Here is a 108,800-nt window from a genome sequence, read left to right on the forward strand (position 1 = left end):
CGGTGTCGATGGCCTCCTCGGCGAGGATCCAGGTGCCGGGCCCGGCGGGCGCCACACCGATGACGGCGGGGACGCGCGCGCCCGCGGCCGACGCCCGCATCAGCATGTACGCCTCGTGCTCGACCTGCCGTTTGGGGCTCGCCATCGGCGTCTCGTCCTCGACCTCGCGGTACAGGAGGAACCGGGCCGCTTTGAACAGCAGGTCCGCGTCCCGGTGGTCGCGGCCGAGCGCCTTGACGAAGACGGCGCGGCCGTCGGCGGTGACGGCGGTGAACGGGACCGAGCCGCGGGCGTCCGCCTTGAGCGGTGCCACGTCCGGCTCGGCCAGCCCGCAGCGGGTGAGACCCGTGGCGACCTGTGCGGGTACCGGGACGTGGTTCGGGGTGCCGCGGACGAGGTGGACGGCGCCGCCGACCGCCCAGCCGAGTGCCGTCCCGGCGACGACGTCGAGCGGGAAGTGGGCGCCGACGTAGACGCGGCTCACCGGCACCGTGATCGCGACCGCCCACAGCACCCAGCGGACCGGGCGGCGGACGTGCGCGGCGGCGACGGCGGCCAGGGCGGCGGCCACGGCGGCGTGGCCGGACACGAACCCGAGGCCGCCCTCGTGCGCGCCCCGCAGCACGACCTCCGACAGCAGCGCCCCGGGACGGCCGCGGTCGGCGAGGTCCTTGATCAGCTTGGCGAGCAGCCACGCCAGGGTGCCGCCCAGGGCCAGGTCGACGGCGAGCCGGACCCGCCGCACCGCCAGCGCGGCCGCCGCGGTCACCGCGACCGCGCCGAGGGCACCGGTCTGCATCACGAGGTTGACCGGCCAGAACAACCAGCCGGGCAGGTCGTTGACGAGGCGGAAGACGTCCGCCTCCGCGTCCAGCAGGAAACCGTCCGCGGCGAAAATGGCCAGGGACAGGCAGGCACCGAGCCCGATGGCGAGACGGATCACATCGGCGGGATGCCGCGCCGTGGCGGGCGCCCTCGGAGGGAACAGGCCGAACCGGGCCGACGACAGACCGGGGACACCGAGCCGCCTGCGAAAGGCCCGCGAGGACGCCTTCCCCCCATGGCCCCGCTCTCCGTGATCTCGCTCTCGGTGGTCTCGGTCTCGGTGATCTCGGTCTCCGTGGTCTCGGGGCGGGGCGGTGAGCTTGGCCGTCGCGGCCGGGCCGAGGACGCGCCGCGCCGCCGCCAACGCCCGCGCACGCGTGGTGACCGATGCGGTCATGGCGAGCAGCCGGGCCGCGTCGTCGTCGAGCAGTTCCGCCGCCGGGTCCGTCTCCGCGCGTCCCCACCCGACGATCCAGGGACGTCCCCGCCCGTCGACCAGGACGTTCTCCGGCAGGAGGTCGCGGTGGGCGATGCGGTCGCGTCGCAGCGCCGCGCATTGCCGCCACAGGTCGTCCAGGACCTCCGGGTCCGGGTCGCCGGCCTCGGTCAGGGCACGTGCGTCGACGTGGTCCATGACCAGGGCCCAGCTCCCCGGGCCGATCTCGGTCACGAACCGGACGGCCGGGACCCGCGCACCGGCCCGCCGGGCGCGCATCAGCAGGTAGCCCTCATGCTCGGCCAGGTGCTTGGCGGTGGCGAACGGCGGCTCGCCCGGTCTGCGGCGCCACAGACGTCCCAGCCGGTGAAGCGTGTCGGCGTCGCGCTGGTCGCGGCCGATCACCTTGACGAAGAGCCGCCCGTCGGACGTGGTCGCGGCGAAGGGGACCGCGTGCCGCAGGTCGCCCGGTATCCGCTGCACGTCCGCCACCGTCAGCCCATGCGCGGTGAGCGCTTTGTGAACCGCCGTGAGCCGAGGCCGATGCCCCGGCGTCCCGAGGATGACGAGCGCCGCCGCACCCACGGCCCAGCCCAGCGCCGCTCCTCCCAGCACGTCCAGGGGGAAGTGCGCCCCCATGTAGACCCTGGCGGCCCCGGCGGCGGCGACGACGAGCCACAGGACGCGCCGGTACGGGCGCGGAAGATGAGCACCGGCCACCGTGACGAGGGCGGCGGCCACGGCCGTGTGACCGGCGACGAAACCCGTGCCCCACGGTGTCGCGTCGGCCCGGAGCACGACATCGTCCAGCAGCGCGGCGGGACGCGGCCGTCCGGACACGTCCTTGACGACCTTCGCCAGGATCCACGCGAGCGCCCCGCTGCCGCCCAACGTGACGGCAAGGCGGAACTTGCGGAAACAGACGGCGGCCACGGCGGCGGCCACGACCGCGCCGAGCCAGCCGGCCTGCATCACCAGCCACACCGGCAGCTCGATCGCGTCGGGTAGGTCGTTCACCAGCCGGAGCAGATCGACGTCCCAGCTGGGCACGCCCCGGCTCACCACGACCAGCACGGCCAGCGAAACCAGGGCGAGCACCAGCCGGACGGCGTCCATCGGGTGGCGGAACGCGGCCTCGCGCGGCCGCGCCGCCGTAACCGGGCGGACCCACCGCCACCACAGCCACAACAGCCCGCCCGCCGGCAGGTAGAGCAGGTAAGTGAAGAACCGGAACAGCAGCACGCCCGCCGTGGCCGCCGGCAAGTCCGCCCCGGTGAGGTCCAGCCCGCCGATCAGCGCCAGCTCCAGCACGCCCGCGCTGCCCGGCGTGAGGGGAATGGCGGTCACCTGCCGGGCGATCGTGTAGACGGCGAAGGCTTCCAGGACACCCACCCGGGAGACGCCCGCCGCCTGAAGCGACAGATACAGCACCGCGAACACCGACACGTGGTAGCCGGCCGCCGACAGGGTCAGCGCCGGCCACCGGCTGCGGATCAGCTCGCGGGCCTCCCCCTGGAACCGCGCCACACCGCCGGCGTGGTCGCCCACCTGACGGTGCAGCAAACGCAGGAACGGCCCGGCGAGGCGGTACCCGGCGGCCACCACGACGGACGCCGCGCGATCGTTCCAGAGCATGATGCCCGTCAGCGCGACGAGGACGGCGGCCACACCCAACCCCAGGCCCCCTGCCCCGCGCACCTTCTCGGGAACGTCGGACACCATGGCCAGCAGGCCCAGCGCGAGCAGCGGCAACGTCAGCCGTGAGACGAGGTTCCACACCCCGGTCACCAGGACCTGCAACGCGATCGGGGCCGCCCGGAACCCGAGCTGCCGGCACATCGCGACGTTCAGCGCGGCCCCGGCGGCGCCTCCACCCGGCAGGGCGTAGGACAGCGCGGTGGTCACCACGTTGATGACGGCCGCGTGCACGATCCTCAGCCGCGGGAGCGCCGCGCTGAGACCGGCCGCCGAGGCGAGGACCGACAGGACCGTGAACGCCGCCGGCAGGACGAGTTCCATCGGCTCCACCCGGGTCCGCAGAATCTCGGCGACCCGCTCCAGGTCGACCAGGCCCGGCAGGACCTTCCCGAAGATCGCAGCGACGATGAGCAGACCGATGACGCGGCCGAGCCACACCCGGAGACGCCCCCGCCCTTTGCCGCCGTCCCCGGCCGCCGGTGAGGCGACGTGGCCGTCCTTGACGATCTGCGTCACCGGCGTTCTCCTTTTGGAACTTCAACCCCTCCGTGGGATTTCAGCGTCCGCCCCGCACCCTCACCAGGGCAGTGGACGAAGGTCCCCAGCCGCCCGCTGAAGGACCGGGAGTGCCCGCCGCCGGTCAGCACCGGCCCAGAGATCGCGCCAGATGGCGTTGTTGGCCTCCCGGTGCGCCCCTGCCAAGGAACGAGGTCGCTCGCCCGTCGCGAGCGCCGTCTACCTGGCAGGCCCGCCCGAGAGTCCGATTCCGGTCATGTGTACTCAGTCAACGCGCGAACTGGTGTAGACCCGATCTCGATACCCCGTCCCGTCCGACAACAAGGCGTCCTTCCACGAGGAGTTCAAGGCATGGCATCAGGTGACCTCGAAGGACCGGTTCCGGCAGAAGCCGTCCGTGGGCAGCGAGTTCTCGACCTACTGGACAAGGCAATCGACATCCAGAGCCCGCTCGTGCGCAAGAACATCGCTCGGGCCCGCCAACGGGACCCGGAGGCGACACCAGCGCAGGTGATCCGCAATCTGGAGCGGATGTACGTGAGCGCATTGGCCGGGACGGGTGCCGCAGTCGGAGGAACTGCGGCCGCGCCCGGCGTCGGCACAGGAGTCGCACTGGCGCTGTCGGCGGGCGAGGTTTTCTCGTCTCTCGAACTGAGCACCCTTTTCGCGCTCTCGATCGCCGAAGTCCACGGAATCCCCATCGACGAGATCGAACGCCGCCGAACGATCGTGATGGGGATAATGCTCGGCGGGTCCGGCTCCAAGACCATCGGCAAGGTCGCCGAGCGTACGGGGCAACACTGGGGACGTCAGGTCGTCGCGAAGGTGCCGGTCGAAACGTTGCGCCAGATCAACAAGATCTTGGGGAAGAACTTCGTCACGAAGTACGGGACCAAGCAGGGAATCATCGTTCTCGGCCGAGTGACGCCGTTCGGTATCGGCGCCGTGATCGGTGGCGGCGCCAACGCCGCCCTCGCGACTCTGACCGTGAGGGCCGGTCGTCGCGCATTCGGCGCACCCCCGACGTCGTGGCCAGGGATGACGGACAGCACACCGCCAACGTCCGAGAACTCGGACGGCGGCCTCCCGGCGGACTGAGTGCCGGAACCCCCGCAATTCCCCTAGCCCTGCTCGCGAGTGATGGGGGCCCTGATCTCGCGAGCGATTGCACAGAATGGCACAGACAGGCAGGTCACATGAGATTCGGCAGAGGCCGCCGCAAACGTCGCGAGCAGCCCGCAGACGCCAGTGGATCGCTGAGTGCGAAGCTCCAGGAACTCCAGAAGAGGCACGATGAGCTGCTTGCGGAGCTGGCGGAAGCTCAGCGGAAGGTCGCTGACGCCGGCTCAACCCGCCGTCAGCTCGAAGACCAGCTGAAAACCCTGAAAGGGCGATCCGAGGCTGAAGGCATCGCAGAACGCTACGAGCAGGCGACGGTGAGCGAAAAGAACCTGATCAGCCTTGAGAGCGAGATGCGGAAGAATCTGGATGTGTTCATTATCCAGAAGAAGAAGATAGAGGAACAGATTGGACAGCTGAAAAGCCTGACCGAGGCGGACTGATACCCCGAAGGCCACCGGGCGCGCTGTGGTCACCCCTGGCCGCAGGCGGTTGGGCTCGGTGGTTGCGGCAAATCGTCCGTGCCCGGGGGGACGGGATGACTCGCCGCGACATAACGATTTGGGGGCCGCCGGGGCGGATGTTTCTGGACGGTCAGTGCACCTTGGCGGCGGACTCGACGGCCGTCCGCAGGGCCGCGCGGGTCAGCAGGAGGACGGGCCCGTCCGGGTCCTTGCTGTCCCGCACCGCCACCACCGCACCGGCCACGTCCGCCAGCTCGACGCAGTCGCCGCCGTTCTCGCCACTGCGGCTTGCCTTGCGCCAGGTGGCGTTGCTCAGGTCCATTTCTCCAATGCCTCTCTGATCATGTCCCGGGACATGTCTTCGGGGAGCGCCCCCGCTCGCAACTCTCGAAGCGATTCGGAGAGCCTGGCGAGGTCCGAGGGGTTGTCGGTCGTGATGCCTCGTACGGTCGTCTCCATGTAGGCGACCTCGCTCCGGCCCTCCATGGTAGCCACCACGAAGGCGCCGCCTGTGCCCGCCGGACGCCCATTGTTGCGGACGATTTGAATGGTGACGTTGGGCAGCTCGCTGAGGCGATCAGGTGCTCGATCTGCTCGCGCATCACCTCGTGAGAGCCCACCAGGGCCGGATCCGCCGCGAGATGGGCTAAGGACCCCGCGCGGTCGCCACCGTCTTCGACTCCCAGTCGGTCAAGGCCGCCGAGACCGTCGGCCGCGACTCCCGCGGCTACGACGCCGGCAAGAAACAAACGGCCGCAAGCGCCACATGGTCGTCGACATCCGCGGCCTGCCCCTGCTGGTCATGGTCACTCCCGCCGACCTCCACGACGCGGCCGCGGCCAAGGAAGTCCTCTTCCGACTCCGCCTCATGGACCCAGAGATCACCATCGTCTGGGCCGACTCCGCCTACGCGGGCAAGCTCGTCGACTGGGCCAAGCAGCATCTCAACCTGACGATCAAGCCCGTCAGCCGTCCCAAAGACGCGTCCGGCTTCGTCGTGCTGCTCTCGTCGTGCTGCCTCGTCGTTGGGTCGTCGAGAGGAGCCTGGCCTGGATGATGCACGCCCGCCAGCATGCCCGAGACTACGAACGCCTCGTCCAGCACTCCGAAACGCTGATCACCTGGGCAGCCATCACCCTCATGACCAGGTGCCTCGCGAGGAAGGGCGCCACCCCCAGCTGGCCGAGGAAACCGGTGCCGGCCGACACCTAACGGCGCTTCTTCGGTTACCGGCCTGTGGGGAAGCAGACCCTGGAGTGAAGGCGAAGGGGGCGGCCCGGTGGGAGGGGCGGTTCCAGCAACTCGTCCACCGGCACGTCGGTCCAGTCGATGGACGTGGTCTCGGTGTTCTCATGGAGACGGGCGTCCAGGTCGTACATGGCAATGGGACGGCCGGGGCGGTGGATGTGCAAGGTCAACTCCGCGCCCTCATCGTCCAGGTCTTCACCAGTCAGGCAGCCGGGTCGGGAGTCGTTGGGGCCAGGGCCGAGGAGAGTGGCCAGATGCGTGCGGACGTCGGCGACGGAGGCGAATAGGACGAGGGCGTCCTCCCATTCGTTGTTGTTGATCCAGTAGGCGCTGCGCAGTAGTGCGAAGGCGTGGCGGGGGTGACTCCTCTCGCTCTGAGGCTTCTTGGTGGGCGGAGCGTGAAGGTAGGAAAGGGCGGAACGGACACAATTGTCGTCGGGGGCGCGGCGTTGGGCTTCCCGGTAGGCGGCGATGGCGGCGTCCTGGTCGCCCGTCCAGGTGAGGGCATGGCCGAGGTAGAGCGGCATGAGGGCGTCGTGGGGGTCCGCGTCAAAGGCTGCCTTTGCGGTACGGATGGCTTCCTCGGCGAGTGGACGGCTGACGCCGTTACCGTCGTGCTTTTCCAACCCGTTGAGCAGGGTTCCGTCAACGTCGTCGAAATCGCAGCACACGTCGGACAGCGCCACGTGCCGTAGGGCGAAGGTCGAGGCGACCGCACGCAGGATCGCGAGGGTGGCGGCGGTCTCGGTGTCTTCGTGCGGTCCCTGCCCGGCCTGGTCGCAGTGGTGGCGAGCCTGGGCTATCAGGTCAGGGATCGCGGGTTCGCCGCTGAACTGCCGAAGCAGGAACTCGCATTCGGCGAGCGACTGTCCGGCCTGCAGCAGGTGGATGCGTGGATCTTGCGCAGGCATGGGCCGTGAGTCTGCCATCGAGCGGTAGCGACTTCCAGTGGACGCTACGACTTGGTGTCCTGGTCATCAAGCCGCTGGGAATGAAAACACGCACTAAGGGCCTGCGGTTTGGCGGCGTCCTCGGGTGGGAGGCGCGCCGATGGCGTGCGTGTCGGTGGCTCGGCCCGGGTCCGGCGCGCCGGTGCTGGTTCGCGGGGGGCGGGTTCTGTGCCGGTGTCGTGGGTGGCGGGGTGGTTGGCGCGAAGCGTGGGATGCGGGTTGATCCCAGGGGGTTGGGGTGCCGGGTGGCGGTGGGGGCCGGTCGGGTTTGTCGCCGGGAGGTAGGAGCCGGTAGGTGTAGCGGCCGTCGTGGTCTCGGGTGACGTGGATCTGGTCGGGGCTGGCGGCCTTGAAGCGATTGTGGAATCCGCAGGTCAAGGTGAGGTTGTCGATGTCGGTGGGGGTGTCACCGAGGGCCCAGCCGGCCACGTGGTCGACTTCGCACAACGTCCCGGGGACCTCGCAGCCTTGCACGGCGCACGTCGGGTTGAGTGCTTCGAGTACTCGGCGTTGGGCCGGGGTGGCGAAGCGGGTGGTGCGGCCGAGGTACAAGGGGATGTGGCCGCGTCCGAGGAGAAGCGGTGACACTCCGGCTGCCAGGGCGATGCGCCGGGCCTGTTCGGCGGGGATGGGGGTGCCGTCGGTGAGGCGTGCGGGGGCGGTGCCGCCGGTGAGGGTGTCCAGGTCGCAGATGACGGTGACCTTGGTGGCGCGGTGCCCGCCGGACAGGACGGTGGTGAGCGCGGCGGCGGTGCGTTCGGCCAGATCGCGGTGGTCGTCGGCCCCGGCCGGCTTGGCCAGCGGGCCCAGGGTGCCGTCCCAGATGGCGGCGTCCTCGGCGGTCAGCCAGCCCTTCACGTACCGCCCGCCGTCCAGGGAGCGGGTGGAGTCGATCCAGGACCGCCTGTACCCGCGCCGCGAGTCGGGGTCGGGGGTTTCGGTGCCGTCGCGTTCGGCGATCAGGTCAGTGATCCGGTTGGCGAACGCGGCGACCTTTCCTGCGGAGAACCCCTGCTCGGCCAGGTCGAGCAGGATCTCCTCGGCCCTGGCGCAGTCCTCATCGTCCAGGCGGGTCACGGCAGCGGCCACGGTGGCGGCGTACCCGTACGACAGGTCCCCGGCCGCGAGACGTTGAGCGACTTGGGGAAGGCGGTGGCGCTCGCGGGCGAGCGCGATGCGTTCCTTGGCGCGGGCCTCTCGCATGCCCAGCCGCGTCCGCAGCCAGCTTCGTACCGACGGGTACCCCCAGCGGCGCATCTCACCCGAGGCGTCCACCCGCCCGATCAGCCCGGCCAGGACGCTTTCGTGCAGGTCGGTCGCGCGGGCGAGGGTCTCGGCGTCCCGCATGCACACCGCCGGAGAGCCGGGTCCAGGACGCTGGGCGAGTTCGGACGCGATCGCAGCCGCCGCGTCCACCAGCTCACTGGTGGACATCGACGCCGGATCGAACCCACTCGAACACATAACCCAATGTTATCGAACATGCACAGTGGGTGCGCACGTTTCAGGTGAAGGTAAGCATGAAGTATCTCTCCGGATTTACTTGGTCTCGGTCCGTGGTTTTCCGCGTCGGCGTGCCGGTCTCGCCGCACTGCACGGTGGAGTGAACGATCCGTCGGGCCGGTCGTGGAGGCGTCACGCAGATAGCTGGTGAGCCGGACGATGTTGTCCACGGTCATCGCCCATCGTCCCGGAGAGGAAGAGCAGTCGCTGCGCGTTGCGGACCTCCATGGCGTGCATAGTCGTCGGTGGTGGCATAGACGCCGTTGGCCGGGTCATGTGTCACGGTCTCGATACGTGAGTCCTCGGTCATGAGGGCAGATGGCAGATGGCAGATGGCAGATCAGGGCAGATCTTGATCAGGGCTGTTTCTGGTGAATGGTGATGAGTTGTCGCGTCCGTACCCGTCATACCTGCGACGGGACATGACGAGACGGAGGGATGACGTGATGGGTGCGGACACGCGACCGGAGGAGCTGGGCGTGGGCGGTCTGGGCGTGGGCGGGCTGGGCGAGGTCGGGGAGCCGGCGTTCTCGGGGCTGGCGGAACGGCACCGGCGGGAGCTGCACGTGCACTGCTACCGGATGCTCGGGTCGTTCGAGGACGCCGAGGACACGGTGCAGGAGACGTTCCTGCGCGCCTGGCGGCGGCGGGACACCTTCGAGGGACGGTCGACGTTCCGGGCGTGGCTGTACCGGATCGCCACCAACGCCTGCCTGGACCTGCTCGCCAAGCGCCGCCCGGAGCCCGCGACCGGCGGCGAGGTGCGGTGGCTGCAGCCCTACCCGGACCGGCTGCTCGACGAGGTGCCCGCGGGCGACGCGGACGAGCCGGAGACCGTCGCCGCCGCGCGGGAGACGATCGAGCTGGCGTACCTGGTCGCGGTCCAGCATCTCGCGCCGCGTCCGCGGGCCGTGCTGATCCTGCGGGACGTCCTCGGCTGGCCGGCGAAGGACGTCGCCGAGCTCCTCGGGGACTCCGTCAACTCGGTGAACAGCGCCCTGCAGCGGGCCCGGGCCGGCATGCGCGAGCACCTGCCCGCCGAGCGGCAGGACTGGACCGGCGGCGAGGAGGACGCCCAGGCGCGCGAGGTGGTGCGCCGCTATACCGACGCCAGCCTGGCCACCGACGTCGACGGGCTCGCCGCACTGCTGCGCGACGACGTCCGGTGCTCGATGCCGCCCACGCCGGGCCTGTACGTCGGCCGCGACGCGGTGGTGAACGACTGGGTCGAGAGCGGCTTCGAGGGCATGACGGGCCTGCGCGCCGTCCCCACCTCCGTGAACCGGCAGCCCGCCGTCGCCTTCTACCAGTGGCGGGAGCGCGAGGGCGCGTACCTGCCGCTGACGATCGACGTCCTGCGCGTCACCGGTGGGGCGATCACCGAGATCGTCACGTTCCACGACGACCGGTTCCCGCGGCTCGGGCTGCCCGAGCGCCTCCCGGCGGACGGCACGGAGTAGTCCGGTGCGGACGCTCGCACTGCGCGGTGGTGAGCGTGCCGCGGTGGACGCTGCCGAATGGTCCGACGCGTTCGGCGTCGTCACCCGCGGGCGCGTGCAACTGGAGCTGCGCGACGGCGAACCCGGGCCGGTCCTCGGACGCGACGCCGGGTTCTGGCTCCGCGGCACCGGCGTCCGCGCCCTGCGCAACCCCGGCCGCCGCACGGCGAGGGTGCGCATCATCACGCCCAGGCACGCCACATGCCGGTCAGCACACCCCTGCGCCGGTCACCGAACGATGGAGGACGACATGAACAGCACGAATGACACCGCCGGGACCGTCGCAGGCGCGGCACCGGCCCGGATCGGCCACACCCGCCGGCTCCTCGCCGTCGCTGCGGCGGTGATGATCCCGACCCTGGCGTGGGGCCTCCGCACCCGGAGCGGTTGACGATCCCGCCAAGGCTCGGGAACTGAGACGTCAAGCCGGTTGTGGACGCGGTGCCAGGATTCGGCCTTCGCCCCGTCAGGGCTTGCGGGCCACCGCGGCCAGGCCTGTACCGGGGATGGGCTCGGTGGAGCCGATGTCGTTCTCCCGCAGCGGCCGCCAGGTGTACGGCGGGACGAGTCCCGGCTCGACCAGCTCCAGGCCGTCGAAGAACCCGCGGATCTGCTCGGGGCTCCGCAGCCGGTACGGGATCGCACCGGACTCGGCGTAGGCCCGCATGGATTCCACGAACGGCGGGTGGGTGTCGTCGGCTTCCACGATGGCGAGGTAGGAACCGGACGGCAGCGCGTCGACGAGGGTGGCGACGATGTCGCGGGCCCGCTCGTAGGGGTCGATGTGGCCGAGGATCCCCATCAGCATCAGCGCGATAGGCCGGTCGAAGTCCAGCTTCTGCCGCGCTGCCTGCAGGATCTCGTCCGGCTTGTTCAGGTCGGCGTCCACGTAGGTGGTCGCGCCCTCCGGCGTGCTGGTGAGCAGCGCGTGGGCGTGGGCGAGGACCAACGGGTCGTTGTCCATGTAGACGATGTGGGACTCGGGCGCGACGCGCTGCGCCACCTCGTGGGTGTTGTCGGCCGTCGGCAGCCCGGTGCCGACATCCAGGAACTGGCGGATCCCGGCCTCGGCCACGAGATAGTGGACCGCGCGTCCGGTGAACTGGCGGGTCATCCTCGCCGACTGCACGAACCCGGGAAAGATCTGCTCGACCGTCCTGCCCATCTCCCGGTCGACCTCGTAATTGTCCTTGCCGCCCAGCCAGTAGTTCCAGATGCGGGCCGAGTGCGGCACGGTCGTATCGATTGTGGCGGGTTGCTGCGCGTCGTCCATGTCTCCCAGTCCCGTTTCTCGCCAGGGCCGCAGGGCCTTAAAGATCTACAGTTTCGACCCTACGCCGTCCGGCCGGAATGCGAGAGGCGATCGGGGTTGGGCCGTGGGGGGCTAAGGCGAGATAAAGATCTTGAAATTGGTCGGTGGTGGGGGTGCGGTTCGGATCGTGCGGGGTAGGCGCACCTGGCGTCAGGCCGATACGAACTCACGGGAAGGTGAGCCTGGTGGCGTTCAACCCGCTCGAACACCGCGGTATCCCGCTGGAAGACCAACTCCGCAACTGGGGCCAGCTGGACGTCGCGCCCGTCGATCCCGACCATGCCGATCCCTACACCCGGTGCCGCATCATCGCGATGAACGGCATCGAGGTGGAGGCGATCATGTTCAGCCACCACTTCAACCGGGTCTGCCCGGATCCGGAGGTCAAGCAGCAGCTCGCGCAGGTCCGCTACATCGAGCAGCAGCAGCAGAAGGTCGTCAACTGGCTGCTGCCCGGGCAGGCGTCGGTGCTGGAGACCACGATCGCCTATGAGCAGGTCGCGGTCGACCTGACCGGCTGGGTGGCGCGGCAGGAACCCGACCCGTATCTCAAGAAGGCCTACCAGTTCGGGCTGCTGGAGGACTTCGACCACCTGTACCGGTACGCCAACCTGTACGAGATGATCGAGCACCGCAAGGCGGAGAAGATCATCGATCAGCTCACCGAGGCGATGCCGGGACGGCCCACGCGGCTGCATCACCGCCACCCGGTCGACAATGTCCGCGAGCCCTACGACCGTGAGGCCGCCGCGCCGATCTCGAAGCTGCACGCGCTGACGATCATGTCGGCCGAGCAGCAGACGATGAACTTCTACATGAACGTCGGCCCGATGTACATGGAGCCGATCGCCCGGCAGCTCTACCAGGAGATCGGGCTGGTGGAGGAGGAGCACGTCACCCACTACGAGTCGCTGGTCGACCCGGGGGAGACGTGGTGGGAGCGGCTGGTCAACCACGAGTACAACGAGTGCTACCTGTACTACTCGTTCATGCAGACCGAGACCGACCCGCGCGTCAAGGGGATCTGGGAGCTGCACCTGAACATGGAGCTGGAGCACCTCCGCGTCGCGTGCGACCTGATGCGCCGCCACGACGGCCGCGACCCCGAACAGGTCCTGGCGCCGTCGCTGCCCGAGCCGGTCACCTTCGAGCCGAACAAGGAGCTCGTCCGCGAGCTGCTGGCCACCCAGATCGACTGGACGACGCTGGGCACCGGCTACGTCCAGGAGGCCCACCGCCGGTTCGAGGAGTACCAGGACAAGATCAACGCCGAGCGGCCGCCCAGCGACCAGGTGATGGAGGACCACCAGCACAAGTTCGGCGAGGAGTACCGCCTGGAGACCGAAGGGCCCCATCCCGTTCCGAGCCTGCGCCGGGACCGGTACCAGTAACCGGACCCTCGGGTACGTCGGGTACGTCGGGTACGTCGGGAGATCAAGTAGTCGGGACATCAGACGTAGTGGGGAAGACGCTGTGAGCAGTACTACGACGCAATACTCGTCCACCAGTGATCTGATCGACCTGCTGAAGGCGCAGCACGGCCAGATCCGCGACCTGTTCGATCAGGTGATGAACTCCGAAGGGCAGGAGCGCAAGGAGGCGTTCCGGGCGCTGGTGCGGCTGCTGGCCGTGCACGAAACCGCCGAAGAGGAGATCGTCCATCCGGTGGCCCGGAGCCTGCCCGGCGGCGACGGCATCGTGGACGACCGTCTCGCCGAGGAACGCCAGGCCAAGGAACTGCTGTCCGAACTGGACGGCATGGACACGGACGACCCGGCGTTCCTCAAGACGCTCGACAAGCTGCGCATGGACGTGCTGACCCACGCCCGCGCCGAGGAACGCTACGAGTTCGACCGGCTCGGCGCCCAGTTCAGCCCGGCCCAGCTCAAGGGCTTCGCCGCCGCGGTTCGTGCCGCCGAGGCGATCGCCCCCACCCGCCCACACCCCGGCACCGAGAGCGCGACCAAGAACATGCTCGTCGGCCCGCCCGCCGCGATGATGGACCGCGTCCGCGACATAATCCGCGACGCCCGCGGCAAGGGCTGACCGCGCAGGCCCCGCAGGCCGCCGGGCCCCCGGAGGCGGGAGAGCCGGGCTTGCCGGCTCAGCGCAGTTGCTGGATGCGGATCAGGTTGCCCGCGGGGTCGCGGAAGGCGCAGTCGCGGACGCCGTACGGTTGCTCGGTCGGTTCCTGGACGACTTCGGCGTCGCCGGCCTGGACCTTCTCGAAGGTGTCGTCGAGGTCGTGGGTGGCCAGCAGGATCCAGCCGTAGGTGCCCTTGGCCATCATCTCCGTGATGGTGCGGCGTTCGTCGTCGGTGATGCCGGGATCGGCGGCCGGGGGCGCCAGGAGGATCGACGTGCCGGGCTGGCCGGCGGGGCCGACGGTGATCCAGCGCATCGTGCCCTTTCCGACGTCGCTGCGGACTTCGAAGCCCAGGGTGTCGCGGTAGAAGGCCAGGGACGCCTCCGGGTCGTCGTGCGGAAGAACGGTGGTGTGAATGCTGAGGTCCATGACGATCACGCTAGTTGCGGCTCGGCAATCGGCGCTTCTCGATTCCTGACCGGCCGGGTCACCTGTTTCGCGACGCACGGCGGCATTCCCGCCCTCGCGCGCGCGGCCCGGCGCCGGTACACGGAGGGTGGTATACCGACCAGTTCGGTGAAGCGCGTGCTGAAGGTGCCCAGCGACTGGCAGCCGACCTCGAAGCAGACGTCGGTGACGCTGAGGTCGCCGCGGCGCAGCAGCGCCATCGCCCGCTCGATGCGCCGCGTCATCAGGTAGGAGTACGGCGACTCGCCGTAGGCCTGGCGGAACCGGCGGCTGAGGTGCCCGGACGACATGTTCACGCCGCGGGCGAGGGCCTCCACGTCCAGCGGCCGCGCGTACTCGCGGTCGATCCGGTCGCGGACGCGGCGCAGCCGCGCGAGGTCGCTCTGGCGCTGCGCCGCGGTGAGGGCGCGGCCCCACGAGGGGTGGCACACGGGGATGACTCCGTTCTTCGATGTCCGCGGCCGGGCGAGCCGGCCGCAGGCGGGTCGGGGGCCACGGCCGCGGGCGGGTCAGGGGTGCGGCCGCGAGCGGGTCAAAGGGTCGCGGTCTCCGATGCGGTCTCCCACACGAACCCGTCCGGGTCGGTGAAGGACTCGGCGTCGGTGCCGATCATGAGGCGGTGCGATCCGGTGCCGTCCGGAGTGACGCCGGCGTCCTTGGCGAGGGCCTTGCGCCCGTAGAGCGCCAGCTTGACGGGGCTCGACGAGGCGGCGAACTCGACGTACTTGCGGCCGAAGCTCTTCGCCACGGTGAGGCCGCGGTCGACGTAGAACCGCTTGGTCGCGGCCACGTCCGCGACGCCCAGCAGGAGCACGACGTCGTCGATCTCCCGGGTCGCCGGGCCGGCGTCCTTCTTGTTCGAGGTCGCGACCTTCCAGATCGCCCCGTCCGGGGCCTGCACGACACCGCCGTAGCCCCAGAACGACTTCGCGGCGGGCTTCAGGGTGGTGGCGCCGGCGTCGAGGGCGGCGTCGATGAGGGCGTTGACGTTTCCGGGCTGGGACGCCGTGAGAGACATCGTGAAGCCGCGGAATCCGGTCGTCGGCGCGTCCGAGGCCCGCAGGAGCACCTGAGTGTCCAGACCGAAGGCGGTGGTGTAGAAGCTGCGGGCGGCGTCGAGGTCGGACGCCTCAAGGGTGATGGATTCGATGGAAGTCATGACGGTGACGCTAGGCGCGGCTCCATGGGCGGCGCTTCTCGATTCCTGACCGGTTTGTCCCGGTGGTGACGCGGCCGGGCCCGGGTGATCGGTGCGCGGACGGTTTCGGGGGGTGTCGGGGGGAAGAGAGCGGACGAGTGAAGTCGTGCCTTGGGGGAGGCGTTATGAGCATGCCGCACAGGGCGGTGCGTCGGCTGGAGAAGGCGGAGGCCCTGGACAGGGTCGCCAAGCCGGTCAGTTCCGTGGCTCAGAAGGTGGTCCGGCCACGGTTCGTCCGGAATCTGCTCAGCGGGACCAATATCGGGCATCCGCTGCATCCGCCGCTCACCGATGTGCCGATCGGTGCGTGGACCATGGCCGGGCTCCTGGACGCCGTGGGGGGATGCGACGCCGAACCGGCGGCCGACCTGCTGGTGACGGCCGGGGTGGTCGCGGCCGTGCCCACCGCCGTCACCGGGATGAACGACTGGTCCGACACGCTCGGGGCCGAGCGGCGGGTGGGGCTGGTCCACGCCACCGTGAACAGCGCGGCACTGACGCTGTACGCGGCGTCCCTCGCCGCGCGGGTCCGCGGTCACCGCGGCAAGGGGAAGGCCCTGGGGTTCGCGGGGCTCGGCGTGATGGCGATCAGCGCCTACCTCGGCGGTCACCTGACGTTCGTCAAGGGCGTCAACGTCAACCGCACCGCCTGGCAGCAGGGCCCGGAAGAGTGGACGCCGGTGCTGGCGGCGGCCGAACTGCCCGAGGGCGAGCACCGCACGGCGGACGCGGACGGCGTCCGGGTCCTGCTCCACCGGACGGACGGAAAGGTGCACGCCCTGGCCGCGACCTGCAGCCACATGGGCGGCCCGCTGGGCGAGGGGACGTTCGAGGAGGGCTGCGTCACCTGTCCGTGGCACGGCAGCACGTTCCGGTTCGCCGACGGCGGCATCGTCCGCGGCCCGGCCAGCACACCGCAGCCCTGCTACGAGGCACGGATCCAGAACGGACGCATCGAGGTTCGCGTCCCACCGGCGGGCACCCACGCCGACGCATCCGAGGACCGTGCCCACCGGCCGCGGCGCCGCCCGATCACACGAGCCCCCGCCACGTGACACCGCCTCCGACGCGGGCGTTCACGATCGGGACGGTATCGGGGACGGTCGGCGTTGCGAGCTCGGTGTCATCGCTGCCGTCCGGTCTCCGGGCCGGACCGTCCGGTTCGGGATGAGGGGAGGAACAGTGCGACGGTGGCGCCGAGTACGGCCATCGCGGCGCAGCTGAGAAGTGCGGTGCCGGCCGCGTCGCTGAACGTCGCTTCGGCCAGTTCGCGCAGGTGGTGCGCGTCCGGTCCGGTGATGTGCGCGGCGGGGTCGCCGCTGACTTGGCTGCCGGTCAGACCGGTCTCCGTGTGGCGGGCGTCGGTGACGAAACGGTTCTGCCAGACGCCGGAGACCACGGCTACTCCGGCGGTGATTCCCAGCAGGTAGCCGACATAGGAGATGTTGCGTCCTGTGATCGTGTGCGTGGCCGGAACGTCCTTGAGGGCGGTGGTGGCGGTGGGGTCCTCTTGGAGTCCGAATCCCGCGCCGGCGACGGCCAGTGGGGCGAGGAAGAACAGCCAGCCGGAACCCGGCGATGCGAACGTGACCCAGAAGGTGCCCGCCGCGATGAGCAGGAAGCCGGGGATCACCAGCAGCCGGACGTCGACCCTGCCGGTGAGCGATTCGGAGACGGGCGCCACGATGACCGCGCCGACGATGATCGACATCAGCAGGGCACCGGCTGCGAGAGCCGAGTAGCCGTGCTGGACCTGCAGGACGTGTGACAGGGCGAAGAACAAGCCGAGGCTGGCGAACTCGCCGATCCCGCGGGCGAGGTTGCCGAGGCGGAACCGCCGTGACTTCAGCAGGGTGCGAGGCACGAACGGGTCGTCGGCGCGTCGCTCGTTGAGGACGAAGAGGCCCAGGAGCGCGATCCCGGCGGTGGCGAAGCTGATGATGAGCGGGGAATCCCAGCCGAACCGGGTGCCCTCGATGACGGTGAAGGCCAGGGCGAACACGGCGAGGCCCCCGAGGAGGGCGCCGGGGACGTTGGGGGAGCGTGGGGGACCGCCTTCCCATGACGCCGGGATCAGCCTGCTGCCCGCGACGAGCACGGCCGCGCCGGTGAGCACGTTCAGGTAGAACATGAACTCCCAGGACAGGCCCCAGGTGATGAGCCCGCTGACGACGGGCGCGGTGAGCGCGGCGACGGCGAACGCCGCCCTGTGCGCCGTGGCCGCGCGTTCTCCGGCCCGCCCTGCGAAGGCCGTCTTCATCAGGGCGAAGGCCGCCGGTTCGGCCATCGCCGCGCCGAGCCCCTCGACCGCGCGTGCGGCCACCAGGACTTCGATCGACGGAGCGAGGGCGCACGTCAGAGACGCCGCCGTGAAGATCGCCATGCCGGGGAGGAGCAACCGGCGGTGTCCATGCCCGCCGGCGAGCCGGGCTGCGGGAAGCAGGAACACCGCGAACGTCAGGATGAAAGCGCCGTACGCCCACGTCGCCATGTCGAGCGCTCCGCCGAGGTCCCCCAAGATCGCGGTCAGGGGGATGACCATGCCGGCGGTGTCGAACACCACGATGAACGTGCTCAGCAGGAGGACGGCGAGGAGGCCGTTTCCGGGGCGCGGTGCCTGATCCGGCTCAGCGTCCTTGCCGTCCTGCGCTGTCATGCCGAGGATTCCACCGGTGTTGCCTCGAAGGGGATGGGTGTGGTTTCAGCATGCTGGGTGGTTCGCCGGGGTGCAAGGGGCGCGGAACGCGGCCGTGCGGGCGGGCGGTTCAGGTCGCCGCTCGGCGGGCGGCGTCGAAGGGGGCGCGGTCGAAGAGGAACCGGCTGTAGGTGATCTTGCCGTTCTTGACGGTGACGCATTCGGCGCCCGGCGCTCGTTTCACCGGGATCGTCTCGGTGTCGTACATGAGCAGGGCGGTCTCGTCGTCGCCGTAGGCCGCGATCATTTCCGCGTGGACGAGTATCTCCACGAACGGGCCCATGAACGCGCGGTACGCGGCGGCGCCCTCGATCCGCCCGGCCGGGGCGTCGCAGACGATGTCGTCGGCGATGTAGGTCATGGCTCGTTCGAAGTCCTTGCCGGTCCACGCGTCGTGGTACGCCAGCGCTGTCTTCAGGGCGGAGCTGTCCATCGGTGTTCCTCTCTGATGTTCCATGGCGTGGTACCGATGTGAGTTGAGACACCGGTGTCGGCCCGAACCTCGCCGTCACCCGCTTCCTCGACGGCGAGGTGCTCTCCCGGTCCGGGCTCCCCGCGACGCTCACCCTGCATGCTCAGGGCCGGCGGGACTCCGGCAGGCCGGCTGGTCGATGATCTGTGCGGCCTCCTTGCGCGTCGGTCAGGCGCCATGCCCGAGGACGTCTTGGGGCCCGGTCGTTTTCAGGGGTTCGTCTCAGGGCGCGTCGATGGTGTTCTGAGGCGTTTGGTGTTCGAGAGGCGTTTGGGGGCTGACAGGCGCCAGGCTTCGGTGACGAGTTCGGCCAGCTCCTCCGGGTCGACCTTGGCGAGGTCGATCTCGATCCAGGCGAAGCGGCCGCCCGCCCAGGAGGGGGCGAAGACTTCGGGGGCCTCGGCGACCAGGGCGGCCTGTTCTTCGCGGGTGGCCTTGAGCATGAGGGTCTCTTCCGCCTCGTTGAGGTAGCAGAAGCCCTTGTCGCGTACCCGGAAGCCGGTCAGCTTCGGATGCCGGTCGTTCTGCGTCACCTCCGGCAGCCCGAGCACGATGGTCAGGAACTCCTCAACGCTCATACCCGAGGTGTACCAGGCACGTCGGACGATTCGGCAGGGACGAATAGTAAACAAGTACACTGTTCGCATGGCGAAGCAGTTCGACGGCCCCCCGAGCAGCGGTTACCTGCTGTGGCACGTTTCGCTGCGGTGGCGGGTGGCCATGGACCGCGTGCTCGGGCCGCTGGGGTTGACGCATGCGCAGTACGCCGTGGTCGCGTCGCTCTACAGCATGGAGCAGAGCGGGATACGGCCGAGCCAGCGGCAGCTCGCCGACTACAGCGGGCTGGAGCCCATGTACGTCTCCCGGCTCGCCCGCCAGGTCGAAGGCAACGGGCTGGTGGAACGCAAGGACAACCCCGCCGATCCGCGCGCCGTCCAGGTGACGCTCACGGACAAGGGCGTCGAGACGGTCAGGTCCGCGCTCGCCGTCGTCCGCGAACTGGAGGACCGCTACCTTGAGCCCCTCGGTGGCGCCGACAGTCCGGAGAACCTTGAGCTGAGGCGCCGGCTGCAGGCGCTGCTGGAGCACGCCGACGCGTTGAAGGGCGCGGCGGTGCCCGACCTTCAGCCGGACTCCAGCGGGGATTGAGCCGGCTCCGCCACGCTCGACGATGTGACGAGCGGGAGGGCCGGGTGCCGATGAACGAAGAACAGACCGTCCTGGACGACCTGTGTCGGCGGGCGGCCGAACTCATCGGCGCGACGCGCGGGCCGCTGAAGAGCGTGCGCCTGCGGGCGGGCGAGATGAGCGTCGAGGTCGAATGGCCCGAGGCGCCGGCCACCGGACGCGAGCCGGTGGGGACGGGCGCCGGAGGCGAGCCGGCGGAGGCGGGCGTACGCGCCGGGGAACCCGCACCGGAACGCGAGGACGGCACCTTCGTGGTGCACGCCCCGCTGGTGGGGACGTTCTACCGCGCGCCGTCGCCCGACGCCGGGCCTTTCATCGAGGTCGGCGACAAGGTGGAGGCGGGGCAGCAGGTGGCGATCGTGGAGGCCATGAAGCTGATGAACGCGGTGGCGGCCGAGCAGGCGGGCCGCGTCGTCGAGGTCCTGGTGGAGGATGCCGAGCCGGTCGAGTACGGCCAGCCGCTGTTCGTGCTCGCACCATCCGACTGAGGCGGGCCCGGTGCTCCAATCCGGAAGAATCTCGCGTTCCGAGACTCCGGTGATTAGGGTTCGGGGTATGAGCAAAGGTCTTGAGCCGGGTGAGGGTCTGGAGCCGGGTGGAGGTCTGGAGCCGGGTGAAGGTCTGGAGCCGGGTCATGCCGAGCTGCGCGCGTCCCACGAGGACCGCGATCACGTCGTCGAGCGGCTCAGGGACGCGGCGGGCGACGGCCGCCTGACCGCGCAGGACCTCGACGAACGGCTTGAGGTGGCGTTGACGGCGCGCACGCACGGCGAGCTGCGGGCGCTGCTGCGCGATCTTCCGGCGCCCACCGCACCCGACGTGCCGGAGCTGCTCCGGCTGGAGGCCCGCCAGGGCAACATCGAGCGGGCCGGGAGCTGGGTCGTCCCGCGCCGCCTGGAGGTCGAGGCGCACAGTGGGAACGTGGTCATCGACTTCACCAGGGCCACGCTCGCCCATCCGGTTCTGGACATCGAGGTCACGGTGAGCCACGGCAATGTGCGGCTCATCGTGCCGCCGGAGGTCGAGGTCGACATCGGCAGCGTCACGGTCCGCAGTGGCAACGTGCGGCCGTACCGGGCGCGGGGTGCGACCGGTGCCCCGGCCCGGCTCCGTGTCGGTGTCACGGGCAGTGTCCGGCATGGGAACGTCATCGTGCGGGGGCCGCGCAGGAGCTTCCTGGAGTGGCTGCTGCGCCGGCCGGCGCGTTCCCGGCCCGCGCTGCTGCCCTGAGCCGACGGCCCGCGCCCGGTGCCGAACCGGTGTTCACGAACCGGTGGTCAACGGTGGGTGTTCAGCCGGTGATGTGGCGGGCGGCGGACGTGTTCTGTTCGCGTAGCCAGCCGAGGACGAGCGCGAGTTCGTCGTCGGACAGGCCGTCCGTGCGTGCCGCGAGCCTGGCGGCCCGGTCGAGGTGGGCGAGGAGCGCGGCCAGGTTCTCCGGGACGGGTTCGAGGATGACGCGGCGCCCGTCGTCGGGGTCCCGGGTGCGGCGGGCCAGGCCGGCGTCCTCCAGGCGGTCGGCGACGCCGGTGACCGCGCCGCCGGTCGTGACGCTCAGCAGCCGGGCGAGGGCGCCGGGGGTGCGCGGGCCGTCGAGCGCCAGTGCGGCGCCGCCCAGCGCGTCTTTCAGGGACAGTCCCAGCCGGTCGGCGAGGGCCTGGTAGAGCAGCACGCTCCACAGAGTGTGCCGGATGATCTCGGTGCGCATGTCCCTGCACATGTCCTCGTACCCGGGGCGAGCCATCACCTTGCTTCCCTCCCTTGTAGAGGAACACTAAATATGAGTAACTCTACTTTAGAGATTACTGTCTGAGGGTGGCGGTGGCTCGCTTCGGCAGGGTGCGGCTCCTACTCCTCCTTCTCGCGCTTGAGCTGCTGCTCGAGCTCCAGGAGGAGGCGGCGCTCCGTGTCGGGCAGATCGTTGAAGGGCGTGACCTTCTCCGGGGACGCCCGCAGCGGCCCCCCGCGTCGAGCGCGCCCCGCCGCCCGGGCGGTGGACTCGGCGGACGCGGCCCGCACCGCGGCTATCAGCTCGGCCGTCGGCCAGGCGTGCGTCCCGCAGTACATCAGGCCGACGAAGAGGTGACTCATGATTCGTCGCAGCACCGCGACCGTGCGGCTTGTCTTGTGCATACCGGCCCTCCGCCCTCGATCGTGCGTCCGAGCGTCGCCCGGGGCGCTCTCCGGCCGGTCGAGGGCCGCTGGACCGCGGGCGCCGGCGCCGCCGCCGCGCGGGCGTGCTCCGCCGGATGACGGTGAAATGACCGGCCAGCGCCGTTTCGGACAACATTTCGTTTCCGGCAGATTTCGTCCTGGCCGATTAGCATTAGTTGCCGAAAGTCTCGGGTTTACCGGAGTCTGTCATGGTCGGTCCAGATCCGGCCATACAAGCGCGGTGCATTGTTAACTACGATCGAGCGGTCGATGAATCACACTGGGGGTTCAGTTGTCAATGATCGCCAGGCTTACCGGCAAGACCGCGCCGCAGGTAGCGCGCTGGAATATATCTGGTGCCAGCTATTGGGTCGCAGATGGCTTCGCCTGGTCGCTGCGCGAGCAATCTTCGAGTGCACCCCAAGGCGCCGCTGTGCATGGTGTGGCGGTCATTGAGGCAGGCGGCCGCCAGGCCGGCGATTCCTGGGAACGCACTGAGTAGCCGCCTAGTCGCATGATGTGCGACGTGGACTGATAAGCCTATGGAGTGATCGTCTTGAAATCAAGGGTGCTCCGCTTCTTTTCTGAGTGAGATATCTATGGCCAGTCGTATAGGCGGTGACTTATTGCCTGATTCACTGATCGCGCTGACAATCCTTGCGTGTTGATCGTTCTGGGGTTAGAGGGTGTCCATGATGAACGGGATCAGGAGGTGAATGGCGCATGCATTTTCGGATTCTCGGCCCAATGTGGGTGGCCAGTGGCGGGGTGGAGATAACTCCGACCGCGCCCAAGGTGCGGCAAGTGCTCGCGTTCCTGCTGGTGCGGTCCGGAAAGCTCGTCCAGGTGGGTGAACTGATCGATGAGCTGTGGGGGGAGGAGCCGCCCAACAGTGCGATGACGACCCTGCAGACGTACATATACAAGCTGCGGAAGGACGTGCTGGAGCACTGTCCCTCGGCCGAGCTGCACACGAGGATCTCCGGGTACCTGCTCGACGTCCCCGCCGAGCTGGGCGACCTGCTCCGGTTCGAGCGCCTGGCTCAGGAGGGACGAGCGGCGCTTGAGGAGGGGGACGCGGCCAGCGCCTCGACCCTGCTGTCGGAGGCCCTGACCGTGTGGCGCGGTCCGGCGCTCGCCGACGTCTCCGTCGGGGACATCCTGTCGGCCCATGTGACACGCCTTGAAGAGGAGCGACTGCGCGTCCTGGAACAGCGGATCACCGCCGACCTCGAACTGGGGCGGCACCAGCAGCTGGTGAGCGAGCTGAAGATGCTGGTGTCCGAGCAGCCGCTGAACGAGCGCTTCCACGGTCATCTGATGGTCGCGCTCGACCGGTCGGGGCGCCGCTACGAGGCGCTTGAGGTGTATCAGGGGTTGCGCCGGATGCTCGTCGACGAACTCGGCATGGAGCCCTCGGCGACGGTGCAGCGGTTGCACCTGACCCTGCTCAACTCCGAGGAGGCGGAGGAGCCGGAGGACAGGGCGCCTTCCGGACCGTCCGCGGTGGTGGCGGTGTCGTCCGGTTCGCTGCCGTCACCGGCGCAGCTCCCCGCGGACATCCCGGACTTCATCGGCAGGGCGGACGTACTGGAGAGCGTCTGCACCGGCCTGCTCGCCGCGGGAAGGGAGGGCACGGCCGGCCGGACGGTGTGCGTGTCCGGCATGCCCGGCGCCGGGAAGACCACCCTGGCGTTGCGCACGGGTCACGCGATCCGCGCCGAGTTCCCCGACGGCCAGCTGTACGCCGACCTCCGCGGCACCGCCGAGCATCCCGCCGACCCGCGCCCGATCCTGGAGGGCTTCCTCCGCGCGGTCGGGGTGCCGGCCCGGGAGATGCCGGACGGTCTGGAGGAGCGCTCCAACCTCTTCCGCACCTGGACGATGGGCCGCCGGATCCTGGTGGTGCTCGACGACGCGTCCTCGGTTCCGCAGGTCGCGCCGCTGATGCCGGCGTCGCCGGGCAGCTCGGTCCTCGTCACCAGCCGGTGGGGCCTGTACAGCCTGCCCGGGGTACGGCACGTGCTGCTGGAGGAGATGCCCGAGGAGGAGGCGGTCGAGCTGATCGAGGCCGCGAGCGGACGGCGGTACGCGGGTTCCGAGCGGCGCTTCGCGGAGCGGGCCGCCGCACTGTGCGGCCGACTGCCGGTCGCGATGCGCAGCCTGGGCTCCCGGCTGGCGGCCACCCGCAACTGGCCGATCGGCAAGCTGGTCAAGCGGCTGGAGCCGGACGCCGGGCGGCTGGACCTGCTCGCCTTCGCCGACCTGGACGTCCGGTCCCGCTACGCGGCCAGCTACCTGCGCCTGGAACCGCAGGACCGCAGCATCTTCCGGCTGGTCAGCCTGCTGCCGCCCACGGAGTTCACCGCCGACGTCGCCGCCCGGCTGGTCGGCTCCGGAACCGATCTGGTGGAGGCCAAGCTCGTCCGGCTGGCGAGCTGCAACCTGCTGTCGGTGGCCGACGCCAGCGCCGGCGAGATCCGCTACCGGATGCACGAGCTGATCCGCCTCTACGCCCGCGAACGCCTCGACCAGGACTTCCTGGAGCCGATGCGCGCGCAGGCCCACACCGAGGGCATCCCCCTCGGCCGGTCGCTGCCCGGCCCGCGAGCGGGTGAGGTCCCCGCGCTCGAGGCCGGCGAGCCGCAGCGCGGGGACGGCCACGAGCCGCCCCGCGACGACGGCTACGAGCAGCAGCTGCGCCGGCGGCTCCAGCGCAACGGGGAGCCGCGGTCCCATCACGCCAACGGGCTGGCCGGCCAGGGCGCCGGGTAGCCGGCCGGGCGCCCGCCGATCGGGCGCCCGCCGATCGTGACTCGAGCTGTATCCGGCCCTGCCTCCAAGCCGGATCCAGCGGGGTTCAAGTCCTCACCGCGACAGTGGCCGTATCGGCTCCGGAAAGGTGAGGACAGTGTCCAGATTCACGGTGGATGACATCAGAAGGATCCTGCGGGACTGCGCGGGCGAGCCGGACTCCGTCAGCCTGGAGGACGACATCGGCGCCATCAGCTTCGAGCAGATGGGCTACGACTCGCTGGCCGTGCTGGAGATGGCGGCGCGGATCCAGCAGGAATTCCTGGTGGCAATTCCCGACGAGACCGTCTCCGAGCTCCCCACCCCCGACGCCGTCGTCGGCTATGTCGGTCCCCGCCTCGCCGCGTGAGCGCCGGGCCGGCGACGCTCTCGGCCGGGTGCACGTCCTGGTCTACGCGAGCGCGCCGGGCGGCGACGCGCGGGCGGTCGAGGAGGCTTACCACACGATCAGCCGTGATCTCGAAGGAACGCCCGGGCTGCTGGGCAACGTCCTGCTCCGGTCGCTGGCCGACCCGGGTTCCTTCGCGGTGATGAGCGAATGGCGCGACGCGGCGGCGTTCCGCGAGTGGGAGAGGACGGCCTCCCACCGCGACACGACGGCCCCGCTGCGCCCCCTGCAGAACGCCGCCGCCGGTGCGGCCGCGACGTTCGGCGTGTACGAGGTGGTCGCCGCCTACTGAGCCCATCCGCCTACTGAGCCCATCCGCCTACTGAGCCCATCCGCGACCTGGGCGGCCTTCCCGGGTGGCCGGGGACACCAGCCGTCCTCAAGCGGGCCGGGGCACGGTGTGGCCGATCCGATCAAGAACCCATCTGGAGGGCCGCTCATTGGACGGGATGCTGAAGCGACGGGACGCGCTGAAACTGGGCGCGGTCGGTGTCACGGGACTGGCCGTGCCGGGCGGCCTCGGAGCGGCCTCCCTGCGCCGGATCCGCGAGACGGCGGCGCCGGAGGCGTTCTCGGTGCCGCTGGCACTGCCGCACCGGGCGACGCCGGTGCGGCGGACGTGGACGACGGACTACTACGAGATGACCGTCCGGGAGGCCGAGGCCCAGATCCTGCCCGGCGTCCAGACGAAGATCATGGGGTATGACGGCCGGTTCCCCGGCCCGGTCGTCCACGCCCTGAAGGGCCGCCGGGTCGTGATCCGGCAGACGAACGCCCTGGACATGCCCACCAACGTGCACCTGCACGGCGGCCACAACCCGGTGAGCAGCGACGGCTATCCGTCCGACCTGATCGAACCCGGCGCGTCCCGCGACTACGAGTACCCGAACGAGCAGCCCGCGGCGACCCTCTGGTACCACGACCACACGCACCACATGTCCGCCGACATGATCTTCCGCGGCCTGTCGGGGACGTACATCATCACCGACCCGGCGGAGCTGCGGCTCGGGCTGCCCGCCGGCCGCCACGACGTCCCGATCACCCTGCGCGACATCCGGTTCGACGACGCGGGGCAGATCCTCTTCGAGATGGACGACTTCCAGTTCCGCAACACGGTCCTGGTCAACGGGCGTCCGCAGCCGTACTTCGAGGTTTCCGCGCGCAAGTACCGGCTGCGCCTCATCAACACCTCCAACCTGCGGTTCTTCTCCCTGGGGCTGAGCACGGGCACGGAGATGACCGTCGTGGCGTCCGACGGCGGGCTGCTGCCGGCGCCGCGTCCGGTCACGAACGTCATGCTGTCGCCGGGCGAGCGCGCCGACGTGGTCGTCGACTTCGGCGCCCACGACCCCGGGACCCGGATCGTGCTCGTCAACGAGTTCGGGACGGACGACGCGACGCGCAACATCATGCGGTTCGACGTCGGGCGGCGGGTCTGGGACCCCAGCCGGATCCCGGTGTCGCCGGTGGACGCCCCCGACCTCGGGGAGGCCCAGGTGACACGGGACGTGCACTTCGGCTTCGACCCGCAGAAGGGGGGCTGGCTCATCGACGGCAAGACGTTCGACATGGACCGCGTCGACATGAGGATCCGGCGCGGCGACACCGAGATCTGGCGCGTGCACAACACGGGCGCCGGCCCGTCCGTGCCGCACAACATGCACCTGCACGGCACGTCGTTCGAGGTGCTGGACCGCGACGGGCAGGCGGTGGCGGCCCACGAGACCGGGCCGAAGGACACCGTGTACGTCGGCCACGGCAGCACCGTCCGCATCAAGGTCCGGTACGACCGCCACCTGGGCCGCTACCTGTACCACTGCCACCTGATCGACCACTCGTCGATGGGGATGATGGCGCAGGCGGAGATCGTCTGACGGCGTCTGACGGCGTCTGACGGATATATCGGGATCGGATCGGGGCCGGGATCGGGGACCGGCGGCCGGGCACCGGCGACCGGCGGGCGCGGACCGGGGACACCAGCGGTCCACCAGAGCGGTTCTAGGCCGGGTCGGCAGCATTCGAGCCACCACGACCACGTCCATGGAGGGACACCAGCATGGCTGGACACACCGACAACGAGATCGTCATCAACGCGCCGATGGACCTGGTCTGGGACATGACCAACGACATCGAGTCCTGGCCCGGCCTGTTCAGCGAGTACGCCGCCGCCGAGATCGTGGAGCGGGACGGGGACACGATCCGGTTCCGCCTCTCGCTCCACCCCGACGAGAACGGCACCGTCTGGAGCTGGGTGTCGGAGCGGACGCCCGACCCGCAGACGCGGACCGTCCGGTCCCACCGCGTGGAGACGGGCGTGTTCGAGTACATGAACCTGTTCTGGGAGTACGAGCACGTCGACGGCGGCGTGCGGATGCGCTGGCAGCAGGACTTCACGATGAAGGCCTCCGCCCCGCTGGACGACGAGGGCATGACCGCGCGCCTCAACCGCAACACCGCCGTCCAGATGCGGCGGATCAAGCGGATCGTGGAGGAGGCGGCGGCGCGGGCCGGGGGCGGTGTGCGCCTCGACCACTCGGGCCGGCGCGTCCTGGTCACCGGCGGCACCCGGGGCATCGGCCGGGGCATCGTGCTGGCGTTCGCGCGGGCCGGCGCCACCGTGGTCACCTGTCACCGGACCGACGGGCCGCTGGTGGACAGCCTGGTCAAGGAGCTGAGCGAGACGGACGGCGACCACCGGGTCGTCAAGGCCGACGTCGGCGACGAGGCCGACATCGACCGGCTGATGACGGTGTGCCGCGAGCACCTCGGCACCATCGACGTGATCGTCAACAACGCCGGCAGCATCAGCCACATCCCGTTCGGCGAGCTGGACGTCGCCGAATGGCGCCGGGTGCTGGACGTCAACCTCACCGGAACGTTCCTGGTCGTGCAGAAGGCCCTGCCGATCCTGTCGCCGGGCGCCTCGATCATCAACATCGGTTCCAAGGTGGCCACGGTCGGGATCCCGCTGCGGGCCCACTACACCGCGTCCAAGGCGGGCCTGATCGGGCTGACCCGCTCGCTGTCGAAGGAGCTCGGCCCGAAGGGGTACCGGGTCAACCTCGTCGCGCCGGGGCCGATCGAGACGGAGGAGGAGGTGACGCCGGAGATCCGCGAGCGGTACGAGCGGCTCACCTCGGTGGGCCGGCTCGGGGTGGTCGGCGACGTCGCGGGACCGGTGCTGTTCCTGGCCAGCGACCTGGGCGCCTTCATCACCGGAGAGACGATCAACGTCGACGGAGGTATCTGAGATGCGGGACGAGGCGGGCATCTTCCGCGTCATGCTCCGGATGTGCATTCACCCGGGCATGGAGCGGGAGTTCGAGGACACCTGGCACCGGGTCGGGCACGCGATCACCGAGCATCCCGCGAACATCCGGCAGTGGCTGTCGCGGGAGGACGGGGACGACAACGCCTACTTCGTCGTCAGCGACTGGGTCGACGAGCCGGGGTTCCGCGAGTTCGAGCAGAGCGCGCAGCATCTGGAGCACCGCACCAAACTGCACCCGTTCCGGGCCTCGGCGTCGATGGTGACGATGCAGGTGGTCTTCGAGATGACCGGCCAGGCGACCGCCGCCGAGCCGGTACGGCCGTAACCGGGAGGTGGGGAGAGTGGACCGCAGGGAGATGCTGCGCAAGGGCGGCCGCTGGCTGCCCGCGGCCGGTGCGACCGCCGTGCTGGCCTCCGCGGTGGCCCCGAGCCGGGCGGACGCGCAGACCTGGAACGCGCATCCGCTGGCGGGGACGTGGCTGACGGAGGTCACCGTCGCCGGGTCGGGCCGGCCGCCGGAGAAGGGGATGTTCTCCTTCGGGCAGGACGGCCTCGTGTCCGGCACCGACGCGTCGATGGTCACCGGGTTCGGCACCTGGCGGGCCACCGGCACGCGGACGTTCGAGATCGAGTACCGGCACTACGTGATCGCCGACGGGCAGATCGGCGGGATGGTCGTGGTCGCGATGACCGGGACCGTCACGTCCACCACACGGCTGGAGGAGAGCGGGACGGCGCAGTTCCTCGACCCCGCCGGCAACGTGGTGCTGACCCATGAGGCCACCGCGACCGGGACCCGGTTCGGGTTCCCGCCGTGGAGGCTCGGCTCCTGACGGCACCTCATCGAGGACGAGGCCGGGCGCGAAACCGCGCCCGGCCTCGACGCCTGTCCGCTGCCGGGCGTGGCCTCGACGGCCGCGCGATCTCGCCTCGACGGCGCGTCCGGGCCGCCCAGCCGCTCTCGATCACGCGTCGAGGGCTCCGGCGCAGGGTGCCCGTAGGTGCGGACGCCGCCCGGGTCCGCGGTGGGTGAGCCGAATCGGAGGAAGCCGTGCTCGAGAACGCGCTGATCGTCGTGGGCCTCACGGGGAGCGGGCTCACCGCGGGCGTGCTGCTGGCCGTCGCCATCAGCGTGGTGCCGGCGATGGCGGCGGTGTCGCCGCCGCTGTACGTGCGCTTCCACCAGTTGCTCGGCCGCAACTGGGACCCGACGATGCCCGCGATCGTCCTCACGTCCGCGCTGACGTGCGTCACGCTCGCGGTCGTCGCGGGCGGTGACGGGTCCCGGGTGCTGTTCGGCTGCGCCGCGGCGCTGCTGGTCGCCGTCTCCGGGGTGTCTCACCTGCTGAACGTCCCGCTGAACCGGCAGGTCAAGGGGCTGGACCCGGACGAGCCGCTGCCCGCGGACTGGCGGGACCCCCGCGCGGAGTGGCGCCGGTGGCATCTGCTGCGCACCGGGCTGGCGATCGCCGCCCTGCTGCTGAACGCCCTGGCCGTGGTGGCCTGAACAGTGGTGGCCTGAACAGTGGTGGCCTGAACAGTCGTGGCCTGAACAGAGGAGCGAGCCGATGAGCACTGCGCCGATCAACCCTGCGCCGACGAACCCTGTGCCGACCAACCCTGCGCCGGCCAACCCCGCCGGAAAGCCGGGAAAGAACCATGAGGTCGCGTTCATCGGGCTGGGGGTGATGGGCGCCGGGATGGCGACCCGGCTGCTGGAGACCGGCCGTTCGGTGCGCGTCTACAACCGCACGCCGGAGAAGGCGGCGCCGGTGGTCGAGGCCGGGGCGCGGGCGGCGCGGACGGCGGCCGACGCGGCGCGGGGCGCGGACGTGGTGATCGTCAGCCTCGCCGACGAGGACGCGGTCGAGAAGGTGCTGTTCGGGGACGCGGTCCACGGGCTGGCCCCGGGAACCCCGGTCATCGACACCTCAACCGTCACCCCCGCGTTCGCCCGGGAGGCCGCCGGCCGGCTCGCCGGACTGGGGGCGCGCCGGGTCGAGGCGTGCGTGCTCGGCAACCCGCTGCAGGCCAGGTCCGGCGAGATGCGGGTGATGGCCGCCGGCGACCGGGCGGACGTGGACGCGGTGCAGGACGTCCTTTCCGATCTCGGCCGGGAGGTGCGCTACTTCGGCGGCGCGGGCGCGGCGGCGACGATGAAGCTGGTGCTCAACGTGCTGATCGGCGCCGAGATCGCGGCGCTGGCGGAGGCGGTGTCGCTCGGCGAGAGCGGCGGGCTGGACCGCGACGAGATCCTCGACTGCATCGGCGGCAGCGGGGTCAGCTCGATGGTGATGACGTTCCGCGCCGCCATCATGCGGGAGCGCCGCTACACCCCCGCGGCGTTCCGCAGCAGCCTCATGGCCAAGGACCTGCGGTACGCGATCGAGCTGGCGGACGGCGCCGGGGCGGAGCTCCCGCTGGCCGAACGCGTCCTGGAGATCGTCGCGCGTGCCGTCGAGCGCGGCGACGGCGACCGGGACCTGGCCGTCCTGGCCGAGCACGTCGGCCGCGGCTGACCCCGCCGGGACGTGCCCGCCCGTCCAGCGAGCCTCAAGCGGGCCCGTGTGCGATGAAGACCGACAGAACACCTCGGACATTGGAGGTTCCGATGCCGTACGCAGCGATCCGCTACCGGGTCAAGGTGGGCAGCGAGGACGCCCTGGCGGAGATTTTCGAGGGTTTCCAGCGGGTGGACACCCCGGACATGCGCGATGACAAGGGCGAGGACGTCGGCCGGCTGCTCGGCACCGCGGTCTTCGTCAAGGACGAGTTCATGGTGCGCATCATCCATTACGAGGGCGACTTCATCGCGATCGCCAAGCACATGGCGCGCCAGCAGGGCGTCCACAACCTGGAGGAGAAGCTGGCGCCCTACCTCACGGACCGGAAGGCGGCCTCGTCGCCCGAGGAGTTCCAGGAGAACTTCCGCAACGCCCTGATGCGCTGCGTCTCGGAGCTTTCCGTCGAGACCCATCCGGCCGGGCACTGAGCCGGGCCGGCATCGGCGAAGCAGGGGGCGGAAACGATGAGAACCTCAGCCGCCATCACCGAACCACCCGCCGTCTCCCCCGCGGACGCCGGTGTGGGCGCGGATACGGTACCGCCGGCGCGAGGTCCGCTGATCCCGGCGGGGCCGCGGTTCGCGGTGCTCGGCCCGCTGGAGATCTACGAAGGGCAGCGCGTCCGGACGCCGCGCGCGCACAAGCCGAGGGTGCTGCTGGCGATCCTGCTGGCCCGCCGGGACACCGTCGTCTCGACGGACGCGCTCATCGCCGAGCTGTGGGGCGACCGCCCGCCGCGGACGGCGCTCAAGGCGCTGCGCGTCTACATGACGCAGCTGCGCCAGGTCCTCGCGGGCCTGGGCGCCGCCCCCGGCGCGCGGCCGGCGATCGTGACGCGGTCGCCGGGGTACCGGCTGGAGATCGGCGGCGCCGACCTCGACCTGTCCCGGTTCCGCCGGCTGTGCGATCTCGGCTGGGCCGCGCGGGACGCCGGTGAGCTCGCGGACGCGCTGCGGCACTACCGGAGCGCCACCGCCCTGTGGCGGGGCCCGGCCCTGGCGGACGTCCGGTCGTCTCCGCTGCTGGAGGGGGTCGCGGCCCGCCTCGACGAGTCCCGCGTCACCGCGCTCGAGCGGCGTCTGGAGCTGGAGACCCGGCTCGGCGGCAACGCCGACGTCGTCTCCGACCTGCGCGCTCTCGCGGCGGACCATCCGCTTCGCGAGCGGATCCACTACCAGCTGATGGTCGCGCTGAGCGAGGCGGGACGGCGCGGGGACGCGCTGCAGGTGTTCCGCGAGCTCCGCCGCGACTTCGTCACCGAACTCGGCGTCGAGCCCGGTCCCGATCTGCAGTCGCTGCATCAGGCGATCCTCGCCGCGGACGGGCGCGACCTGCCCCAGTGGGGCGCGTGGGACCGATGACCTGGGACGCCGATTCCGCGCCAACCGAATTACACGGGTCGTTTCGACGGCGTCGTCCCGCCGGAGAAGGGAGAACCATGATTCGCGCCGTGCTCACGATGATGGTGCGCGAAGGCTGCGAGAGCACCTTCGAGGAGGTCTGGAGGAACGCGATGGCCGCCCCTGTCCAGGGCAGCCTCGGCCAGGCCATGATGTGCGACGCCGAGCAGCGCCGGCTGTACGTCATCACCGGCGACTGGGAGAGCCGCGACGCCCTGCGGGCGTTCGAGCGGAGCGCGGGCCGGCGCGCGATGTCCGCCGCGTTCGAGCCGCTCCGCGAGTCGGCGAGCAAGCAGGTACTGGAGATCATCGCCCGCGCCTGAGCACGGCCGGGCACCCGGCGAATCTGATCACTGCGGCGAGACGGGCACTGCGGCACCACAGGCATTGCGGCAGGACAGGCACTGCGGCAGGACAGGCATTGCGGCAGGAGAACCATTGCGACCGGAGAGGAAGGCGACGGCGATGACCGTACGGGTCCTGGTCAGAGCGACCCCGCGTGCGGAGGACAGGGAGCTGTTCGAGGAGGCGTACCGCACGGTGACCGCGACCGTGCGCGGCACGCCGGGCCACCTCGACGACGAGCTGCTCCGCGACGGCGACAGCTACATCCTGCTCGCGGAGTGGGAGAGCGAGGAGAAGTTCCGGGCGTGGGAGGACGCTCCCGAGCACCTGCAGATGGCTGCGCCAATGCTCCCGTACTGGGGGGACGGCGGCGTGGAGCGGCGCATCTACGAGGTCCGCGCGCGGCTCGACAACCTGTGACCGAGCGTCACCAGGGTCACCACCACCACAGGGTCACCTGACACCCGACACCGAACAGGGAGGGACCGGCATGGCCGCCGTGCGGAACGCGATCGTCGCCGGCGCGGGCATCGGCGGTCTGACGACCGCGATCGCGCTGCGCCGGGCGGGGATCGACACCGTCGTCCTGGAACGCCGCTCGACCCCGGACCGGCTGCTGACCGGCGGCGGGTTCATGCTCTGGCACAACGCGCTGCTCGCCCTGCGCGAACTGAAGCTCGACGAGCCGGTCGCCGAGGCCGGGGTCGAGATCGTCCACCACGAGTTCCGTTCCGACCGGGACCGGCGGCTCGCCCGCTGGGACGTCGCGTCCGAGGCCGGGCGGCACGGTGCGCCCGCCCTCGGGCTGCGGCGGTCGGCGCTGAACACGGTGCTGATGGAGGCGGCGGGCGACTGCGTCCGGCTGGGGACCCGCTGCGCCGGTTTCACCCAGGACGGCGACGGTGTCACGGTGCGCCTCGACGACGGCGCCGAACTGCGCGCCGACGTGCTGATCGGCGCGGACGGCGTCCGCTCCACCGTCCGCGACGACCTCCGCAAGGGCCACGACCTTCCGCTGCGGTACGCCGGCTACACGGCCTGGCAGGCGATCACCCGGCTGCCGGGCGAGGACGTCGTCCCGACCGGGACGTTCTTCAACCTCTGGGGCAGGGGAGGGCTGCGCTTCCTGTACATGCGGCTGAACGAGGACGAGGTGTACTGGGACGCCATCACCGCCGACAGCGCCGGCGCCTCGTTCGACATGCTGGCGAAGAGCCGGCGCGAGGTGATGGCGGAGGCGTACCGCGACTGGCCGGACCCCGTCCCCCGCATCATCGCGTCCACGGCGGAGGAGGCGATCCTCCCGATCGGCATCTTCGACCGTCCGCCGGACCGCTGCGGCGGGTGGGGCCGCGGCCGGGTGGTGCTGGTGGGCGACGCCGCGCACCCGATGACGCTGAACCTGAGCCAGGGCGCCGGGCAGGCCATCGAGGACGCGGTCGGCCTGGTCCGGATGCTGTCCGAGCACGACGACGTGCCCGCCGCGGTGGCCGCCTACGAGGAACTGCGCCATGAGCGGGTGGCCGGCATGGTGCAGACCGCGTGGACGATCGGTGCGATGGGGCGCTGGCGCAGCCGTCCGGTGTGCGCGGGCCGCGACCTGTTCATGCGCGCCTTCTTCGACAGGGTGGGCCGCAAGCAGAGCTACCAGCAGATGATGGACGTGCGGTTCTGATGGCCGGCGGCGTGCTCCTCGATGTCCTCCTCGCGGTGTTCCTGCTGCTGTCGGGGACCCTGGCCGGGGTGCTGTTCGCGGTGGAGGTGGCGATCGTCCCGGCGGTGGGTGCGCTGCCGGGTGAGCGCTACGTGCAGGTGCACCGGCTGCTGGACCGGCGGTTCGACCCGCTGATGCCGAGGGTGAACAAGGTCGCGCTGGCGGTCTGCGTGCTGCTGGTGGCCGTGGCCGGCGGGCTGTGGCCGCGGGTCGCGATCGCGCTCGCGGGGCTGTGCATCGTCGGGGTCGCGGTGGTGTCGGAGCGGTGGAACGTCCGGTTCAACCGCGTCGTCGACCGCTGGGACGCCGAGGCCCCGCCGGACGGCTGGCAGGGCGTCCGGGCGAGGTGGGCCGCCGCCAACCGTGTGCGGACGCTCTTCGCGCTGGCCGGATTCGGCGTCGCCATCCTCGGCGCGGCGCTGGTCTGGGGCTGAACTGGACCGAACCGGACTGAACCGCAGCCGCGACGGGCGTCGCCGCGGGTGCCGTGCCACCGCGGGTCCCGTCCAGACCTCGGGCCCTTCCCATTCGACGATAGTCATGACAATAATAGCCATGTATATGATCTCGTTCGGCGTCGTCTTCGGAGGTAGGGATGTCTCGATATCTGGCGTTTCCAGCGGGCCGGCGGGCCAAATGGCTCGTGCTGGTGGCCTGGATCATCATCCTGATGGCCGCGGCGCCGTTCGCCGGGCAGCTGTTCGACGCCGTCAACAACGACCGGCTCGGCTACCTGCCCAAGAGCGCCGAGTCCACCGCCGTCCTCGAAGCGCAGCAGAAGTTCCCGCAGGGCAGGGTCAACCCGGCCATCATCGTGTACGAGCGTGACGGCGGGCTGACCGACGCCGACCGGCAGCGCGCCGCCGCCGACCAGCAGGCGCTGATGCGCACGTACACCCCGGAGGTCAAGCCGGAGCAGCTCGCCACGGCCCGCGACGGTGAGGCGCTGTTCTACCAGATCCCGCTCGTGGCGCCGGAGAACAAGCAGGAGGGCGCCTACATCCTCGACTCGGTCGACGCGATGCGGGAGCAGCTGGGCGAGCCGGCCGCCGGACTCGACATCAAGGTGACCGGACCCGCCGGCCGCGACGCCGACCAGTTCCTGATCTTCAGGGACATGGAGTTCACGCTCGTCGTCATCCCGGTCATCGTGGTCGCCGTCCTGCTGCTGGTCATCTACCGCAGCCCGTTCCTGTTCCTGGTGCCGCTCGTGTCGGTCGGGGTCGCCAACCAGCTCGGCAGCGCGTTCATCTACGGCCTGATCAAGAACACCGACCTGGTCATCAACTCGATGTCGACCGGTGTGCTGAGCATCCTCATCTACGGCGCGGGCACCGACTACGCCCTGCTGCTGATCGCCAGATACCGGGAGGAACTCGGCAGGCACGAGGACCGGCACGAGGCGATGGCCGAGACCCTGCGCCGCTCCTCCGGCACGATCATCGCCTCCGGCGGGACGGTCGGCCTCGGGCTGCTGTGCCTCGGCGTCGCCGACCTGAACGCCACCCTCGCGCTCGCACCCGTCGGGATCATCGCGGTCGTCTCCGCCGTGCTCGCCATGCTGACGCTGCTGCCCGCGCTGCTGGTCATCCTGGGCCGCTGGGTGTTCTGGCCCAAGGTCCCGCACCTCGGCGACACCAAGCGCGTCCTCGGCATCTGGACCCGCACCGCCGCCCTCGTCTCGTCCCGGCCGCGCCGCGTCTGGACGCTGACCTCCCTCGTGCTGGCGGCGGGAATCCTGGGGCTGCTCGCCTTCAACGTCCCGCAGCAGACGATGTTCACCACGACCTCCGAATCCGAGCACGGGGAGAGCCTGATCTCGGCCCACTTCCCCGCCGGCAACAGCAACCCCGCGACGCTCATCGCCAACGCGGACCGGGCGGAGGAGGTGAAGGCGGCGGCGCTCGCGGCCGGCGCCGGCACCGCCGAGGAGGTCGGACGCGTCGGCGGGAAGGTGCAGCTGGCGGTCACGCTGAAGGCCGAGCCCGGTACCTCCGGGGAACGGCAGGCCGTCGAGACGCTCCGCGACCGGGTGCACGCGGTCGCCGGCGCCGACGCGCAGGTCGGCGGGCCCGCCGCGATCGGGCTCGACCAGCTCAACACCAACGTGCGGGACGCGTGGCTGATCATCCCGCTCGTCCTGGTGGTCATCCTCCTGGTGCTGTTCTGCCTGCTGCGCGCGATCACGCTGTCGGTCCTGCTGATCCTGACGGTGGCGCTGTCGTTCGGCGCGACGCTGGGCATCTCGACGCTCGTGTTCGAGTACGGCTTCGACTGGACGGGCCAGGACGCGCAGCTCCCCCTGCTCTGCTTCGTGTTCCTCGTGGCGCTCGGGGTCGACTACAACATCTTCCTCACCAGCCGCGTCCGCGAGGAGACCCGGGCGCACGGCACACGCGAAGGCACCCTCAAGGCCCTGACCAGCACCGGCGGTGTGATCACCTCCGCCGGAATCGTGCTGGCGGCCACGTTCAGCGTCCTGGTGACCCTGCCCGTCGTCGGCTTCGCCGAGCAGGGATTCGTGATCGCGTTCGGGGTGCTGATCGACACCTTGATCGTCCGCTCGCTGCTGGTTCCCGCGCTCACCTACGACATCGGTGACCGCGTCTGGTGGCCGAGCGGCCTGGCCCGGCGAAGCGCGCCGGGCCCGGTGCCGGAGCGTGAGCTCCAGCCGGAGAAGGGGGCTTGACCGACCATGACCGAGAACAACGGCGGTGAACCGGGCAACACCACGACGCTGCTCGGCCGGCCCGCCGAGGAGTACCTGGACGAGGCGGCCGGCTCACTGGAGGCCGTCAAGGCCGCGATCCTGCGCCGGCTCGCGTGCGGGCCGGGCGACCGGGTCCTGGACATCGGGTGCGGCAACGGAACCGACGTCCTGGAGATCGCCCGGCGGGTCGGCCCGAGCGGCGTGGCCGTCGGCGTCGACGTGCAGGAGGAGGCCGTCACGGGCGCCGTCCGCCGGAGCCGGGTGGCCGGCGTGGACGCCCTGTTCCACGTCGCCGACGCGTACTCGCTGCCGTTCCCCGACGGCGACTTCGACGCGGTCCGGTCGGAGCGGATGGTCCAGCACCTGGACGACCCGGCGGGCGCCGTCCGGGAGATGCTGCGCGTCGTCAAACCGGGCGGGCGCGTCCTCATCGCCGACCCCGACCACGGTATGTGGGCCCCGGACCTGACCGACCGGGAGGCGGCGCGCACCGTCCTCACCTGGTGGTTCAACAACATCCGCAACCCGTGGATCGGGCGGCGGCTGCACGGCCTGCTGGGCGCGGTCGGGCTGCGGGACGTCCGCGTCACCGTCATGCCCGTCGTCCTGCGGACCGTCGCGGAGGCCGACGGGCTCACCGGCCTGATGGACGCGCTGCGCCGCGCCGGCGAACTCGGCGTCGTCCCGGCCGACCGCGCCCGCTCCATGCGCGAGGAGGCCTCCCTGCGCGACACCCAGGGCGGCTTCCAGATGTACGGGGCGATGGTCCTGGCGGAGGGAAGGAGAACCGAATGAGGTCCGGCCTCGAACGCTGCACCGACCCCGGCACGGAGCGCCGTACCGACTCCGACTTCGACTCCGGCGCCGAGCGTCCCGCCGGTTCCAGCGCAGAGCGCTATGCCGACTCCGTGAACGACGCGCTCGACCGGCTCTGGGAGACGGGGTTCGAGTTCGGCCCCGACTTCGCCGTCCACGCGCCCATGGTCGCCGAGACGCTCGCGGTCCTCGGATGCCACGACGTCATCCCGCGCTGGATCGAGACCAACGAGCGGCGGCGCGGCCACCACGTGCCGCCCGCCGCGGGCGTGCTGCTTCCGGAGGATCCGGTGGAGGCGCGCCGGGTGGCGCTCGGCGACTACCGCCGGGTCGCCGACTGGGTCCAGTACTTCGAGTGGCGGCTCAGCGAGCGGCCGTGGCGCGAGGTGCTGGTGAGCTGGTGGCCGTCGCTGATGGAGGGGGCGCTGTCGGCGTTCACCCACGGTCTGATCCGCACCGCGCACGCGGTGCGGACGCTGAGCACCGTCAAGGAACCGAGCGAACTCCAGCTCAACGAGCTCGCGCGCGGGATGGCGTACTGGGCGGCGCGGCACACACCGGTGCCGCGGAAGCTGCGGGCCGAGGGGCCCTCGGTCGCCACGGCCGCGGAGGTCCCGGCCGCGCTGAGCGAACTCACCGCCCTGCACGCCGGCACCTACGCCCGGCTCGCGCCGCACCCGCCCGTCCCGCAGGTGCACGCGATCACGGCGCCCGCCGCGCTGCGCCTGGTGCTGCCGGTCCTGCCGGACGATCTCGCGCTGAGCTCCTACCGGGCCGTCGCCACCGTGGCCACCGCCGTGTGGAAGGCCGTCCCCTCGATGCCGGGCGTGGGGCCGGCGGCGGCCGAGGGGTACCGGCCTCCGCCGGGCGGCGCGCTGGCCGCCGACGCGGTCGACCTCGGCGAGGAGCACGCCATCAAGCTCACGGAGGCGTGCCTGCGCGAGCACGCGCTCAATCCGGACGACCGTTATCTGGCCGCGGCGCACACGCTGATCACCAACTGCCAGTACTGAGGGGGACCGAAATGCCCGCCGACTACGACATGGCCCTGATGCAGGCCACGCACAACGCGCTACGGCGCGACCTGGACCACCTGGCGCGGGCGGCCGAGCGGCTGCGCCCCGGCGACGCGCGCGGCCACGAGGCGATGCTCCTCGGCTGGGGCACGCTGAAGGCGATGCTGGGCAGCCACCACGACGGCGAGGACCGGCACATGTGGCCGCGGATGCGCGCCGGCCTGCGGGACCGTCCCGACGACCTGGCCGTGCTGGCCGCGATGGAGGACGAGCACGCCCGCATCGACCCGCTGATCGCCGATGTGGACGCCGCGCTCGCGAACCCGTCCGGCCCGTCCGGCGGGGACGGCGGGGACGGCGACGCACTGGCGAAGGCCGCGCACGCGTTCGCCGGCGAGGTCGGCGGGCACCTCGACCACGAGGAGCGGGACGCGCTGCCGCTGGTACGGGCGGCGATGCCGGCGGCCGCGTGGGAGAGGTGCCTGGCCGACATGCGGGGCAACGGGCTCGCGGCGCTGAAGTCGGCGCCGGAGTTCTTCCCCTGGCTGCTCGGCGACGCGCTGCCGGCCGACCGCGCCGCCGTGCTCCGCCGCGTCCCGCCGCCGGTGCGCCTGCTCTACGCGAGGGTGTGGCTGCCCCGCTATGCGCGCCGCCCACGCTGGCAAGCCCGGTGAACGTCCGCGCACCTGCGGCGTGGCGCCCTTTCCACCGGCCTCATGAGGGCGGCACGCCGCAGGTCGACGTGGGACGGCCGTGGGGCTATCTGCCTGGAGGCGGGCCGCCGGGGGCGGGGATGACGCCCAGCTGCTGCATCATTCCCAGGTCGTCGCGGATCGCCCAGTGCTCGGCGATCCGCTCGCCCTCGAAACGGACCATGTGCTGCTGCCGGACGTTGACGCGCTTGCCGGTGCCGGGCAGCCCGGATCCCGGCAGCGGACCCTCGTGCGTCCCCTTCATCACCATCCGCCAGGCGACGATGTCGCCCTCGGCGATGATCTCCTCGATGTCGTAGTCGAGGTCGGGGAAGGCCGTACGCGCCGCCTCGCCCACCGCCAGGACCCGGTCCGGGCCGCGCTGCGGGGCGCCGCTGTGGTCGTCGTAGTCCGCCGTGTAAAGGCTCTTGGCCATCTCCGGGTCGGCCTTTCCGCGGAGAATGTCCAGCGAGCGGACAAGGATTTCCTTATTCCTTTCCTGCTGGCTTTTTTCGGGCATGCTGAAACACCTTCCGGGACGTGGAATCGCATCAATCAATTTCGAGGCTAACCAGCCGCAATTATGCTGTCAAGATGTGAGGCATCGCCTTTCCGTTGCTTAGCCGCCGTTTTATCGGCACCCGTCACACTGGCCGGGTGGCCCGTGGGCGCAGCGGCGGGCCCGGAGAGGATCGACGATGCCGAAGTGGACACCGGACGAATTGCCCGACCTTTCCGGCCGGACGGCGGTGGTGACCGGAGCGAACGCCGGCCTGGGCTTTCACACCGCGCTGGAGCTGGCGCGACGCGGTGCGGAGGTCACGCTGGCCTGCCGCGACGAAGAACGCGCGAAGCGGGCGCTGGCCGAACTGCGGCGCCTCGCCCCGGGCGCGGCGGCCGAGTACCGCCCGCTGGACGTGGCGAACCTGGAGTCGGTGCGCGAGTTCGCCGCCGGATACACCGCCGACCGGCCCTGTCTCGACATTCTCATCAACAACGCCGGCGTGATGGCCACCCCGTTCACGCTCACGCCGGACGGTTTCGAGTTGCAGTTCGCCACGAACTATCTCGGGCACTTCGCACTGACCGGCCTGCTGCTCCCGGTATTGCTCGCGCGTCCCGGCGGCCGGGTGGTGAGCCTCACCACCTTCGGCGTCAACTACTGGGGCAAGATCGACTTTGACAATCTGCAGGGTGAGCGGAAGTACAACAAGTCCGCCGCCTACACGCAGGCCAAGATGGCCAACCTCGTGTTCGCCAAGGAACTGTCGCGCCGGTACGCCGGCCGGGGGCTCGCCGGAGTCGCGGCGCACCCCGGGTACGCGGCGACCGACGTCCTCTATGTCGGGCCCCGGATGGCGAACAACCGGATCCAGGAACTCTGGTACCGGTTCACCACGGCGCTGGTCGCCAAGCCGACCGAGCAGGGCGCATGGCCGTCGCTGTACGCGGCCTGCGCGCCCGGGGTCGTCCCCGGCGAGAGCTACGCCCCGCAGGGACGGGTCCAGATCCGCGGCCCCGTCGGCAGGGTCAGGACGCCCGACCGGGCCGAGGACCCCGACCTCGGCCGGCGGCTGTGGCAGGTCTCGGAGAAGCTCACCGGGGTCTCCTACGACGCGTCGGGCGTCCCCGAGACGAAGGGATCGTGACCATGGACCTGCTTCCGGTGAAGCCGCAGACGCCGTCCTTCCACGGCAAGGTCGCGCTGGTGACCGGGGCGAGCAGCGGCATCGGCGCCGCGACCGCCTGGATGCTCGCCTCCCGCGGGGCGGCGGTCACGCTGAACTATCTGCGGGGTGAGACACCGGCCAAGGAGATGGCCGAGTCGATCAGGGCCGCGGGAGGCCGGGCGCTGGCCGTCCAGGCCGACGTGACCGACGACGAGCAGGTCCGGGCGATGGTGGAGCGGACCCGGGACGAACTCGGGCCCATCGACATCCTGGTGACGAACGCGACCGGGCTCTACGCCGAGGACGTCGGCTTCGCGCCGTTCACGGGCACCCCGATCGAGGTCGTCGACCGGACGGTGCGGCGGCAGATGCACGCGATGCTGAACCCGGTCGCCGCGGTGCTGCCCGCGATGGTCGAACGCGGGCGGGGCTCCGTCGTCGCCGTCGGCGCCGCGCTCTCCCGCACCCCCGCGCCCGGGTTCCTCGGGCTGTCCATGGCGAAGGCGGCCGTGGAGGCGGCGGTCAAGTCCCTGGCGCAGGAGGTCGGCCAGCACGGCGTCCGCGTCAACGGGGTGGCGCCCGGCCTCATCCTCACCCGCGTCGCCGACGGGCTCCCCGAACCGGCGCTGCGCGCCAACGCGCAGCGCGCCGCGATCCGGCGCAACGGGGTCCCCGAGGACGTCGCCGAGGTGATCGCGTTCCTGGCGGCCGACTCCGCCGAGTACATGACCGGCGCCTACCTCCTCGTGGACGGCGGGACCGCGCTGGTGTGAAGTCCGCCCGCACCGAGAGAAGCGAGGGCAGATGAGCAAGCAGACCGACTGCGACGTCCTGATCATCGGATCGGGGATGTCGGGTTCCATGCTCGGCGCCATCCTGGCGAAGAACGGCGCGAACGTCGTCCTGGTCGACGGCGTGACGCACCCGCGGTTCGCCGTGGGCGAGTCGACGATCCCGCATTTCCTCGTCCGGCTGCAGATGCTCGCCGCGCGCTACGGCGTGCCCGAGATCACGACGCTGGAGAGCATCAACGAGGTCGACAAGAAGATCGGCACGACGTTCGGCCTGAAGCGGCACTTCGCGTTCGTGTCGCACCGGCCGGGCGAGGAGCCCGACCCTGACGAGACGATCCTGGCCGGCGTCCCGAAGGCCCTCTACAAGGCCACGCACATCTTCCGGCAGGACAGCGACTCCTACATGTTCCACGTCGCGATCAAGTACGGCTGCGTGCCCCGCCAGAACTGGCGGGTGGCCGACATCGACTTCGCCGACGACGCCGTGACCGTCACCGGGCAGAACGGCGAGGTCATCCGCGCCCGCTACCTGGTGGACGGCAGCGGCTTCCGCTCCCCGGTCGCCGACAAGCTCGACCTGCGCGACGACCCGTGCCGGTTCAAGACCAGCACGCGGTCGCTGTTCACCCACATGGTGGACGTCCCGGCGTTCGACCACATGGTGGACTGGCCGAAGGCGCAGCGCCCGCCGCTGCCGTGGCACCAGGGCACGCTGCACCACACGTTCGACCGCGGCTTCTTCTGGATCATCCCGTTCGACAACCGCAAGAAGTCCACCAACCCGCTGTGCAGCGTCGGCCTCGTCCTCGACACCCGTGTGCATCCGAAGCCCGCCGACATGACGGCGGAGGAGGAGTTCTACTCGTTCGTCGACAGGTTCCCGGCCGTGAAACGCCAGTTCCGGGGCGTGCGCCACGTCCGCGAATGGGTCTCGACGGGCCGGGTGCAGTACTCGTCGAAGAAGACGGTCGGGCACCGCTGGTGCATGATGGCGCACGCCGCCGGCTTCATCGACCCGCTGTTCTCGCGCGGCATGTCCAACACCGTCGAGGTCATCGACGCGGTCGCGTGGCGCATCCTCGACTCGCTCAAGGACGACGACTTCTCCGAGGAGCGCTACGAGTACGTGGAGCGGCTCCAGCAGGGCCTGCTGACCTACAACGACGAGCTGTGCGACACCTCGCTGCTGGCGTTCCCGCACTTCAAGCTCTGGGACGCGATCTTCAGGATCTGGGGTTTCAGCTCCAACTACGGGGCCATGCGCCTCACCCGGGCGCAGCTCCGCTACAACCTCAGCGGCGACGAGCAGATCTACAAGGATCTGGAGGACGCCCCCAACACGGGGTTCTGGTGGCCGGACGAGCCGGAGACGAAGGCCATGTGGGACACCATGGTGGAGACGGTCGCGAAGTTCGAGGTCGGCGAGGTCGGCGCCGACGACGCCGCGGACAAGATCCTGCGCATGGTCCTCGATTCGGACCTCCCGCCGGCGGCCTTCGGCTACAAGGACCCGGACAACCACGATCTGCACCCGACGACGATGGACCTCGCCCGCTTCATGACGTGGGCCATCAAGAGCGGCCCGCCCCCCGCGAAAGAGCTGGCCTCCGGCACCCTTGAGGCCATCGGCAGGGCGGCGATCCGCCGCAAGAAGATCTCCTGACCCACCGGAGGGAACCGGCCGCTCCACCCTCCGGGAGCGGCCGGTTCCCTGTTCGGCGCGCGGGAGACCTCGGCGCGTCCATCCATGCGTCGCACGCTCAGCCAAGGATTCGTACCGCGCCACGGCTGTTGCCGTTGTGTTGGCCGTGGTGATCCAGTCAAGTGCTGCTACCGGGCGGCGAGTTCCGCGATGGCACGTCCGCCGTTCCAAAGTTCGGCGGCGTGGTAGGCGAATCGGTCGTAGAGCCCGTCTTCTTCGGGGTCAGGCGTTCTCGCTCTCCTTCTTCAGGGCCTCGTTCAGCAGGCGGAAGTCGCGTTCGGTCTTGACGAGCAGCCTGCCGATCAGCGGGACGAGCGCGCCGGAGAACTGCTCGGAGTGGCGAAGGCGGGTGCCGGTCTCCGTGGCGCTGAGCGCGAATTCGTGGCGGCCGGCGGCCAGGCCCGGAATGGGAATGAGGCGGGCCGACCAGCGCAGCACGACGCCGGGGACGGCGTCCACGACCCTGGCCTTGTTGGTGGCGCTCCACCCGGCCGACGACTTGATGCGCAGGGTGAGCCGCGAGCCCGGGGCGAGCGTGCCTTCCGCCCGGACGATGAACGGGTTCCACCGGGGATATGCGGCGAGGTCGGCGAGCACCTCCCAGACGCGTTCCGGCGGGGCGTCTATGTCGATGTCGGTCATGACGCTGTTCGGCATTTCCAGCTCCTCATGGTCGGCGCGACAATTGTCTCGCGGACGACTTGAGACTGGCTGGTGAATGGCTGGAAGAATTCGACTGTTGACTAATTCCGGTGAGCGTCCGACGATTATGGGAAAGGATATTCTGAATGGAGGCCGGGTAATGACCCACACCCCCGGAAAAGTCGTCGCGCGCGATGAGGTGGCGCCGGTCCGCTGGCTGGGCGAGGAGGGACGGTTCCTGCTCCGCGCCGAGGACACCGGCGGCCTCTACTCGTTCTTCGAGGTGACCACCTCCCCCGGCGGGGGCCCGCCGCTGCACATCCACGAGGCCGAGGACGAGGCGTTCTACGTCATCGAGGGCCGCTACTCGATCGTCCTCGGCGACGAGGAGTACGAGGCGCCGGCCGGACGCCTGGTGTACGGGCCGCGCGGCGTGCCGCACAAGTTCCGCAACATCTCCGACGGGCCGAGCAAGCTGCTCGTCGTCGCCACGCCGGGCGGTGTGGAGGGCTTCTTCGAGGGGCTGAGCGAACTCATGGCGGGCGGCGGGCCGCCGTCGCCGCCCGACATGATCGAGCTGGCGACGCGGTACCACGTCGAGGGGCTGGAGCAGGTGGGGCCGCCGCCGGGCGTGGGCTCGCGATGACCGGGACCGCGGACACCGCCGCGGACGTCCAGGAGGCGAACAAGGCACTCGCCCGGCGCTGGCTTCAGGAGGGCTGGTGCCGGGGCGATCTCGACCTCGCCTCCAGTGTCTTCGCGCCGGGCTTCATGCTGCGCGGGCGGCGCGTCGGCCCGGACGGGCCCCGGCACAGCATCCGCCGGATCCGCTCGGCCTTCGCCGGCCTCACGATCGCCGTCGACCTCCAGGTGGCCGAAGGGGACCTCGTCGTCACCCACTTCACGGCCCGGGGCGAGCACGTGGGCGAATACCGCGGCATCCCGCCGACGGGACGGACGGTCGCCGCGTCCGGCGTCCAGATCTGGACGGTGCGCGACGGCCTCGTCGTCGACGACCTGAACGTCTTCGACGAATGGGCCATGGTCGAGCAGCTCCGCGCCTGACCGCACCCGGAACGCAGCCGGGAACGCACCCCGAACGCGCTCGATCCGGTCCCGCCCCTGTCGGGGGAACCGGATCGAGCGGGTTGCGGCTCCGGCTACTCCGGCTTGTGCCCGATGACGACCGTGTGGCCGTCGTAGTCCTGCAGCGGGACGGTCTCGACGCCGGTGAACCCGGCCTCGCCCATCCAGCCGGCGCACTCGGCGGCCTTGTACCCGGACCCCCCGACGCTGAGGGTCATCGCCAGGCTCAGCATCAGCGGGTTCAGCCGGCTGCGGTCCTCGTCGATCATCAGGTCGTGGACCATGAACACGCCGCCGGGCCGGACCGCCTCGTACGCCTTGCCGATCACGGTCTTGCGCTGCTCGGCGGTCCAGTTGTGCAGCGCGTGGCCGCACAGCAGGACGTCGCCCTCGGGCAGCGGGTTCTCGAACCAGTCCCCGCCCTGGTAGCGCGCCCGGTCCTGGACGCCGAGACGCTCCATGTGCTCGTGGAACAGCGGCTCGATCGGCGGCATGTCGAACACGGTCGCGTTCAGGTGCGGGTGGGCCTGCAGCAGGATTCCGGCGGTGTTGCCGCGGGCGCCGCCGAGGTCGACGAGCCGTGTCCAGCGGCTCCAGTCGATCCGCCGGCTCAGCTCCCAGGCGACCTCGCTGCTGAGCGAGTCCTGCGCCTCCATGAACATGCGCTGGAGGTCCACGTTCGCGTAGGTGTGCTCGAAGAACTCGGCGCCCTCCTTGCCCGGCGCGGCCTCCTGCGGCGGCGCCTGCGGCTCCGGCGGCTTGCCCGTCCGCAGCACCTCGCCGAGCCCGTCCCACGTCGGCCGCATGAACTTGTCGACGAAGGTGAGGTAGTGGCCCATGTAGTAGCGCTTGCCCGGGACGAGGTAGTAGTCGGCCTCGGGGGTGTTGGAGTACCGGTCGCCGTCCCTTTCGAGCAGGCCCAGCGCGACCAGGGCGTCCAGGAAGTCGTGGAGCACGGGCGAGTGCAGGGACAGCTTCTCGGCGAGGCCCTCCACCGTGGCGGGGCCTTCGGCGAGCCGCGCGAAGATCTCCAGCTCCCCGGCCGTCATGATCAGTTTCGTCTGCCAGAACGCGGTGCTGAGCGCGTACACCTTCACGGGCGCGAAGGGCGGCGCCTGGACGGGACTCGTCATCGGGTTCTCCTTTTCTGCGTCCGCGGCTAGGAGTGCCAGGCGGACCACCATTGGAATTCGGTGCTGAGGAAGCGGTAGCCGCCGCCGAAGAACACCAGCGGCTCGGCGTGGTCGTCCGGGGCGGTCTCCAGCGCCGCGACCCGGCCGATGATGACGTCGTGGTCGCCGGCGGGGACGGTCTGCGGCTCGACGCACTCGAACACGGCCAGCGCGCTCGGCAGCAGCGGGACGCCGGTGCGGCCCGTCCTCGGCTCGATGGTGTCGAAGCGGTCGAAGCCGGGGCTGGCGAAGCGGCGGCAGAGCGCCAGCTGCCCCTCGCGCAGGACGTTCACGGCGAACGCGTCCGCCCCGGCGAACACCGGGTGCAGGCGGGACCCGCGGCCGACGCAGAACAGGACCAGCGGGGGATCGAGCGACACCGAGGTGAACGAGTTCACCGTCATCCCGACGGGCGTCCCGTCCGGGGTCGCGGCGGTCACGACGGCGACGCCCGTGGCGAATCTGCCGAACGCCGCGCGGAGCCGCCGCGGGAGCACGGGGTCGGGTGTCCGCGAGTCAGGGATCCGCATGGCTCTCCCGTTCCGGTCCGTCCGGTCCGTCCGGTGCAGTGTCCGGGCGCCCGCTCGAAGACCGCTTGGGCCGCGCGGCGCACGCCGGCGTCTCCCGGCCCCGTCCAGGACGGGGCTTCCAGCGCTTCTGCATCGCCGGTCAAGCGCCCCACGTCACCGTTGGTCCGGTGATCCCGTCACGGGACCGTCTGGTTAAGGAGCCGTTTCGTGTCCACACCGCGAGCTCAGAAGGTCACCGCCGCTGATGTCGTGCCCAACCGCCGCCGCGGCGGGGACATCCGGGTGCTGCTGAGCCCCAAGACCGTCAAGTCCACGTCCGGATTCATGGGGGAGCTGACCCTGGAGCCCGGTGAGTTCGTCTCCGAGCACCGGCATCCCTACTCCGAGGAGTTCCTCTACGTCGTGCGCGGCTCGCTGCTGATGAGGGTCGAGGACGAGACCGTCCGGCTCGGCCCCGGCGACTCGCTCATGGTCGCCATCAACGACCGGCACCGGCTGGAGAACGACGGCGCGGAGCAGGCGTTCGTCGTGTTCCACCTGAGCCCGCTGGCGCCGCGGCCCGACCTCGGCCACGTCGACACCGAGCCGCTGCCGCACCCCGCCGAGTCGGCGCCGAAGGTCGGCTGACCGTGAGGAGCGAACGCAGGGCGGTCATCACCGGAATCGGCGTGGTGGCCCCGGGCGGGATCGGCGCGAAGGCCTTCTGGGGCCTGCTGACCGCCGGCCGGACCGCGACCCGCACGATCTCCCTGTTCGACCCGACCGGGTTCCGGTCGCGGGTGGCCGCCGAGTGCGACTTCGACGCGGCGGCGCAGGGACTCACTCCGCAGGAGATCCGGCGGATGGACCGCGCCGCGCAGCTCGGGTCCGTCGCCGCCGACGAGGCCATCGCCGACAGCGGCCTGGACAAGGGCGCGCTGCGACCGGAGCGGGTGGGGGTGAGCCTCGGCAGCGCGGTCGGCTGCACGATGGGCCTCGAACAGGAGTACATCGTCCTCAGCGACGGCGGACGGCAGTGGGAGGTCGACCACGAGTACGGCGTCCCGCAGCTGTACGGGTACATGGTGCCGAGCACGCTGGCGGTGGAGGTGGCCTGGCGCGCCGCCGCCGAGGGGCCGGTGTCGCTGATCTCCACGGGCTGCACGTCCGGGCTGGACGCCGTCGCGCACGGCGCGCAGCTCATCCGGGAGGGCGCCGCCGACGTCATGATCGCCGGGGCGACGGACGCGCCGATCTCCCCGATCACCTCTGGCTGCTTCGACGCGATCAAGGCGACGACGCCCAACAACGCCGACGCCGAGCACGCGTCCCGTCCGTTCGACCGGGACCGGGACGGCTTCGTCCTCGGCGAGGGCTCGGCGGTCTTCGTGCTGGAGGAACTGTCCGCCGCCCGTGCCCGGGGCGCCCACGTCTATGCGGAGATCGCCGGGTTCGCGAGCCGGAGCAACGCCTTCCACATGACCGGCCTCAAGCCGGACGGCCGCGAGATGGCGGAGGCGATCAGCGTTGCCATGCGGCAGGCCGGGCTGGGGCCGGACGACATCGACTACATCAACGCCCACGGGTCGGGCACCAAGCAGAACGACCGACACGAGACCGCGGCGTTCAAGCGGAGCCTCGGGCGGCGTGCCTACGAGGTGCCGGTCAGCTCGATCAAGTCGATGGTCGGGCATTCGCTGGGCGCGATCGGCTCCATCGAGGTGGCGGCGAGCGCCCTGGCGATCGAGCACGACGTGGTGCCGCCGACCGCCAATCTGCACACACCCGACCCCGAGTGCGACCTGGACTACGTGCCGCTCACGGCGCGCGACCACCGCACCGACGTCGTGCTCAGCGTCGGCAGCGGCTTCGGCGGTTTCCAGACGGCGATGCTGCTGGCCCGGCCGGGGGAGGCCGCGTGACCGCGCCGGACCGGGTGATGGAGCGTCCCCGGACGAGCGTGGCCGCGCCGGTCGTCACGGGCCTCGGCGTCATCACGCCGCTGGGGCTCGGGACGGACGACTACTGGGCCGCGACGCTGGAGGGACGCCGGGGCCTCGGCCCGATCACCCGGTTCGACCCGTCGTCGTACCCGGTGCGGCTGGCCGGCGAGGTCCGCGGGTTCACGGCGGCGGACCATGTGCCGAGCCGCGCCATCCCGCAGACCGACCACTGGACCCACATGGGCCTGGCGGCGGCGCGGCTCGCCCTAGCCGACGCCGAGGTCGACCCGGCGGAACTGCCCGAGTACGAGATGGCGGTGGTCACCGCCGCCTCGTCGGGCGGCACCGAGTTCGGGCAGCGGGAGATGGTGAACCTGTGGGGGCGCGGCCCGGGGTTCGTCGGCGCCTACCAGTCGATCGCGTGGTTCTACGCGGCGACCACGGGCCAGATCTCCATCCGGCACGGCATGCGCGGCCCGTGCGGCGTGATCGCGACCGAGCAGGCGGGCGGGCTGGACGCGCTCGCGCACGCGCGCCGGCTGCTGCGCGACGGCACCCGGGTCGCGGTCAGCGGCGGCGCCGACGCGTCGCTGTGCCCGTACGGGCTCGTCGCGCAGCTCAGTTCCGGCCGGCTCAGCGTCCGGACCGATCCGGCGCGGGCCTACCTGCCCTTCGACCCGGACGCCTGCGGGTATCTGCCGGGCGAGGGCGGCGCGCTGCTGATCGTCGAGGACGCCGGGCACGCGGCGCGGCGGGGCGCCCCCCGCGTCTACGGCGAGATCGCCGGGTACGGCGTCACGTTCGACCCGCCGCCCGGGTCGAGCCGCCCGCCGGCGCTGCGGCGGGCGATCGAGAACGCCCTCACCGACGCGGGCGCCGAGCCCGGTGACGTGGACGTCGTGTTCGCCGACGCGATGGGCGTCCCGGACCTGGACCGGGTCGAGGCGGACGCGCTGAACGGCGTCTTCGGCCCGGGGGGCGTGCCGGTCACCGCGCCGAAGACGATGACCGGACGCCTGTACGCGGGCGGTGCGGCGCTGGACACGGTGTCGGCGCTGCTGTCGGTCCGCGACGCGGTGATCCCGCCGACCGTGGGCGTCCGGGAGGGCGCGGGCGGGCTGGACCTGGTGATCGGGCGGCCCCGCCCGGCGCCGGTGCGGTGCGCACTGGTCGTGGCGCGGGGCTATGGCGGGTTCAACTCGGCGCTGGTGGTGCGCGCGGCCACCTGAGGCACGGCGCGCGGCGGAACGGAAGCGCGGAGGACGGAAGGAGGCGCGGATGTCGGAGATCCTGATGCTGATCGCGTTGATGGGCAACGCGATCGCGGTGGGGGTGTTCAGCGCGACCGTGCTGGGCGGCGTCCCGCTGCTGCTGGCGCTGCCCGGCGAGCAGTACGTGCATGCTCACGGGTTCCTGGCGACCCGCTACGACCCGTTCATGCCCGTCACCATCCTGCTGACGGTGCTGGCGGACCTGGCGCTGGCCGCGGCAGGGCCCGGGACGGCGCTGCGGCTGCTCGGCGGCGCGGCGGGCCTGGTGATGGCGTCGGTGATCACGGTGTCGATCACCAAGAACGTGCCGATCAACCACTGGGTGGCGGCGCAGGACCCGGCGTCGCTTCCGGCCGACTGGCCGGAGCGGCGCAGCCGATGGCGGCGGTGGAACGCGGTGCGTTCGGCGCTGGCCCTGTCCGCGCTGGCCGTCAACCTCTCCGCGGCCATCGTCCTGATCATGTGACCGTCGGTACATAGCCCTTCACATTTCACCGTCCCGCCGGGTTCGGTTTACATATTCGCAGCTCAGCACCATTGCCTGCCGGCGATGGTGCTGACTCATTGGTGCTGACTCATTTCTGACGTTCTGAAAAACTCAGAGTGACCTTGACAGATTGTCATCTGGTATTTGAATCTCCGGCTCCGTATACTCGTGCTGGAGTATCCGTTCACGGGGAGTTTTCAGTGGCGAAACGAAAAGTCTCGAACCCGCTGGCTTTAGCCGTGCTCGCGGCGCTTTTCGAGCGTTCCATGCACCCGTACGAACTGGCCGGGTTGCTCAAGACGCGCGGCAAGGAGCAGAGCGTCCGGATGAATTACGGATCGCTCTACACCGTTGTCGACGCGCTGGCCCGCGCCGGGTACATCGAACCTGTGGACACCTTCCGGGAGGGGCGGCGCCCGGAACGGACCGTGTACGCGCTGACCGTGTCCGGCCGGACGGAGTTGAAGGACTGGCTCAGCGAGATCCTGCGCACCCCCGCCAAGGAGTACCCGGAGTTCGAGTCGGGGCTGTCACTGCTCCCGGTGCTGCTGCCGGAGGAGGTGATCCGGCTGCTCGAAGAGCGGATCGAGGCGCTGGACGGCCGGCTCGCCGAGGTCCGGGGGTTCATGGAGCGGATGCGCGAGACCGGGCTGCGCCGGCTGTTCATGATCGAGACCGAGTACCACGAGGCGCTGCTGCGCGCCGAGCAGTGCTGGGTGCGCGCGCTCGTCACCGAGTTCCAGGGCGGCGCCTATGAGGACCTCGACGCCTGGCGGCGCTGGCACGCCGAGGTCATCGCCGACCGCGGGTTCACCGAGGAGGAGAGCATGCATTGACGATCGGCCCCCGGCGGCCGGTGGGTGCCGCCGGGGGCAATGACCTTTTGACGGTGCCGGCGGGGGCAATGACCTTTTGACGGTGCCGGCGGGGGCGATCCGAGAGAACGGCGATGCTCCCCTGCGACGCCGGATCGCCTCCCCGGCCATGATCGCCGGACGATTATCTCTGTGGGAGTGCGCTGATGACCTTTGACAGCACGACCCTTGACAGCACGGCCATTAACGGCGCGGCCATTGAGGTCACGGACCTCACCAAGACCTACCCCAACGGCGTCCGCGCCGTGGACGGGATCTCGTTCTCGGTCCGGAATGGCACGGTGTTCGGCCTGCTCGGGCCGAGCGGCGCGGGCAAGTCCACCATTATCAAGATCCTCACAACGCTCGCCCGGCCCGGATCCGGCGGCGTCCGGGTCGCCGGTGTGGACGTCGTCCGGGAGCCGGCGCAGGCGCGCCGCAGGATCGGCTGCGTCACCCAGCAGAGCGGCGTCGACCCGTGCGCGACCAGCCGGGAGGCCCTCACTCTGCAGGGCCGGTTGTACGGGCTGAACGGGCGGCTCCTGCGGAACCGGGTGGACTCCCTCCTCGAACGGTTCGCCCTGGCGGACCTCGCCGACCGGCCGACCCGGACGTACTCCGGCGGCATGCGCCGCCGGCTCGATGTCGCCCTTGGCCTGGTGCACGAGCCGCACGTGCTGTTCCTGGACGAACCCACGACCGGGCTCGACCCGGAGACGCGCACCGACCTGTGGGCCGAGATCTTCGGCATGGCCGCCGTCGGCATCACGGTCGTGCTGTCCACCCACTATCTGGAGGAGGTCGACGAGCTGGCCAGCACGCTCGCCATCCTCGACCGCGGCAAGATCGTCGCCATGGGGTCGCCGAGCCAGCTCAAACGCGAGGCGGGCGGCGACGCGCTGCGCGTCGAGCTGGTGGAACCGCCGGGCGAGGGCAAGGTGCGCAAGGCGCTGGCGGGTGTCGAGGGCGTGGGCAACATCGTCGTCGCGGGCTGCGGCCTCAGCGCCAGGGTCGAGCGCGGCGCCGTGAGCGCCCCCTACCTGGTGGCGGCGCTGGAGTCGGCCGGTGTCCGGGTGGTGTCGCTGACCCTGTCGGCCCCCACGATCGGGGACGTCTACCTGCGCCACGCCGGCCGCCTGCTCCGCAGCGCCCAGGAGGCGCCGAGCCGATGAGTGACGGCGCCGCGCACCTCTACCACATGACGGTCCGCGATCTCCGCAACACCGTCCGGCAGCCGTCCTACGTGCTGGCCGCCCTGATCCAGCCGGTGGTCTGGCTGCTGCTGTTCGGCCAGCTGCTGGCGCCGGTCATGGAGACCCGGATCGTCGACGGCTCCTACATCATCTTCCTCACCCCCGGGATCGTCGCGCTGACCGCCGTGTTCGCCAGCGGCTGGAGCGGGATGCTGTTCGTGACCGAGATGGACCAGGGCATGCTCAACCGGTTCCTGGTGACGCCCGTCCAGCGCTGGGCGCTGATCGCCGGGCGGCTGGCCCAGCAGGCCATCGTGGTGCTCGCGCAGAGCGCCCTGATCCTGGTCATCGGGGTGTCCCTCGGGGCGCGGTTCCCCGGCGGCCTTCCCATCCTGCTGACGTTCTTCGCCTGCATCGCCCTCAGCACCGTCGCGTTCGCCTCGATGTCGAACATGCTGGGCCTGCTCACCCGCAGCCACCAGGCGGTGGTCGGCATCGCCCAGCTCATGGTGCTGCCGCTGGTGTTCCTCTCGGAGATCTTCGTCCCGCGCCACGAGATGCCGGGCTGGATGAGCACCGTCGCCACCGTGAACCCGGTGAACTGGCTCGTCCAGGTCGGACGGCAGTCGATCCGCGACGACGTCGCATGGAGTCATGTCCTCGACCGGGGTTTCGGGCTGCTGGTGGTCGCGGTCGCCGGTTTCTGGCTGTCGACCTTGGCGCTCCGCGTCTACCAGCGGCAGGTGTGACCGCGTGACCTTGATGACGCGTGACCTTGATGACGCGTGACCTGGTGACCGCGTGACCGCTTGATCCGGGGCCGGCGCGTGCCGGTCCCGGATCGGCGGGCCGTCAGGCGGCGGCCGCGAGTTCCTTCTCCCCGGACGGCTCGTTCCGCTGGGCCCTCTCCAGGCGGTCCGGCAGCGCCGCCTTGTAGAGCGGCAGCGCCGCCGCCGTGGTGAGCACGGCCACCAGTACCAGCATCGAGAACACCTGCTGGCCGATCATTCCCTGCGCCAGCCCGATGTTGATGAAGATCAGGATCATCAGCCCGCGGGCGTTCATCAGGGCGCCGACCGCGTTGGACTCACGCCATCCGAACCCGAGCGACCGCATGGCCAGCGAGCAGCCGAGGTACTTGCCGGTGAACCCGGCCAGCAGGATCGTCAGGAACGCCAGCAGCATCGTGGCGCCGCCGAGGCCGTCCAGCCGGGTGTTGAGCCCGGAGAAGGCGAAGAAGATCGGCAGTAGCAGCGTGGACACCACGTCCATCATCCGGCCGTGCAGCATCCGCCGGAACGCGGCGTCGCGCGGCATGGCGAGCCCGGCGATGAAGCCGCCGAACACCGAGTAGATCCCGATCCAGTCGGTGAACCAGCCGGAGATGAGCGGGACCAGGACGACCAGGTACATGGCGCCGTTGCTGATCTGCCCGGACCGCAGCACATGCCGGCCGAGGGCGCGCAGCAGCCGCGACACGACGGTCAGCATCAGCACCGCGAACAGGGCCGCCAGCCCGATCGTGCGGGCCGCACCGCCGGGGCCGGAGTCGACGTGGATCGCGGTCAGGACCGCCAGGGTGCACCAGGCCACCGCGTCGTCGACGCCGCCGGCCATCAGCGACAGCTTCCCCAGCGGCGAGTTCTCCAGCCCGCGCTCGTAGAGGATGCGCGCCAGCATCGGGAAGGCGGTGATCGACAGCGCACCGCCGATGAAGGCGGCGAAGAACCACCGGCCGATGCCGGGGTCGGACAGCGTGCTCCACAGCAGCAGCCCGGCGCCCATGCCGAGGATCATCGCCGGGAGGATTCCCGCGATCGCCACGATCGCCGGCTGGTGGGCGGGCTGCCGCGGCCCCGAGCCGCCGTGCTCCATGCCGGCGCCGACGAGGAACATGTACAGCGTGAGCCCGAGGGTGCTCAGCACGTACAGGATGGGCGTCACCTCGGACGGGAAGATCTTGGCCTGGACGTCGGGGAACAGCCAGCCGAACAGCGTCGGGCCGAGCAGGACGCCGGCGATCATCTCGCCCAGGACGCGCGGCTGCCAGAGCCGGGTCGCGAGCCGCCCGCACACGGCCGAGACGATGAGGATGACGATCACGGCCGGGAGGACCTTGAGGGTGAGTTCCAGATTCGGGTCGGTCTGCGCCGCCGCGAGTGTGTGGTGCATCGTGTCTCCGCTGGGGATCTAGGAGCGCGTGCCGCTCCGCCTTGTCACCGACTTTGCGGCCGAGCGCCTGAAGCCCGGGTCGAGGGCGGCTGGAGCTCCGCCCGCGGTCCCGTCCTGGTGGCGTCGAGGCGCGTCCGCGAGCGGGACTCCAGCGGGGATCGAGCCGCCCCGGCGACGATGCGCGGATGGATGACGCGCACGCGGCCGCGACGCCGCGCACCGCCCTGATCACCGGCGCGGGACGCGGCATCGGCCGCGCGGTCGCCGCCGAGCTGCACCGCCGCGGCCTGCGGCTGGTGGTGACCGCGCGGACCGCCGGCGACGCCCGTGAGACGGCCGCGAGCCTCGGTCCGGACGTCGAGGGCCGCGAGCTGGACGTCACCGACCCGGACGCGCCCAAGCGCGTCGCCGCCGGCATCGGCCCGGTGGACGTGCTGGTGTGCAACGCGGGCGTCCTGCTGGACGCGGGCACCGACCCGCTGTCGGTGCCGGTGGACCTCGTCGACCAGACGCTGAAGGTGAACCTGCTCGGGACGTGGCGGGTCGCGCAGGCGTTCGTGCCCGGCATGGTCGAGCGCGGATGGGGCCGCGTGGTGATCATCTCCAGCGGCACCACCGCGGAGTTCGGCGGCAGGCTGTTCGGCGGCGCCCCCGGCTACTCCATCTCCAAGAGCGCCCTCAACGGGCTCGCCTCGCTGCTGGCCGCGCAGACCGAGGGGACCGGCGTGCTGGTGAACGCGGTGAACCCGGGACGGGTCCGGACCCGGATGATGCCGGGCCAGCGGCGGACCCCCGACGACGTCGCCCCGTTCATCGCCGACGCGGCGACGCTCCCGGCGGACGGACCGACCGGAGGATTCCTCACCGACAAGCGCGGCCCAGGCTGAGCCCGGCGGCGCGGGAACAGGAGACGGCATGGAACTGGAACTGGCCGGAAAGAAGGCCGTGGTCACGGGGGCGGGCCAGGGGATCGGCCTCGCCGTCGCCGGCGCGCTCGCCGACGCGGGAGCCGACGTGTTCGGCGGGGCGCGCACCGTCGGCCCGGAGCTGCGCGCGGTCACCAAGCACACGATGGAGGTCGACCTCGCCACGGAGGACGGCCCGCGGCTGCTCGTGGAGGCGGCGATCGAGGAGTTCGGCGGCCTGGACGTCCTCGTCAACAACGTCGGCGGCGGCGTCAGCTGGGCGGCGAGCTTCCTCGACATCGACGACGACGTGTGGCGGCGGTCGTTCGAGCTGAACCTCTTCAGCACGGTCCGGGCGAGCCGTGCGGCGCTGCCGAGCCTGGTCGAGCGCGGCGGGACGCTCGTCAACATCGGGTCGGCGAACTCGCGCGCGGCGGACCCGCAGCTCGCGCACTACGCGGCGGCGAAGGCCGCGCTGTCCAACCTCGGCAAGTCGCTGTCGCTGGAGTTCTCGCCGAAGGGAGTGCGGGTCAACACCATCTCCCCCGGCCCGGTCCGGACGCGGATCTGGACCAAGCCGGAGATCGTCGAGAAGTCGGGGATGTCGGCGGAGGAGTTCGTCGCGGCGGTGCCCGGCCGGGCCGGGCTGACCACGGGGGCGATGGTGGAGCCGTCGGAGATCGCGGCGCTGGTGGTGCTGCTGGCGTCCGGCCGCGTCCCGAGCATCACCGGCACCGACCTGTCGGTCGACGCCGGACTGCTGAAGAACACGTAGCCGCGGCGAACCCGCCGTAGCCGCGGAGAGCCGCGGAGAGCCGCGGAGAGTCATGGACACCGCCCCCGGTCGTTGCGATCGAGCAGCGGCCGGGGGCCGGTCACATCCGGGCGGTGCCCGGCTCGGGGCGGCGGGAGCGCCTCACATGCGCAGGGCGCGGGCGATCACGTCCGCCTGGGCGGGCTCCTCGACGCAGGGGAACAGGATCAGCTCGTCGCAGCCCACGTCGCGGTAGCCGGCGACGAAGTCGCGGAGCCGGCCCTCGTCGGTGATCACGCTCTTCACCGCCATCTCGGCCTTCCAGCCGATGAACGAGTAGTAGTCGACCAGGTAGCTCTCGGCGCGCTCGCGCGCCCCGGCGCCCAGGGCCACGTAGGCGATGGCGACGAGCCGCGGTTCGCCCGCCCGGCCGGCGGATGCCCACGCCTTGCGGGCGCGGCCCGCCAGCTCCCCGTAGCCGGCGGCGGAGCTGCCGCCCGCGATCCAGCCGTCGCCGTAGGCCGCGGCGCGTTCCATGGCCGCGTCGGAATGGCCGCCGACCAGCAGCGGCGGGCAGCCGCCCGCCGGGACGGGGCCGGGCACGGGGCCGTCGCCCGTCCCGTCGCAGAAGCCGCGCAGCTCGCCGAGGAGCGCGTCGAGCCGGCGTCCCCGCCCGGCGTAGGGCGTCCCGCAGGCGTCGTAGTCGTCGGCGCGCCCGCCGGCCGCGACACCGATCGTGAGCCGCCCGCCCGACAGCCGGTCCACGCTCGCCAGCTGCTTGATCAGCAGCGCGCGGTCGCCGCGGTAGGCGGCGATCAGGATGGTCGTGGCCAGCCGGATGCGGCTGGTGGCGCCCGCCGCGGCGGCGAGCGTGGTCAGCGGCTCGTACCCGTCGTACATCAGCCGGTCGAGGGTGCCCAGCGAGGAGAACCCGAGGTCCTCGGCGCGGCGCGCCCAGCCGAGCAGCGCGCTTCCGGGGGTGCCGGGGATCATCGTCGGCAGCCCGATCCCGATGTCCATCAGATGCCCCCGTCCACGTTGAGGGTGGCGCCGGTGATGTACCGGGACATGTCGCTCGCCAGGAACAGCACCGCGCCGGCGACGTCGGCGTTCGAGCCGAGCTCGCCGAGCGCCGTCATGCCGCGGATGATGTCGGCGACCGGGGGCGGCGGCCCGCCGCCCGGCTCGGTCACGATCACGCCGGGCGCGACCACGTTGACGCGGACGCGGCGGTGCCCGATCTCCTTGGCCAGCGATCGGGTCAGCCCGGTGAGCGCCGTCTTGGACGCGCCGTAGTGGGAGCTCTCCGGCCGCCCGCGGAACCCGGCGACGGCGCCGACGTTGATGATCGAGCCGCCGTCGGCGAGCAGCGGCAGCGCCGCCTGCGTCACCGTGAAGCAGCTCGTCAGGTTGGTCTCCAGGACGCGGCTCCATTCCGCGGCGGTCAGCTCCTCCAGCGGCGACCGCGCGTCGATGCCGACGTTGTTCACGACGACGTCCAGGCCGCCGAACGCGTCCCGGCAGGCGTCCGCCAGCGCGGCGACGCCGTCCGCGTCGGTCACGTCGGCCTGGACCACGCGGTGGTCGCCGCCGAGCGCCTTCAACTCGCGGGCGAGGCTCTCCGCGGCCTCGCCCGCACTGCGGTGGCAGACCACGACGGCGGCCCCGGACCGGGCGAAGGAGACCGCGGTCTCCCGGCCGATACCGCGGGTGCCGCCGGTGATCAGGACGCGTTTACCGGCCAATCCGAGATCCACGGCTTTCCCTCCTCGCACGGGGACATGGCGCGCGCCTGCGGCGATGTCGATGCGCCTGCGGCGATGTCGATGGCGCCTGTGGCGACGTCGCCGCCGACGATGCCCCGGGACGCTCGCGCCGGGCTGGAGGCCCGCTCCCACCGTCCGCCCGGCGATTCGAGCCGGGTTCGACCGGGACCGGAGGGCCGCGCCCGAGCATGGCGACGACCACGAGAGGAGGCCGGCGTGCACCGGACATTGATCGTCGCGCACATGGATCCGGCCGAGGCGGGCGACGTGGCGCGGATCTTCGCGGATTCCGACGCCAGCGACCTGCCCCGGATGATCGGCGTGTCACGACGCACGCTCTTCCGTTTCCACGACCTGTACTTCCATCTCGTCGAAGCGGACGAGGACATCGCGCCGAACCTGTACAAGGCGCGCAGCCATCCGCTCTACGGCGAGATCAACGAACGGCTGTCGCATCACATCCGGCCGTACGACCCGAACTGGAAAGAGCCCCGGGACGCGATGGCCGAACCCTTCTACGTCTGGGACGCCAACGGTGAGTGACTACGACGACGAGGTTCCCGTTCTGATCGTCGGTGCCGGGCCGGTGGGGCTGTCGGCGGCGGCGTTCCTCGGCCGGTACGGCGTGCGGACGCTGCTGGTGGAGAAGCGCGCCGACACCTCCGTGCTGCCGCGTGCGCCGGGGCTGCAGGCCCGCACCATGGAGATCTTCCGCGCCGCCGGGATGGGCGAGGAGGTGCGGGCGCTGGAGATCGGCGACTCGCACGTCTTCTTCGAGGGCGGCATCCTGCGCGTCAACACCTACTCCGAGATCGCGGACGCCGAGGTCGTGGAGGCCCCGTCCCTGGACGGCCCGGACATCAGCCCCGAGCGGGTGATGGGCTGCGGCCAGGACCGCTACGAGGTGGTGCTGGCGGGCAAGGCCCGGGAGTTCGGCGCCGAGATCCGCTTCGGCGTCCGGCTGCGGTCCCTCGAACAGGACGCGGACGGCGTCACCGCCCAGGTGGAGGACACCGCGACCGGTGCGGTCCGCACCGTCCGCGCCCGCTACCTGATCGGCGCGGACGGCGCGGGCAGCACGGTCCGGCGGGTGCTCGGGATCGAGCGCTCCGGCCGCGGCACGGTGTTCAACGCGCTCAGCATCTACTTCCGCGCACCGGAGCTGGAGGCGGCGCTGGCGGACCGTCCGTTCATCCTCTGCTACGCCACCGCGGGCGGGTCGATGACGGGGCTGTCCCGGCTGCACGGCTGCGACCCGTGGCTGGCCGCGCCCGTCTACCACCCGGAGAAGGGCGAGACGCCCGAGGACTTCACCGACGAGCGCTGCGTGGAGATCGTCCGGGAGGCGTCGGGGCTCCCCGAGATGGACGTCGAGATCATGGCGAAGGTGCCGTGGGAGGGCGCGCAGCTCGTGGCGGAGCGGTTCCGGGACGGCCGGGTGTTCCTGGCCGGGGACGCCGCGCACGTCCATCCGCCGGCCGGCGGGTTCGGCGCGAACACCGGCATCCACGACGCGCACAACCTCGCGTGGAAGCTGGCGGCCCGGCTGGGCGGCTGGGCGGGGGACGCGCTGCTGGACACCTACCACGAGGAGCGGCACGCGGTCGGCGGCGCCATGGCCGAGCAGGCGATGGTCCGCAACCGCATCCGGCACGGCTACGCCGACGACGAGGTCCGCGCGCAGATGGTGGACGACATCGTCATCACGCTCGGCTACCGCTACGGCTCCCGGGCCGTCGCGTCGGCGGAGCGCGGCCCGGTGCTCACGCAGCCGCTCACGCTGACGGGGGAGCCGGGGACGCGGGCGCCGCACCTCTGGCTCGAACGCGACGGGAAGCAGATCTCCACGGTCGACCTGTTCTGGGACTCGTTCGTGCTGCTGACCGGGCCGGACGGCGGCGCGTGGCACGAGGCGGCGGTCCGGATCGCCGGGCGCACCGGCGTCCCGCTGCGGGCGGTGCAGATCGGTGACGGCGGCGACTACACCGCCGTGGACCGGGACTGGACGTCGGCGTTCGGGGTGTCGCCCCGGGGCGCGGTCCTGGTCCGGCCGGACGCGTTCGTCGCCTGGCGCACCTCCGACCGGTCGCCGGAGCCCGAGATGGTCCTCGCGGACGTGCTCGGCCAGATGGCCGACGCCGACGTGCCGGGCCGGACGGCCGGCGTCGGCGCCGCGGCGGCGGCGCGGTGACCGAGAGCCGATGATGCGCGAGGAACTGGCGGCCATCGCCCGGTCCGCGGTGGCCCGGATCACCGGGCACCCGTTCTGGGCGGGCCTGCGAAGCGGCGCGCTGCCGCCGGCGGCGCTGTGGCACTTCGCCGAACAGGACGCGCACCACGTCGTGCCCGCGTACGCGCGGGCGCTGGCGGGGTGCGCGGCGATCGCCGACGCCGACGCGCACGGGGCGCTGCTCGCCTCGGCGGCCAGTGCCACCTTCGGGTCGCTGCCCCGCCTGGACGAGGAGCTGGGGAAGCTCGCGGCGTCGCTCGGACGTCCGGCCGCCGCCGCGGGTCCCGCCCCGGACGTGCACGCCTACACCTCGTTCATGCTCGCCGCTCCCGCCGGCCCGTTCGCCGGCGGGATCGGCGGGCTGCTGCCGATGACCTGGTTCCACCTCCTGGTCTCCGACGACCTGCGGGAACGCCACGACCCCGGCTCCCGCTACGCCGAGTGGATCGCGCGGTACCTCCCCGACGGCGACTACCTGCAGGAGTACGTGGACGGCTACCTCGACATGATCGACGAGGTGGCCGCCGGCGCCACGTCCGGCGAGCGGCGGCTGCTCGCCCGGCGGTTCCTCTTCGGTGCCCGGCTGGAGCTGGCGTTCGCCGATTCGGCATGGCGGCTCCGGGAGTGGCCGACATAACCCCGGGCCGGCCCGGTCCAGAAGGCCCGTTCAGTCGTCTCGCGATTCGAGTGTTCTTCGAGCCGACGGTTCCACACTCGCACGGTCAGCATCCGGAACCACACCGGCACGGAGAAGATTGATGGGCAGAGTCAGACACCCCGCTCGCGAGAAGATCCGAAGCAGAGTCCGCCGGACGCCCCGGGCCGCCGCCGTCGTCATGGCGGCCGTTCTCGGTGCGACGTCCGCCCTGACGGGGACCGCCGCCGCCCAGCAGGAGCGCGGCTGGTGGAACGACGGGACGCGGTACTACGTCGACTGCGGCTCCGGCGACGACGGCGCGCCGGGCACGAGCCCCGGCGAGGCGTGGAAGACGCTCGCCAAGGTCAACACCGTCACGTTCGAGCCCGGCGACACCATCTCCCTGCGCCGCGGCACCACCTGCGGCGGGACGCTGGAACCGAAGGGCTCCGGCACGGCGCGCGCACCGATCAGCCTGGACGCCTACGGGTACGGCGCCCGCCCGGTGATCAACGGCGGCGGCGCCCGCGCGGCCGTGTTCCTGCACGACGTCCAGGGCTGGGAGATCCGCGGACTGGAGATCACCAACCCGGGCCCCGACGACGGCGCCCCCCGCATCGGCATCTACGTGCTGCTGGACGACTACGGCACCGGCGAGCACTACGTGGTCGACAACGTCAAGATCCACGACGTTCCGGGCTGCGACTGCCTCCAGGCGGAGAAGGAGAACAGCGGCGGCATCGTGTTCAAGGCCGCCGGGTCCGAGACGCCCACCGGCTTCGACGGGATCCGCGTCACCCGCAACCAGATCAGCGACATCGACAACGTCGGGATCGGCACCGTGTCGCAGTGGGTGAAACGCGACCTGTACCCGGGTGGCACCAACCACTGGGTGCCGATGAGGAACGTCCACGTCACCTGGAACCAGGTCACGAACACCGGCGGCGACGGCATCCTGGTGTCCAACGGCGTCGACTCCGTGACCGCCCACAACAAGGTCGACGGCTTCGGGCTTCGCGGGGTGCAGGCCCACGCGGGGATCCTGGCGTTCAACTCCGACCGCCCGGTCGTGCAGTACAACGAGGTGACGGGCGGTTCGAGCAACCCGCCGTCGTTCGCGTTCAGCGTCGACGCCGGCAACCGCGACCTCGTCTACCAGTACAACTACAGCCACGACAACGACGGCCCGTTCATCCTGTTCTGCGCGTTCGCGGGGACGTCCGGCGACGGTGCGAAGATCCGCTACAACCTCAGCGAGAACGACCTCGACCTGGCGATCGGGACGTTCACCATCCCCATCGTGTCCAACGGCTGCGACAACCCGATCGAGGACGTCGAGTTCTACAACAACGTCATCCACAGCGAGCGGGCGGGGCGGCTGGTCCGCAGCCTCCCGCACACGCCGATCAAGTTCAGCAACAACGTGTTCTCCGGCCGTTTCGCCGGCGCGTCGATCGTGGACGACGTCGGCGTCTACGACCACAACGTCTACCGGAACGTGACCGGGATCCCGGCGGGCGACCAGCACGCGATCACCCAGGACCCGAGGTTCACCGCCCCGGGCTCGGGACCGTGGGGCTACCGCCTGCGCTGCGGTTCCCCCGCCATCGGCGCGGGAGTCGACGTCGCCGGCGACGGCGGCCGCGACCTGTTCGGCAACCGGATCCCCTCGCCGCCGAACATCGGCGTCTACCAGGGGCGCTGCGCGCGTTAGCGGGCGGTGAAGCGAAGGGCCGGTGGTGGCCCCTCCCAGGGAAGGCCACCACCGGCCCCTTTCGCATGCCCGGCCCCGGGCTCCGCGGTCAGCCGGCCTGGCGCAGCTCGGCGACGCCCATCTCGTCGACGAGGCTGGTGGTGTGCTTGGCCGCGCGGAAGGTGGGGTCGTCCAGCACCTCGCGGAGGAACTCCCGCGTCGTCCGGACGCCCCGCCCGGAGACGCGGAACTCCTCCAGCGCCCGCCCGGCCCGCTCGATGGCCTGCCGCCGGTCGGGCGCCCAGACGGCGACCTTCGCCAGCAGCGGGTCGTAGTCGGCCGTCACCCGGAAGCCGGGGTGGCCGTGGGTGTCCACCCGGACGAACGGGCCGGCGGGCGGCTGGAACTCGTCGACGACTCCGGGCGTCGGCATGAACCCGCGGCGCGGGTCCTCGGCGTTGACGCGGCATTCGATCGACACGCCGCGCGGCGCGATGTCGTCCTGGGTGACCGACAGCCCGTCCCCGGCCGCGACCCGCAGCTGCTCGCGGACCAGGTCGACGCCGGTGACCAGCTCGGTGACCGGATGCTCGACCTGGATGCGGCAGTTGACCTCCATGAACGTGAAGCCGCCGTCGTCGTCGACGAGGAACTCGTAGGTGCCGGCCCCGGGGTAGTCGACCTGCTCGGCGGCCCGCACCGCGGCGGCGCAGATGCGGTCGGCGAGCTCGCGGGGCAGGCCGGGCGCCGGCGTCTCCTCGACGAGCTTCTGCCGGCGCCGCTGCACCGAGCAGTCCCGCTCGCCGAGGTGGACGACGCCGCCGCGCCCGTCCCCGAGCACCTGGACCTCGATGTGGCGGGCGTGTTCGAGGTACCGCTCCAGGTAGAGGCGCGGGTCCCCGAAGACGGCCTGGGCGCTCGCGCGTGCCTGCGCCCACGCGCGGGGCAGCTCGCGGGCGTTCCGGACGACGGTCATGCCGCGTCCGCCGCCGCCCGCGGTCGCCTTCAGGATCAGCGGGTAGCCGACCTCGGCGGCGATGGAGCGGGCCTGCTCCAGCGTCGTCAGCGACTCCGGGCTGCCCGGCAGCACCGGCAGCCCGGCGGCCTTGGCGATCTCCCGGGCCCGCGCCTTGTCGCCGAGCCGGCCGAGCAGCTCGGCCGAGGGCCCGATGAACGTCAGCCCCTCCGCCTCGCAGATCTCGGCGAAGTCGGGGTCCTCCGACAGGAACCCGTACCCGGGGTGGATCGCGTCCGCGCCGGTCTGCAGCGCCGCCGTGACGATCGCGGCGGCGTTGAGGTAGCTGTGCCGCGCTGCGGCGGGTCCGATGCGGACGCACTCGTCGGCGAACCGCGTCACCGCCGTGCCGCGGTCGCTGTCGGAGCACACCGCGACCGTTCGGATGCCCATGTCGCGGCAGGTGCGGGCGACGCGGAGCGCGATCTCACCTCGGTTGGCGATCAGGATGGTCGAGAACAACGGGCTTCCTCTCGTTGACCGCGCGGGCTGGCGCGGCGGACGGCGGATTCCTGGTGGCGGGTGGCCTGGTGGCGGGTGGCTCCTAGTAGCGGCGGAAGCGGCGGCGGCGCTGCGCCACCAGCTCCGCCGGGGGGAGGCCGGCGACCTCCGCGAGCGCCTCGTCGAGCGCGGCGCGCAGCAGCTCGGCGGCCTGGGAGGGGTCGTGGTGGGCGCCGCCGTCCGGCTCGGGGACGACGGCGTCGACGATGCCGTTGCCGAGCAGGTCGCGGGCGCCGATCTGCAGCGCGGCGGCGGCCCGGGGCGCGGCGGACTGGTCCTTCCACAGGATCGCCGCGCAGCCCTCCGGACTGATCACCGAGTACATGGCGCCGGCGCAGGCCAGTACCCGGTCGGCGACGGCGAGCGCGAGCGCGCCGCCGCTGCCTCCCTCACCGGTGATCGCCGCGATGACCGGGACGGGCAGCCCGGACATGAGCCGGATGTTCTCCGCGATCGCCCACGCCTGCCCGCGCTCCTCCGCGCCGATGCCGGGATGCGCGCCCGGCGTGTCGACCAGGGTGAGGATCGGCAGCCCCAGCTTGACCGCCAGCCGCATGAGGCGCGCGGCCTTGCGGTATCCCTCCGGTAGCGCCATGCCGAAGTTGCGCCGCACCCGCTCGGCGGTGTCGCGGCCCTTCTGGTGCCCGATCAGGACGACCTGCCGGTCGCCGAGCCGCCCGACGCCGCCCACGATGGCCGGGCAGTCGCCGGTGAGCCGGTCGCCGCGCAGCTCCTGGAAGCCGTCGAGCAGCTGGTTCGCGTATTCGAGGGTGTTCGGGCGGTTCTCGTGCCGCGCCGCCTTGATCACCTGTTCGGGGTCGAGGTCGGGAAGCAGCGCCGGGTCGCGGATCAGCCGCGTGCTCGCCGCCGCCGTCGTCGGCGTCGTCGTGGCCGGCGGCTCGGTGGCGGACGGGCCGCCCCGCTTGCGCGGACGCACCGGATGCTGGGCTTCGAGCAGGTCGGCGATCGTCGTCCGGAGCGCGGTGCGGGGGACGACCGCGTCCACCAGCCCCCGGGTGAGCAGGAACTCGGCCGTCTGGAACCCCTCGGGCAGGTCGGCCTGGATCGTCTGCCGGATGACCCGTGGCCCGGCGAAGCCGACGCGTGCGCCGGGCTCGGCCAGGATGACGTCCCCCAGGGTCGCGTAGGAGGCGGCGACGCCCCCGTACGTCGGGTCGCTGATGAGCGAGATGGTGAGGATGCCGGCCTCGTCCAGTTCGGCGAGCGCCTGGCTGGTCTTCGCCATCTGCATCAGCGCGAGGGCACCCTCCTGCATCCGGGCGCCGCCCGACGCGGTGACGATGATGAGCGGCCGGCGCAGCCGCAGCGCCGTCTCCGCCGCGCGGGTGATGGCCTCCCCGACCCCGCCGCCGAGGCTGCCGCCCATGAACCGGAAGTCCATGACCGCCGCCACGACGGGACGCCCGATCACCTCGCCGGTGACGCACAGGACGGCGTCGGTCATGCCGGTCTCCGCGCGGGCCTCGCGGAGCCGCTCCACGTAGGGGCGGGAGTCGGTGAAGCCGAGCGGGTCGTCCGGTACCCGCGGGGGAGCCAGCGGCTCGGCCGAGCCCGCGTCCAGGAGCTGCTCGACGCGTTGCCCGGCGGTGAGCCGGTCGTGGCGGCCGCATCCGGGGCATGTCCGCAGGATGCGTTCGTAGCGGCCGCCGTAGATCAGTTCTGAGCACTGGGGGCAGCGGGTCCATACCGCAGTTGGCGCAGTCACGTCTGAAGCGTGACCCGGCGGGCTCAATGGCCGGTTGAAGCGGGCTGGGGGCGGCGCATCACGAGGCATCCGGCGTGGCCGTCGTCTCCGAGCGAGGTCACGATGGCCACCGAGTCCTCCGCGGCGTCCGTGGCCTGCCAGGCGGCGATCAGGGCGGCGATCTGCAGTGCGCCGCTCGCGCTGTAGCTCTCGCCCAGCCGTGCCGCCGGCCGGATCCAGTGCGGCGGCGGCCCGTCCGCGGGCGAACGGCGAAGGGCGGCCCGGACGGCGTCCTCCTCGGCGGCCCGCAGCCCCCGGATTCCCGTCGCGCCCAGCGAAACGGTGTCGACGTCGGCGGCGGAGACGCCGCTGCGCCGCAGCGCACGGTCGACGCATCCCGCCAGTGACGTGCGCATACCCCCGGAACCTGGGGTTCCGACCTCGCAGGCGAGGAGCTCGGCCAGCGGTGTCCGCCCGGCCGCCGCCGCCCCGTCCGGTGTCTCGACGACGAACACGGCCGCGCCCTCACCGACCGCCGTCCCCGGCGCGAGGGCGCCGGAGTGGTGCCAGGCCCAGGCGGACTCGGCGCACAGCTCCTCCGCCGCGCCGACCAGGGCACGGTCGACCCGCCCCCGCGCGATCGCGTTGCGCGCGTAGCGGACGGCGGCCAGCCCCGACAGGCGGCCGTCGGCGATCGTGGCGTTCACCCCGCGCAGGGAGTTCCAGATCGCGAGCTGGCCGGCGCAGAAGTTCATGACCGCGCTGGGGAAGCGGTTGGCGCGCACCAGGTACGGCTTGTCCCGCACGAGCGTCTCCCGGGAGAACTCGCTGGAACTGCGGACGCTGCCGGTGCTGCTGCCGATCACGACGCCGGTCCGCGCGCGTTCCGCGTCGGCCAGGGGCGCGCCGAGCCCCCCGAGGGCGTGGTGCGCGGCCACCAGGGCGAGCAGGGTGGTGCGGTCCAGCGACCGGATCCCCTTCGTGCCGAGGGACTCCGCGACCCGCAGGTCCGGTGCCGCGGCCAGCGCCATCGGCGGGAAGTCGCCGCCGATCGCGTCGAGGTCGGCGGCCTGCGGCCCGCCCGCCGAGGTGAGCGGCGCCAGGCCGTGGCCCGCGGGTGAGACCACGCCGCAGCCGGTGATGACGAGCGGCGCGACGATCGTGGTCGCCGCCGCCCGTGCCGGTGCCCGGGTCGGGGCCTGCGCGGGCGTCATGCCACTCGTCCCAGCACGGTGATGGCGTTGTTGCCGCCGAACGCGAACCCGTTGTTCTGGACGATCCGCGGTGACGCGGCGCGTCCGGTGCCGGGGACGCAGTCCAGCCCGTCCCCCAGCGCCGGATCGGGTGCGGCCACGTTCGCGGTGGGCGGCAGGAAGCCCTCGTGCAGCGCCATGCAGCAGATCAGCGCGCCGAACCCGCTGGCCGCGCCCATCGTGTGCCCGATCATGGATTTGATCGAGCTGATCGGCGGGAGCGCGTCACCGAACACGGTCCGCATCGCCGCGACCTCCGTGGCGTCGTTGGTGGGCGTACCGGTGCCGTGCGCGCAGATGTAGTCGATGTCCGCCGGGCGCACCCCCGCGTCCTGGTGCGCCGCGCGGACGCACGCGGCGATGCTCGTCGGGTCGGGCGCGACGGGGTGCTTGGCGTCGCAGTTGACGCCGTAGCCGAGGACCTCGGCGTAGACGCGCGCGCCGCGCGCCACCGCGCCGTCGAGCGTCTCCAGGAACAGCGCGACGCCGCCCTCGGCCGTGAGGATCCCCGAGCGGCCGGCGTCGAACGGGCGGCACACCGACTCGGCGAGGGCGCCGAGCCGGTAGAACCCGGCGTGCGACCACCGGTTCACCGAGTCCGCGCCGCCCGCGAGCATGAACGCGGCCTCGCCGGTGCGGATCATGTCGTAGGCGTAGCCGAGCGCGTAGTTGCTCGCCGAGCAGGCCGTCGCGATCGTGTGGGCCTCGCCGGTGAGCGCCAGTTCGGCGTTGACCGCGGCGGCGATCCGCCCGGCCGGGGCCTGCGGGACGAGCGCCGGGTCGAGCGCCTTCATGCCGCCCTCGACCGACTGGCCGGTGAGCGCCTCGATCACGGCGGACTCGCCGAACGTCGTTCCCATCGCCGAGCCGGTGACCTCGGCGGAGATCCGGCCGGGGTCGATGCCGGAGTCCTCGACGGCCAGCCGCGCGGCCGACGCGGCGAACAGGGCGCTGCGTCCCCACCGGCCGGTCTCCAGCCGGTGCAGGATCCGCTCCGGCTCGAAGTCGCCGACCTCCCCCGCGTAGGTGTACGGGAACCCGGTGGTGTCGAAGCTCCGGATGGGCGACACGCCGCTGCGTCCCTCGCGGACGGCCCGCGCGAACACGTGGGCGCCGGTCCCGAGGCTGCTGACGGCGCCGAGCCCGGTCACGACCACGCGCTCACTCATCGGACGCTCACTCATGGGACGCTCACTCATGGGTCGTTCACTCATCGGACGCCCTGCTGTAGCGCTCCAGGACCTCCAGCACGGCCGTCAGCGTCGTCAGTTCCGGCAGCACCTCGTTGGGCAGGTGGACGCCCATGTCCCGCTCGATGCTGGAGATGATGTCGATGGCCATCAGCGAGTCGGCGCCGTGGTCGTTCACGAAGTGGCTGGTCTCCGTCAGCTCGTCCGGCTCGACCTCCAGGACGTCGGTGAGGATGTCGCGCAACTGCTGGATCTGCTCGGTCCGGGTGGTCGCCGCCTGGGTCATCGCATATGCCTTTCACAAGGTGGGGGGCTCAGAGGGGGCTCAGAGGGGGCTCAGAGGGTGGGGGCTCAGAGGGTGGGGAGGGGCGCTTCGTCGAGGGTCCGCTGGATCATCCGCGCCGCCTGCCGGTTGCCGTCGTCGTGCGGGTGCACGATGTCGGCGAAGGCGTCCCCCTCGAACCGGTCGGCGGACATGTTGAGGAACGACACCCCCAGCTCGGCGCAGCCCTCCGCGAGCAGGGCGGCGTAGGCGTCCCAGCACTTCTCCAGGGTGCTGTGGAGGATGCCGAAGACGGGGGCGTCGAAGTCGAAGCGTTCCCGCTCCGCTGCCGTCAGGTCGCGGGTGCGGGGGGTCGCGAGGGGCTGCAGGCACAGGACGATCCGGGTGCCCGGCGCGGCGGCCCGCGCGAGCAGCGCGAGGTCGCGGAGCCTGCGGCGGGCGGTGTCCTCCATCCGGGCCTGCGCCTCGGCGAGGTCCCACGGCCGGGTCGCCCGCGGGGCGAGGCGCCGTTCGTCCAGGTCGGGGACGGGTTTGCCGGCGGCGAGCGCGGCGAGGTCGAACACCGGGACGCGGACGAGGTCGTCGAACGTCCGCTCGTAGGAGATCGTCCCGTAGGCGCCGTCCGGGGTTAGCGAGCCGAACTGGTTGACCAGGTCGGTGCCGCCGCCGATGATCGCGACGTCGGACGCGGCGTGCAGGAACGGCGCGGCGGCGATGACCTCCTGCAGCGAGATCGCCGCGCACAGGCCGAGGTTGAGCCAGCTGATCCCGGTCAGGTCCGCCAGGTGCGAGGCGGGGGTGAACCGGTCCGCGGTCGCGCCGAGGCCGAGCGCCACCGAGTTCCCGAGCACGATGCCGCCTCCGCCGCGGGCGAGCCAGCCGGCGCAGTCGACCGTGCCCGACGGGGAGTCCGACAGCCGGAACCCCTCGTCGTCGATGTTGATGACGTCGGAGCGGTGGCCGGGGGAGAGGGTGAAGCCCAGGAAGGGATGCGGATAGAGGTCGAGGCCGTGCCTTTCCAGCAGCATCCCTCCGCGGTGCCGCCGCGCGAAGGACTCGTGCTCGAATTCCGGGGAGGAACCCACCGTGTGCTCCCGTTGTGTTCGTTGCCTGCTCGTGTTCGTTGCCTGCTCGTGTGGCCTGCTCGTGTGGCCTGCTCGTGTCCGTGGTCTGCGTACGGCCGGGACGGCCCGCACCGAGCCTGTCCACGCGAGATCGAAGGCGGCTCGCGAACGGCTCGACGCGGACGTCATGCGGCGGTTCAGGCGGTCCCGGTGGTCACCGGCCGGTCGTGGTGCCCACGCCGATGTGCGCGAGTTCGGCGACGACCCGCGCGGGCGGCGGCTGGTCGCGCATCTCGTCCCGCAGCGCCCGCGCGGCGTCCCGGTGGGCGGGGTCGTCGAGGACGGCGGTGAGCCCGTCCCGGATCGCGGCGGCCTCCACCCCCGGTGCGGGGAGCACCACCCCGGCGTTGGTCTCCGCGATGCGGGCCGCGTGCCGCACATGGTCGGGCAGGCGCGGGACGAGTACCTGCGGCAGCCCGCTGTCCAGCGCGGTGAGGATCGTCCCGGCGCCGCCCTGCGCGATGACGGCGTCGCATCTCGGCAGCAGCAGGTGCAGCGGCGCGCCCTCGACGACGTGCGCCTCCGGCGGGAGCGTGCCGAGGAGGTCGCGCTGCCCGGGGGCGACCGCCACGATCACGTCCACCGGCAGGCCGGCGATGGCCCGGACGGCGTCCCCGGCGAGGAACAGCCGCGGGTCCAGCCTGCTGTAGGTGGTGCCCCAGGTGACGCACACGCGCGGGCGGCGGGCGGCGGGACGCGGGCTCGGCGGCGGAAGGACCCCCGGCCCGTTGTAGGGGACGTAGCGCATCGGCAGCCGCCGGGAGCCGGTCGGGACCTGCAGCCCCGCCGGGCACGGGTCGACGGTGGCGGCGCCGAACGGTTCGACGCCGTCCAGGCCGAGCTTCTCGCACATCGGGGCGAGCACGTCCGGGAGGAACCTGCCCGCACCGCTCAGCAGGTCCGCCCCGTACAGGTGCCGGACCGCCGGGACGCCCACCGCGGCGGCGGCCAGCGGCCCGGCGAACGCCGTGGGCTCGTACACGATCAGGTCCGCGCGCCAGCCCTCGGCGAGCTTCACGAGATCACCGGTCATGGACTCGGCGAGGTCGCCCAGCAGCCCGAGGACGCGCGGGCCGCCGCCGCCCTTGCCCGGCCGCCCCTCCGGCGGATGCACGATGTCGCGGAAGACGGCGACCGCGTCGACGTCGCGGCCGACCGGCGCGGCGGGCAGCCCGGTGCGCAGGATCGTCCCGGTCAGTTCCGGCTCGCTCGCGATCAGCACCTCGTGCCCGGCGGCCCGGCAGGCCCACGCGAGCGGGACCATTGCGTACAGATGTGACGGCCACGCCCAGGTGGCGAAGATGACGCGCATGGCCACCACCGCACCACCGGCCGCTCGCCGTCGGCTCCAGTGCCGCTCAAGCCCGCGGTGATCGACTGCCCCCGGGTGTGCGGAGGGAGGCGGCGGTGACCAGACCGACCGAGGCCGAGCAGGCCATGACCGGACCGACCATCGAGGCGCGTGGCCTGGTGAAGCGTTTCGGCAGGACGACGGCGTTGGACGGGCTCGACCTCGACGTCATGCCGGGCAAGGTCGTCGCGGTCCTCGGGCCGAACGGGGCGGGGAAGACGACGTTCGTCCGGTCCGTGGCGACGCTGGTGAAGCCCGACGCGGGCGTGCTGCGGGTCGCCGGCCACGACGTGCGCCGCGACCCGCGGGCGGTGCGCCGCGCCATCGGGCTCGCCGGCCAGTTCGCGTCGGTGGAGCCCGCCATGACCGGCCGCGAGAACCTGGAGCTGGTCGCGCGCCTGTACGGGCAGTCCGCCCGAGCGGCCAGGGCCGCCGCGACGGCCGTCCTGGAGAGCTTCGGCCTGACGGACGTGGCGGACCGGCTCGTCCGGACGTACTCGGGCGGGATGCGGCGCAAGCTGGACCTCGGCGCCAGCATGGTGAGCGAGCCGCGGCTGCTGCTGCTCGACGAACCGACGACCGGCCTCGACCCGCGGGCGCGCCTGGACCTGTGGGACGCCATCGACGGGCTCGTCGAACGCGGCACCGACGTGCTGCTCACCACCCAGTACCTGGACGAGGCCGAGCGGCTCGCCGGGCACATCGTCATCATCGACCACGGCCGCGCGGTGGCGGCGGGGTCGCCCGCCGAGCTGAAACGCCGGGTGGGCGGCAACGTGCTGGAGGTCCACGTGCGCGACGAGGCGGACCTGGCGGCGATCGCCGCGGTGCTCGCGCGGGCGGGCCACGAACCGCAGATCGACGCGGCGGTGCGCCGGGTCAGCGCGGGCGTCGGCGACGGCGGGGCCGTCCACGCGCTGGTCGACGGGCTGCGCGCGGCGGAGGCGACCGGGGTGACGGTCGCCGACATCGGGGTGCGCGGCCCGAGCCTCGACGAGGTGTTCCTCGCCCTCACCGGAAAGGCGTCCCCCACCGAAACCCCGACCGAGACCCCCACCGAAACCCCCACCGAAACCCCGACCGAGACCCCCACCGAAACCCCCGCCGAAACCCCGGCCGACAGCCCCACCGAGACCGCCACTGACAGCCCCACCGACGCCTGAGGAGACGACCATGACCGTCAGCGCGACCGCCGGGGGCCGGGGTGCCGGCCTGGCGATGGGCACGTTCCTCGTTGCGAAACGGGCAGTGCTGACCTTCCTGCGCACCCCCCAGCTCGTCATCGTCGGGACGGTGCAGCTCGTGGGGTTCCTGGTGACGTTCCGCTACGTGTTCGGCGGGGCGTTCGGCACCTACAAGGGCCTGGACTACGTCGACTTCGCCGTCCCCGGCTTCATCGCCGCCGGGGTGCCGTTCACGCTCATCGGGACCGCCGTCGTGATGGCCGAGGACCTGCACACCGGGTTCGTCGACCGGCTGCGGTCGCTGCCGTCGCCGTCCGCGGCGGTGCTGACCGGGCGGGTCGTCGCCGACACCGCCGTACTCGCGTGGAGCCTCGCGATCGCGGCCCTCGTCGGGTTCGGCATCGGTTTCCGCCCGCACGGCACGGCCCTGGCCGCGCTGGCGGCGTTCGGCCTGTGCCTGGTGTTCGGGCTCGCGTTCAGCTGGGTCTTCATCACGCTGGGCCTTCTGGCCCGCAACGGGCAGGCCGCGCAGGGCCTGTCCCTGCTGGTCTTCCCGGTGACGTTCGGGTCGAGCGCGTACGTGCCCGTCGACACCATGCCGGGCTGGCTCCGCGCGTTCGCCGAGAACCAGCCGATGACCTCGATGGCCGACGCCGTCCGCGCCCTGACGCTGGGGGACCACGCCGTCCACGTCCTCGGGCACGACGCCGGCTACTTCGTGCCGCGGGCGCTCGCCTGGTGCGCCGTCATCATGGTCGTCTTCGCGGGCCTGGCCGTGGCCGTCTTCCGGCGCGGCTGACCCGCCTGCCCGGGTGGGGCCGCCGCTCAGCCCTTGTGGCAGAGCACCAGCGTCTCGTTCTCGGCGAGCGGCCGGCACGACGTCGACGTGAACCCTGCCGCGTCCGCCAGCGCGGTCAGTTCGCCGGCGCCGTACTCCGACCCCTCCTCGGTGACCAGGGCCATGATGAGGCTCGCGACATGGCCGTCCACGTCGACACCGCCGTCCGCGCCGCCGTCGGCGCCGCCGTCGGCGCCGCCTTCGGTGAGCATCCGGTCGTGGACGAGCAGCACACCGCCGGGGTTGACGGCCTCGAACGCCTTGCGCATCAGGATCTCCCGCCGTCCCGGCGACCAGTTGTGCAGGACGTGCCCGAAGACCAGCACGTCCGCGCGGGGGAGCGGGTCGCGGAAGAAGTCACCGGCGTGGAAGACCGCCCTCCCGGACAGCCCCAGCGCCGCCATCCGCTCGTCGAACGGGGCCCGCATCTGGGGGAGGTCGAACACGTGCCCGGTCAGCCCCGGATGGTCGGCGACGAGCCGTCCCACCAGGTCGCCCGCGCAGCCGCCGACGTCCAGGACGGACCGGTGCGCCGGCCAGTCGACCGCCTTCAGCAGTTCCGGGACGAGCGGCCGCAGCGCGCCCTCCATCATCCGGACGTAGCGCCGCAGCTCCACGGGGTCGCCGAGCATCGCGTCGAAGCCGTCCGCCTCCGCGCGCGGCCTTCCGGTGCGCAGCGTCTCGGTCAGCCCGTTCCACAGCGGGTACAGGTTCGCCTTGGCGCCCAGCAGGGACCCGCCGACGTACCCGGGCGTGCCGCTGACCAGGTGGCGGTCGGCGCCCTCGGCGTTGCGGTACCGGCCGCCCTCCTCCTCCAGCAGGCCGAGCCCGGCCAGAAGCGCCAGGAAGTCGCGCAGACCGCGCCCGTCGAGGGCCAGGCGGTCACGGACGTCCTGCTCGGTGCCGGGCGCCTTGTGCAACGCGGTGAAAAGGCCGAGCTCGACCGCCGTCAGCAGCGCCTGCGCCTCGCAGTAGGCGTTGCCGAGGCGGAGGATGCCCTGCACAGAACCGATGTCTGGGGCCGTGCGCACAGTCACCGGACGTCCTTCCGTCGCCGACACGTCCCGGTGACCGTGCCGCACCGGGGTGGAGCCTCGGTCGAGACGCCCGGACGTCCCGGCCCGGTGCTGTACCGATCTTCGAGCGTCGCGCGACCTCCACCCCGCACAGTTCCACCGGGAACAGGGCCCAGCAGGACCCACACGGCGGTGAAGATCCGGGACGGTGATGTGCGGTGCGTGTGAGCGTGACCAAGGAGACGTGTGCGGTGGCGAGCCTGTGCGTCTACCGCGTCCCCGAAGTCTTCGACCAGGACGAGGACGGCACCGTCGAACTCCTGGACGCGGACCCGCCGGACGATCTGCACCAGGCGGTCCGGACCGCGGCGCGCGGCTGCCCGACCCGGTCGATCCACATCGACTAGGTCCACTTCCACATCGATCAGATCCATCGACCAGATCCACATCGATCAGATCCACATCGAGCGGGCCCGCTGCGGACCCGCGGCCGGAACGACTGAGAGGGAGACGTGGATGTGCGGCATCGTCGGCTGGGTGGACTTCGGGCGTGATCTCGCCGGAGAGGCACCGACTCTGCGGGCCATGACCGAGACGCTGGCGAAACGGGGCGTGGACGCGCGGGGCGTGTGGATCAGGGGGCACGCCGCCCTCGGGCACACCCGGACGTCCATCATCGACCTGGCCGGCGGCGCGCAGCCGCTGACCGTCGAGGAGGACGGCCGTCCCCTCGCCGTGATCGTCTACAACGGCGAGGTCTACAACTTCAAGCAGCTGCGCAGCGAGCTGGAGGCGTGCGGGCAGCGGTTCCGCACCCGCAGCGACACCGAGGTGGTGCTCCGCGCCTACCTGGAGTGGGGCACCGGCTTCGCCGAGCGGCTGGAGGGCATCTTCGCGTTCGCCATCTGGGACGTGCGCCGCGAGGAGCTGGTGCTGGTCCGCGACCGGCTCGGCGTCAAGCCGCTGTTCTACTCGGTGCGGCCGGACGGGGTCCTGTTCGGTTCCGAGCCGAAGGCGCTGCTCGCGAACCGGCTGGTCCGCCCGGTCGTCGACGTCGACGGGCTGCGGGAGCTGTTCGCCACGGCGAAAAGGCCGGGGCAGGCGGTGTTCCGCGACATGGCGGAGCTGCGTCCCGGCCACCTGCTGACCGTGGGACGCGACGGCGTGACCGACACGACGTACTGGCGGCTGGAGGCGCGTCCGCACACCGAGGACGTCGACGGCACCGTCCGGCATGTCCGGTCGCTGCTGGAGGAGATCGTGCTCCGCGAACTCGTCGCGGACGTCCCGCTGTGCACGGCCCTCTCGGGCGGCGTGGACTCCAGTGCCCTGACCGCGATCGCCGCGAAATGGCGCTGGCAACTTGAGGGCGAACGCGTCCGGACGTTCGTGACCACGTTCGACGAGTACGCGAAGAAGTTCCAGCCGGACGACGTCCGCTTCTCCCCCGACGAGCCGTACGCGGCCGAGGTCTCCCGGCATCTCGGCACCGACCACGTCCCGATCGTGCTGGGCACCGCCGATCTGATGGACCGGGAGACGCGCCGGCAGGTGCTGCTGGCGCAGGACATGCCGACGACGCTCGGCGACATGGACACGTCCAATTACCTCACCTCGCGCCGGATCAAGTCGCATTCCACGGTGGCGCTCGCCGGTGAGGTCGCCGACGAGATCTTCGGCGGCTACAACTGGATGCACGACCCCGAACTGCTGAACGCCGGGACGTTCCCGTGGACGGCGAACGAGCCGCGGCAGCCGGGCTCCCCCAAGGGCCAGGGCCGCGGCCTGTTCGACAGCGGGCTCATGGACAAGCTGGAACTCGGCGTCTACTACGCCGACCACTTCCAGGAAGCGGTGGCCGAGGCGCCGCACCAGGACGGCGAGAGCGACGGCGAACGCCGGATGCGCGACGTCGCCTACACCACCCTCACCTGGTGGCTGCCGATGCTGCTCGACCGCGGCGACCGGCTCTCCATGGCGCACGGCCTGGAGCTGCGCGTGCCGTACGCCGACCACCGGCTCGTCGAGTACATGTACAACACGCCGTGGGCGTTCAAGACGTTCGACGGCCGGGAGAAGAGCATCCTGCGCGCGGCCGTCGCCGACCTGGTGCCGGAGTCGGTGCTGAAGCGGACGAAGAGCCCGTGGCCGGTCACCCAGGACCCGGCCTACGCGGCGATGCTCCACGAGGAGCTGCGGGACATGCTGGCCGACCCGTCGTCCCCCGCGCTGCCGTTCCTGGACACGGCCGCCATGCGCCGCACGATCGACGAGCCGTCGAGCATCGCCCACGAGTGGGTCAGCAGGATGAACATCGAGATGGCACTGGAGTTCAACACGTGGCTCGAAACCTACGGCGTCGAACTGGCCATCTGACGGCGTCATGTGAGAAGAGGAGACCAGCATGGATTTCTCGGACGTCCTGCGCCGGCGCCGGATGGAGCGCAGCTACACCGACGAGCCCGTCTCCGATGAGGCGATCCTGCGCATCCTGGAGGGGCTGCGCCGCGCGCCCAGCGCGGGCTTCAGCCAGGGTCACCGCGTCGTCGTCGTCACCGACCCGAAGCTGCGGCAGGCGGCCGCCGACATCGCCGAGGCCCGCTACGTGGAACTCGGTTTCCCCCGCTGGATCGCCTCGGCGCCCGTCCACCTCTACGTGTGCACGCGCGAGGACTCCTACCACGAGCGCTACAACGCGGCCGGGGACATCCGGGAGGGATACTCCGAGATCCCCTGGCCGGTGCCGTTCTGGTGGTTCGACTGCGGCGCCCTGTTCATGCTCCTGCAACTGGCCGCCCTGAACGAGGGCCTGGCGACGGGAATGGTCAGCTCCGTCTACACCGACGAGCTGAAGTCCCTGGCCGACGTGGTCGGCCTCCCCGAAGACGTATCCCTGGCGGGCATCATCACCGTCGGTCACCTGGACGACAGCGTGAAGACCCCGGTCCCCCCGGGCGCGGCGACGCGCAGGCCCAACGAAGACCTAGTCGAGTGGCGCCGCTAACACCGCAATCAGGCCCACTCCCGGGGCGGGGACATGCGGTGCTTCAACAGCAGCTCGCTCCCCCCGTTCGATCCAGATGGGAACTTGTGGGATCACATAGCCTTTGAACTGCGCAGACAGCGACACGAGCGAGACCTCTCGCTGGCCGAAGTAGGTGCGATCATCGACCGGGATCGCTCGCTGGTCGCACGTGTTGAATCCGGCATCAGCCAGCCAACGAGACACCTGTGCCCAGGAGTACAGCTTGATGCGACTGCCGCGATGAATGGCCGGAGTGGGAAAACCTCCAGGACCGCGTTCACCGGTCGTCCAGTGTCCAACGCTGGGGCAGACCTGTCGGTCTTCTCGGCGATGTCGTCGATGGTGACCAGGTCCTCCATGGCGCCGGTCACCGACAGTCCACTGCGCTCGCTGTCGTCGATGGCCGACAGGATCGCCTCGGTCGCGTTGCGCGCCTCGCGTGAGAACAGGATGGTGCCACCCTGCTCGTCGCCGGAGAGTTGACCGTCACCGCAACGCGAGTACAGCCGCTCAGCGGCCTCCTCAAGATCGCTGACCGGCCCGATCTCAAGCTCGAACCAGTAGGTGCTCATCAGTCCTCCTCTTCCCGTCGTGCGGTCACCTTGGCATCGTGCTGCCGCATCCGCCTTCGAATCTTCTGTGCCTCATGTTCGTCGACGTCGGGAGTTCCGTTGATCGAGAACGGAGGAGTGCAGCAGCCGGGGCCGCCAGGGCAGGATGCTCTTGCATAGGCGTGATGGATCACGGCTGTGTGCACCGGCTGACGCTGATACCGGTACGTGGCAGGGCTCGTGGTTCGGGATCGGCTGGGGTGATGCTGACAAGGCGAGCGGGGTTTGGTCAGCGGCCGCCGGCGGTGTGGACCACTTCGCCGTTGACGTTGCCGTTCGCTTCGGAGCACAGGAAGACGATCAGGCGCGCCACGTCGTCGGCCGTGCTGAGGCGGCCGCTCGGGGTCTCCTCCGTCGCCTTCTCAAGGAGGACGGGGTCCACCGCGTCCAGGCTCTCGGTGAGGGTGGCTCCGGGGGCCACCACGTTGGCCAGGACGCCGTCGCGCGTCCACATCAGCGACCGCGCGAACCCGTGCAGGGCGGCCTTGGCCGCGCTGTAGAACTCCGAGCCGGGGTTGCCGTAGTGCGCGGTGATGGATGACAGGAGAGCGATCCGTCCCCAGCCGCGCTCCCTCATGCCGCCGAGGGCCTCACGCACCGTCCACATATGGCCTTCGACGTTCTCCCGGAAGAGGCCGAGCCAGTGGTCCATGGGCTGGTCCTGGTACGGCGGGACGTTCTCGGGGTCGACCCACACCCAGGTCTGCGCGTTGGCCACGACGACGTCGACGCCGCCCCAGGCGTCCTCGACGTCCCGGACCGCCCGCCGGATGGAGCCGGGGTCGGCGAGGTCGCAGCGCAGGGCGAGCGCCCGCCCGTCGCCGCCCAGCTCCTCCGCGAGATCCTTCGCGGCCGTGTCGGAGCTGTGGAAGGTGAGGGCGACCCTTGCGCCTTCGGCGGCGAAGGCGTGCGCGGTCGCCCGCCCGATGCCCCGGGTGCCGCCGGTGATGAGCACCCGCCTGTCCGTCAATCCGAGATCCATGGACGCAATGTCCATCGGACGGCTCGAAGGCGGCTCGGGACGCGTTCCAAGACCTCGGGACGCCTTCCAGGAGATTTCGAGCGCCGGTCCGTAGCGTCCGCGTCGGAGCCCGAGCCGTGCCTTGCGATGGGGGAGACGGATGCTTCACGACGAACTCAGGGAGATCAGGGACCCTGTCCTGCGGAAGGTCCACGACCATCCGTTCTGGTCCGGTCTCCGGGACGGTTCCCTGCCGGGTGAGTCGCTCGCCCATTTCGTCCAGCAGGACACCGGGCACCTGCTGCCCGCCTACGCGCGGGCACTGGCCCGGTGTGCCGCGGTGGCGCCGGACGACCTCGACGCCTGCCTGCTCGGCCAGTCGATCGTCGGGACGCTGGAGGCCGCCGGCCGGCTGCGTGAGGCGTACGCGGGCCTGGCCGGCGATCTGGGGCTGCCCAAGCTGGGCGAGCAGGCCCCGGTCGACCCGGCGACCCACGCGCACGCGTCGTTCTTCGCCGCCGCGAGCGCACGGTCGTTCCACGACGGTCTCGGCGCGCTGCTCCCCATGGTGTGGTTCAACGCGGAGGTCTCCGACGGGCTGAAGCGCGGCGTCGAGCCGGGTTCGCGGTACGCGCCGTGGATCGAGGTCTACCACCCGGGCGAGTCGTACGGGTACGCCGTCCAGGCGTTCCTGGACATGGTCGACCGGGCCGGCGACGGCTGCTCGGCCCGGCAGCGCCAACTGATCATCGAGCAGTTCTCCATCAGCGTCCGTTACGAATGGGCGTTCGCCGAATGCTGCCTGCGGCGGCCGTCCTGGCCGGTGTGAACGGGCGGGGCCGGCCAGATCACGGGCAGCCGACGAGAAAGGTCGCCGACCAGATGAGTTCGAGCACCCCGATTCCCTATCCCTTCGAATGGACCCCGGTCATGGAGGTCCCCGGACGGTTGCGCGGCCTGCACGAGAAGGCCCAGGTCGACGTGCGGCTCCCGAGCGGTGACACCGCGGTGATGGTGACGCGCTACAAGGACGTCCGGAGCCTGTTCGCCGATCCCCGGCTGAGCAAGAACATCGCCCGTCCGGGCATGGCGCGGGTGTCCAAGGACAACGACCTGTTCGTCGACCCCAAGATCGACGGTGACCCGCCGCACCACACCGCGATGCGCGGGCTCGTCACGCGGGCGTTCACCGCGCGCCGGATCGAGCTGCTGCGCCCGTTCGCGCAGTCGGTCACCGACGAGCTGCTGGACGCGATGGAGGCCGGGCCGAAGCCGGCCGACCTGAACGAGGCGCTGGCCTTCCCGCTGCCGATCCTGGTGATCTGCAAGCTGCTGGGCGTGCCGCCGGAGGACCGGGACAAGTTCCGCGGGCTGGTGGACGGCTTCCTCTCGGTGAGCAAGCTGCCGCCGGAGGAGGTCGAGGAGTGCCGCAAGGGCCTGTGGTCGTACCTGGCGGACCTGATCGTCGCCAAGCGGGCCGATCCCGGCGACGACCTCATCGGCAGCCTCATCAAGATCCGGGACGAGGACGACAACCGGCTGTCGGACTACGAGCTGCACCACTGGACGCAGAGCCTGCTCATCGCCGGCTATGTCACCACGGCCAGCCAGATCGGCACCGGGACGGCGGTGCTGCTGCACCGGCGGGACCTGTTCGAGCAGGTGAAGGCCGATTCGTCGCTGGTGGAGCCGGCGGTCGAGGAGCTGCTGCGCACGCAGATCATGGGGTCGTCGATCGGCACGCTGCGGTACGCCCTGACCGACATCGAGCTGTCCGACGGCTCGGTGATCAAGGAGGGGACCAGCGTCCTGCTGTCGGAGGAGGGCGCCAACACCGACGAACGGGTGTTCAAGGACCCGTTCACGATCGACATCCGGCGCAAGGAGAACCACCACATGACGTTCGGTGCGGGCATCCACTACTGCGTGGGTGCGGCGCTGGCCCGGATGGAACTGCAGGTGGCGACGGAGACGCTGCTGCGCCGGTTCCCGGACGTCCGCCTCGCCGTCCCCGCGGAGGAGTTGCCGCGCGGGCTCGGCGGGTTCATGGAGGGCTTCAGCGAGGTCCCCGTCACCTGGTGAACGACTGATTCCTCTCGTCCAGGCCCCCGGCCGTGCAGGTCGGGGGCCTTGACGTGTCCGGGGACGGGCGGCTTCGGCGTACGTCCGCGATGTCATAGTTGACACTGACTATTTATGGCTGGATAATCAGAGCTGGCTAGAGGTGAGGAGGCTTCGATGGAGAGACGGCGCAAGGTGGGGAACCCGCTGGCCCTGGCCGTGCTCGCCTGGCTGATGCTGGAGCCGATGCACCCGTACGAGCTCGGCCGGCGGCTGAAGGAGACCGAGCAGGACCGCAGCATCAACTACAACCGGGGCTCGCTCTACATGGTGGTGAAGCAGCTGGCCAAGGCGGGCTTCATCGTCGAGCAGGAGACCGTCCGCGACACCCAGCGCCCGGAACGCACCGTCTACGCGCTCACCGGGGAGGGACGCGCCGAACTCCACGACTGGCTCAGCGAGCTGGTCGCGCAGCCGCGGCACGAGTACCCGCACTTCGGGGTCGCGCTGTCGCTGCTGAGCGTCCTGTCCCCGGACGAGACCGCCGGGCTGCTCAACACGCGGCTGACCGCCCTGACCGCCGAGATCGACGAGATCCGCGGCCGGGTGGACGCGGCCACCGCCGAGGGCGTCACGTGGGTGTTCCTGGTGGAGGAGCAGTACAGGGTCACCATGCTGGACGCCGAGTGCCGTTTCGTGGCCGACCTCATCGAGGCGATGGAGCACCCGGACTACATCCGCACATGGAAAGAACTGTTTGGGAGCCGAACATGACTGCAGCAAGGACGGCACTGGTCATCGGCGGAGGGATCGCCGGACCGGCCACCGCGATGGCGCTCAAGAAGGCCGGCATCGAGGCGACCGTGTACGAGGCGTACGCGAGCACCGCCGAGGGCGTCGGCGTCACGCTCACGATCGCGCCGAACGGGCTCAACGCCCTCAAGATCATCGGCGCGTACGAGGCCGCGCTCGGCATCGGCCAGCCGCTGACGCGCGGGCAGATGTACGACGGGTTCGGCGAGAAGATCGGCGAGTTCCCCGGGCTGGAGGGCCTGCCGCCGAGCCGCGGGCTGTGGCGGGACACGCTGTGCCGCGTCCTGCACGAGACCGCCGCGGGGCAGGGCATCCGCGTCGAGTACGGCAAGCGGCTCGTCGACGTCGAGGAGTCGCCGGACGCCGTCACGGCCCGGTTCGACGACGGCACCACCGCGACCGCCGACGTGCTCGTCGGCGCCGACGGCATCAGGTCGACCGTCCGCAGGCTGATCGACCCGAAGGCGCCGGAGCCCGACACGACCCGGCTGCTGAACTTCGGCGCGGCCGCCGACATCGCCGTCCCGTCCGACCGCGAGTCGTCGTACTTCGTCTTCGGCAAGCGCGGCTTCTTCGGCTACTGGGTGCAGCCCGACGACCGCACCGCCTGGTTCGCGAACCTGCCCCACGACCGGCCGCTGTCGTCGGCGGAGGCGCGCGAGACGTCCAAGGCCGACTGGCTCGCGCGGCTGCGCGAGCTGTACGCCGACGACAAGCCGTGCAGCGACATCCTCGCGCGCACCGAGGCCGGCGACCTGGCCGTGCTCGGCTCGCTGGAGAACATGCCGAAGGTGCCGACCTGGCACCGGGGGCGGATGGTGCTGGTCGGCGACTCCGCGCACGCGCCGTCCTCCAGCTCCGGCCAGGGCGCCTCGCAGGCCATCGAGAGCGCCGTGCAGCTCGCCCGCTGCCTGCGCGACCTCCCCGACCCGCAGAGCGCCTTCGCCACCTACGAGGAGCTGCGCCGCGAACGGGTCGAGAAGGTCATCGACCGCGGCAACAAGACCAACAGCAGCAAGACGATGGGCACGTTCGCCAAGGCGATGATGAAGCTGATGATGCCCATCATGATGAAGACGTTCCTCAACCCGGAGAAGACGCTGGGTCCCGAGCAGCGCTACCTCATCGACTGGGACGCCCCGGTGACGTCGCCGCAGACGGCGGCCGCCGCCGGAAGCTAGCCAAGTTCCGCCCCCGGCCCACGCCGAGCCCCCGCGGCGCCGGGCCGGGGCGGAACCTCCGTTCAGGCCCGCGCGGACGGGTGCAGGACGCGGTGCAGGGCCTCGGTGAGCTGCGCGTGCGGGTCACCGGCCGCCGACGGGCACCGCCAGGCGACGTACCCGTCCGGGCGGACGAGGACGGCGCCGGCGCGGCCCAGCCCGTAGCGGGCGTCGAAGACGCCCTCGACATCGAAGAGCTCGGCGGCGTCCCGGCGCCCGCGGTCCGCCGGCCCGGCGACCCGGTACGCGCGCAGCGGGACGCCGGAATGTGCGGCGATCTTGTCCGCCGCGTCCGTCCACGCCGCGCCGTCCTCGCCGGTGAGCAGAACGAACGCGTCATGGAACAGGTCGTGGACGGTGATCCGCTCGCCGTCAATCCGCCCGCCGTCCGTGGCCCCGGTGAGCATGTCGAGCCACAGGTGCGGTGCGCGTGTGCCGGGCGCCGCGCCCTGGTCCAGGCCGCCGCCGTAGACGGGGCCGTGCCCGGCGCCGATGACGGCGGCGGAGTCGTAGCGCTGCCCGAACGTGCACAGGACGTCGTCCACGTCGTCGCCGTCGGGCTCGTCGCCGAACCTGGCCTGCTGGCGGCGGACGGTGATGTCCGCGAGCGCCAGCGCGGCGGGCCGCCGTTCCGCCTCGTAGGTGTCCAGCAGCCCGTCCGACGCCCAGCCGCCGGTCACGGCGGCGAGCTTCCAGGCGAGGTTGTGGGCGTCCTGCACGGCGGCGTTCGCGCCCATCGCGCCCGCGGGCGGCCACACGTGCGCGCTGTCGCCGACGACGAACACCCGCCCGGCGCGGAACCGGTCCGCGACGCCCACCGCCTCCTCCCAGCAGGCGATATCCACGATGTCCAGCGGCACGTCCGCGCCGATCACCGCGCGGGCCGCCTTGCGGCAGCGGTCGTCGGTGAAGTCGTCCGGCGACTCCTCCGCCGGGTCGTAGGTGAAGCTGATCGCCCACTGGCCGGGGACGGCGGTCGTCAGGAACGACCCGAAGCCGCCGATCTCGGGGTTGACCACGATCCAGAACATCGCGCGCTTGGTGACGATGTCCGACAGGTCGGCCCGGACGACGAACGTCACCCAGCTCTGCGTGACGCCCGGACCCTCGCGGACGATGCCCGCCGACGGCCCGGTCCGGCCGCGGAAACCGTCCGCCGCGATGACGTGGCCGGCGCGGATGACGCGCCGCCGCCCGCCGTCGCGGTCCCCGATCTCGACGGTGACGCCGCCGGCGTCGGGGTTGACCGTGAGGCACCGGGTCCCGAACCGGATGTCGGCGCCCTTCGCCCGCGCGGCCTCGATGAGGATCGGCTCCACGGTGCGCTGGTCGGCCATCTCGAACTCGCACGCCGTCACGTCGGGCAGCGACGTCCGCGCCTCCTCGCCGAGCAGCCAGTTCCACTCGCCGGACAGGGACTCGCACCGGACGACGCCGGACTCCCCGTCGAACGGCCGGCCCGCCTCCCGGATCAGCGGCTCGACGCCGAGCGGCCGGTAGAGCTCCATCGTCCGCTGGTTGATCCCGCGCGCGCGGCCCTGCACCGACACGTCCGGATGGCGGTCCACCAGAATCGAGCGCACCCCGTGGTGCGCCAGGAACAGTGCGGACGCCAGCCCGGCGTAGCCGCCGCCGACGATGAGCACCGGAACGGTCTCGTCCATGATCGACCTCCATCCTTCCCACGGCGAGGCTCGCACGGGCGGCTAGAGGCGCACTCGCCTCCGGCGAGCGACGCCACGCCTCCGGCGAGTGCCCTTCGAGCGCTCCTCCACCGGGCGTGGACGTTCCCCGGCGACGATCCGGAAGTGCGCCGTCCCTGCCGCCGGCGCCCTGCCCAGCACGAGGAGAGCAGCCGTGACGCAAGCCCGGGCGACCACGGACGACCCACGGATCGTCATCCTCGGCGGTGGCGTCGCCGGCCTCGCCGCGGCGATCGCCCTGGCCCGGCGCGGCCTGCCCGCGACGGTGGTCGAGCGCGACCCCGCCCCGCCGGACGACCGGGACCCGTTCATGGACTGGCGGCGGCGCGGCGTCCCCCAGTTCCGGCTGCCGCACGGCTTCTCCGCCAGGACCCGCAACCTGCTCGCCGAGCACGCGCCGGACGTCCTGGAACGGCTCCGCGGCGGCGGCATCGAGGTGATCAACCTCTTCAAGCGGCTCATCCCCGAGGAGCTGTGGCGGCCGTCCGACGACGACTTCGCCAACCTGTGGGCGCGGCGCGCCGCGTTCGAGCTCGCGCTGCGCCGCACCGCCGAGGCCGAGGCGGGCGTCACCTTCGCATGCCCGGCCGTCGCGACCGGCCTGACCTTCCTGCGGACGCCCGGCGAGCCGCCCCGCGTGACGGGCGTCCGGCTGGCCGGCGGCGGCGAGCTGCCCGCCGGCGTCGTGCTCGACTGCGGCGGGCAGCGCACGCCCATACCCCGCTGGCTCGCCGCCGAGGGCGTGCCCGTCGCCGCGGACGTCCAGGACTGCCAGACCGTCTACTTCAGCCGCTACTACCGGTTCACACCCGGCTGCGACCTGCCCAAGACGGCCGTCGCGACGCTGCGCGGCGAGGCCGACGGCATCTCCTACATCGGCTTCCCGGGCGACAACGACACGTTCGCGATCTGCTTCGAGGGGCATCCCGGCGACGAGGACCTGCGGCTGCTGCGCAACACGTGGGCGTTCGAGGCCGCCGCGCGCGCCGTCCCGGACGTGGCGCCCTGGGTCGACCCGTCCAACGGCACCCCGCTCGACGGCGTGCAGATCATGGGCGGGCACCACAACGTCCGCAGGCGCTACGTGGTGGACGGGGAGCCCGCCGTCCTCGGCCTCCTGCCCGTCGGCGACTCCCTGTGCACCACCAACCCCGCCTACGGGTGGGGCGCGGCGATGGCGCTGACCTACGCCTTCACGGCCGCGGCCTGCGTCGGGCGCCACGGCGGCGACCCGGCCGCGATGGCCGTCGCGTACGAGGACGCGGTCGGACGCGAGGCCGACGCCGTCTACCGCGAGTCGGCGGCCATGGACCGCGCCCGCATCTACCGCATCACGGGTGAGGACGTACCGGAGCACGACCGGGCGGAGATGGAACGGCAGCGGCTCATCGCGGAGGGCGTGGCGAGCGGTGTGCTGCTCGACGTCGAACTCGGCCGCGCGTTCAACCGCCGCGTCAACCTCGTCGGCCCCGCCGACGCCGTCCTCGGCAACTCGGACCTGGCGGTGCGCGCCCGGCAGCGCCGCGAGGACTCCGAGGCGGACGGGCCCCCGCCCACCGCACCCGGCCTCCGCAAGGTGATCCGCGCGGCCAGGCCAGGCGCCACCGTCTGACCCCGCACAGCGCGAGACCCCGCACAGCGCGAAAGCCCGCACAGGCGGCGGGCCCCTCGGGTGGTCATCTCCGAGGGGCCCGCTCAGTTCCCGGTGGTTACGGGGTCTGGTCGTGGTTACGGGGTCTGGTCGCGGAAGTCGTCCAGGTGGCGGGCCAGCCACGTCTCGAACGTCGCGGGCGGCCGGCCGAGGAGGCGTTCCGCGTCCGGGTGCGGGACGCCGCCGCGCAGCGGGCCCGGCTCCGCCATCGAGGCCAGCAGCCCGTCCACCAGGTCCGGCGGCATCCCGGCGCGGGTCATCCCCTCCCTGGCCTGCGCCGGGTCCACGCCGACGAACTCCAGCCGCCGCCCGAGCGCCTTGCCCAGCCGCGCCGTCAGCTCCGGCGCCGTCAGCGCCTCCGGGCCGGTGAGCTGGTAGGACCGTCCGCCGTGCCCGCTGCCCGTCAGGCACGCGACCGCGCACGCCGCCACGTCCGCCGGGTCGATGATGGCGCGGGCGACGTCGCCGTACGGCTGGAACACCTTGCCCTGCGACGCGATCGACCGGCGCCACTGCAGGACGTTCGTCGCGAACCCGGCGGGGCGCAGCGCGGTCAGCTCCGCGCCCGACTTGGCGAACGCCTCCTCGGACGCCGCGTGCGCCCGCCCGTAGGAGTCGGTGCCGGCGACGGGCGGGTTCGCCGCCACCGACGACAGCTTCACCACCCGGCCGACGCCGCGTTCACGTACCGCGTCGGCGACGGCCAGTTCGTGCTCGAGCGCGTCCGGGCTGGTGGCCATGAACACGGCGTCCACGTCCCGGAGGGCCTCCAGGACGGCGCCGGAGTCCTTGAGGTCTCCGGCGAAGACCTCGGCGGACCCGCCGAGGCGGGCCCGTCCGGGATCGCGGGTGAACGCGCGGACCCGTTCGCCGGCGGCGGCGAGCCCGGCCACGACGTGCCGCCCCACCCCACCCGTCGATCCGAAAACCAGGAACATCGGTCGCCTCCTCAACGTGATGCCTGTGGTGATGCCTGTACGGACACAGAGCGGAGCGGCCGCGCCCGGCGGAGCCGCGGGCACGGCCGCTCCCTGGCCTGGATCCGTTTTCCGACCTGGATCAGCGCGCCTTCCGGGCGATCACCAGGGTGTCGTCCTCGCCGAGGTCCTGCGCGGTGACGCCGGTGAACCCGGCACCCTCCATGTGCTCGCGCAGCTCGCCGACCCCGTACTCCGAGCCGCCGTCGGTGACGAGCAGCATGTCCAGGCTGACCAGCAGGTTCGCGGACCGGCTGGACGCGCGGTCGAGGATGCGGTCGTAGACCAGCAGCACCCCGCCGGGGTTGACGCTCTCGTACGCCTTGCGCACCAGGAGGCCGCGCTGGTCGCGGTCCCAGTCGTGCAGGACGTGCCCGAGGACGACGATGTCCGCGGACGGCAGCGGGTCGGCGAAGAAGTCGCCGCCGTGGAACGTCACCCGGTCGGCGAGGCTCTTCTCGGCCACCAGCTCGTCGAAGAACGGCTCCATCTGCGGCAGGTCGAACACCTTGCCGGACAGGTGCGGGTGCGCCTTGACGATCTGCGCCGTCAGCGCGCCCCGGCAGCCGCCGACGTCCAGCACCGACCCGTACCCGGACCAGCCGTCGTAGGCGGAGATGAGCTGCGGGCCCAGCACGCGCGTGAACGCGTCCATCGAGTGGATGAACTGGCCGAGGATCTTCGGGTTCTGGACGACCGCATCGAAGCTGCTGCCCGTCTGCGACTCGCCGGTGCGCAGCGCCTCGGACAGCCGCCCCCACGCCGGGTACAGGTTGCGGTTGGAACGTTCGATGAACCCGCCGATGTAGGACTCCTGGCCGCGCACGAGGTAGCGGTCCGCGCCGGGCCGGTTGTGGTAGCGGCCGTCCTCCTTGGCGAGCAGGTCCAGCTCGACGAGAAGGTCGAGCCAGTCGGCGAGGCCCCGGCCGTGCAGCCCGAGAGCCCCCCGGATCTCCTCCTGCCCTGCCGGATTGTCGTGCAGCGTCGTGAACAGGCCGAGTTCGACGGCGGTCAGTACTGCCTTCGCGTCGCAGAAGGCGTTGGCGAGTTGCAGAATTCCGGATGGGGTTCCGGTGTCCGGGGCGGTGGTCGTCACTGCGTTCTCCTCATTCTCCGCATTGCTTCATTGCCTCATTGCCTCATTGCGCCGGTGTGGTGGACTGCTCGGTCTCGTTGACGTCGATCTTCTTCATTGACCATTTGGCGATCCGCAGCGACATGTCGATCGCCTCCGTCGCGTATCCGACCATTTCCCGCTGGTAGCCGGTGACGGCGTCCGCCGGTTCCCGCTCGCCCCGGAAGGCGGCGGTGAGCGCCCGGCACAGACCCGCCGCGTCGCGAAGCGCGGTGTTGGCGCCGACCCCGCCGGTCGGCGGCATCGTGTGCGCCGCGTCCCCGAGCGGGATCACGGGCCCGGCCGGCCACGCCTCGACGGGCATCGTGGCCCGCAGCGCGAGCGGGTAGGTCTCCTCCGGCTGGGCGTGGGCGAAGACGGCGCGCAGGTCCGGGTGCCAGCCGGCGGTCTTGTCGAGCACCAGCCGGCACAGGTCCGCGCCGCTCATCGCGAAGAACGCGTCGTCGGAGAGCCCCAGGTGGTCCTGGTGGACGCTGAAGACCGACATGTAGTAGTCGTCGGTCTCGTCGAACTCCAGGCCCGGCCACAGCCGTGCCGCCGCCTCCCGCGGCGGGGTGCGGAACACCATCGGCATCCACGCGAGCCGGACCCCGTCGGGGGCGGTCACGTTGACGAACTGGTCGCGCAGCACGTCCGGGATGCCGGCGCCGATCGCCGTCGCCCGCGGCGTCCGGGTCAGGATCGCCCGCACCCCGAGGTCGTGGTGCCGGTCGCCGGGCCGCAGCTGGGCGCGCACCTGCGAGTTCGCCCCGTCCGCGGCGATGAGCAGGTCGCCGGTGTCGCGGTGGCCGTCGGCGAAGTGCGCCACGACCTTGCCGCCCACCTCCTCGTAGTGCGTGAACCGGCTGCCCCAGCGCACCGCGTCGCCGAGGCCCGCGAGCAGGACGCGGCGCAGCGTGACCCGGTCGACGGCGTCCACCTTGTCGGGGTCGTCGCCGCGCGGGTCGCTGAACTCGGGAGCCCACGCCTTGACGAGCTGCTCGTCGTAGGCGACCAGGCCCTCCTGCCTGCGGGCGTTGGACGTCGCCACGAGCAGGTCCTGCGCCCGGCGGGGCAGGCATTCGCGGAGCGCCCGCTCGCCCTCGGGGCTGATCCGCAGCCGGTAGCCCTGCATCCGCCCCACCGGCGAGTGGTCGCGCTCATGCACGACGACGTCGTCGAAACCCGCCTGCCGCAGGCCCTGCGCGAGGGCGAGCCCGCCGATGCCGCCGCCGATGATGATCGTGCGCGGGGCCGGTCCCGGGGTCGCTTCCATGGGGTCCACCCCGCTCAGCGGAACACGACGCCGGCGATCCGATCCAGGTGATCGGGATCGGCGGTGACGGACAGGAGCAGCAGCTCGTCGCAGCCGTTGGCCGCGTAGCCGTCGACGACGTCCCGGAGCATCGACTCGTCCGAGATGGCGCCCTTGGCCAGGTGCGCGGCCATCTCGCCCATGTAGGAGTAGTACTTCATCATGTGCTCGGTGGCCGCCTCCTTGCCGCCGGGGCCGAGCGCCACGTAGCAGTTGGCGCCCATCCGCGGCGACCCGTCGCGCTTCTCCTCCGCCCACAGCTCCTTGACCCGGTTGACGACCTCCGGGTACTTCTGCGGCGGGCCGCCGGGGGAGATCCACCCGATCCCGTACCGGGCCGCGCGGCGCAGCCCGGCCGGCGAGTGGCCGCCGACCCAGATCGGGATGTCGCCGTTCACCGGGCGGGGGCCGACGCCGGGCACCGGGCCCTCGCCCCGCCACACCTCCCGGAGCTCCTCGATCATCGCGTCCAGCCGGCGGCCGCGGCTCGCGTGGTCGGTGCCCGTGGCGGTGTAGTCGTCCTCGCGCATCCCGGAGGACACGCCGACGACCAGCCGCCCGCCCGACAGCCGGTCCAGGCTGGCGAGCTGCTTGGCCAGCTCCACGGTGCTCGGCCGGGACGCGGCGAGCAGGATCGCCGTCGTCAGCCTGATCCGCTCGGTGACCGCCGCGGCGGCCGACAGCGTCACGATGGGGTCGTAGTTGTCGTAGACCACCCGGTCGACCACCGTCAGGCTGTGGAATCCGAGCCGTTCCGCGCGGCGCGCGAACTCGATCAGCTGCGCGCCGCCGGCACCGGGGACGGTCGTCGGCAGGCAGACTCCGATGTCCATTCGAACTCTCCTCGCACTCGTGCACGGACTGGCTGTGGCCGCCATCGTCCGGAAAAGGGATGGGGTGCCGGTCGAGCCTCGATGGAAATGGAATCCGCGCCGCCGGAGGAGTTCCGCCCGCTCTGTAAGTCGCCGGTCGAGGACGACTCGACGACGCCTTGAGCCTTATTGCGCGCCCTATCGGCCATATCTATCTTTAAGGAATCGGTGTGCGGCTAATTCCGGGAGGGCTGATTCTTGAAACTGGGAGCGATCATCGAATGGGCGGACGATCTCACCGAATTCCGGGATCTGGTCCGGCTGGCCGACGCCCTCGGCTATGACGTCATCGGGGTCGGGGACACGCCCGCCCGCGCCTGGGAGCTGTACGTCTCGCTCACCGTCGCCGCGCAGGAGAGCCGGAACGCGACGCTGACGCCGATGGTCACCACGCCGTTCCTGCGCCACCCCGTCGCCACCGCCACCGCCGTCTCCAGCCTCGACGAGCTGACCGGCGGGCGGATGATGCTCGCCCTCGGCAACGGCGGCAGCGTCCGGCGCGTCGTCGGGCGCTCCCCGGTCGCGACGCCCGCCGAACTGCGCGACTACGTCACGGCCGTGCGCGCCGTCCTGGACGGCGGGTCGGCGCACGTCGACGGGTACGACACCGAGGCCCTGACCCGCGTCCGCCCCATGCCGATCTTCGTCGCCGCCGACTACCCGGCGAGCCTCCGCCTGGCCGGTGAGCTGACGGACGGGGTCGTCACCACCGTCGGGATGTCGGAGGAGCGGGTGGCGCGGAAGGTCGCGGCCGTCCGGGAGGCGGCGGAGAAGGCCGGACGCGATCCGGGGGCCGTGCAGATCTGGGGGTTCAGCTTCATCTCGGTCAAGGGGACCCGCGCCGAGGCCAACGCCGAGATCGGTGCCGCGCTGGCCTCCGACGTCGCGCTGCGGCTGAAGTCACCGCACATGCGCGGGACCGTCCCGCCCGAGCTGCTCGGCGCGGTGGAGGAGATGGAGCGGCGCTACGACGTGTGGGACCACACCGTCGGCGGGAAGAACGCCACGCTCCTCGAAGAGCTCGGGCTCGTCGACCTCGCGCTCGGCATGACCGGCATCACCGGCGACGTCGCGCAGGTGGCCGAGCATCTCGGCCGGCTCGAGGCGGCCGGCCTGACGGGCGTGTTCGCCGCGCTCCCGCCGCTCGCCGACCGGCCCGGGACCGTCCGCGGCCTGGCCCAGGCGGCGTCCCTCACCTGAGCCCGTCCCTCGCCCGGGACGCGAAACGGCGCACCACGCCCCCCGCGTGGTGCGCCGCTCGCGTGTCCCCGATCGGCTCGCGTTCCCGGTCAGCTCGCCTTCGCGGCGTCGGCGCGCCCCAGCCCGAGCTGCGGCCGGGTCACCAGGTACAGGCCGCCGACGGCGTTGTCCGGGTCGAACGGCGACGCCTTGATCTCGTGGACCCGGTTGAGGTTGTTCAGCGGGTTCGGGTCGCCGCTGTCGGCCCCCTGCAGGTGCTCCCGGACGGCCTTGTAGGCGTTCTCGGCGTCGTCCATGTCGGCGATGCCGGTGATGATGCGGTCGAAGGCGTCCTGGAGGTGCAGGTGGTCGCGCTCGTCGGACGTCAGCCGCTGGGCGTTGTAGAAGTGGTACTCCTTGCCCCGGTAGCTCTCGTAGAACACCGACACGAGCAGGAGGAGCCGCTCGTAGGCGTGCCGGTAGACGGTCTCGTAGAACCGCCACGCGTCCTCCTCGGCGACCTCGCCGCGCAGCACGCTCGCCACGGACGCCGCGCCGAGCATGGCGCTGTAGGTGGCGAGGTGGACGCCGGACGACAGCAGCGGGTCCAGGAACGCCGCGGAGTCGCCCGACAGCAGGTACCCGGGGCCGGCGAAGCTCTCGGACACGTACGAGTAGTCCTGCTCGGTCTTCATCCCGGTCACCTGCTCGGCGCCGTCGAGCATGTTCTGGATGGCCGGGCACTGGGCGAGCGCCTCGTCGTAGACCGCCTGGATGTCGCCGTCCAGCCGGGCGCGGCTGTCGTTGAACAGGTCCCGCCCGGTCACCAGGCCGACGCTCAGGTTGCCGTCGTGCTGGGGGATGCCCCAGATCCACCCGTTCGGCAGCGAGAGGATGGCGATCGCGCCCTCCGGCCCCTTGCCGAGCGGCTTGAAGTTCTTCCAGTACGCCCAGGTCGCGACGTTGCGGAACACGCCGTGGAAGCGGCGGTTCTTCAGGTGGCGGGTGGCCAGCACGCCGCCGCGCCCCGAGCAGTCGATGACGTGCCCGAACGCGATCCGGCCGCGGACGTCGGGCCGCCCGGCCTCCTGCCACTGCGCGGCGACCGCCCGGTCGCCGTCGAACTCGATCTCGCGGACGCCCACGCCCTCGACGACCTCCACGCCCAGCTCGCGGGCGTGGTCGAGCAGGATCTTGTCGAACTCGCTGCGGACGACCTGCCAGGCGTTGACGTTGTCGGAGCCCTGGTCGGAGAAGTTGACCTCCCACTCCTCGGGGCCCCACTGGAAGTAGGCACCGCCCTTGGGCTGGAAGCCGTGCGCCTGCACCTTGTCCCAGACCCCGGTCAGCTCGAAGATCGGACGGCAGGACGGCAGGATGGATTCGCCGATGTGGTAGCGGGGGAAGGTGTCGCGTTCCAGCAGGGTCACCTCGAATCCCTCGCGGGCCAGCAGGGAGGCCGCGGTGGATCCGGCGGGCCCGCCGCCGATGATCAGGATCTGGGTCGATTCGCGCATGGCCGCAGCATCGGCCCGGCCGATGGAAGACCACTCGCGATCCGAGCGAGGTCAGCTCCGGTGGGGGGTGAACGTGTGCGTCTGGCCGCGGTCGACGTAGGTGACGTCTCCGGCCAGGCCGCGGCGCTCGAGTTCGCGGCGGAAGTCGTCCAGCGACGACGTGAACACGGTGTAGTCGTCGTAGTGGATCGGGACGGCGTTCGCGGGGCGGATCGTCTCCAGCAGGTCGGCGCCCTGCGCGGCGTCCATGGTGACGAGGAGCCCGCCGGGCAGCTTGGTGCCTCCCAGGTGCAGGACGGCCAGGTCGATGTCGCGGTTGCGGCGCGCGATCTGCTGGATTCCGTCGAACATGAGGGTGTCGCCGGTGATGTAGAGGCGGAACTGGACGTCGCCCGTGGCGGGGCCGAACTCCAGGAGGCTGCCCATGACCGGTGGGAGGAGCATCTTGGCGGGGCCGGGCGCGTGCCGGCCGGGCATGGCGGTGATCCGCAGCAGCGCCCCGTCCTTGACGAGGGTGTGCGACTCCCAGAAGCGCAGGCCGACCGTGTGGCGGAACCGGTGCCGGCCTTGCAGGCGGCGGGACGCGTGCGGTGTGGTGATGATCGGCAGGCCCCGGTCGAGCTTCGCGCGGGCCACCCGGTCCCAGTGGTCGCCGTGCAGGTGGGACAGGACGACGGCGTCCAGCTGCGGTAGTTCGTCGGCGCTCAGCGCGGGCTCGGTCAGCCGCCGCGAGGTCAGCCCGTGCCCGAGGTACGCGCGCTGCCCGCGGTGCAGGAAGTTGGGGTCGGTCAGCAGCGTGAACGGCCCGCAGCGCAGCAGCGTGGTCGCGTTGCCGATGAACTGCATCGTGAGCTGCCTCAGCGCGAGTTCCGGCGCGGTCTTCATGGTCGTCCCCCCTCCGTCCGATGCGATAGCCCCGGTCATGCCCCTGACCTGCGGGTCGAACCCCCGCATCCTCGCCGGGCGGCCGGACGCGGCGAACCGTCACCGGCGGCCGGACCCGGCGGAACCATCCCCGGGGGAACGGACATGTTTCATAATTCGTGCATCACAAGTTGCGGCGACGGAGGCGAAACGGTGAGCGACATCGAAAAGGCTCCACCTGGTGTGGACATCACGGTCCCGAGCCCGGCCCGAATGTACGACTACATCCTCGGCGGCACGGACAACTACGAGGTCGACCGGAAGGCCGCGGAGGCGGTTCGCGCGCAGATGCCCGAGCTCGAGGACGCGGCCTGGGCGAACCGGGGGTTCCTGCAGCGTTCGGTGCGGTGGATGGCCCAGCAGGGCATCCGGCAGTTCATCGACATCGGCGCCGGCCTGCCGACGATGAACAACACTCACGACGCGGCGCAGGCGGTCGCGCCCGACGCGCGGGTCCTGTACGCCGACAACGATCCGATGGTCGCGGTACATGCGAACGAGTTGCTGGCCGGCTCGTCCGGGACGGCGTTCATCGCGGCGGACTTCCGCGATCCGGAGGGTCTGCTCGGGCACGAGGACACCCTGGCGATGATCGATTTCGGGGAGCCGGTCGCGCTCCTGGCGGTGGCCCTGACCCACTTCGTGCCGGACGAGGACGACCCGTGGGGCCTCATCCGGCGTTACATGGACCGGCTGGTGCCCGGCAGCTACCTGGCCCTGTCGTCCATCACCAGTGACCGGCAGGTCGACAGGGCGGTCGGCACGGTCCGGGAGGTGTACTCCCGCGCCTCGGCCGGCGCCCGTCCGCGGACCCGCGCGGAGATCGAGCGCTTCTTCACCGGCCTGGAGATCGTCCCGCCGTACGAGGGGGCGCGGGCGGACCTCACCTACGTCGGCATGTGGGGCGCCGAAGACCCCGAAGCCGCGGACAGTGATGGGTCGCGGTGGGGCTACTGCGCTGTGGCGAGGAAGTCAGAGTGAGGAAGAGATGAAGAAGCCGTCCGTGGAGGAACTGGGCGTCGACCCGGACACCCTGGACTGGAAGCGCTCGCAGAGTGACGAAGGCGTCATCGAGGTCGCTTTCGTCGGCGAGTGGACCCTTTTGCGCACGTCAGGCGACCTCGTCTCGGTGTTCGACGAGCACGAGTGGGCCTGTTTCCTGGACGGCGTCAGGAACGGCGAGTTCGATCACGCCGGTTCCTCCCCGACAGATCTGTGATTCACAAATTCGGAAGGCGTATGATGATGCCGGCCGTATGTCAAGGGAGGTGGTTCCTGTGAGCGACGCGTACGGGGCCACCGTCGCCAAGCGGGGGCTGGCACGCCGCTTGAGGGACTTGCGCGTCGAGGCGGGATACACGGCCAACCAGGTCTGCGACCGGTTGAACTGGGGTCGGGGCAAGGTCGGGCGGTTCGAGGCCAACACCTGGGTGCGGCCCGAGCTCAGCGACATCCGCGACCTGGCGCGCATCTACGGCGGCAGCGATCTCGACGAGCTCGAAGAGCTGGCGACGCGCGCGCGGCAGCGGGCCTGGTGGCGTGACTACCCGGAAGTGTTCGACAACGAGTTCCCCGGTTTCGAGGGTGACGCGTCGGACATCCGGGTGGTCATGCCGCTGGTGCTGCCGGGGCTGCTGCAGACCCTGCCGTACATGCAGGCGCTGCTGAGCTCGGGATCGAAGCCGCCCGAGTGGCGGGAGCGGTCGCTGCGGGCACGGCTGCGGAGGCAGCAGGCCCTGGACCGGGACGACGGGACGGCGCCGAAGCTGGTCGCGCTCGTCACCGAGGCGTCCCTGATGTACGAGTGGGGCGACGCGGGGGACCGCCGAGCCCAGCTCCGCCACCTGCTGTCCATGGCCGGGAGGCAGAACGTCGAGCTGAGGCTGCTGCGCCTGTCGGACGGCCTGCACCCGGGCATGTCGACGCTGGTCAACATCTTCCGGTTCCCCGGCAGTGAGCCGCCCATGGTCTTCCTGGAGAACGATGCCGCCATCGACCAGATCGACGACCCCGGCAAAGTGGAGGCACATGACCGCATCTTCGAGCAGATCCGCGAGGCGGCGCTGAGCACCGCCGGCACCGCGGAACACCTGGAGAAACTGATCACGACGCTGGAGTAGACCGACACGCTGGAGCAGACCGACACGCTGGAGCAGACCGACATGGACCTCTCTCAGGCACGGTGGTTCAAGGCCACCGCCAGCGCGAGCAGCAACGGGGGGTGCGTCGAGGTCGCCGACCTCGAGACGGCCACCGGGCTGCGCGACAGCAGGACACCGGAGGCCGGGGCGCACGTCGTCGCCCGGTCCACGTTCGCATCGTTCCTCGACGATGTGCGTGCGGGCCGCTACGACCGCTGACCGGGCCGCACACCAGATCCCCCAGGGCTGCACCCCTGGGGGATCTTCATGTGTGCGGCCCTCTCTCAGGCGTCGTCAACGCTACAGCGCCGGCGCCGGCCGGTCGCGCCTCCGCCGGTACACGCTCAGATCGCCGCGGGGAGATGCGTTTTGTATGCCTTAGGGGGCATTCGGTGAACGTCTCAACTGCGCTTGGGTGACCTTTGTGGTGTGCCGGGCCTTACCCCCCGGAATGTGCGAAGCTTGGATCTGTGATTCACACATAGCGAGTCGCGAACCATCAAGGTTCATGTCGCGAATGTCTGAATCATGAATGACTCCGCGAACTCTGAGGGTGGGCGTCATGACGAAGACCGCGACGATGTGCGGGATTCCCTGGAGACTGGAGAACGGCGGCTGCGCCGCGCTCCCCCTGCCCGGGGACGAGTCCATCGCCGCCGTGGCCCGGGGCCATGTCGCGGGTCTGCTGCCCGCGCTCGGGCTGTCCGTCCAGGACGTCGACGACGTCACCCTCATGGTCAGCGAACTCGCCACGAACGTCCTGCAGCACGCCACGTCCGGCGAGCGGCCTCCCGTCGCCGAACTCTGGGTCTACCAGCGCGGCGACGGACGAGGCCACGACGAACTGGTCGTCAAGGCGTTCGACACGCTCAGGGACTGGCGCGACGGCGGCCGGGCCTCCCACGAGGACCGCCCCGCCGAAAGGCTCGACCACGGCCGCGGCCTGGAGATCATCGACATCCTCGCCAAGGGCCGGTGGGGGCACCATCCGACCCGGTCCCGGCTGAGCTCACCGTCCGTCCGCGGGAAGGCGACCTGGTTCGCCCTGCCGATCCCGCGCACACGCATCGCACGCGGCCGCCGCAGCGGCCGGGCCGTCGACGGGAAACAGGCCGCGAAGGTCCTCCACTCGCTGCTCGTCCAGCGCGGCATCGACGGCTTCACGCCCGAGGAGGAGCTCGGCGTCTGCGGGCTGTCCGGGTACGGCGACCTGAAGGTGTGGTGCGAGGACGCGATGTTCCGCTGGCGCGCCGGCTCCGGCGAAAGCGGAGGACTTCCGGTCACCGACATCACCGAGGCGTGCGAGCAGGTCGTCCAACTCTGCGAGGCGCTGGACGACGTCCACGTGGTCTGACCGTACGGGGGGGACGGTCAGACCACGTGGAACCCGTCAGCCGGCCACGTCCTCCCGCACGCGCCGCGCCGCCGTGACCAGATTCCGCAGTGACGCCTCCGTCTCCGGGTAGGCGCGCGTCTTCAACCCGCAATCGGGGTTCACCCACAGCCGCGCCGGCTCGACGGCCCGCAGCGCGCGCCGCAGGTTCTCCTCCATCTCCCCGGCGCCGGGGACGCGCGGGGAGTGGATGTCCCACACGCCGGGCCCGATGCCGTTCTCGTACCCGGCGGCGCGCAGGTCGCCGACCAGTTCCATGTGCGAGCGGGCCGCCTCGACGCTGGTGACGTCGGCGTCCAGCGCCCCGATCGCCCCGATGATCTCGCCGAACTCCGAGTAGCACATGTGGGTGTGGATCTGCGTGGTGTCGGTGACGCCCGAGGTGGCGAGGCGGAACGCGCCGACCGCCCAGTCCAGGTAGGCGGGACGGTCGGCGTCCCGCAGCGGCAGCAGCTCGCGCAGCGCGGGCTCGTCCACCTGGATGATCCTGATCCCGGCCGCCTCCAGGTCGGCGATCTCGTCGCGGAGGGCGAGCGCGACCTGCCGGGCGGTGTCGGCGAGCGGCTGGTCGTCCCGGACGAACGACCAGGCGAGCATGGTGACCGGGCCGGTCAGCATCCCCTTCACCGGCCTGTCCGTCAGCGACTGCGCGTACGTCGCCCACTCCACCGTCATAGGACGGGGACGCGCGACGTCGCTGTGCAGGATCGGCGGCCGGACGTACCGCGACCCGTACGACTGCACCCACCCGTGCTCGGTCGCCGCGTACCCGTCGAGCTGCTCGGCGAAGTACTGCACCATGTCGTTGCGCTCGGGTTCGCCGTGCACGAGGACGTCCAGCCCCAGGTCCTCCTGCAGCGCGATGACGCGGGCGATCTCGTCCTTCATCGCCCGCTCGTAGGCGTCGGCGGTGATACGCCCGGCGCGGCGGTCGGCGCGGGCCCGGCGGATCTCGGGGGTCTGCGGGAACGAACCGATCGTCGTCGTGGCCAGTTCCGGCAGCCCCAGGGCGTCCCGCTGGGCGGCGAACCGGGCGGCGCGGTCGCCGCGGCGCGTGTCGCCGATCGACCCCAGCCGTTCCCGGACGGCCCGGTCGACGCGCGCGGCCGGCGCCGGCGCGTCGGCCGGGGCCGGGACGTCCTCGCGCAGCGCCCGGCCGAGCGCGACGACCTCGGCGACCTTCTGCCGGGCGAACGCGAGCCGGCCCCGGACGCCGCCGTTCAGCGACGTCTCGGAGTCCAGGTCGATCGGGACGTGCAGCAGCGAGCAGGACGTGCTCACCACCACCTGGTCGACGAGCCCGAGCAGCGACGCGCAGACGGCCCTGGCCCGCCGCTGGTCGGCGCGCCACACGTTGCGGCCGTCCACGACGCCCGCCACGAGCGTCTTGCGCGGCAGCCCGCCGACCGAGGCGAGCACGTCGACGTTGCCGGGCCCGGCGGCGAAGTCCAGGCCGATCGCCTCGACCCGGCCGCCGGCCAGGGTGCGCAGCGCGTCCGCCCCGATCGTCCCGAAGTAGGTGGCGACCATCAGCCGGGGCCTGCTGGTCAGCCGCCCCAGCCGCGCGTACGCCCGCGCCAGCGCGCCGATCTCCTCCTCGCTGCGGTCCGCGACCAGGGCGGGCTCGTCCAGCTGCACCCACTCCGCCCCCGCGCCCGCCAGGCGTTCCAGCACCTCGGCGTACACGTCGACGAGCCCGTCGAGCAGATCGAGCGGACGGAACCCCTCGGGCGCGCCCGCCTCGGGCTTGGCCAGAAGCAGGTAGGTCAGCGGGCCGACGAGCACCGGCCGCGTCTCGACGCCGAGCGCCTTGGCCTCCCGGTACTCCGCCAGCGGCTTGGCCGCCGCCCCCTCGGCCAGCCGGAACCTGGTGCCGGGCCCCAGCTCCGGGACGATGTAGTGGTAGTTCGTGTCGAACCACTTGGTCATCTCAAGCGGCGGGACGTCCTGGACGCCGCGCGCCATCGCGAAGTAGCGGTCGAACCCGGTCAGATGCCGGTACCGGTCCGGGACGGCGTCGACCAGCACGCTCGCGTCGAGCATCTGGTCGTAGAACGAGAACGTGTTCGACGGGACGGCGTCCAGGCCGGCGTCGCGCAACTCGTTCCAGACCGTCGCGCGCAGTTCGGCGCCGGCCTTCGCGAGCGCGTCGGCGTCGGCGCGTCCCGCCCAGTAGTCCTCGGTGGCGAACTTCAGTTCCCGGCGGGCCCCGATTCGGGGATATCCGAGGATGGTCGTGCTCATGGCGGCTTCCCTCGCTGTGCCACAGGCGGCCTTCGGAAGGACGAGCGCACGGCGAACCCCGCGCCGCAGACCGTCCCACGAGGCCGCAGACCACCGCGCACCGGCCGGTGCGCGGGCGGAGGCAGGTCTTCGGACTCGCGGGCACCGCCTCTTCCGAGGCGTCCTACTGGCCGTCGCTTCCCAGGCCGCGTGGCCCAGTGCGTGATGACGGCGGTCGTTCCCGCTCACCGCTGCGGGGCAGTCCCGGAATCACACCGGGTTCCCTCTTACGACACCCGGACCCCCACAGGGCACGGGTGAACCATCCGCACAAAGGAGTCTATCGCCCGGCCCGCGAACCGGCCCCGTGCACCTAATCCAGGTGTGCGGACGGAGTGGTCTCCTGAGTCGTGGACGCCTCGGCCAGATGCATCGTGCCGCCGCAGACGACGACGCGGAGCCCGTACTCCCCGCTCGGACGCCACAGCTCGACGACGGCGCAGTTGGGGACGACGCACGTGCCGTTGAAATGGCGGAAGCCCCGCATCGCCGCCACGTCGGGGTCGGTGACCCCGGTGAGCAGCGACCACATCACGGCCTTCATGAAGAGGCCGTGCGAGAAGACCGCGATCAGGCCGTCCTCGGGACGGTCGGCGAGGCGCTCCAGGAAGGCACGGGCCCGCGTGATGAGCGCACGGAAGGACTCTCCGTCACCTTCGTTGACGTAATCGGGGTCGAGTCGTTCCCAGTAGTCGTCGGCGAGGGGCCGCCGCTGCGCCCCCGTGGTCCTCGGCGCATGCAACCCGCCCAGGAACGTGAACTCCTGGACGGGCCATTCCTCGTAGGGCACCTCGGGAAACCGCTCGGCGGTCGGCCGGGCGGTCTCCTGTGCGCGGAGGAACGGCGAGCCGACGATGAGGGCGGGCGGCGCGGTGAACGCCGCGGCCATCCGCTGGGCCTGCTCCCGTCCGCGGGCGGTCAGCGGAGAGGCTGCCGGCCCGTTCGTCGGCAGCCCGGCGTTCGACTCGCTCTGCCCATGCCGGATCAGCCACACCCGCCGCACCATGATCACGCCGACAGACTGACACACGGGCTCGGCGGCATGGAACATCGGATGAGCCGCACGATGAGAGGTCGGCGCTGAGGGCGCGGGCCGCTGCGGACGCGAGGCGGCTCGTCCAGAGGGCCAGAATGGTCGGGACGGCGATGTCGAGAACCCGTGACCGGCTTCGTCCCCGTGGTGAGGGCGAGCACGAGGGTGGCACCAGCACTTAGGAGAATCACGATGGCCAAGTACCTGCTGCTCAAGCACTACCGCGGCGCTCCCGCCTCGGTCAACGACGTGCCGATGGACAAGTGGACGCCTGAGGAGATCTCGGCCCACGTGAAGTACATGGAGGACTTCGCCTCCCGCCTGGAGGCGAACGGCGAGTACGTCGACGGCCGGGCGCTCGCGCCCGAGGGGGTGTGGGTCCGCTACGACGGCGAGGGCCGTCCGCCCGTCACCGACGGCCCGTTCGCCGAGACCAAGGACCTCATCGCCGGCTGGACGGTGATCGACGTCGACAGTTACGAGCGCGCGATCGAGCTGGCCGGCGAGCTGTCGGCCGCTCCCGGGGCGGGCGGCGAGCCGATCCACGAGTGGCTGGAGGTCCGGCCGCTCCTGACCGCGCAGCCCGACGTCACAGACTGTCATCTCGGGTGAACGAGGTTCTGCTCCGGAGCCTCACGCCGAACGTCCTGACGATCCTCATCCGCCGCGGAGCCGACTTCGCCGCGGCCGAGGACGCCGTCCAGGACGCGCTGGTCGAGGCGATCCGCGTCTGGCCCGACGACCTGCCGCGCGATCCCAAGGGCTGGCTGGTCACCGTGGCCTGGCGCAAGTTCCTCGACGCGGCCCGCGCGGACGCGGCCCGCCGCCGGCGTGAGGACACCGCCGACGAGGAGCCGCCGCCCGGCCCCGCACCCGAGCGCGACGACACGCTCCAGCTCTACTTCCTGTGCGCCCACCCGTCGCTGACGCCGTCGTCCGCGGTCGCGCTCACGCTGCGCGCCGTCGGCGGCCTGACCACCCGCCAGATCGCCCAGGCCTACCTGGTGCCCGAGGCGACCATGGCGCAGCGCATCAGCCGCGCCAAGCGCACCGTCTCCGGCGTGCGGTTCGACCGGCCCGGCGACGTCGCGACCGTCCTGCGCGTCCTCTACCTGGTCTTCAACGAGGGCTATTCCGGCGACGTGGACATGGCCGCCGAGGCCATCCGCCTCACCCGGCAGCTCGCCGCCGCGATCGACCACCCCGAGGTGGCGGGCCTGCTCGCCCTCATGCTGCTCCACCATGCCCGGCGCGCCGCCCGCACGGCGTCCGACGGCAGCCTGGTGCCGCTCGCCGAGCAGGACCGCCGCCGGTGGGACACCGACTCGATCGCCGAGGGCATCGGCATCCTGCAGGCGGCCCTCGCCCGTGACCGCCTGGGCGAATACCAGGCCCAGGCGGCCATCGCGGCGCTCCACGCCGACGCGCAGGCCGCCGAGGAGACCGACTGGGTGCAGATCGTCGAGTGGTACGACGAACTCGTGCGCCTGACGGACAGCCCGGTCGTCCGCCTCAACCGCGCGGTGGCCGTGGGAGAGGCCGACGGCCCCCGCGCCGGCCTGGCGGCGCTGGCGTCCCTGGACGACTCGCTGCCCCGCCACACCGCGGTGGCGGCCTACCTCCACGAACGCGACGGCAACCTGACGACGGCGGCACGGCTCTACGCGGAGGCGGCCCAGAAGGCACCCAACCTCGCCGAACGCGCCCACCTGACCCGCCAGGCCGCCCGCCTCAACACGTCCCACCGCCCCTGACACCCGCTCACCGGGTGGTGCCGTCTGTGGCGCTGCCGCTACTCGCTGGACGCGTGGAGGGTGGAGCGCGGGAGTTCGGCCTGGTCGTCCGTTTCCTCGGCGTCCTGTGTCGCGGCCCACGTGCCGAGCAGCCGGAGCGCCTCCGCGGAATGCGATCCGGGTTCCACCGCATAGGTGTAGAGCCAGCGCTCCCCGTCCTGGAGTTGCAGCGCCTCAACGTGCATGACGAGGTCGCCGACGACGGGATGGTGGAACCGCTTGGGGCCGCGGCAACGCACGTCGACGTCGTGCTCGGCCCACCAGCTGCGGAACTCGGGACTGGCGACGGACAGTTCGCCGATCAGCGCGTGCAGCCGCCTGTCGCGCGGGTAGCGGCCCGCGGCCTCCCGCAGCACCCCGACGCTCACGCGCGCGTTCATCTCCCAGTCGGCCAGGAGATCGCGCGCCGCCGGCTGCAGGAACAGCCAGCGGGGGTGGCTCGCCGCCTCGGACGGCATCGGTTCGAGTCCCACCAGCAGCGCCCGTCCCATGCGGTTCATCGCGTGGACGTCTCCGCGCGAGTCGACGACGATCGCCGGGAACTGGAGGCTGTCGAGCATCAGCCGCATGCCCGCGTCGAGGGGCGGGAGCCGAAGTTCGTCGGGCTTGGGCACGACGGTCGACCGGACGAGGTTGTGGAGGTACAGCCGCTCGACCTCGGCCAGCCGCAGGGCGCGGGCGATCGCGTCCAGCACCTGATCGGACGGCTGCAGGTGCCGGCGGCCCTGCTCAAGGCGGGCGTAGTAGTCGAGGCTCAGGCCGGCCAGCATCGCGACCTCCTCGCGTCGCAGGCCCGGGACGCGGCGCCGGCCGCCGGTCTCGATGCCCACGTCCGCAGGCCGCACGCGCGCCCGCCGGGTGCGGAGGAACTCCCGCAGCTCATCGTTCTTGGCCATGCTCCAACGGTATGCGCCGGACGTGCCCGGCTGGGTGGGTCTGCGCGTCCCAGGATGCCGCCGCCACTCGTGGGGACGGCGCACACGCCCGCATAGTCGACGCATGACCACCATCACTCAGACCTCCCGGCTCGGCGACAGGACCGTGCGGCGCATCGGCTTCGGCGCGATGCAGCTCACCGGCCCGTGGGTGCTCGGCCCGCCCAAGGACCCGGACGCGGCCCGCGCCGTGCTGCGCCGCGCCGTCGAACTCGGCGTCGACCACATCGACACCGCGCAGCCCTACGGTCCCGACGTCGTCAACGAACTCATCGCCGAGGTGCTGCACCCCTACCCGGACGACCTCGTCATCGCCACGAAGGTCGGCGGCGCCCGCGACGCGGAAGGCGGATGGGTCCGGGCGTCCCGTCCGGAACAGCTGCGGGCGACCGTCGAGCAGGACCTGCGCACCCTGCGGCTCGAACGCATCGACCTGGTGAACATGCGTTTCGGCGTCGGAGGCCCCGAACCGGACACCGTCCCGCTCGCCGAGCAGCTCGGCGCCCTGACCGACCTGCGGGACGAGGGCAAGCTCGACCTCATCGGCCTCTCGACCACCTCGGCCGACGTCGTCAAGGCCGCCCTGGAGATCACCCCGATCGCCGAGGTGCAGAACGCGTTCAGCATCGCCAACCGCACGGACGAGCCGGTCGTCGACCTCTGCCGCGAGCACGGCATCGCCTACGTCCCCTACTACCCCCTGGGTTCCGCGTTCACCGGCGGCCCGAAGGCGCTCGCCGCCGATCCATCGATCGCGTCAGTGGCCGCCAAGCACAACGCCTCGGCGTCCCAGATCGCGCTCGCCTGGCTGCTGGCCCACTACGACCGCATGCTCCTGATCCCCGGCACAAGCTCGGTGGCGCACCTGGAAGAGAACCTGGCCGTCGACAGCATCCGGTTGGACGCCGAAGACCTGGCCGCCCTAGGCCGTGTCCCGTGATCATGTGACGGGGTCGCGGAGCCAGATGCGGATCGAGGCGACGTCGATGGTGCCCTGGTAGATGCGTTGTCGTTTGTCGTAGCGAGTGGCCACGGCACGATGCTGGCGGAGTTTGTTCACGCAGCGCTCGACGGTGTTGCGTTCTTTGTAGGCCTCCCGGTCGAAGACCGGGGGCCTGCCGCCTTTGGAGCCGAGTCTCGTGCGGTTGGCGGCCTGGTCCTTCTTCATCGGGATGACGGCCTTGATGTTGCGTTTGCGCAGGTAGCGGCGGTTGGTGCGAGAGGAGTAGGCCTTGTCGGCCATCGCCCTGGCCGGCCGGTTGCGGGGTCGTCCAGGGCCACGGCGCGGGATGCGGATGGACTTCAGCAGCGGGATGAACTTCGGGCAGTCCGCGTGCTGGCCCGGGGTGAGGATCCGGCTGATCGGTCGGCACCGCCGATCGGCCACCAGGTGAATCTTCGTGGACAGCCCGCCCCGTGACCGTCCCAGGGCCTCCCGACCCGCCGACGTCACTTCGTGATCTTTGTAAGCCCCTTTGAAGGCAGGTCGACGGCCGGAGCGTGCCGTGCCCCGGCCGCGTGCTGGTGCGCGCGGACCACAGTCGAGTCCGCGCTGACCGTCCAATCCTCGCCCTCGACCTCGTCGCAGCCCGCCCGCAGCCCGTCCAGGATCCGCTCCCACGTCCCATCCAGCGACCACCGGCGATGCCGGTTGTAGACCGTCTTCCACCTGCCATAACAGGGCGGCAGGTCACGCCACGGCGTGGCCGTAGTTCAGACGTTCCTCATCCACATGGATGATCTACACCAAACCGCCCCCAAAGGCCACGGGCACGATCTAGGGGAGGCGGGCCAGCAAGTGGGCGTCGAGGAAGCCCCGCTCGGAGGCCGGGTCGTGGAGCAGCCGGGCGAACGGGAGGAGCCCGGCCCCGGCCAGCAACTCGGCGAACCGGTCCGCTGGCCAGCTATAGGCGGGCGTCACCTTGTGGTCGAAGCGGACCGGCTCCGATCCGTCGGTCGCGAAGAACGAGACCAGGAGCAGGCCGCCCGGTGCCAGCACACGCACCTGCTCGGCGAGCAGCGCGGGCAAATCCCCAGGAGGGGTATGGATCATCGAGTAGTGGGCCAGCACGCCGCCGAGCGCGCCGTCCTCGACCGGCAGGGCCTCCATCCGCGCCTCATCAAACCGCAGCGCCGGATGGGCCCGCCGGGCGTGGTCGACCATGCCCGGGGAGAGGTCGAGCCCGAAGGCGTCCAGCCCCAGATCGTGCAGCATGGCCGTCAGATGTCCAGGCCCGCACCCGACGTCGACTGCCCGCAGGTTCCCCGTCCCGCGCACCAGCTCAGCGAAGGTACCGATCATGTTCCGCGAGAACGGCTGCGTCTCCAACTGATTAGCGAACATCGACGCATACAGCTCGACGACCCCGTCGTAGGCCGCCCGGGTGTCGTCCTGATGTTCCATCACGGGGAAGGAAACTAGCATCCGCGCACGTTCGCAGTTTCTCGGCCCCGTGTCCCCCAACCCCTTAAGGTCTGGCTGTCCGATCACATGATCACGGGACAGGCCCTAGAACACGTGCCCCACCTGGACGGCCCAAGCTTCTGACCCGGGTGGTTCGGCCATGCTTCAGGAGTTCATCGGGTTGGGGCGGCCCGTTCCAGGAAGGACTCCATCTCGGTGAAGACCCGCCTCGGATGGCAGGTCAGCCAGCTCAGCTCCAGGACGTCCGCCCCGACGACCCGATACGTCTTGAGCACGTCACCGTCACGGAACGGAACGGGTGCCCCGGCACGCAGTTCGATCCAGCACCGGAATCTCATGCCGCGAACGACAAGCCCGATCTCCTCGATATCGACCCACTGCACGTCGAGACGGCCGCCGGGCGCCCGGAAGGACAGCGACTCCGGTGTCAGCGCCACATGCTTCGGGGACCGAAGCGTGCGTATCGCTGCCACCGCACCCCATGTGAGCAGCGCGACGAAGATCGCCGCCCCCGCCACCTGCGCAAGCCCCCCTACGATCAACGCCGCTGCCAAGCCGTACATCGCGGCCAACGCCAACAACGTCAGAGCGCCCGTCCAGGCGATCAGCGGCCTGCGCATGAAGGGGAAGACGAGCGCGGCGGCCGGTGTGCCGTCGATATCGATCTCTCCGCGCCGCGGCTCTCCCTTCCAGCGCGGCGGAAGCAGGCCCACACCGAGCAACACCACCCCGGCCCCGAAAAGATTGAAAGGGACCACCATGTTGGCGGTGGCATCGCCCCCCGCGTTCGCCGAATAGAGGCTCATCAGCCCCAAAAGGAATATGAACGCGGAGATCAGATACAGGGCCGGTCGTATCACGATCATCACCTGGCCGAGGTTGGACGCCCGTTCCCGCGATACCGTTCCGCACCGAACCCACCGGGCTCCACGCCCGGGCCCGCTCGTCCTCGCCGCCGTGGTGCTCGTCGCGGATTTCCAGCAGGCCGCACCTCTGGGCAGAAGGCGAAGTCCTCGCGCGCGACGATCGTGGTCCTGAGCGCGGAGTGACGGAACCGGTGCAGCGCGAAACACCCTTGCCAGTCCGGCACGTGCGGCGTGCGGGAAACCCGGAACACGCCCCAGGTTCGGTCGAGCGTAAGTCTTCGTGATGCGGCTATAGGTCCTTGAGGATCTCAGTGAAGCGCCGGAAGTCGCTGCGGTTCATGATGAGCTTGGGGCCACCGGGGTCATTGCTGTCGCGGATGGCAATGATATTTACAGCCATTGCAACTTCGACGCAAGCGTCACCTTGTTCGCTACTAAAAGAAGACTTGCGCCACGTTGCATCAATCATGTCCATCGTTCGGTTATTACCTTTCTAATCAGGGAACGCGTATCCCTTACATTCAGTGCTTCCGATTGCAGGATCACGAAGGTTTCGTTTGCCGTGGCGATCTCATCTGGATCGGTCGTGGTTTCTCCTCCCCATGCTTTGATCGCGTACGCTACCTGTCTGTGGTCGGGCCTGGTTGCGATATGAAATGATCCCCAGACATTTCTTATGTAACGGATTGGCGCAATTTGCAGCTGGACTCTTCCATTTAGAGACAGCTCAAATAGATGTTCCAGTTGTTCCTTCATGACTTCCGGCCCCCCAACTTCGCGTGAGAGAACCGTCTCGTCCATGATAATAGAGATGATCGGGGCGGGGTTTCTGTGCAGAATCTCTTGCCGTCGCATCCTGTTCTTTACTGCGTCTTCGTCTTTCAAAAGAACGTGAGCATAAGCTTCACTCTGCAATAGCCCGGGGACCAGTCGCTCTTCATAGGCGCGGACCATGATCGCGGACTGCTCGGCCTTCGGATAGCTGGCGAAGTGCTGGGGGTACTTGTCGGACTTGATCGATTCTAGTAGCTCGTCCCAGGCTTCGACGAGAGTCGTGCCGGACTTAAGCGCACGGTCGAGTCGCAGGGCGAAGTCCCGACGGCAGCGCGTCCGGCCGACCTCGACCTGAGTGATGTAGCTGCGCGTCACATTGACCAGGTCGGCGAGTTGCTGCTGGTTGAGACCGGCGGCCTTGCGGAGGCGCCTGACTTCCGCGCCGAAGCTCAGAAACTCGGGCTTGATCCTGCTCTGCATCGAGATCGCGTCTCCTACCGGTGTGCAAACGGTCCAGACAGTGAATGTGAGCGATTCGGTACTGCTACGCCACTAACACAGGATCCTACGCCTCCCTGTGGCTGAATGTTGCCAATCGATAACAGAGAGTGATTTCATTGGGTTCTTCCGGTTTGTCATGGAGGGCCCATCCGAGATCAACCACCGTCCACACGGAGGGGTCATGCCACCCGCTGCTCTGGCGCCGGAGAGGC

113 protein-coding genes, 2 pseudogenes and 1 riboswitch (2 of these 116 cut by a window edge) are annotated in these 108,800 nt (G+C 71.3%); of the genes and pseudogenes, 68 read left to right on the forward strand and 47 right to left on the reverse strand.

What is annotated here, in order from left to right; genetic code table 11:
- On the reverse strand, window positions 1-3,475 hold the 5' portion of the coding sequence (locus ACGFIS_RS13415) for a lysylphosphatidylglycerol synthase domain-containing protein (RefSeq protein ID WP_392970864.1). It extends 1,403 nt beyond the left edge of the window; only the first 3,475 of its 4,878 coding nucleotides appear in the window; the start codon lies at window positions 3,473-3,475; its stop codon lies off the left edge, out of view.
- A 351-nt stretch (window positions 3,476-3,826) separates the two neighbouring features.
- On the opposite strand from ACGFIS_RS13415, the gene ACGFIS_RS13420 reads away from it, so the two are divergent.
- Together ACGFIS_RS13420 and ACGFIS_RS13425 are read left to right on the forward strand one after the other, a co-directional pair.
- A complete protein-coding gene (locus tag ACGFIS_RS13420) occupies window positions 3,827-4,573 on the forward strand; it encodes a hypothetical protein (RefSeq protein WP_392970867.1) in 747 nt (248 codons plus the stop codon).
- A 98-nt stretch (window positions 4,574-4,671) separates the two neighbouring features.
- Complete coding sequence (locus ACGFIS_RS13425) at window positions 4,672-5,037, forward strand: hypothetical protein (RefSeq protein ID WP_392911585.1); 366 nt, start codon at window positions 4,672-4,674, stop codon at window positions 5,035-5,037.
- A gap of 151 nt (window positions 5,038-5,188) precedes the next feature.
- On the opposite strand, the gene ACGFIS_RS13430 is transcribed toward ACGFIS_RS13425, so the two are convergent.
- Window positions 5,189-5,380 (reverse strand): DUF397 domain-containing protein, encoded by a 192-nt coding sequence (locus tag ACGFIS_RS13430; RefSeq protein ID WP_392970870.1) that lies wholly within the window; start codon window positions 5,378-5,380, stop codon window positions 5,189-5,191.
- Window positions 5,371-5,622, reverse strand: coding sequence for a Scr1 family TA system antitoxin-like transcriptional regulator (locus tag ACGFIS_RS13435; protein WP_392971251.1), 252 nt, complete (start codon window positions 5,620-5,622; stop codon window positions 5,371-5,373). The genes ACGFIS_RS13430 and ACGFIS_RS13435 overlap by 10 nt, the downstream gene beginning before the upstream one ends.
- 62 nt (window positions 5,623-5,684) lie before the next feature.
- Here ACGFIS_RS13435 and ACGFIS_RS13440 point away from each other — a divergent pair.
- A pseudogene (locus ACGFIS_RS13440) lies at window positions 5,685-6,252 on the forward strand (transposase); the annotation flags it as partial.
- Between the two features lie 32 nt (window positions 6,253-6,284).
- On the opposite strand, the gene ACGFIS_RS13445 reads toward ACGFIS_RS13440, so the two are convergent.
- Together ACGFIS_RS13445 and ACGFIS_RS13450 are read right to left on the reverse strand one after the other, a co-directional pair.
- Window positions 6,285-7,217 carry a tetratricopeptide repeat protein gene (locus tag ACGFIS_RS13445; RefSeq protein WP_392911589.1) on the reverse strand — a complete coding sequence of 311 codons (933 nt, stop codon included), beginning with the start codon at window positions 7,215-7,217 and terminating at the stop codon, window positions 6,285-6,287.
- 93 nt (window positions 7,218-7,310) lie between these two features.
- Window positions 7,311-8,720 (reverse strand): DUF222 domain-containing protein, encoded by a 1,410-nt coding sequence (locus tag ACGFIS_RS13450; RefSeq protein WP_392911592.1) that lies wholly within the window; start codon window positions 8,718-8,720, stop codon window positions 7,311-7,313.
- 485 nt (window positions 8,721-9,205) lie between these two features.
- Here ACGFIS_RS13450 and ACGFIS_RS13455 point away from each other — a divergent pair, with 485 nt between their 5' ends.
- A complete protein-coding gene (locus ACGFIS_RS13455) occupies window positions 9,206-10,219 on the forward strand; it encodes an RNA polymerase subunit sigma-70 (protein WP_392970873.1) in 1,014 nt (337 codons plus the stop codon).
- Between the two features lie 4 nt (window positions 10,220-10,223).
- Entirely contained in the window at window positions 10,224-10,649 is a 426-nt protein-coding gene (locus tag ACGFIS_RS13460; RefSeq protein ID WP_392970876.1) for a hypothetical protein, read from the forward strand.
- A gap of 75 nt (window positions 10,650-10,724) precedes the next feature.
- Here ACGFIS_RS13460 and ACGFIS_RS13465 read toward each other — a convergent pair whose 3' ends face one another.
- Window positions 10,725-11,531 carry an SAM-dependent methyltransferase gene (locus tag ACGFIS_RS13465; RefSeq protein WP_392970879.1) on the reverse strand — a complete coding sequence of 269 codons (807 nt, stop codon included), beginning with the start codon at window positions 11,529-11,531 and terminating at the stop codon, window positions 10,725-10,727.
- A 224-nt stretch (window positions 11,532-11,755) separates the two neighbouring features.
- Between ACGFIS_RS13465 and ACGFIS_RS13470 the strand changes: the two genes are divergently transcribed.
- Window positions 11,756-12,961, forward strand: coding sequence for a hypothetical protein (locus ACGFIS_RS13470; RefSeq protein ID WP_392970882.1), 1,206 nt, complete (start codon window positions 11,756-11,758; stop codon window positions 12,959-12,961).
- An 82-nt stretch (window positions 12,962-13,043) separates the two neighbouring features.
- Window positions 13,044-13,616 carry a hemerythrin domain-containing protein gene (locus ACGFIS_RS13475; protein ID WP_392970885.1) on the forward strand — a complete coding sequence of 191 codons (573 nt, stop codon included), beginning with the start codon at window positions 13,044-13,046 and terminating at the stop codon, window positions 13,614-13,616.
- Between the two features lie 58 nt (window positions 13,617-13,674).
- Here the strand turns inward: ACGFIS_RS13475 and ACGFIS_RS13480 are convergent, their stop codons facing one another.
- From ACGFIS_RS13480 to ACGFIS_RS13490, 3 genes are all read right to left on the reverse strand, one after another.
- Window positions 13,675-14,085 (reverse strand): VOC family protein, encoded by a 411-nt coding sequence (locus ACGFIS_RS13480; RefSeq protein ID WP_392911604.1) that lies wholly within the window; start codon window positions 14,083-14,085, stop codon window positions 13,675-13,677.
- 5 nt (window positions 14,086-14,090) lie between these two features.
- Window positions 14,091-14,555 (reverse strand): helix-turn-helix transcriptional regulator, encoded by a 465-nt coding sequence (locus ACGFIS_RS13485; RefSeq protein WP_392911606.1) that lies wholly within the window; start codon window positions 14,553-14,555, stop codon window positions 14,091-14,093.
- 101 nt (window positions 14,556-14,656) lie between these two features.
- Window positions 14,657-15,283 (reverse strand): glyoxalase, encoded by a 627-nt coding sequence (locus ACGFIS_RS13490; RefSeq protein ID WP_392911609.1) that lies wholly within the window; start codon window positions 15,281-15,283, stop codon window positions 14,657-14,659.
- A 164-nt stretch (window positions 15,284-15,447) separates the two neighbouring features.
- On the opposite strand from ACGFIS_RS13490, the gene ACGFIS_RS13495 reads away from it, so the two are divergent.
- Window positions 15,448-16,377 (forward strand): Rieske 2Fe-2S domain-containing protein, encoded by a 930-nt coding sequence (locus ACGFIS_RS13495; protein ID WP_392970888.1) that lies wholly within the window; start codon window positions 15,448-15,450, stop codon window positions 16,375-16,377.
- A gap of 68 nt (window positions 16,378-16,445) precedes the next feature.
- Here ACGFIS_RS13495 and ACGFIS_RS13500 read toward each other — a convergent pair whose 3' ends face one another.
- The 3 genes from ACGFIS_RS13500 to ACGFIS_RS13510 form a co-directional block, all read right to left on the reverse strand.
- A complete protein-coding gene (locus tag ACGFIS_RS13500; protein ID WP_392911613.1) occupies window positions 16,446-17,978 on the reverse strand; it encodes an MFS transporter in 1,533 nt (510 codons plus the stop codon).
- A 109-nt stretch (window positions 17,979-18,087) separates the two neighbouring features.
- Window positions 18,088-18,450 (reverse strand): nuclear transport factor 2 family protein, encoded by a 363-nt coding sequence (locus ACGFIS_RS13505; protein ID WP_392970891.1) that lies wholly within the window; start codon window positions 18,448-18,450, stop codon window positions 18,088-18,090.
- Window positions 18,451-18,698: 248 nt separating this feature from the next.
- Window positions 18,699-19,067, reverse strand: a complete 369-nt coding sequence (locus ACGFIS_RS13510) for an MmcQ/YjbR family DNA-binding protein (protein ID WP_392911617.1) — start codon at window positions 19,065-19,067, stop codon at window positions 18,699-18,701.
- A 67-nt stretch (window positions 19,068-19,134) separates the two neighbouring features.
- Between ACGFIS_RS13510 and ACGFIS_RS13515 the strand changes: the two genes are divergently transcribed.
- From ACGFIS_RS13515 to ACGFIS_RS13525, 3 genes are all read left to right on the forward strand, one after another.
- Window positions 19,135-19,638 (forward strand): MarR family winged helix-turn-helix transcriptional regulator, encoded by a 504-nt coding sequence (locus ACGFIS_RS13515; RefSeq protein ID WP_392911619.1) that lies wholly within the window; start codon window positions 19,135-19,137, stop codon window positions 19,636-19,638.
- Window positions 19,639-19,688: 50 nt separating this feature from the next.
- Window positions 19,689-20,165, forward strand: a complete 477-nt coding sequence (gene accB / locus ACGFIS_RS13520; RefSeq protein ID WP_392911621.1) for an acetyl-CoA carboxylase biotin carboxyl carrier protein — start codon at window positions 19,689-19,691, stop codon at window positions 20,163-20,165.
- A gap of 67 nt (window positions 20,166-20,232) precedes the next feature.
- Window positions 20,233-20,907 carry a DUF1707 domain-containing protein gene (locus ACGFIS_RS13525; RefSeq protein WP_392911623.1) on the forward strand — a complete coding sequence of 225 codons (675 nt, stop codon included), beginning with the start codon at window positions 20,233-20,235 and terminating at the stop codon, window positions 20,905-20,907.
- Between the two features lie 61 nt (window positions 20,908-20,968).
- On the opposite strand, the gene ACGFIS_RS13530 is transcribed toward ACGFIS_RS13525, so the two are convergent.
- Together ACGFIS_RS13530 and ACGFIS_RS13535 are read right to left on the reverse strand one after the other, a co-directional pair.
- Entirely contained in the window at window positions 20,969-21,421 is a 453-nt protein-coding gene (locus ACGFIS_RS13530; protein ID WP_392911625.1) for a MarR family winged helix-turn-helix transcriptional regulator, read from the reverse strand.
- Window positions 21,422-21,525: 104 nt separating this feature from the next.
- Window positions 21,526-21,810 carry a hypothetical protein gene (locus ACGFIS_RS13535; RefSeq protein ID WP_392911627.1) on the reverse strand — a complete coding sequence of 95 codons (285 nt, stop codon included), beginning with the start codon at window positions 21,808-21,810 and terminating at the stop codon, window positions 21,526-21,528.
- Between the two features lie 768 nt (window positions 21,811-22,578).
- Here ACGFIS_RS13535 and ACGFIS_RS13540 point away from each other — a divergent pair.
- The 19 genes from ACGFIS_RS13540 (at window position 22,579) to ACGFIS_RS13630 (ending at window position 39,543) form a co-directional block, all read left to right on the forward strand.
- Window positions 22,579-24,606 (forward strand): BTAD domain-containing putative transcriptional regulator, encoded by a 2,028-nt coding sequence (locus tag ACGFIS_RS13540; RefSeq protein ID WP_392911629.1) that lies wholly within the window; start codon window positions 22,579-22,581, stop codon window positions 24,604-24,606.
- 136 nt (window positions 24,607-24,742) lie between these two features.
- The gene (locus ACGFIS_RS13545) at window positions 24,743-24,994 is read left to right on the forward strand and encodes an acyl carrier protein (RefSeq protein WP_392911631.1); all 252 of its coding nucleotides are present in this window, start codon (window positions 24,743-24,745) and stop codon (window positions 24,992-24,994) included.
- On the forward strand, window positions 24,969-25,325 hold the full coding sequence (locus tag ACGFIS_RS13550; protein WP_392911633.1) for an antibiotic biosynthesis monooxygenase family protein: 357 nt from the start codon (window positions 24,969-24,971) through the stop codon (window positions 25,323-25,325). Before ACGFIS_RS13545 ends, ACGFIS_RS13550 begins: the two co-directional genes overlap by 26 nt.
- Before the next feature lie 157 nt (window positions 25,326-25,482).
- Window positions 25,483-26,907, forward strand: a complete 1,425-nt coding sequence (locus ACGFIS_RS13555; RefSeq protein ID WP_392911635.1) for a multicopper oxidase family protein — start codon at window positions 25,483-25,485, stop codon at window positions 26,905-26,907.
- A 182-nt stretch (window positions 26,908-27,089) separates the two neighbouring features.
- The gene (locus ACGFIS_RS13560) at window positions 27,090-28,283 is read left to right on the forward strand and encodes an SDR family oxidoreductase (protein ID WP_392911637.1); all 1,194 of its coding nucleotides are present in this window, start codon (window positions 27,090-27,092) and stop codon (window positions 28,281-28,283) included.
- Between the two features lies 1 nt (window position 28,284).
- Window positions 28,285-28,629: an antibiotic biosynthesis monooxygenase family protein gene (locus ACGFIS_RS13565; protein WP_392911639.1), complete on the forward strand. Its 345-nt coding sequence runs from the start codon at window positions 28,285-28,287 to the stop codon at window positions 28,627-28,629.
- 16 nt (window positions 28,630-28,645) lie between these two features.
- On the forward strand, window positions 28,646-29,137 hold the full coding sequence (locus ACGFIS_RS13570) for a hypothetical protein (RefSeq protein WP_392911641.1): 492 nt from the start codon (window positions 28,646-28,648) through the stop codon (window positions 29,135-29,137).
- A 218-nt stretch (window positions 29,138-29,355) separates the two neighbouring features.
- The gene (locus ACGFIS_RS13575) at window positions 29,356-29,811 is read left to right on the forward strand and encodes a DUF1772 domain-containing protein (protein WP_392911643.1); all 456 of its coding nucleotides are present in this window, start codon (window positions 29,356-29,358) and stop codon (window positions 29,809-29,811) included.
- Window positions 29,812-29,872: 61 nt separating this feature from the next.
- Window positions 29,873-30,823 carry an NAD(P)-dependent oxidoreductase gene (locus ACGFIS_RS13580; RefSeq protein WP_392970895.1) on the forward strand — a complete coding sequence of 317 codons (951 nt, stop codon included), beginning with the start codon at window positions 29,873-29,875 and terminating at the stop codon, window positions 30,821-30,823.
- A 92-nt stretch (window positions 30,824-30,915) separates the two neighbouring features.
- Window positions 30,916-31,296 carry a SchA/CurD-like domain-containing protein gene (locus ACGFIS_RS13585; RefSeq protein ID WP_358468118.1) on the forward strand — a complete coding sequence of 127 codons (381 nt, stop codon included), beginning with the start codon at window positions 30,916-30,918 and terminating at the stop codon, window positions 31,294-31,296.
- Between the two features lie 36 nt (window positions 31,297-31,332).
- On the forward strand, window positions 31,333-32,229 hold the full coding sequence (locus tag ACGFIS_RS13590; protein ID WP_392970898.1) for a BTAD domain-containing putative transcriptional regulator: 897 nt from the start codon (window positions 31,333-31,335) through the stop codon (window positions 32,227-32,229).
- 77 nt (window positions 32,230-32,306) lie between these two features.
- Window positions 32,307-32,591, forward strand: coding sequence for an antibiotic biosynthesis monooxygenase family protein (locus ACGFIS_RS13595; RefSeq protein WP_392911651.1), 285 nt, complete (start codon window positions 32,307-32,309; stop codon window positions 32,589-32,591).
- Window positions 32,592-32,733: 142 nt separating this feature from the next.
- Window positions 32,734-33,033: an antibiotic biosynthesis monooxygenase family protein gene (locus ACGFIS_RS13600; protein ID WP_392911652.1), complete on the forward strand. Its 300-nt coding sequence runs from the start codon at window positions 32,734-32,736 to the stop codon at window positions 33,031-33,033.
- Between the two features lie 70 nt (window positions 33,034-33,103).
- Window positions 33,104-34,288, forward strand: a complete 1,185-nt coding sequence (locus ACGFIS_RS13605) for an FAD-dependent monooxygenase (RefSeq protein ID WP_392911655.1) — start codon at window positions 33,104-33,106, stop codon at window positions 34,286-34,288.
- The gene (locus ACGFIS_RS13610; RefSeq protein WP_392911657.1) at window positions 34,288-34,761 is read left to right on the forward strand and encodes an anthrone oxygenase family protein; all 474 of its coding nucleotides are present in this window, start codon (window positions 34,288-34,290) and stop codon (window positions 34,759-34,761) included. The genes ACGFIS_RS13605 and ACGFIS_RS13610 overlap by 1 nt, the downstream gene beginning before the upstream one ends.
- 161 nt (window positions 34,762-34,922) lie before the next feature.
- A complete protein-coding gene (locus tag ACGFIS_RS13615; protein WP_392911659.1) occupies window positions 34,923-37,016 on the forward strand; it encodes an MMPL family transporter in 2,094 nt (697 codons plus the stop codon).
- Window positions 37,017-37,022: 6 nt separating this feature from the next.
- On the forward strand, window positions 37,023-37,832 hold the full coding sequence (locus tag ACGFIS_RS13620) for a methyltransferase domain-containing protein (RefSeq protein ID WP_392970901.1): 810 nt from the start codon (window positions 37,023-37,025) through the stop codon (window positions 37,830-37,832).
- Entirely contained in the window at window positions 37,829-38,866 is a 1,038-nt protein-coding gene (locus ACGFIS_RS13625; protein WP_392911663.1) for a hypothetical protein, read from the forward strand. The genes ACGFIS_RS13620 and ACGFIS_RS13625 overlap by 4 nt, the downstream gene beginning before the upstream one ends.
- A gap of 11 nt (window positions 38,867-38,877) precedes the next feature.
- Window positions 38,878-39,543 carry a hemerythrin domain-containing protein gene (locus ACGFIS_RS13630; protein WP_392911665.1) on the forward strand — a complete coding sequence of 222 codons (666 nt, stop codon included), beginning with the start codon at window positions 38,878-38,880 and terminating at the stop codon, window positions 39,541-39,543.
- 85 nt (window positions 39,544-39,628) lie between these two features.
- Here the strand turns inward: ACGFIS_RS13630 and ACGFIS_RS13635 are convergent, their stop codons facing one another.
- Window positions 39,629-40,081 (reverse strand): ester cyclase, encoded by a 453-nt coding sequence (locus ACGFIS_RS13635; RefSeq protein WP_392911667.1) that lies wholly within the window; start codon window positions 40,079-40,081, stop codon window positions 39,629-39,631.
- Window positions 40,082-40,259: 178 nt separating this feature from the next.
- On the opposite strand from ACGFIS_RS13635, the gene ACGFIS_RS13640 reads away from it, so the two are divergent.
- Genes ACGFIS_RS13640 through ACGFIS_RS13650 form a run of 3 tightly spaced genes read left to right on the forward strand, consistent with a single transcriptional unit; the run spans window position 40,260 to window position 43,688 of the window.
- Window positions 40,260-41,210: an oxidoreductase gene (locus tag ACGFIS_RS13640; RefSeq protein WP_392911669.1), complete on the forward strand. Its 951-nt coding sequence runs from the start codon at window positions 40,260-40,262 to the stop codon at window positions 41,208-41,210.
- 2 nt (window positions 41,211-41,212) lie between these two features.
- Window positions 41,213-42,004 carry an SDR family NAD(P)-dependent oxidoreductase gene (locus tag ACGFIS_RS13645; protein WP_392911818.1) on the forward strand — a complete coding sequence of 264 codons (792 nt, stop codon included), beginning with the start codon at window positions 41,213-41,215 and terminating at the stop codon, window positions 42,002-42,004.
- Between the two features lie 31 nt (window positions 42,005-42,035).
- A complete protein-coding gene (locus tag ACGFIS_RS13650) occupies window positions 42,036-43,688 on the forward strand; it encodes an NAD(P)/FAD-dependent oxidoreductase (RefSeq protein WP_392911671.1) in 1,653 nt (550 codons plus the stop codon).
- Between the two features lie 261 nt (window positions 43,689-43,949).
- On the opposite strand, the gene ACGFIS_RS13655 is transcribed toward ACGFIS_RS13650, so the two are convergent.
- Window positions 43,950-44,384: an SRPBCC family protein gene (locus ACGFIS_RS13655; RefSeq protein WP_392911673.1), complete on the reverse strand. Its 435-nt coding sequence runs from the start codon at window positions 44,382-44,384 to the stop codon at window positions 43,950-43,952.
- Between the two features lie 145 nt (window positions 44,385-44,529).
- On the opposite strand from ACGFIS_RS13655, the gene ACGFIS_RS13660 reads away from it, so the two are divergent.
- Window positions 44,530-45,015, forward strand: coding sequence for a cupin domain-containing protein (locus ACGFIS_RS13660; protein WP_392911675.1), 486 nt, complete (start codon window positions 44,530-44,532; stop codon window positions 45,013-45,015).
- Window positions 45,012-45,434 (forward strand): ester cyclase, encoded by a 423-nt coding sequence (locus ACGFIS_RS13665; protein ID WP_392911677.1) that lies wholly within the window; start codon window positions 45,012-45,014, stop codon window positions 45,432-45,434. Before ACGFIS_RS13660 ends, ACGFIS_RS13665 begins: the two co-directional genes overlap by 4 nt.
- Window positions 45,435-45,529: 95 nt before the next feature.
- Here ACGFIS_RS13665 and ACGFIS_RS13670 read toward each other — a convergent pair whose 3' ends face one another.
- Window positions 45,530-46,588, reverse strand: coding sequence for a methyltransferase (locus ACGFIS_RS13670; RefSeq protein ID WP_392911679.1), 1,059 nt, complete (start codon window positions 46,586-46,588; stop codon window positions 45,530-45,532).
- Between the two features lie 26 nt (window positions 46,589-46,614).
- Window positions 46,615-47,157, reverse strand: coding sequence for a flavin reductase family protein (locus tag ACGFIS_RS13675; RefSeq protein ID WP_392911681.1), 543 nt, complete (start codon window positions 47,155-47,157; stop codon window positions 46,615-46,617).
- A 207-nt stretch (window positions 47,158-47,364) separates the two neighbouring features.
- Between ACGFIS_RS13675 and ACGFIS_RS13680 the strand changes: the two genes are divergently transcribed.
- The 7 genes from ACGFIS_RS13680 to ACGFIS_RS13710 all read left to right on the forward strand — a co-directional run bounded on the left by ACGFIS_RS13680 (window position 47,365) and on the right by ACGFIS_RS13710 (window position 53,633).
- Window positions 47,365-47,784 (forward strand): cupin domain-containing protein, encoded by a 420-nt coding sequence (locus tag ACGFIS_RS13680; RefSeq protein ID WP_358460987.1) that lies wholly within the window; start codon window positions 47,365-47,367, stop codon window positions 47,782-47,784.
- Window positions 47,781-49,058 (forward strand): beta-ketoacyl-[acyl-carrier-protein] synthase family protein, encoded by a 1,278-nt coding sequence (locus ACGFIS_RS13685; protein WP_392911820.1) that lies wholly within the window; start codon window positions 47,781-47,783, stop codon window positions 49,056-49,058. Before ACGFIS_RS13680 ends, ACGFIS_RS13685 begins: the two co-directional genes overlap by 4 nt.
- A 17-nt stretch (window positions 49,059-49,075) precedes the next feature.
- The gene (locus ACGFIS_RS13690) at window positions 49,076-50,308 is read left to right on the forward strand and encodes a ketosynthase chain-length factor (RefSeq protein WP_392911822.1); all 1,233 of its coding nucleotides are present in this window, start codon (window positions 49,076-49,078) and stop codon (window positions 50,306-50,308) included.
- 49 nt (window positions 50,309-50,357) lie between these two features.
- Window positions 50,358-50,816, forward strand: coding sequence for an anthrone oxygenase family protein (locus ACGFIS_RS13695; RefSeq protein ID WP_392911684.1), 459 nt, complete (start codon window positions 50,358-50,360; stop codon window positions 50,814-50,816).
- Between the two features lie 221 nt (window positions 50,817-51,037).
- Window positions 51,038-51,673 carry a PadR family transcriptional regulator gene (locus ACGFIS_RS13700; RefSeq protein WP_392911687.1) on the forward strand — a complete coding sequence of 212 codons (636 nt, stop codon included), beginning with the start codon at window positions 51,038-51,040 and terminating at the stop codon, window positions 51,671-51,673.
- A gap of 185 nt (window positions 51,674-51,858) precedes the next feature.
- Window positions 51,859-52,863: an ATP-binding cassette domain-containing protein gene (locus ACGFIS_RS13705; protein WP_392911689.1), complete on the forward strand. Its 1,005-nt coding sequence runs from the start codon at window positions 51,859-51,861 to the stop codon at window positions 52,861-52,863.
- Window positions 52,860-53,633: an ABC transporter permease gene (locus tag ACGFIS_RS13710; protein WP_392911691.1), complete on the forward strand. Its 774-nt coding sequence runs from the start codon at window positions 52,860-52,862 to the stop codon at window positions 53,631-53,633. The genes ACGFIS_RS13705 and ACGFIS_RS13710 overlap by 4 nt, the downstream gene beginning before the upstream one ends.
- A 103-nt stretch (window positions 53,634-53,736) precedes the next feature.
- Here ACGFIS_RS13710 and ACGFIS_RS13715 read toward each other — a convergent pair whose 3' ends face one another.
- The gene (locus ACGFIS_RS13715) at window positions 53,737-55,056 is read right to left on the reverse strand and encodes a cation:proton antiporter (protein ID WP_392970904.1); all 1,320 of its coding nucleotides are present in this window, start codon (window positions 55,054-55,056) and stop codon (window positions 53,737-53,739) included.
- A 185-nt stretch (window positions 55,057-55,241) separates the two neighbouring features.
- On the opposite strand from ACGFIS_RS13715, the gene ACGFIS_RS13720 reads away from it, so the two are divergent.
- Window positions 55,242-55,943 (forward strand): SDR family NAD(P)-dependent oxidoreductase, encoded by a 702-nt coding sequence (locus ACGFIS_RS13720; RefSeq protein WP_392911695.1) that lies wholly within the window; start codon window positions 55,242-55,244, stop codon window positions 55,941-55,943.
- Window positions 55,944-55,971: 28 nt separating this feature from the next.
- Window positions 55,972-56,736 (forward strand): SDR family NAD(P)-dependent oxidoreductase, encoded by a 765-nt coding sequence (locus ACGFIS_RS13725; protein ID WP_392911697.1) that lies wholly within the window; start codon window positions 55,972-55,974, stop codon window positions 56,734-56,736.
- Window positions 56,737-56,877: 141 nt separating this feature from the next.
- On the opposite strand, the gene ACGFIS_RS13730 is transcribed toward ACGFIS_RS13725, so the two are convergent.
- Together ACGFIS_RS13730 and ACGFIS_RS13735 are read right to left on the reverse strand one after the other, a co-directional pair.
- Window positions 56,878-57,735, reverse strand: coding sequence for an LLM class flavin-dependent oxidoreductase (locus ACGFIS_RS13730; protein ID WP_392970907.1), 858 nt, complete (start codon window positions 57,733-57,735; stop codon window positions 56,878-56,880).
- On the reverse strand, window positions 57,735-58,472 hold the full coding sequence (locus ACGFIS_RS13735) for an SDR family NAD(P)-dependent oxidoreductase (RefSeq protein WP_392970910.1): 738 nt from the start codon (window positions 58,470-58,472) through the stop codon (window positions 57,735-57,737). Before ACGFIS_RS13735 ends, ACGFIS_RS13730 begins: the two co-directional genes overlap by 1 nt.
- A gap of 225 nt (window positions 58,473-58,697) precedes the next feature.
- Here ACGFIS_RS13735 and ACGFIS_RS13740 point away from each other — a divergent pair, with 225 nt between their 5' ends.
- The 4 genes from ACGFIS_RS13740 (at window position 58,698) to ACGFIS_RS13755 (ending at window position 63,062) form a co-directional block, all read left to right on the forward strand.
- On the forward strand, window positions 58,698-59,024 hold the full coding sequence (locus ACGFIS_RS13740; RefSeq protein ID WP_358461019.1) for a TcmI family type II polyketide cyclase: 327 nt from the start codon (window positions 58,698-58,700) through the stop codon (window positions 59,022-59,024).
- A complete protein-coding gene (locus tag ACGFIS_RS13745; protein WP_392970914.1) occupies window positions 59,017-60,672 on the forward strand; it encodes an FAD-dependent monooxygenase in 1,656 nt (551 codons plus the stop codon). The genes ACGFIS_RS13740 and ACGFIS_RS13745 overlap by 8 nt, the downstream gene beginning before the upstream one ends.
- A gap of 10 nt (window positions 60,673-60,682) precedes the next feature.
- Window positions 60,683-61,348: a TenA family protein gene (locus tag ACGFIS_RS13750; RefSeq protein ID WP_392911707.1), complete on the forward strand. Its 666-nt coding sequence runs from the start codon at window positions 60,683-60,685 to the stop codon at window positions 61,346-61,348.
- Between the two features lie 121 nt (window positions 61,349-61,469).
- Window positions 61,470-63,062, forward strand: a complete 1,593-nt coding sequence (locus ACGFIS_RS13755) for a right-handed parallel beta-helix repeat-containing protein (protein ID WP_392970917.1) — start codon at window positions 61,470-61,472, stop codon at window positions 63,060-63,062.
- A gap of 88 nt (window positions 63,063-63,150) precedes the next feature.
- On the opposite strand, the gene ACGFIS_RS13760 is transcribed toward ACGFIS_RS13755, so the two are convergent.
- From ACGFIS_RS13760 to ACGFIS_RS13790, 7 genes are all read right to left on the reverse strand, one after another.
- The gene (locus tag ACGFIS_RS13760; protein WP_392911712.1) at window positions 63,151-64,518 is read right to left on the reverse strand and encodes an acetyl/propionyl/methylcrotonyl-CoA carboxylase subunit alpha; all 1,368 of its coding nucleotides are present in this window, start codon (window positions 64,516-64,518) and stop codon (window positions 63,151-63,153) included.
- Window positions 64,519-64,600: 82 nt separating this feature from the next.
- A complete protein-coding gene (locus ACGFIS_RS13765) occupies window positions 64,601-66,283 on the reverse strand; it encodes an acetyl-CoA carboxylase carboxyltransferase subunit alpha (RefSeq protein WP_392970920.1) in 1,683 nt (560 codons plus the stop codon).
- A gap of 23 nt (window positions 66,284-66,306) precedes the next feature.
- Window positions 66,307-67,476 (reverse strand): beta-ketoacyl synthase N-terminal-like domain-containing protein, encoded by a 1,170-nt coding sequence (locus ACGFIS_RS13770; protein ID WP_392911716.1) that lies wholly within the window; start codon window positions 67,474-67,476, stop codon window positions 66,307-66,309.
- Complete coding sequence (locus ACGFIS_RS13775) at window positions 67,473-68,684, reverse strand: beta-ketoacyl-[acyl-carrier-protein] synthase family protein (RefSeq protein ID WP_392911718.1); 1,212 nt, start codon at window positions 68,682-68,684, stop codon at window positions 67,473-67,475. Before ACGFIS_RS13775 ends, ACGFIS_RS13770 begins: the two co-directional genes overlap by 4 nt.
- 37 nt (window positions 68,685-68,721) lie before the next feature.
- Window positions 68,722-68,991 carry an acyl carrier protein gene (locus ACGFIS_RS13780; protein WP_392911720.1) on the reverse strand — a complete coding sequence of 90 codons (270 nt, stop codon included), beginning with the start codon at window positions 68,989-68,991 and terminating at the stop codon, window positions 68,722-68,724.
- Between the two features lie 65 nt (window positions 68,992-69,056).
- The gene (locus ACGFIS_RS13785) at window positions 69,057-70,073 is read right to left on the reverse strand and encodes a hypothetical protein (protein ID WP_392970923.1); all 1,017 of its coding nucleotides are present in this window, start codon (window positions 70,071-70,073) and stop codon (window positions 69,057-69,059) included.
- A 193-nt stretch (window positions 70,074-70,266) separates the two neighbouring features.
- Complete coding sequence (locus ACGFIS_RS13790; protein ID WP_392970926.1) at window positions 70,267-71,424, reverse strand: nucleotide disphospho-sugar-binding domain-containing protein; 1,158 nt, start codon at window positions 71,422-71,424, stop codon at window positions 70,267-70,269.
- A gap of 95 nt (window positions 71,425-71,519) precedes the next feature.
- Between ACGFIS_RS13790 and ACGFIS_RS13795 the strand changes: the two genes are divergently transcribed.
- Window positions 71,520-72,626, forward strand: a complete 1,107-nt coding sequence (locus ACGFIS_RS13795) for an ATP-binding cassette domain-containing protein (RefSeq protein ID WP_392970929.1) — start codon at window positions 71,520-71,522, stop codon at window positions 72,624-72,626.
- A 10-nt stretch (window positions 72,627-72,636) separates the two neighbouring features.
- The gene (locus ACGFIS_RS13800) at window positions 72,637-73,446 is read left to right on the forward strand and encodes an ABC transporter permease (protein WP_392911728.1); all 810 of its coding nucleotides are present in this window, start codon (window positions 72,637-72,639) and stop codon (window positions 73,444-73,446) included.
- 26 nt (window positions 73,447-73,472) lie between these two features.
- On the opposite strand, the gene ACGFIS_RS13805 is transcribed toward ACGFIS_RS13800, so the two are convergent.
- Complete coding sequence (locus ACGFIS_RS13805) at window positions 73,473-74,522, reverse strand: methyltransferase (RefSeq protein WP_392970932.1); 1,050 nt, start codon at window positions 74,520-74,522, stop codon at window positions 73,473-73,475.
- 197 nt (window positions 74,523-74,719) lie between these two features.
- On the opposite strand from ACGFIS_RS13805, the gene ACGFIS_RS13810 reads away from it, so the two are divergent.
- From ACGFIS_RS13810 to ACGFIS_RS13820, 3 genes are all read left to right on the forward strand, one after another.
- The gene (locus tag ACGFIS_RS13810) at window positions 74,720-74,908 is read left to right on the forward strand and encodes a ferredoxin (RefSeq protein ID WP_392970935.1); all 189 of its coding nucleotides are present in this window, start codon (window positions 74,720-74,722) and stop codon (window positions 74,906-74,908) included.
- 109 nt (window positions 74,909-75,017) lie between these two features.
- The gene (asnB, locus tag ACGFIS_RS13815) at window positions 75,018-76,877 is read left to right on the forward strand and encodes an asparagine synthase (glutamine-hydrolyzing) (RefSeq protein WP_392970938.1); all 1,860 of its coding nucleotides are present in this window, start codon (window positions 75,018-75,020) and stop codon (window positions 76,875-76,877) included.
- A 28-nt stretch (window positions 76,878-76,905) separates the two neighbouring features.
- Window positions 76,906-77,505, forward strand: a complete 600-nt coding sequence (locus ACGFIS_RS13820) for a nitroreductase family protein (RefSeq protein WP_392970941.1) — start codon at window positions 76,906-76,908, stop codon at window positions 77,503-77,505.
- Window positions 77,506-77,597: 92 nt separating this feature from the next.
- Here the strand turns inward: ACGFIS_RS13820 and ACGFIS_RS13825 are convergent, their stop codons facing one another.
- A complete protein-coding gene (locus ACGFIS_RS13825) occupies window positions 77,598-78,098 on the reverse strand; it encodes a hypothetical protein (RefSeq protein ID WP_392911738.1) in 501 nt (166 codons plus the stop codon).
- 268 nt (window positions 78,099-78,366) lie between these two features.
- Entirely contained in the window at window positions 78,367-79,119 is a 753-nt protein-coding gene (locus ACGFIS_RS13830) for an SDR family NAD(P)-dependent oxidoreductase (RefSeq protein WP_392970944.1), read from the reverse strand.
- Between the two features lie 139 nt (window positions 79,120-79,258).
- Here ACGFIS_RS13830 and ACGFIS_RS13835 point away from each other — a divergent pair, with 139 nt between their 5' ends.
- The 4 genes from ACGFIS_RS13835 (at window position 79,259) to ACGFIS_RS13850 (ending at window position 83,153) form a co-directional block, all read left to right on the forward strand.
- Window positions 79,259-79,927, forward strand: a complete 669-nt coding sequence (locus ACGFIS_RS13835) for a TenA family protein (RefSeq protein ID WP_392911742.1) — start codon at window positions 79,259-79,261, stop codon at window positions 79,925-79,927.
- A 53-nt stretch (window positions 79,928-79,980) separates the two neighbouring features.
- Complete coding sequence (locus ACGFIS_RS13840; RefSeq protein WP_392911744.1) at window positions 79,981-81,180, forward strand: cytochrome P450; 1,200 nt, start codon at window positions 79,981-79,983, stop codon at window positions 81,178-81,180.
- A 156-nt stretch (window positions 81,181-81,336) separates the two neighbouring features.
- Window positions 81,337-81,933, forward strand: coding sequence for a PadR family transcriptional regulator (locus ACGFIS_RS13845; protein ID WP_392911746.1), 597 nt, complete (start codon window positions 81,337-81,339; stop codon window positions 81,931-81,933).
- Window positions 81,930-83,153, forward strand: a complete 1,224-nt coding sequence (locus ACGFIS_RS13850; protein WP_392911748.1) for an FAD-dependent monooxygenase — start codon at window positions 81,930-81,932, stop codon at window positions 83,151-83,153. Before ACGFIS_RS13845 ends, ACGFIS_RS13850 begins: the two co-directional genes overlap by 4 nt.
- A gap of 62 nt (window positions 83,154-83,215) precedes the next feature.
- Here ACGFIS_RS13850 and ACGFIS_RS13855 read toward each other — a convergent pair whose 3' ends face one another.
- Complete coding sequence (locus ACGFIS_RS13855) at window positions 83,216-84,856, reverse strand: FAD-dependent monooxygenase (RefSeq protein WP_392911750.1); 1,641 nt, start codon at window positions 84,854-84,856, stop codon at window positions 83,216-83,218.
- Between the two features lie 193 nt (window positions 84,857-85,049).
- On the opposite strand from ACGFIS_RS13855, the gene ACGFIS_RS13860 reads away from it, so the two are divergent.
- Window positions 85,050-86,507: an FAD-dependent oxidoreductase gene (locus ACGFIS_RS13860; protein ID WP_392970948.1), complete on the forward strand. Its 1,458-nt coding sequence runs from the start codon at window positions 85,050-85,052 to the stop codon at window positions 86,505-86,507.
- 116 nt (window positions 86,508-86,623) lie between these two features.
- Here the strand turns inward: ACGFIS_RS13860 and ACGFIS_RS13865 are convergent, their stop codons facing one another.
- The 4 genes from ACGFIS_RS13865 to ACGFIS_RS13880 form a co-directional block, all read right to left on the reverse strand.
- Window positions 86,624-87,484, reverse strand: coding sequence for an NAD(P)H-binding protein (locus tag ACGFIS_RS13865; protein ID WP_392911755.1), 861 nt, complete (start codon window positions 87,482-87,484; stop codon window positions 86,624-86,626).
- Window positions 87,485-87,605: 121 nt separating this feature from the next.
- On the reverse strand, window positions 87,606-88,619 hold the full coding sequence (locus ACGFIS_RS13870) for a methyltransferase (RefSeq protein WP_392911757.1): 1,014 nt from the start codon (window positions 88,617-88,619) through the stop codon (window positions 87,606-87,608).
- Window positions 88,620-88,662: 43 nt separating this feature from the next.
- The gene (locus tag ACGFIS_RS13875) at window positions 88,663-89,913 is read right to left on the reverse strand and encodes an FAD-dependent oxidoreductase (RefSeq protein WP_392911759.1); all 1,251 of its coding nucleotides are present in this window, start codon (window positions 89,911-89,913) and stop codon (window positions 88,663-88,665) included.
- A gap of 14 nt (window positions 89,914-89,927) precedes the next feature.
- On the reverse strand, window positions 89,928-90,785 hold the full coding sequence (locus tag ACGFIS_RS13880; RefSeq protein ID WP_392911761.1) for an LLM class flavin-dependent oxidoreductase: 858 nt from the start codon (window positions 90,783-90,785) through the stop codon (window positions 89,928-89,930).
- 237 nt (window positions 90,786-91,022) lie between these two features.
- On the opposite strand from ACGFIS_RS13880, the gene ACGFIS_RS13885 reads away from it, so the two are divergent.
- The gene (locus ACGFIS_RS13885; protein WP_392911764.1) at window positions 91,023-92,024 is read left to right on the forward strand and encodes an LLM class flavin-dependent oxidoreductase; all 1,002 of its coding nucleotides are present in this window, start codon (window positions 91,023-91,025) and stop codon (window positions 92,022-92,024) included.
- An 89-nt stretch (window positions 92,025-92,113) separates the two neighbouring features.
- On the opposite strand, the gene ACGFIS_RS13890 is transcribed toward ACGFIS_RS13885, so the two are convergent.
- Window positions 92,114-93,520, reverse strand: coding sequence for an NAD(P)/FAD-dependent oxidoreductase (locus ACGFIS_RS13890; protein ID WP_392970951.1), 1,407 nt, complete (start codon window positions 93,518-93,520; stop codon window positions 92,114-92,116).
- Between the two features lie 51 nt (window positions 93,521-93,571).
- Entirely contained in the window at window positions 93,572-94,405 is an 834-nt protein-coding gene (locus ACGFIS_RS13895; RefSeq protein ID WP_392911769.1) for an MBL fold metallo-hydrolase, read from the reverse strand.
- A gap of 192 nt (window positions 94,406-94,597) precedes the next feature.
- Here ACGFIS_RS13895 and ACGFIS_RS13900 point away from each other — a divergent pair, with 192 nt between their 5' ends.
- The 5 genes from ACGFIS_RS13900 (at window position 94,598) to ACGFIS_RS13920 (ending at window position 97,939) form a co-directional block, all read left to right on the forward strand.
- Window positions 94,598-95,425 carry an SAM-dependent methyltransferase gene (locus tag ACGFIS_RS13900; protein ID WP_392970954.1) on the forward strand — a complete coding sequence of 276 codons (828 nt, stop codon included), beginning with the start codon at window positions 94,598-94,600 and terminating at the stop codon, window positions 95,423-95,425.
- A gap of 7 nt (window positions 95,426-95,432) precedes the next feature.
- Entirely contained in the window at window positions 95,433-95,663 is a 231-nt protein-coding gene (locus tag ACGFIS_RS13905; protein ID WP_392911773.1) for a hypothetical protein, read from the forward strand.
- A gap of 58 nt (window positions 95,664-95,721) precedes the next feature.
- Window positions 95,722-96,564, forward strand: coding sequence for a helix-turn-helix domain-containing protein (locus tag ACGFIS_RS13910; protein WP_392911776.1), 843 nt, complete (start codon window positions 95,722-95,724; stop codon window positions 96,562-96,564).
- A 42-nt stretch (window positions 96,565-96,606) separates the two neighbouring features.
- Window positions 96,607-96,804, forward strand: coding sequence for a DUF397 domain-containing protein (locus ACGFIS_RS13915; protein WP_392911778.1), 198 nt, complete (start codon window positions 96,607-96,609; stop codon window positions 96,802-96,804).
- Window positions 96,805-97,147: 343 nt separating this feature from the next.
- Entirely contained in the window at window positions 97,148-97,939 is a 792-nt protein-coding gene (locus ACGFIS_RS13920; protein WP_392970957.1) for an ATP-binding protein, read from the forward strand.
- Between the two features lie 36 nt (window positions 97,940-97,975).
- Here the strand turns inward: ACGFIS_RS13920 and metE are convergent, their stop codons facing one another.
- The gene (gene metE / locus ACGFIS_RS13925) at window positions 97,976-100,222 is read right to left on the reverse strand and encodes a 5-methyltetrahydropteroyltriglutamate--homocysteine S-methyltransferase (RefSeq protein ID WP_392970960.1); all 2,247 of its coding nucleotides are present in this window, start codon (window positions 100,220-100,222) and stop codon (window positions 97,976-97,978) included.
- 102 nt (window positions 100,223-100,324) lie between these two features.
- Window positions 100,325-100,543: riboswitch (cobalamin riboswitch) on the reverse strand.
- 31 nt (window positions 100,544-100,574) lie between these two features.
- The gene (locus ACGFIS_RS13930) at window positions 100,575-101,267 is read right to left on the reverse strand and encodes a histidine phosphatase family protein (RefSeq protein WP_392971254.1); all 693 of its coding nucleotides are present in this window, start codon (window positions 101,265-101,267) and stop codon (window positions 100,575-100,577) included.
- 219 nt (window positions 101,268-101,486) lie between these two features.
- Between ACGFIS_RS13930 and ACGFIS_RS13935 the strand changes: the two genes are divergently transcribed.
- Together ACGFIS_RS13935 and ACGFIS_RS13940 are read left to right on the forward strand one after the other, a co-directional pair.
- Window positions 101,487-101,906 carry a YciI family protein gene (locus ACGFIS_RS13935; RefSeq protein WP_392911786.1) on the forward strand — a complete coding sequence of 140 codons (420 nt, stop codon included), beginning with the start codon at window positions 101,487-101,489 and terminating at the stop codon, window positions 101,904-101,906.
- On the forward strand, window positions 101,903-103,048 hold the full coding sequence (locus ACGFIS_RS13940; protein WP_392970963.1) for an RNA polymerase sigma factor: 1,146 nt from the start codon (window positions 101,903-101,905) through the stop codon (window positions 103,046-103,048). The genes ACGFIS_RS13935 and ACGFIS_RS13940 overlap by 4 nt, the downstream gene beginning before the upstream one ends.
- Before the next feature lie 38 nt (window positions 103,049-103,086).
- Here the strand turns inward: ACGFIS_RS13940 and ACGFIS_RS13945 are convergent, their stop codons facing one another.
- A complete protein-coding gene (locus ACGFIS_RS13945; protein ID WP_392970966.1) occupies window positions 103,087-103,983 on the reverse strand; it encodes a helix-turn-helix domain-containing protein in 897 nt (298 codons plus the stop codon).
- A 103-nt stretch (window positions 103,984-104,086) separates the two neighbouring features.
- Here ACGFIS_RS13945 and ACGFIS_RS13950 point away from each other — a divergent pair, with 103 nt between their 5' ends.
- Window positions 104,087-104,962, forward strand: coding sequence for an aldo/keto reductase (locus ACGFIS_RS13950; protein WP_392911794.1), 876 nt, complete (start codon window positions 104,087-104,089; stop codon window positions 104,960-104,962).
- Here the strand turns inward: ACGFIS_RS13950 and ACGFIS_RS13955 are convergent, their stop codons facing one another.
- The 6 genes and pseudogenes from ACGFIS_RS13955 to ACGFIS_RS13980 all read right to left on the reverse strand — a co-directional run bounded on the left by ACGFIS_RS13955 (window position 104,963) and on the right by ACGFIS_RS13980 (window position 108,567).
- Entirely contained in the window at window positions 104,963-105,475 is a 513-nt protein-coding gene (locus tag ACGFIS_RS13955) for an IS5 family transposase (protein WP_392970969.1), read from the reverse strand.
- Window positions 105,472-105,720, reverse strand: a pseudogene (locus tag ACGFIS_RS13960) (transposase); the annotation flags it as partial. The pseudogene ACGFIS_RS13960 and the gene ACGFIS_RS13955, both read right to left, overlap by 4 nt.
- A 79-nt stretch (window positions 105,721-105,799) precedes the next feature.
- The gene (locus ACGFIS_RS13965; protein WP_392911798.1) at window positions 105,800-106,429 is read right to left on the reverse strand and encodes a class I SAM-dependent methyltransferase; all 630 of its coding nucleotides are present in this window, start codon (window positions 106,427-106,429) and stop codon (window positions 105,800-105,802) included.
- Window positions 106,430-106,599: 170 nt separating this feature from the next.
- On the reverse strand, window positions 106,600-107,316 hold the full coding sequence (locus tag ACGFIS_RS13970) for a hypothetical protein (protein ID WP_392911801.1): 717 nt from the start codon (window positions 107,314-107,316) through the stop codon (window positions 106,600-106,602).
- A gap of 286 nt (window positions 107,317-107,602) precedes the next feature.
- On the reverse strand, window positions 107,603-107,788 hold the full coding sequence (locus ACGFIS_RS13975) for a DUF397 domain-containing protein (RefSeq protein WP_392911803.1): 186 nt from the start codon (window positions 107,786-107,788) through the stop codon (window positions 107,603-107,605).
- Window positions 107,779-108,567 (reverse strand): Scr1 family TA system antitoxin-like transcriptional regulator, encoded by a 789-nt coding sequence (locus ACGFIS_RS13980; RefSeq protein ID WP_392911806.1) that lies wholly within the window; start codon window positions 108,565-108,567, stop codon window positions 107,779-107,781. The genes ACGFIS_RS13975 and ACGFIS_RS13980 overlap by 10 nt, the downstream gene beginning before the upstream one ends.
- Window positions 108,568-108,769: 202 nt before the next feature.
- Between ACGFIS_RS13980 and ACGFIS_RS13985 the strand changes: the two genes are divergently transcribed.
- A protein-coding gene (locus tag ACGFIS_RS13985; RefSeq protein ID WP_392911808.1) for an ATP-binding protein crosses the window boundary here: on the forward strand, window positions 108,770-108,800 show its 5' end (the start). The gene runs 368 nt beyond the window's last position; only the first 31 of its 399 coding nucleotides appear in the window; it begins with the start codon at window positions 108,770-108,772; the stop codon falls past the right edge of the window.

The sequence above is a fragment of the Spirillospora sp. NPDC048824 genome (assembly GCF_043198455.1).
Lineage (GTDB): Bacteria > Actinomycetota > Actinomycetes > Streptosporangiales > Streptosporangiaceae > Spirillospora.

What these genes read in the sequence shown, in the direction of transcription:
- ACGFIS_RS13420 (WP_392970867.1), top strand. Translation starts at nt 3,827, where the DNA reads ATGGCATCAGGTGACCTCGAAGGACCGGTTCCGGCAGAAGCCGTCCGT.
- ACGFIS_RS13425 (WP_392911585.1), top strand. Translation starts at nt 4,672, where the DNA reads ATGAGATTCGGCAGAGGCCGCCGCAAACGTCGCGAGCAGCCCGCAGAC.
- ACGFIS_RS13430 (WP_392970870.1), bottom strand. Translation starts at nt 5,380, where the DNA reads ATGGACCTGAGCAACGCCACCTGGCGCAAGGCAAGCCGCAGTGGCGAG.
- ACGFIS_RS13445 (WP_392911589.1), bottom strand. Translation starts at nt 7,217, where the DNA reads ATGCCTGCGCAAGATCCACGCATCCACCTGCTGCAGGCCGGACAGTCG.
- ACGFIS_RS13450 (WP_392911592.1), bottom strand. Translation starts at nt 8,720, where the DNA reads ATGTGTTCGAGTGGGTTCGATCCGGCGTCGATGTCCACCAGTGAGCTG.
- ACGFIS_RS13455 (WP_392970873.1), top strand. Translation starts at nt 9,206, where the DNA reads ATGGGTGCGGACACGCGACCGGAGGAGCTGGGCGTGGGCGGTCTGGGC.
- ACGFIS_RS13465 (WP_392970879.1), bottom strand. Translation starts at nt 11,531, where the DNA reads ATGGACGACGCGCAGCAACCCGCCACAATCGATACGACCGTGCCGCAC.
- ACGFIS_RS13480 (WP_392911604.1), bottom strand. Translation starts at nt 14,085, where the DNA reads ATGGACCTCAGCATTCACACCACCGTTCTTCCGCACGACGACCCGGAG.
- ACGFIS_RS13490 (WP_392911609.1), bottom strand. Translation starts at nt 15,283, where the DNA reads ATGACTTCCATCGAATCCATCACCCTTGAGGCGTCCGACCTCGACGCC.
- ACGFIS_RS13495 (WP_392970888.1), top strand. Translation starts at nt 15,448, where the DNA reads ATGAGCATGCCGCACAGGGCGGTGCGTCGGCTGGAGAAGGCGGAGGCC.
- ACGFIS_RS13500 (WP_392911613.1), bottom strand. Translation starts at nt 17,978, where the DNA reads ATGACAGCGCAGGACGGCAAGGACGCTGAGCCGGATCAGGCACCGCGC.
- ACGFIS_RS13505 (WP_392970891.1), bottom strand. Translation starts at nt 18,450, where the DNA reads ATGGACAGCTCCGCCCTGAAGACAGCGCTGGCGTACCACGACGCGTGG.
- ACGFIS_RS13510 (WP_392911617.1), bottom strand. Translation starts at nt 19,067, where the DNA reads ATGAGCGTTGAGGAGTTCCTGACCATCGTGCTCGGGCTGCCGGAGGTG.
- ACGFIS_RS13515 (WP_392911619.1), top strand. Translation starts at nt 19,135, where the DNA reads ATGGCGAAGCAGTTCGACGGCCCCCCGAGCAGCGGTTACCTGCTGTGG.
- accB (WP_392911621.1), top strand. Translation starts at nt 19,689, where the DNA reads ATGAACGAAGAACAGACCGTCCTGGACGACCTGTGTCGGCGGGCGGCC.
- ACGFIS_RS13525 (WP_392911623.1), top strand. Translation starts at nt 20,233, where the DNA reads ATGAGCAAAGGTCTTGAGCCGGGTGAGGGTCTGGAGCCGGGTGGAGGT.
- ACGFIS_RS13530 (WP_392911625.1), bottom strand. Translation starts at nt 21,421, where the DNA reads ATGGCTCGCCCCGGGTACGAGGACATGTGCAGGGACATGCGCACCGAG.
- ACGFIS_RS13535 (WP_392911627.1), bottom strand. Translation starts at nt 21,810, where the DNA reads ATGCACAAGACAAGCCGCACGGTCGCGGTGCTGCGACGAATCATGAGT.
- ACGFIS_RS13540 (WP_392911629.1), top strand. Translation starts at nt 22,579, where the DNA reads ATGTGGGTGGCCAGTGGCGGGGTGGAGATAACTCCGACCGCGCCCAAG.
- ACGFIS_RS13550 (WP_392911633.1), top strand. Translation starts at nt 24,969, where the DNA reads ATGTCGGTCCCCGCCTCGCCGCGTGAGCGCCGGGCCGGCGACGCTCTC.
- ACGFIS_RS13555 (WP_392911635.1), top strand. Translation starts at nt 25,483, where the DNA reads ATGCTGAAGCGACGGGACGCGCTGAAACTGGGCGCGGTCGGTGTCACG.
- ACGFIS_RS13560 (WP_392911637.1), top strand. Translation starts at nt 27,090, where the DNA reads ATGGCTGGACACACCGACAACGAGATCGTCATCAACGCGCCGATGGAC.
- ACGFIS_RS13565 (WP_392911639.1), top strand. Translation starts at nt 28,285, where the DNA reads ATGCGGGACGAGGCGGGCATCTTCCGCGTCATGCTCCGGATGTGCATT.
- ACGFIS_RS13580 (WP_392970895.1), top strand. Translation starts at nt 29,873, where the DNA reads ATGAGCACTGCGCCGATCAACCCTGCGCCGACGAACCCTGTGCCGACC.
- ACGFIS_RS13585 (WP_358468118.1), top strand. Translation starts at nt 30,916, where the DNA reads ATGCCGTACGCAGCGATCCGCTACCGGGTCAAGGTGGGCAGCGAGGAC.
- ACGFIS_RS13590 (WP_392970898.1), top strand. Translation starts at nt 31,333, where the DNA reads ATGAGAACCTCAGCCGCCATCACCGAACCACCCGCCGTCTCCCCCGCG.
- ACGFIS_RS13595 (WP_392911651.1), top strand. Translation starts at nt 32,307, where the DNA reads ATGATTCGCGCCGTGCTCACGATGATGGTGCGCGAAGGCTGCGAGAGC.
- ACGFIS_RS13600 (WP_392911652.1), top strand. Translation starts at nt 32,734, where the DNA reads ATGACCGTACGGGTCCTGGTCAGAGCGACCCCGCGTGCGGAGGACAGG.
- ACGFIS_RS13605 (WP_392911655.1), top strand. Translation starts at nt 33,104, where the DNA reads ATGGCCGCCGTGCGGAACGCGATCGTCGCCGGCGCGGGCATCGGCGGT.
- ACGFIS_RS13610 (WP_392911657.1), top strand. Translation starts at nt 34,288, where the DNA reads ATGGCCGGCGGCGTGCTCCTCGATGTCCTCCTCGCGGTGTTCCTGCTG.
- ACGFIS_RS13615 (WP_392911659.1), top strand. Translation starts at nt 34,923, where the DNA reads ATGTCTCGATATCTGGCGTTTCCAGCGGGCCGGCGGGCCAAATGGCTC.
- ACGFIS_RS13620 (WP_392970901.1), top strand. Translation starts at nt 37,023, where the DNA reads ATGACCGAGAACAACGGCGGTGAACCGGGCAACACCACGACGCTGCTC.
- ACGFIS_RS13625 (WP_392911663.1), top strand. Translation starts at nt 37,829, where the DNA reads ATGAGGTCCGGCCTCGAACGCTGCACCGACCCCGGCACGGAGCGCCGT.
- ACGFIS_RS13630 (WP_392911665.1), top strand. Translation starts at nt 38,878, where the DNA reads ATGCCCGCCGACTACGACATGGCCCTGATGCAGGCCACGCACAACGCG.
- ACGFIS_RS13635 (WP_392911667.1), bottom strand. Translation starts at nt 40,081, where the DNA reads ATGCCCGAAAAAAGCCAGCAGGAAAGGAATAAGGAAATCCTTGTCCGC.
- ACGFIS_RS13640 (WP_392911669.1), top strand. Translation starts at nt 40,260, where the DNA reads ATGCCGAAGTGGACACCGGACGAATTGCCCGACCTTTCCGGCCGGACG.
- ACGFIS_RS13645 (WP_392911818.1), top strand. Translation starts at nt 41,213, where the DNA reads ATGGACCTGCTTCCGGTGAAGCCGCAGACGCCGTCCTTCCACGGCAAG.
- ACGFIS_RS13650 (WP_392911671.1), top strand. Translation starts at nt 42,036, where the DNA reads ATGAGCAAGCAGACCGACTGCGACGTCCTGATCATCGGATCGGGGATG.
- ACGFIS_RS13655 (WP_392911673.1), bottom strand. Translation starts at nt 44,384, where the DNA reads ATGCCGAACAGCGTCATGACCGACATCGACATAGACGCCCCGCCGGAA.
- ACGFIS_RS13660 (WP_392911675.1), top strand. Translation starts at nt 44,530, where the DNA reads ATGACCCACACCCCCGGAAAAGTCGTCGCGCGCGATGAGGTGGCGCCG.
- ACGFIS_RS13665 (WP_392911677.1), top strand. Translation starts at nt 45,012, where the DNA reads ATGACCGGGACCGCGGACACCGCCGCGGACGTCCAGGAGGCGAACAAG.
- ACGFIS_RS13670 (WP_392911679.1), bottom strand. Translation starts at nt 46,588, where the DNA reads ATGACGAGTCCCGTCCAGGCGCCGCCCTTCGCGCCCGTGAAGGTGTAC.
- ACGFIS_RS13675 (WP_392911681.1), bottom strand. Translation starts at nt 47,157, where the DNA reads ATGCGGATCCCTGACTCGCGGACACCCGACCCCGTGCTCCCGCGGCGG.
- ACGFIS_RS13690 (WP_392911822.1), top strand. Translation starts at nt 49,076, where the DNA reads ATGGAGCGTCCCCGGACGAGCGTGGCCGCGCCGGTCGTCACGGGCCTC.
- ACGFIS_RS13695 (WP_392911684.1), top strand. Translation starts at nt 50,358, where the DNA reads ATGTCGGAGATCCTGATGCTGATCGCGTTGATGGGCAACGCGATCGCG.
- ACGFIS_RS13705 (WP_392911689.1), top strand. Translation starts at nt 51,859, where the DNA reads ATGACCTTTGACAGCACGACCCTTGACAGCACGGCCATTAACGGCGCG.
- ACGFIS_RS13710 (WP_392911691.1), top strand. Translation starts at nt 52,860, where the DNA reads ATGAGTGACGGCGCCGCGCACCTCTACCACATGACGGTCCGCGATCTC.
- ACGFIS_RS13715 (WP_392970904.1), bottom strand. Translation starts at nt 55,056, where the DNA reads ATGCACCACACACTCGCGGCGGCGCAGACCGACCCGAATCTGGAACTC.
- ACGFIS_RS13720 (WP_392911695.1), top strand. Translation starts at nt 55,242, where the DNA reads ATGGATGACGCGCACGCGGCCGCGACGCCGCGCACCGCCCTGATCACC.
- ACGFIS_RS13725 (WP_392911697.1), top strand. Translation starts at nt 55,972, where the DNA reads ATGGAACTGGAACTGGCCGGAAAGAAGGCCGTGGTCACGGGGGCGGGC.
- ACGFIS_RS13730 (WP_392970907.1), bottom strand. Translation starts at nt 57,735, where the DNA reads ATGGACATCGGGATCGGGCTGCCGACGATGATCCCCGGCACCCCCGGA.
- ACGFIS_RS13750 (WP_392911707.1), top strand. Translation starts at nt 60,683, where the DNA reads ATGATGCGCGAGGAACTGGCGGCCATCGCCCGGTCCGCGGTGGCCCGG.
- ACGFIS_RS13755 (WP_392970917.1), top strand. Translation starts at nt 61,470, where the DNA reads ATGGGCAGAGTCAGACACCCCGCTCGCGAGAAGATCCGAAGCAGAGTC.
- ACGFIS_RS13770 (WP_392911716.1), bottom strand. Translation starts at nt 67,476, where the DNA reads ATGACGCCCGCGCAGGCCCCGACCCGGGCACCGGCACGGGCGGCGGCG.
- ACGFIS_RS13775 (WP_392911718.1), bottom strand. Translation starts at nt 68,684, where the DNA reads ATGAGTGAGCGCGTGGTCGTGACCGGGCTCGGCGCCGTCAGCAGCCTC.
- ACGFIS_RS13780 (WP_392911720.1), bottom strand. Translation starts at nt 68,991, where the DNA reads ATGACCCAGGCGGCGACCACCCGGACCGAGCAGATCCAGCAGTTGCGC.
- ACGFIS_RS13790 (WP_392970926.1), bottom strand. Translation starts at nt 71,424, where the DNA reads ATGCGCGTCATCTTCGCCACCTGGGCGTGGCCGTCACATCTGTACGCA.
- ACGFIS_RS13800 (WP_392911728.1), top strand. Translation starts at nt 72,637, where the DNA reads ATGACCGTCAGCGCGACCGCCGGGGGCCGGGGTGCCGGCCTGGCGATG.
- asnB (WP_392970938.1), top strand. Translation starts at nt 75,018, where the DNA reads ATGTGCGGCATCGTCGGCTGGGTGGACTTCGGGCGTGATCTCGCCGGA.
- ACGFIS_RS13820 (WP_392970941.1), top strand. Translation starts at nt 76,906, where the DNA reads ATGGATTTCTCGGACGTCCTGCGCCGGCGCCGGATGGAGCGCAGCTAC.
- ACGFIS_RS13825 (WP_392911738.1), bottom strand. Translation starts at nt 78,098, where the DNA reads ATGAGCACCTACTGGTTCGAGCTTGAGATCGGGCCGGTCAGCGATCTT.
- ACGFIS_RS13830 (WP_392970944.1), bottom strand. Translation starts at nt 79,119, where the DNA reads ATGGATCTCGGATTGACGGACAGGCGGGTGCTCATCACCGGCGGCACC.
- ACGFIS_RS13835 (WP_392911742.1), top strand. Translation starts at nt 79,259, where the DNA reads ATGCTTCACGACGAACTCAGGGAGATCAGGGACCCTGTCCTGCGGAAG.
- ACGFIS_RS13840 (WP_392911744.1), top strand. Translation starts at nt 79,981, where the DNA reads ATGAGTTCGAGCACCCCGATTCCCTATCCCTTCGAATGGACCCCGGTC.
- ACGFIS_RS13845 (WP_392911746.1), top strand. Translation starts at nt 81,337, where the DNA reads ATGGAGAGACGGCGCAAGGTGGGGAACCCGCTGGCCCTGGCCGTGCTC.
- ACGFIS_RS13850 (WP_392911748.1), top strand. Translation starts at nt 81,930, where the DNA reads ATGACTGCAGCAAGGACGGCACTGGTCATCGGCGGAGGGATCGCCGGA.
- ACGFIS_RS13855 (WP_392911750.1), bottom strand. Translation starts at nt 84,856, where the DNA reads ATGGACGAGACCGTTCCGGTGCTCATCGTCGGCGGCGGCTACGCCGGG.
- ACGFIS_RS13865 (WP_392911755.1), bottom strand. Translation starts at nt 87,484, where the DNA reads ATGTTCCTGGTTTTCGGATCGACGGGTGGGGTGGGGCGGCACGTCGTG.
- ACGFIS_RS13875 (WP_392911759.1), bottom strand. Translation starts at nt 89,913, where the DNA reads ATGGAAGCGACCCCGGGACCGGCCCCGCGCACGATCATCATCGGCGGC.
- ACGFIS_RS13880 (WP_392911761.1), bottom strand. Translation starts at nt 90,785, where the DNA reads ATGGACATCGGAGTCTGCCTGCCGACGACCGTCCCCGGTGCCGGCGGC.
- ACGFIS_RS13890 (WP_392970951.1), bottom strand. Translation starts at nt 93,520, where the DNA reads ATGCGCGAATCGACCCAGATCCTGATCATCGGCGGCGGGCCCGCCGGA.
- ACGFIS_RS13895 (WP_392911769.1), bottom strand. Translation starts at nt 94,405, where the DNA reads ATGAAGACCGCGCCGGAACTCGCGCTGAGGCAGCTCACGATGCAGTTC.
- ACGFIS_RS13905 (WP_392911773.1), top strand. Translation starts at nt 95,433, where the DNA reads ATGAAGAAGCCGTCCGTGGAGGAACTGGGCGTCGACCCGGACACCCTG.
- ACGFIS_RS13915 (WP_392911778.1), top strand. Translation starts at nt 96,607, where the DNA reads ATGGACCTCTCTCAGGCACGGTGGTTCAAGGCCACCGCCAGCGCGAGC.
- ACGFIS_RS13920 (WP_392970957.1), top strand. Translation starts at nt 97,148, where the DNA reads ATGACGAAGACCGCGACGATGTGCGGGATTCCCTGGAGACTGGAGAAC.
- metE (WP_392970960.1), bottom strand. Translation starts at nt 100,222, where the DNA reads ATGAGCACGACCATCCTCGGATATCCCCGAATCGGGGCCCGCCGGGAA.
- ACGFIS_RS13930 (WP_392971254.1), bottom strand. Translation starts at nt 101,267, where the DNA reads ATGGTGCGGCGGGTGTGGCTGATCCGGCATGGGCAGAGCGAGTCGAAC.
- ACGFIS_RS13935 (WP_392911786.1), top strand. Translation starts at nt 101,487, where the DNA reads ATGGCCAAGTACCTGCTGCTCAAGCACTACCGCGGCGCTCCCGCCTCG.
- ACGFIS_RS13945 (WP_392970966.1), bottom strand. Translation starts at nt 103,983, where the DNA reads ATGGCCAAGAACGATGAGCTGCGGGAGTTCCTCCGCACCCGGCGGGCG.
- ACGFIS_RS13950 (WP_392911794.1), top strand. Translation starts at nt 104,087, where the DNA reads ATGACCACCATCACTCAGACCTCCCGGCTCGGCGACAGGACCGTGCGG.
- ACGFIS_RS13975 (WP_392911803.1), bottom strand. Translation starts at nt 107,788, where the DNA reads ATGGACATGATTGATGCAACGTGGCGCAAGTCTTCTTTTAGTAGCGAA.
- ACGFIS_RS13980 (WP_392911806.1), bottom strand. Translation starts at nt 108,567, where the DNA reads ATGCAGAGCAGGATCAAGCCCGAGTTTCTGAGCTTCGGCGCGGAAGTC.